Source organism: Gammaproteobacteria bacterium (genome assembly GCA_035501935.1).
GTDB lineage: Bacteria > Pseudomonadota > Gammaproteobacteria > JAJPIJ01 > JAJPIJ01 > JAJPIJ01.
Map to the genome: position 1 here is coordinate 1 of DATJVC010000039.1, position 115,343 is coordinate 115,343.

The window sequence follows — 115,343 nt, forward strand, 5'->3', positions numbered from 1 at the left end:
CGCATCTTGCCGTTGACCTGCAACACCAGCTCGATTTCATCCTGTTTCAGCGCCTTTTCGTCGGCTTCCGGCCACGGCGCCTTGAGGATATCGTCGCCATATCCCAGTTCCCGCCACAGATGATCGGTGATGTGCGGGCAAATCGGCGACAATAACCGGAGAAGAATAGAGAACGCTTCTAGAAGGGCGGAATACTGCGTTTTTTCGACTTCACCAAGAGTATAGAGGCCGATCTCCTCCGTACTCACCATTGTTGGTAGTCCGTTATCAAGTAGATTCAACAGCTTCATGCACGCGGATGCGACTGTATTAAATTGCTGCTTTCCAAAATCAAAATTCGCTTGATTGAGCAACAGATGTATTTGATGGCGGAAATCTAATGTTCTTTTAGTCGCAGCACCCCAATTTATGGAATCGGCCCCGTTGCATAATTTAATTTCTGTTTTCAAAGGTTCTTCATGTGCCTTTGCAAAGCTCCATAAACGTCTTAAGAAACGAAATGCACCCTCGACGCTGGTATCAGACCATTCGAGTGTTTGTTCCGGCGGGCTTGCGAACATCATGAAGAAGCGCGCGGTGTCGGCGCCGCATTTTTCAATCAAGGCCTGCGGGTCGACGCCATTGCGCTTGGACTTCGACATGGTGCCCATGCCTTGGTATTCGATTGGCCGCCCGTCGGTTCTTGATTTGGCACCGGTGATTTTGCCGTCACTGTCGTGCTGCGGTTCCACTTCATCAGGCGCAAAATATTCGATGCCACCTTTGTCGGTGCGGCGCGAGTAGATGTGATTGAGCACCATGCCTTGGGTAAGCAGTTTTGAGAATGGTTCGTCATACTTGACCAGACCGAGGTCGCGCATCACCTTGCTCCAGAAGCGCGAATAAAGCAGGTGCAGGATGGCGTGCTCGATGCCGCCGATGTATTGATCCACCGGCATCCAGTAATCAACGCGCTTGTCGACCATCGCGCGATCGTTGTCCGGACACGCGTATCGCGCGTAGTACCAGGACGAGTCCACGAAGGTGTCCATCGTATCCGTTTCACGTCGGGCCGGTTTGCCGCACTTCGGGCACGAACATTTGACGAAGTCTTCGCGCTTGTTGAGCGGATTGCCGCTGCCGTCCGGCACGCAATCCTCCGGCAGCACGACCGGCAGTTGATCGTCCGGTACCGGCGCGTCACCGCAGGCATCACAGTGAATGATCGGAATCGGGCACCCCCAATAACGTTGCCGCGAAATACCCCAGTCGCGCAGCCGCCACTGCACCTGTTTGGCCCCCAGACCTTTTGCCTTCAAATCGGTGGCAATGGCATCGACGGCTGAGGCATGATCGAGGCCATCATATTTGCCAGAATTCACGCAGCGGCCGCGTTGCTTGTCCTCGTACCAGGACCGCCACGCATCCGTCGAAAAGCGCTCTCCCTCTACCGCGATGACCTGTTTGATGGGCAGGTTGTATTTTTTTGCAAAGTAAAAATCGCGTTCATCATGCGCGGGGACAGCCATCACCGCGCCTTCGCCATAGCTCATAAGCACGTAATTGCCGACCCAAACCGGGATTTTCTCGCCAGTCAGCGGATGAGTGACGGAGATGCCCGTCAGCATGCCTTTCTTTTCCATGGCCGCAAGATCGGCTTCCATCATCGTGCCGCGCTTGCATTCCTCGATGAAGGCGGCAAGTTTGGGATTATTTTTAGCGGCATGCGCGGCGAGTGGATGCTCGGCGGCGACGGCGCAGAAGGTCACGCCCATGATGGTGTCGGCGCGGGTCGTGAACACCCACAGTTTTTCCTGCTTGCCATCTAATTCATACGGAAACGCGAAACGCACGCCGACGCTCTTGCCGATCCAGTTGGCCTGCATGAGCTTCACGCGTTCCGGCCAGTCAGCCAGTTTGTCGAGATCAGCCAGCAATTCATCGGAGTATTGCGTGATGGCGAGGTAGTAGCCTGGGATTTCTTTCTTCTCGACCAATGCGCCGGTGCGCCAGCCGCGGCCATCGATCACCTGTTCGTTGGCGAGCACGGTCTGATCGACCGGGTCCCAGTTCACCACCTGGGTTTTTTTGTAGGCAATGCCTTTCTCCAGCATGCGCAGAAACAGCCATTGGTTCCACTTATAGTATTCCGGATCGCAGGTCGCGAGTTCCCGCTTCCAGTCGATGGCAAAGCCCAGCGACTGGAGTTGTTTCTTCATGTAGGCGATGTTCTCGCGCGTCCACTTCGCCGGCGGCACATTGTTCTGGATCGCGGCGTTTTCGGCGGGCAGGCCGAAGGCATCCCAGCCCATGGGTTGCAGGACGTTGTAACCGCGCATGCGGTGGTAGCGCGTCAGCACGTCGCCGATGGTGTAATTGCGCACATGCCCCATGTGCAATTTGCCCGACGGATAGGGGAACATCGACAGGCAGTAGAATTTCCGCCGCGCGGGATCTTCGGTCACCTCAAACGCACGCGCGTCCCGCCAGCGTTTTTGCGCCGCCGCTTCAATGGCGGCCGGGTCGTAGCGCTCTTCCATGGGTTGACCGGAAAATCAGAGGGTTGTGGGAATAATGGTGTGTCAGCTTACCGCACACCCAAAGTCCGCTACAACCGGCGCGGACGCTGAAAGATCCTCAATGATGGGGCGAGTGGAAATCCGAGCCCCAGGAGGGTCTGAATTCATGACGCTGCGCCAGTCGGGTGAGCATGTCGGTTTCGTCTTGTGTTTGCCTGCCATTAACGATTTCCATGCCCACGCCGCCGGCGCTCTTGAACGCGACCAGCATTTCGCGCACCTTGGCCGCCGTGAGTTGGTAGCGCAATGGGTGGGCGAGCACGCTCCAGCCGCCGGCGCCGTGGATAATCTGAATGGTGGTTTCCTGCGCCGGCCAGTCGGTGGCGATGTATGCAGGTTTTCCGCGGCCGAGCAGGCGCTTGAACGCATCGCCCACATTTTTTACCCGGCCTTGTCTTGCAAGATAACGGGCAAAGTGGGCGCGGCCGGGGCGGTCGTTGTCCGCGAGCAAGCAGGCGCCTTCGTAGGCGCCGGTGTGTCCCAGCTTGTTCAGCCGCGCGCCGATGTTGCGTGCGCGCAGGGTTCGCATCTCCGCCAATTTGTGCGTGAGTGATTTCAGACCGGAGTTATCCGGATCGATACCGAGGCCGACGATGTGCAACGTGTGATGACGCCAGTCCACGGAAAGTTCGATTCCGGGAACGAAGCGCAGGCTCGATTCGCGCGCCGCGCGCGCGGCTTCGTCCAGGCCAGCCAGGGTATCGTGATCGGTGAGCGCGATTTCTTCGACACCGCATTCGCGGGCGTGCCGCATCAACGCCGTGGGCGATAACGTACCGTCGGAAGCGGTGCTATGGGTATGCCAGTCAATGGGAGCGAGCATTTTTAGTGGACGAGATGCAAACGGTCGGTGGTGATAATGACGGGCCCATCCGGCATTTCCAAACGCACGAATTCCACCGCATGCCCCCGCAGATGCGCGAGGCCGGGATGGCGATCATGACCGTTGGGACTGAAGTCAAAACCGTACCAGCGGTGCAATACTATCGCGCCGCGGGCGTTGCGACCAATGCTCAGCCGTCGCAGCGCAACGGTTTGATCCAGAAACTGTACGCCCATTTCGCCACAGACCTGGCGGCAGCGGATCAGGGTAGCCTCGTGCGCCCGCGCGCTGTCCCACCAGTACGCAATGAGCGCGAGAATTGACGCAAGGGTAAGCAGGCTGCCCATTCAAAAAGTCGGAAACAGCATCGTGTAGGAGTGCATTCAAGGCGCCGGACGATGGTAACACGGGGGAACAGGAACAGGGGTCAGCCGGCGCCAACCGTCAGCCGCCGGACGAGGCCGTTCGCGACCGTGAAGGACACCGTCATCGGCTGGCAGCAAACCGCGCAGTCTTCGACATATTCCTGTGTTTCGCCCGCCGAGGGATCCAGCAACAATTCGATACGCTCACCGCAATACGGGCAATCGACGGACTTTTCGATCAAGGCGTTCATTAAGATGCGGACGGTGGGTCAATCGCGAAAATTGGTGTATTGCAACGGCAGGTCGAATTTGGCGGTGCGCAGAAGGGCAATGACAGCTTGCAAGTCATCCCGCTTCTTGCCGCTCACTCTCACCTGTGGCCCCTGGATCTGCGACTGCACCTTGAGCTTGCTGTCCTTGATCTGCCTGGAGATTTTCCGCGCCAGTTCGGCGTCGATGCCCTCGCGTACGGTGATGACCTGGCGAGCCTCGCTGCCGCTGACTATGACTGGATCGATCTTCAGGCAGGCCAGATCGATGCCGCGTTTGGTCAGGCGGTGCTGCAGGATGTCGAGCGCCTGTTTGACCTGAAACTCGGCTGGCGCACGGATCGTCAGCACTTTTTCGGTCTGTTCGATGCGGGTATTGGTGCCCTTGAAGTCGAAGCGCGCATTGATCTCACGGTTGGCCTGATCCACCGCATTGGCCAGTTCGTGGGCGTTGACCTCGGAGACGACGTCGAAGGATGGCATTACGGCAGCCTAAATCAGCGCACCTGCGGCCGTCTAATCCGCCGTGCGGATGAAATAACAATAGATAATAGCTATCATATTTATTAAATAATATTATTTTCACTATTGACCATGCCCGATTATTTTGCACCGCACCAAACCCACTTTTACATGAGGATGAGTATGAACACATTGGTCAATCGCATCGCACCGGAATTCAAGGCCGCCGCCGCGCTGGCGGACGGCAGCATCGTCGATGATTTCAGGCTGTCCGATCTCCGCGGCCGCTACGTGTGGCTGTTTTTCTGGCCGCTGGACTTCACCTTCGTCTGCCCGTCGGAAATCATCGCCCATAACAATCGCATCAAGCGCTTCCGGCAGCTGGGCGTGGAAGTGGTCGGCGTATCGGTGGATTCACAGTTCACGCATCTGGCCTGGCGCAATACGCCAGTGGAGCAGGGCGGCATCGGTCCCGTTGGCTTCACCATGGTGGCCGACGTCAAGCACGAAATCACGCGCGCTTTTGGCGTGGAGCATGAGGACGGCGTCGCCCTGCGCGCGAGTTTCCTGATCGATCGCGAAGGCCGGGTGCAGCATCAGGTGGTGAACAACCTGCCATTGGGCCGTAATGTCGATGAGGCCATCCGGGTCATCGAGGCCTTGCAGTTCACCGAGGAATACGGTGAAGTTTGCCCCGCCGGCTGGCAGAAGGGCGATCGGGCCATGAAGGCCGATTCGGCCGGCGTTGCCGCCTATCTGCGTGAACACGCCGCGAGCTTGTAGTCGATGCTTGAATCCGTGCGGGCGATCACTCGCCCGCACGGTATTCTTTATATTCTTGGGAGTGGATGGATAAACAATCATGAACAGAAAACACCAACGACTGTTGATTCTGGGCTCGGGCCCGGCCGGCTATTCGGCGGCGGTCTATGCCGCGCGCGCCGGTCTCAACCCGGTTCTGGTCACGGGGCTGGAGCAGGGCGGCCAACTCATGACCACCACCGATGTCGACAACTGGCCGGGGGACGACGCCGGCGTGCTGGGACCGGAATTGATGGAGCGGATGCGGAAGCACGCCGGGCGTTTCGGCACGGTGCTGATTTCTGATCACATCCACACCGCTGATCTGAAGCAGCGGCCATTTCTGCTCACGGGCGACAACGGCGAATACACCTGCGATGCGCTGATCATCGCCACCGGCGCCTCGGCCATGTATCTGGGCCTGCCCTCCGAGCAGGCCTATCGCGGCAAGGGCGTGTCGGGCTGCGCCACCTGCGACGGGTTTTTCTACAAGGACAAACCGGTGGCTGTCATCGGCGGCGGCAACACCGCCGTCGAGGAGGCGCTGTACCTGTCGAATATCGCCTCGCACGTGACCGTCATCCACCGCCGCGACAAGTTCCGCGCCGAAAAAATATTGGGCGACCGGTTGCAGGAAAAGGCGGCGACCGGCAAGGCGGACATCTGCTGGAACCACGTGCTTGATGAAGTGCTGGGCGATGACAGGGGCGTGACTGGCATTCGCATCCGCAACAATCAGACGCAGACGACGCGGGATCTCAAGCTTGACGGCGTGTTCATCGCCATCGGCCACCGTCCCAACACGGAAATATTCGAGGGCCAGCTGGACATGACCAACGGCTACATCAAGGTCAAAAGCGGCACCGGCGGTTTTGCGACGCAGACCAGCGTACCGGGCGTGTTCGCCGCCGGTGATGTCGCCGATCCCATCTACCGCCAGGCAGTGACCTCCGCCGGTTCCGGCTGCATGGCGGCGCTCGATGCCGATAAGTTTCTCGAGCAGCACAAACCGTAGGAATGACACTCACCGAGCTGCGCTATTTTGTTACGTTGGCGCGCGAATGCCACTTCGGGCGCGCGGCGGCGGCCTGTTTCGTGAGCCAGCCCACCTTGAGTGTCGCCATCCGCCGCTTGGAAGAGGAATTGGGCGCAACGCTGTTCGAGCGGAAGAATAATGACATTCAGCTCACACCCGTGGGTGCCCGGCTTACCGAGCGCGCCTGGCGCGTGCTGAATGAGGCCGCCATGCTGAAGGAGGCGGCCAAACAGGGAAGTGATCCGCTCCAAGGGCCGCTGAAGTTGGGCGCGATTTTCACCGTTGGCCCCTATTTGCTGCCGCAGCTCACCATCCGGCTGCGCAAACTCGCGCCACAAATGCAGCTGCTTATCCAGGAAAACTACACGGCGCGGCTGGCGGAGCTGCTGGCACAGGGCGATCTCGACGCCGTCATCGCGGCGCTGCCCTTTGACCCGCCCGGCACCGTCGTGGCGCCCCTCTATGAAGAGCCCTTCGTGGTGGCCGTCCCCAACGCTCATCCGCTGGCCGCGCACAAGACCATCACCGCCACACAACTGCAACACGAAGCGCCGCTCATGCTGGGCAGCGGGCATTGCCTGCGTGATCAGATTTTGGAACAGCTGCCAGCGTTGACGCGCGACCCGCAGAACGACGCGGAGACGCATCAATGGGAGGGGAGTTCACTTGAAACCCTGCGCCAGATGGTGGCCTCCGGCAGCGGTATATCCATATTTCCAAGCACCGCCGTGCCGGCCGGCCCCCCCAAAGGCACGCTGGTATCCTACGTGCCGTTCGCTTCTCCGGCACCACGGCGGGAAGTGGTGCTGGCGTGGCGTGACAGCTTCACCCGGCCGCGCGCCATCGAGGTCCTGCGCGGGGCCATCGCCGCCTGTGATCTTCCCGGTGCGCGGCGGTTGGCGGCGACGTCCGCACGTACGGCGGGTGCCGTGGCAAAGAATAGGAAAAAACTATCGATAAAATAGAAACAATCAATTAGCACAATAATAAACATCAGGTTAAAGTGAAGTCCTCCGGACCGGTCTGGACCGGCTCCGGCCCCGTCAACTGTTTGAGGAGACAAACATGGCCACACCACGCACTGCGGCGTCCACGATCCCCACCCGTCCAGCGATAGATATAGGTATCCGTGAGGCGGATCGGGGCAAAATCGTCGCCGGCCTGTCCCGTTTGCTGGCGGACACCTATACACTCTATCTCAAGACCCACAATTTCCACTGGAACGTCACCGGCCCGATGTTCCAGACCCTGCACCTGATGTTCGAACAGCAGTACAACGAACTGTGGCAGGCCGTTGATTTGATCGCCGAGCGCATCCGCGCCCTGGGTTTTCCCGCGCCGGGCACGTATCAGGAATTTGCCAAGCTGTCGTCGATCAAGGAGACCAAGGGTGTCCCCGGCGCGGAACAGATGATTGCGCTTCTGGTCGACGGTCAGGAGGCGGTCGTGCGCACCGCCCGCTCCGTGTTTCCGCTGGTCGAGCGGGTCAACGACGAGCCCACGGCGGACCTCCTGACGCAGCGCATGCAGGTGCATGAAAAAACCGCCTGGATGCTGCGCAGCCTGCTGGAGCGGTAATCGGCATTCACTCACGCGGGAAAGGGAATCATGACACAGCAAGCGTTTGAGTTGCTGCGCCAGCGGCGCATTGACAGCATCCAGGTCGAAATTCAGGAGTACCGGCACCGTCCGACCGGCGCCGTGCACTATCACCTGGCCGCCGGCGATAATAACAACTGTTTCGCGGTGGCGTTCCCCACCGTGCCCAGGGATTCCACCGGCGTGGCGCACATTTTGGAACACACGGTCTTATGCGGCAGCCGCCGCTATCCGGTGCGCGATCCGTTTTTCATGATGCTGCGCCGCTCGCTCAACACGTTCATGAATGCCTTCACCACCTCGGACGCCACGGCCTATCCGTTCGCGACACAGAACCGCAAGGACTTCGACAATCTGCTCAGCGTCTATCTCGATGCGGTGTTCTTCCCGCGACTGGAAGAGCTCAATTTCGCGCAGGAGGGCCACCGCATAGAATTTGAACGCGCCGGCGACGCGAATTCCCCGCTGGTCTTTCGCGGCGTGGTCTATAACGAGATGAAGGGAGCCATGAGCGCACCCATCGCCCAGGTGCAAATGGAGCTGCAATCATTGCTGTTTCCCACCACCACTTATCATTACAACGCCGGTGGTGATCCCGCCTGCATTCCGGATCTTACCTATGCCCAACTGAAGGCATTTCACAAAAGTCATTATCACCCTTCCAACGCCATGTTCATGACCTACGGCGATTTCCCTGTGCGCGAACACCAGGCGCGCTTCGAGGAATGGGCCTTGCGCGAGTTCCAGCCCGGAAGCCTTCAAATTGATCGGCGTGACGAACAACGCTACACCGCACCGGTGCAGGCGCAGCGTTATTACACGCATGAGGGCGGTGATACGCGCGACAAGACCTACATTGCACTGGGCTGGCTGCTGGGCCGCGTCGGCGATGTGCGGCAGGCCACGCGTGATCTGCTGCTGGGCAATCTCCTGCTGATGCACAGCGCCTCGCCGCTGCGCCAGGCGCTGGAGACAACCAAGCTTGGCGCCGCGCCGATCGAACTCTGCGGCGTGGATGACTCGATGAACGAAGCAATTCTGATTTGCGGCCTGGAGGGCTCCAATCCCGAACATGCCGATGCGGTGGAGCGGCTGGTGTTCGACGTGCTCAAGAACATCGTGAATCACGGCATGCCCGCGGAGGCCGTCGAGGCGGTGCTGACGCAGATGGAACTCGCGCAGCGCCAGATGTCTTCGAACCGCACGCCGTACGGCCTGCAACTGCTGGGTCGTGTGCTGAACGCCAAGGTGCATGGCGGCGACCCGCTGGCCTTCATGGACATCGATCAAGCCATCGAGCCCCTGCGCGAGGAATTGCGCGACCCCATGTTCATCCCCCGGCTGGTGCGCGAACGGCTGCTTGAAAATCCGCACCGTGTGCGCCTGGTCATGAGCCCGGATCCGGAACTCGCCGCCCGCCATCAGGCCGACGAGCGCAAACGGCTGGCGGCATTCAAGGCCACGCTCAGCGCTGCCGATCAAAATCAGATCGTCATTCGTGCGCGTGAACTGGATCGCCGCCAGCGTGAACCCGCCGATCCCAATATCCTTCCCAAGGTGGAACTGGCGGACGTGCCGCCGGATTTGAAGATCCCCACGGGGCAGGGGTTGGAAATCAACGGCATGCCGCTGGCTCGCTATGTCGAAGGCACCAACGGATTGGTGCATTTGCAGGCCATCGTCGATCTGCCCGCATTGACGGATGAGGAAAAGGAACTGGTGGTGATTTTCTATAACCTGCTGGACGAGGTCGGCAGCGGCGGCCGCGATTATCTGGCGACCCAGGCCCTTGGCGCCCGCATAGGCGCGCAGTCAGCCTACGTTTCCGTACGGGCGTCGGTGACGGACCCGCAGACGCTGCGCGGCTACTTCGCGCTGGCGGGGAAATCGCTGATGCGCGATCACGGCCGGCTGGCGCAGTTCATGCGCGAGATGCTGGAAACGGCGCGCTTCGATGAGCTCAAGCGTCTGCGCGAAGTGGTGTCCCAGATGCGTCTGGCACAGGAATCCTCGATCACGCAACGCGGCCAGCACCTGGCCATGCTCGCCGCCGCGAGCGGCATGGGACCGGGCGGCGCGCTCGATAATATCTGGGACGGGCCGGTATCGATCCAGTTCCTGAAAACGCTGGACGACAGCCTGCAAGACACTGACGCCCTGAAAAAATTCGCCGGGCGGATGGCGTACGTGCACAGCCTTTTGCTCGCACAGCCGTGCCGCCTGTTGTTGGTCAGTCAGGCGGAGCATCAGGATGAAGTCACGAATTCCCTGCGCACAACGTGGGGCGGTCATACCGTGGGCGCGGCACCCAGCGTATTTACGCACAGCGCCGTGCCGCGCCGCGTGCATGAGGCGTGGGTGACGAATACGCAGGTCAACTTTTGCGCCCGCGCCTATCCCGCGGCGCCCGCCGATCATCCCGATGCGCCGGTCTTCTCGGTGCTGGGCAAGTTCCTGCATCATGGTTATTTGCACCGTGCGATCCGGGAGCAGGGCGGCGCCTATGGTTCAGGCGCGAGCTATGACGCCGATTCGGCGAGCTTCCGGTTTTATTCCTACCGCGACCCGCGCCTGGAAGGCACGCTGCACGATTTCGACAATGCGCTCGAATGGTTGCAACAAGGCGGACACACCGGACGGCAACTGGAGGAGGCCATCCTGGGCGTCATCCAGATCATCGATCAACCCAAATCACCCGCCGCCGAGGCCATTCAGGCGTATTTCCACCAGCTGCAGGGCCGCACGCCGGAATTCCGCCGGCGCTTCCGCCAGCGCGCGCTGAACGTGACCCTGGCCGATCTGCAACGCGTCGGGCGCGAGTATCTGAAGCCGGCGCACGCCGGCACGGCGGTGATCTGCAATCAGGAGACGCTAAAGCAACATCGCCATCTGGACTTCGAGACGCACGACCTGTAAAGACACCAGTTCGTCGAAGGTCGTTGAAAAACGTAATGAGGAAGCCCTGCTGCTGGACGCCGCACGCGAGGAAGCGAGACAGTACAAGGCTGTACGGCGTGCTTCCGGGCGAGTAGCAACAACGCAGACGGGCTCCACAGTGGTTGTTCAAGAGGCCCCTATTGTCGGACGGGACGCTTTTTAAGTTTGCGTTGCAACGTGCGACGGTGCATGCGCAACCGCCGCGCCGCCTCGGAGACATTGCCGGCCGAATCGTTCAGCACCTTCTGGATGTGTTCCCATTCCAGCCGTTTGACGGATGGTCGTTCCGCGACGACGGGCGTGAGACTCGCCCCCTCCTCGCGCGCCAGTGCCGCGACGATTTCATCGGCGTCCGCGGGTTTGGTGAGATAGTGCACGGCGCCCAGCTTGATTGCCTCCACGGCGGTGGCGATGCTGGCATAACCGGTCAACACCACGATGCGCATGTCGGGATTCGCGCGGCGGAGTTGTTCGATCAGCGTCAGGCCGCTGGCGCCCGGCAGACGCAGATCCACGACCGCGTCGTCGAAGTGCGCGCTGCGTGCAAGCGACAGGGCGGTCTGCGCGTCCCCCGCGGATTGCGCGGCGTAACCGCGGCTGGTGAGTGCGCCGGCCAGCACCTGCCGGAAGGTTTCGTCATCATCGACAACGAGGAGGCTTCTGGATTTCATCCCGATAATTCCCGCGTCATGCGAGCAATGGCGCGAGCGGCAGACTGATTTCGGCAATCACGCCCAGGCCGCTATCGCGGTCGCGTAAAACAAGTTCGCCGCCGATTCTTTTGAGCGCGAGGTGGGCGAGGTGAAGTCCCATTCCCATGCCCTGCGGCTTGGTGGTGACAAAGTCCCGGCCAATGCGTTCCGCAACCCCCGGCGGCAGGCCGCCTCCTTCATCGCGGACCAGGACTTTTAATTCCTGTCCGTTCCAGCGGCCTTCGATCTCCACGCGGCCCGGCGAGGCGTCGGCGGCGTTGTGGAGGATGTTTACTATCGCCTGCGACAGTGTTCGATCGGCGATGATGCAGGGCGGCGGTTGCATCCCATGCAGATGAACGCTGATCTCATGGCCGGGGCGCAGCGCACGCCATTCCCCAATGAGTTGCGTGAGATAGCGGTCTATGTCCATCCGGCCGCCGCTCAAGGCCTGCGCCTGACCCGTCCGCGCGCTCATGCGGGAGAGGATGTCCTTGCAGCGATCGATCTGCCCGCGCAACACGCGCAAGCCGTTTACCAGCTTCGGATCATTCTCCCGCTCCTGTTGCAAATCCTTGGCCAGCACCGCCATCGTCGACAGCGGCGTGCCCAGTTCGTGGCAGGTGCCGGCCGCCAGCGATCCCAGCGCCAGCCATTGCCTGGCCTGGGCCAGTTCACGGTCGTGGGTGCGCAGCGTTGCGCCGATGCGGGCGACGAAAAAAGCGATCACGGCGGCGCTCAACAGGAAACCGAACCACATCCCCCACACGTGCGGTGAGAAGTGATCATCATCATGCACCCAGTGCAGGGTGTGCTGGTGGAAGAACATGAGCGTTGTATAACTGACCGCGGCGCAGACCACCAGCATCCAGGTATAGGCGGGTCTGAGCGTGGCCGCGGCCACGGTGATCGGCAGCAGGAAGAGGGAGACGAAGGGATTCCAGGAACCACCCGTGAAATACAGTAGCGTCGTGAGCGCGGCGATGTCGATGCACAACTGGAGCAACACCTCGGATTCCGCAACCGGCCGGCGGGTGGAAACGATGCGCCAGCTTAACGCCGTGATGACCGCGAGAGTGATCAACACCGTGGTGATCGGCAGCCACGGCAACGGCGCATGCAGCAACAAATGCGCGGCGACAAGGGCGGCGATTTGCACACCCATGACAAAGGTACGCAGCAGCAGCAGATAGCGCAAGCAAAGACTGGTCAGCATGGCGGGCGTTTGGGGCACCGAACGAAACGACTGGTGATTATATCAATCCACCAGGCACTGTGAGCACCCCGGATGTCGACGGCGACCGGCAATGGCGACATTTTGCCGCGGAGTGCGGCCCCTTCCTTCATGGGGACATGGCACCCCCTCCATCGTAACCACCGCCGATCAGCGGCGCGGCTTGACTCGGTCGTGACGAACCGGTGCGGTTCGACAAGCAGTCTCTCTGCGAGGCGTCGTTACTCTTGGTTGACCACCTTTTGCCTTAGAAAATCGTAAATACCGTCTTCCCCCATATTGCGGGCATTCGCCAATTCACCCGCCTTGGTGGAATAAACAATAGCATTCTCCGGCGTTAGCACCACTGCCGCCGGGATGCCACCTTTTATGGGATTCCCATAGGCATTGACCAATTCAAGATTTTTATCAAAATTGCCAACATCGATTTTCACGACAATAAATTTTTCTCCAAGCAAGTCACCACTCCTGCCCTCCAAGGCTTTGGCCAGTTCCCGACAGTCCGGGCACCAGTTCGCACCAAAGATCAGCAGCACTTTCTTATTATCCTCGCGTGCCTGGGTTATGGCCTGAGTGACGCTGGCCTTGGCGTCGGCGGTTTCGTCATATGGCATTGGTGCCGCCATTACTGCGCCAACGCAAAGAATTAGCGATGCCGGCAGGTATTTATTCATAATCCAATCCCACATGCGATAAACACTCCATTAAGAGTTCAAATATGAGTGAATGTTCCAGATTGGCCTTATTTAGTCCAAGACCTTGCGATAACTTTAGTACGACCTTTGAACCCGAATCTATTTAAGAGATGTGTCAGGCGGTCAAAGCGGGTAAACGACCTTAACCAATGCCCCAACATGCTGCGACATTTTGTCACATCTTAAGATTACGCCCCCTCTAATAAAATGCACATTTTTGCAGGTAAAAGTTAAAAAAGTGGAGGGATAAGCCATGGTCAATTGTCCAGATTTCACGAAATCCAATTGCCGTAATCCCATATCGGGTCCCTGTCCCCCTCAGATATGGTCGTTACTGCTCTTACTGATTGGAATGACAGTATCCCCGGAACCTGCGCGCGCGTGCTCAAGTTGCGGTTGCAGTCTGAATTCGGATTGGTCAACGCAGGGCTATACGGGGGGCACGGGCCTGCGTTTCGATTTTCGCTATGATTTCTTCAATCAGAACGAACTGCGTACGGGTACTGGAACGGTTGACCGGGGGAGCATCGTTTTACCGCCGGATCGGGAAATCCAGCAGAAGACGATCAACCGCAACTACATGTTCGGGTTGGACTACAGTCCAAACCCCGACTGGGGTGTGAACCTCCAGGTTCCCTATTTTGATCGATTTCACACCACCATTGCCGAGGATGACAGCGACATATCGACGTCAGACCGCGCCGGTATCGGTGATATACGGGTGATTGGACGCTATCAGGGGCCACTGGCCTATGGATTTGGACTGCAGCTGGGGCTGAAATTTCCTACGGGCGGATTCGATCAAAATTTCATCGCCGGTCCGCAAGCTGGGAATCTTCTGGACCGTGGTTTGCAACTCGGCACTGGTTCGACCGATCTTATCTTCGGCGTCTACAGGTTCGGGGAAATCGCCCAGGACTGGAACTATTTCGGACAAGCCCTGTTTCAGATACCGGTTGCCACACAGGACGATTTTAGGCCCGGTAATGGCCTCAATTTAAATGCAGGCGTCCGATATGGCGGAATCAAGTATTTCGCGCCGCTCCTGCAATTCAATATGAGGGCGGAGGAAGCGGAGTCCGGGGCGCTTGCGGATGTGGATAACAGCGGCGCGGTGCTCCTGAACATCAGCCCCGGTATCAGCGTGCCGGTGACGCCCAAGCTGCATCTCTATGGCTTTGTGCAGATTCCGATATACGAAAATGTGAAGGGTTTTCAGCTTGAGCCGGACTACACAGCTTCAGTGGGTTTGAGCTACGCGCTCTGGTGAGAAATGAACTATTCCAAAAGAAATGGTACGAGAAACGGTCGCATACCCTGTCGGCACGGGCAACCCCTTGCCGGCCGAAATGGCGGTGATGGGATCGAACTCACGCACGCAATCATGGTTTCTCGGGCCGCGTGATTCTTAATCTTAATTGGCGTCGGAAGGCCCCGGGTGTCAGCGGGGAGAAGCGCTGCCGGATTTGCGGACTTCGGCATTCACCCTCATCTGCTCGCCATTAGCGAACTCAAATTCCAGCGGCACCTGATCACCCGCCTTGAGCGGGCCGTGCACGCCCATCAACATCAGGTGATACCCGCCGGGCTTGAATACGATATGGCCCTTGGCCGGCAGGTCAAGTCCGTCAACATGGCGCATACTGGCGACGCCATTCTTGACTTCAGTCACGTGTATCATGATCTCGTCCACCAGCGGACTCTTGACCGCCACCAATCGCCGTGGTGTGTTCGAGGTATTTTCCATGTCAACGTAACCAGCGAGCACAGAAGTGTTCGGTGGGCCTTCCTCAATCCAGGGCGCGTGAGCCACGACGTCTCCACCGGCAAGCACGGGCCGGGCCACCAGGAACGCAAGCAGGACAGCGAGCCGCATAATGGACGGATGATTCACGTTTGTCTCTCGATGAAACTACGGATGTCGCGGTATTCCCTGGCAATGACCTCGGCGCTGTGCGGCGGCGAGAAGCTGCCGACCAGTCGTGCGGCGGGATCCACGAGCAGGATGGAAGCTGAATGATCGACGTGATAGTCAGTTTTGCCCGGTTCGATGATTTTCATCCTTACGATTCCAAGATCGCGGGTAAATGCCTCCATCTGCGCCTCGGTACCTGTGAGGCCCACGAAATGAGGGTTGAAATAGGCGAGGTAAACGGCCAGTTGCTGTTGTGTGTCACGTTCGGGGTCGACGGTTGCCATCACGACGCGGGTGGACGATGCAAGCCTGACATCTGGAGCCAGTTTCTTGATAACCACGTTCAGGGTCTGGAGTGTCAGGGGGCAGATATCAGGGCAATGGGTGTAACCGAAGTACATGAACGACCACTTGCCCTTGAGTTGCTCCAAATTAAAGGGCCGCCCTTTTTGATCGATGAGCTGGAACGGGGAGACCGATTTGGGATTGGGCCAGAGTAAACCGGCAATCTGCGGAACACCTTTCCCCGAGGTCAGGTGCCCCGCAAGCCACATGCCCGCGCTGAGGCCCGATACAGAGACGATGAATATCAGAGTGGCATAAACGCGGCGATCGAACATGCTGGATTGTACCTCGATCAGACTGACATGATGATCTGCTTATTGGTAACCGCCCGCTGCTTTAACCATGTAATCCACCGCGGCCTTCACCTGATCATCGGTGAGACTGGGGTTGCCGCCGCGTGGCGGCATGCCGCGCAAGCCTTTCAACGCATGTTCATACAACTTGTCCTTGCCCTGGGTAATGCGGGGCGCCCAGGCGATTTTGTTGCCAAACTTTGGCGCACCGTTTATCCCCACTTGATGACAGGCGAAACAAATGCCGTGCACAATTTTTTCACCTTCATCATCTGCTTTTGCCACGTTTGCCAGCAAGAAGGACAGCACTACAAAAGCCATTGGGGCATTCATCCACTTAAACTTATGCACGTGCATACGAATATTTCCTCCGTACTCATTCATTATTTTGGAAAGAGCCATCCCTGGCGATTGGAGAGAGATGTCATTTAATGCATCCAGAAGGTCATCCACCGATCTCTGGATACATTGGCAGTCTAGGAAAATTGCCATAAGCGGACAATGCGACAAATTGTCGCGTGATAAATCGACAAGACCGGAGGTTACTTCGTGGACGAAGCGGTAACGCGCAGGAGACGCGCAGGGTTTTTGAACAATTCGCTTTGATGTTTGACGATGAAAGCAGCGATCGCGGCGGCATCGGCAGTAAGATTGACCTCCGGCGCATAGGTGCTGTCATCGGCCTTGCCGGCGATCTCGCCGCGCCGCACCGCCGTGCGCGTCGCCCCGGGATCGAGCAGGCTCATCTCTGTGACGTCACCCTTGACCGAGTAGCGCATCAGCAAATAACCCTCGCCGGATTCCTCGCCGTGCAGATTCAGATAGTGCTTGCCTTTCAGTATTGAGGTATGACCTTGGTAATGGGAAGTGCGGGTTTGGCCGTCGGAGGCGAGTTCGGTTACGGTGATATTCAGGCCATGCCCGTCCTGAGCCTCGACAACGGCCGTCAAGGTTTGCTCCTCATCGCGCCAGGTGCCGAGCAGGGCCTTGTCGATCTTGGCTTTCGCCACGGGTGTCAACGGCTGCGGCAGCGTCACCACGCAGCCGGCAAGCCACAGGCTGGTCAGGAGGGATACCAGCCAATTTATCGTTCGCCGCCGCATCGCGCGTATAATAAACGTAATTCATGGGAATGCGGTAAACAGCCGCTGTTGGGTGGTGGCGGGGGCGTGGTTTGTCATGTCGAGCACAGCGAGAAATCCTGCAAGGCCCCTCGTCGCTACCACGCCTCGGAATGACATACTGAACCGTTACCACAACGTTTTACCGCAGTGTATGGAGTGAGCGCATGTCCTTCAGCCTCTCGCAGTTCTACCAGCTCAACCGGCGCATCATTATTTGGATACTGCTCTTCGCGCTGTTGTGGCTGGCGCGCGATTTCTTCGGCCTCATCTTCATGACCTTCGTGCTGGCCTTCATCGCCGAACCGCTGGCCGAACTGGGCCGCCGGCGCCTGCGCCTGCCGCATGGGCTGTCGCTTTCGGTGGTGTATGCGCTGTTCGTTGCGGTCCTGGTGGGATTCACGCACTTTGTGGTGCCCGATGTGGTCAGCGAGGCAAACCGGCTGGTCGGCAACTTGAGCCAGATCGAGCAGCGCGTCATCCAGACCAAAAACGGCCTGGTGCGCGAATATCCGGTGCTGCGCGATTCGATCTCGGTTTTTACCCGCAGCGCCATGGACGAGGAGGCCGCCGCCGCGCTGGAGATGGAATTACAGCACGAGAAGGAAAAGCTCGGCCTGACCGAGGCCGATCTCGCCGCCGCCGCCGCCGATCAAACCATACCGCCGCCGGACAGCCCGCTGGCCCGCTATTACGAAAAGAAGGACCGGCTGCTCGTGGACGCCATCATGTCCGAGCAGATCAAGCGCATTGGCAACGAGGCGCCGCGCGCAATCCATGCGCTCTACAGCATCACCGCAACCCTGCTGCTGGCCCTGCTGTTCAGTTTCCTGATCCTTGTGGACATCGCGCGCCTGCGCCAGCAGGTGCAGGACCTCGGCGTCTCACGCGTGAAGGACGTCTACGCGGAGGCGGCGCAGCCGGTGGTGCGGTTCGCCTACCTGCTGGGCCGCGCCATCCAGGCGCAGACCGCCATCGCCGCCGTATACACGGTGTTGACGCTCGCGGGCCTTCTGCTGCTCAAGATCCCCTCGGTGACCATGCTGTCGCTGGTGGTGTTTGTGACCAGCTTCATCCCGGTGCTCGGTGTGTTCATCTCCGCCGTGCCGATCATCCTCGTGGCGCTGAACGCCGGCGGCCTCAATCTGGCGCTGGCCTCGGTAGGATTGATCATCATCATCCATGTGCTGGGCACCTACCTCATCAACCCGTGGATCTACGGACAGCACCTGAACCTGAACCCGGTACTGACGCTCATCATCCTGTTTGTGGCCTATCACGCCTTTGGCTTGTGGGGCATGATCCTGGCCGTGCCCGTGGCGCGATACTTCATCTACGACGTGCTGGATGTGCCGTTGCGCGGGAATGCATGAAGGGTTTGATGTCCGGATGCGGATTGCCGATGCACGCCGGGAAGATGGTGCCGGGAGTGGGAATCGAACCCACATGAGGGGTAACCTCACTGGATTTTGAGTCCAGCGCGTCTGCCAGTTCCGCCATCCCGGCCCGGGGAAAACAACGGGCCGCCAGTATAAGGAACACCGGCATTGCATGAAAGCCCGCGTCCCTGTTCGCGTGGAGTTTGTTACCATCAAGGCATGCGCGTTTCCGATTTCCATTATGAATTGCCCCAGTATTTGATAGCACAGCGGCCGACGCTGATCCGATCCGAAAGCCGCCTGCTGGTGCTGGACGGTGCCAGCGGCCGGCTTGAGGATCGCCGTTTCGCGGATTTGCCGGCGCTGTTCAATCCCGGAGATCTGCTGGTGTTCAACGACACGCGCGTCATGCGCGCGCGCCTCATCGGCCGGCGGCCCACCGGCGGCCGGGTGGAAATCCTGATCGAGCGCGTCGTGGGCGAGCACCGCGCGCTGGCGCACATGCAGCCCGCGCGCACGCAGAAACCCGGCGGCACCGTGCTGCTGACCGATGACATCACCGCGCGCATTCTGGAGCGGCGGCCGGATGATCTGTTTCTGCTGGAATTCGAGGCGACCTGCGATCTGCATCAGATCATGGATCGCGTCGGCCGCGTGCCGCTGCCGCCGTACATCGCCCGGGAGGATGACGCGACGGATGTCGATCGCTACCAGACGATCTATGGCCGGCGACCGGGCGCCATCGCCGCCCCCACCGCCGGCCTGCATTTTGACGACGCGCTGCTGGCGGCGTTTGACGCGCGCGGTGTGCGCCGGGCATACGTGACGCTGCACGTGGGCGCGGGCACTTTTCAGCCGGTGCGCGCCGAACATGTCGAGGAACATCGCATGCACTGCGAATATATCGAGGTGAATGAGGCGGCCTGCCGCGCCATAGAAGCCGCGTGCGCGCAGGGCGGACGGATCGTGGCGGTGGGCACGACCTCGGTGCGCGCGCTGGAGAGCGCGGCGGCGGGCGGGCGGCTCATGCCGATGGCCTGCGACACGGATCTCTTCATCACCCCCGGCTACCGGTTCCGCGTGGTCGACGTCTTGATTACCAACTTTCATCTGCCGGAATCGACCCTGCTCATGCTGGTCTGCGCCTTCGCCGGTCGCGAACGGGTGCTGAACGCCTATCAGCACGCCGTGCGCCAGCGCTACCGCTTTTACAGTTACGGCGACGCCATGTTCGTGACGCCGGCGACGCACGCATGAGCGCCCTGCGCTTTGAGCTGCTGGCGCGGGAAGGCGCGGCGCGGCTGGGACGGCTGCACACCGCGCACGGCACCATCGACACGCCGGTATTCATGCCGGTCGGCACTTACGGCACGGTGAAGACCATGAGCCCGGAGGAACTGCAATCCTTGGGCGCGCAGATCGTCCTGGGCAACACGTATCACCTGATGTTGCGACCGGGGACGGAGGTCATCGCCGGGCACGGCGGGCTGCGCGGCTTCATGCATTGGCGCGGTCCCATCCTCACCGACTCCGGCGGGTTTCAGGTCTTCAGCCTGGGCGAGACGCGTCATATCACGGCGGAGGGCGTGACCTTCCGCTCACCGGTGAACGGCGATGAAATCGTGCTGACGCCGGAACGCTCGATGGCGGTGCAGCGGGCGCTCGGCGCGGACATCGTCATGATCTTCGATGATTGCACGCCGTATCCGGCGACGGAGGAGGCGGCCGCAGCCTCGATGCGCTTGTCGCTGGCATGGGCGGCGCGCAGCAAGGAGGCGCACGGCGGTTCCCGGGCCGCGCTTTTTGGCATCGTCCAGGGCGGCATGTACGAAGGCCTGCGCGAGGAATCGCTGGCGGGGCTGCAGCGCATCGGTTTTGACGGTTACGCCCTGGGCGGTTTTTCGGTCGGCGAGCCCAAGCCGGAAATGAAGCGCGTACTTACTCACGTCGCGCCGAAACTGCCCGCTGGTCATCCGCGTTATTTGATGGGCGTGGGCACGCCGGAGGATCTGGTCGAAGCCGTGGGCCTGGGGCTGGACATGTTCGATTGCGTGTTGCCGACGCGCAACGCGCGCAACGGCCATCTATTTACGCGAAGCGGCGTGGTGCGCATCCGCAACAGCGAGCACCGCAACGCCACCGGCCCGCTGGACGAATCCTGCGCCTGTTACACCTGCCGCAACTATTCGCGCGCGTATCTGCATCACCTCGATCGCTGCGGCGAAATCCTGGGGCTGCGGCTCAACACGCTGCACAATCTGCACTACTATCTGACGCTGATGCGCGAACTGCGGGAGGCCATCGCCGCCGGCCGGCTGTCATTCTATGTCGCGGCGTTTCACGCGCGCCGGGAGACATGAATTGAAATCACACGCCTGTTTTACTGCCGAAGGGCGGGCTGTGGCATAATACCGCGCCTTTTTTCAGGGTCAGCCATCCATGGATTTTTTCATTGAGAATGCTTACGCGCAAACCGCCCCTGCGGCGGGCGGCATGAGCCTGTCGGACTTCGCCTTTCCGCTGGTGCTCTTCGGCCTGATGTTCGTACTGCTGATCTGGCCGCAGATGAAACGCCAGCGGGAGCACAAGCAGATGATAGAGTCACTGGCCAAGGGCGATGAAGTGGCAACCAGCGGCGGACTCATCGGGCGCATCATCGAAATCGGCCCGAACTTCGTGTTGATCGAAGCAGCCAAGGGTGTCGAGGTGCGGGTGCAGCGGCACGCCATCGCCGCCGTGCTGCCCAAGGGTTCGTTAAAGACGTTGTAACCGCGCCCATCCATTTCCGGAAAACATCCAATGAATCGCACGCCATTGTGGAAATGGATCCTGATCGGGGTCGTGCTCATTCTCGGCGCCATCTATTCGGCGCCCAATCTCTTTGGCGAGGATCCGGCGGTGCAGATCTCCGCCAAAAACGGCCAGCCGCCTGATATCGTACTGGAGGCCAAGATCGAGCAGGCGTTGAAAAACGAAAAGCTCGCGAGCAAGGCGGAAGAGCGCACCGCGCAGAGCCTGCTGGTCCGGTTTGGCGACACCGAGACGCAACTGAAGGCCTATGATGCCCTGGTTCAGGCGCTGGGAGACGAATATGTCGTGGCGCTCAATCTGGCGCCGGCGACACCGAAGTGGCTGGCGGTGCTGGGCGCCAAGCCCATGTATCTGGGGCTGGACCTGCGCGGCGGGGTGCATTTCCTGCTCGCCGTCGATACGGCGGCGGCCATCGTGCAGGCCGAGGAGCGCTTCGTCACCGACCTGCGCTCCTCCTTCCGCGAGCAGAAGATCCGCTACAAGAACATCGCCCGCGTGGAGCAGGGCGGCTTGACGGTCACGTTCAATGATCAGGAGGACCGGCAAAAAGCGGAGAAGCTTCTGGCGCGGGAATTTTCCGCCCTGCAGATCACGACTGCGGACACCAGCGGCACCACGATCGGGCTCAAGATCAACGAGGCCTACCTTGCCGACGCGAAGAAAACCGCCCTGCAACAGAACCTGACGACCCTGCGCAACCGCGTCAACGAACTGGGCGTGGCCGAGCCGGTCATCCAGCAACAGGGCGAGGACAATATCGTGGTGGAACTGCCCGGCGTCCAGGACACCGCGCGCGCCAAGGAAATCCTGGGCGCGACCGCCACGCTGGAATTCCACATGGTGGACTTCGAGCATGACCTGGCCGAGGCGCAGGCGGGCAAGGTGCCGCCCGGTTCGAAGCTCTACAAGAACCGCCAAGGCCATGCGGTGCTGTTGAAAAAGGAGGTCATGTTGACTGGCGAGTACATCATCGATGCCGCCTCCGGTTTCGATCAACAGAGCAACACGCCGAACGTCAGCATTCGCCTGAACAGCAAGGGTGGCGCCCTGTTCAGCCGCGCCACGCGCGACAACGTCGGCAAGCCGATGGCGGTCGTGTTCATCGAGAACAAGGTCAAGACGGTGAAGGAGGGCGAGGAGACCAAGAAAATCACGAGCCGCACGGAGGAGGTCATCAACGTCGCCACCATACGCGAGGAACTGGGCCGCAGCTTCCAGATCACCGGCCTGGAAAACACACACGAGGCGCGCAATCTGGCGTTGCTGCTGCGCGCCGGCTCGCTGGCGACGCCGGTCGAGATCGTCGAGGAACGCACGGTCGGCCCCAGTCTCGGCGCCGAGAACATCAAGCGCGGCTTTCATTCCACCTGGGTCGGCTTCGTTGCCATCGCCATATTCATGATCATTTATTACCTGGTGTTCGGCATCACCGCGGTGGTGGCGCTGGCCGTCAACGTGATGCTGCTCATCGCGCTGCTGTCGGTGCTGCAGGCGACCCTGACGCTGCCCGGTATGGCCGGCATCGCGCTGACGGTCGGCATGGCGATCGACGCCAACGTGCTTATCAATGAACGCATCCGCGAGGAACTGCGCAACGGCGTCAGCCCGCAGGCCAGCATCACGGCGGGTTACGAGCGGGCCTTCGCGACCATCCTCGATACCAATATCACCACACTCATCGCCGGCATCGCGCTGTATGGCTGGGGCACGGGGCCGGTGCGCGGCTTCGCCGTGGTGCTGTGCCTCGGTATTCTCACCTCGATGTTCAGCGCCGTCATGGTGTCGCGTAGTCTCGTCAACATGATCTACGGCTATCGCCGACGGTTGACCCGCATCGCCATCGGCAATACCACGTGGAAATAAGCTGCTAAACCGCCGGGGGCCCGCCATGGAATTTTTCAAGATCCGCAAAGACATCCCGTTCATGCGCCATGCGCTGGTGTTCAACGTGATCTCCGCGTTCACGTTCGTACTGGCGGTGATCTTTCTCAGCGTGCGGGGCTTGAATCTGGGCGTGGATTTCACCGGCGGCACGGTGATGGAGGTGAGCTATCCCCAGGCGGCCGATCTTGACAAGATCCGCAATGCGCTCGCCGATATCGGTTACCGCGAGGTGCCGGTGCAGAATTTCGGCACCACGACCGATGTGCTGATTCGCCTGCCGGCGCGCAAGGGCGTGGCGCAGGCCCATATCTCCGACGACGTCATGGCGGCGTTGCGCAAGGTCGATCCGGGCGCCGAACGGCGGCGCGTGGAGTTCGTCGGGCCGCAGGTGGGCGAGGAGTTGCTGGAAAACGGCGGGCTGGCGCTCCTGTTCGTATCGATAGGCATCGTGGTCTATCTGTGGGTGCGATTCGAATGGAAATTCGGTCTGGCGGCCATCATCGCCAATCTGCACGACGTCGTGATCATCCTGGGCTTTTTTGCCTTCTTCCAGTGGGACTTCTCACTCTCCGTGCTGGCGGCGGTGCTGGCAGTGCTGGGTTATTCGGTCAATGAGTCGGTGGTGGTCTTCGACCGCGTGCGCGAAAACTTTCACAAGATGCGCACCGCGACGGTCCCCCAGATCATCGACAACGCCATCACGCGCACCCTCTCGCGCACCATTATTACCCATGGCTGCACCCAGCTGGCGGTGCTGTCGATGCTGTTCTTCGGCGGTGAGACATTGCATTACTTCGCCCTCGCGCTGACCGTCGGCATCCTGTTCGGAATCTACTCCTCGGCGCTGGTGTCCAGCCCCATCGTAATGTGGCTGGGGGTCTCGCGCGGCGACCTTGTGCGGCCGCCGGTGATCAAGGAAGGGGCCGAATTCAACCGGCCCTGAGGGTTGATGCTGACCCATCACGCCCCCGGTGTTTTTTCGTATGAGGGGGTGGCGCAATGAAGATGCAGTGTCGCGAGGCACGCGTTGAACATCGTCGCTGATCAAAATATCAATCAAGTCGGGCAGGCCTTCCATGGCTGGGGAAACGTCCGGCGGGTTGCCGGGCGCGAACTGCGGGCGGCGGATGTCGGCGACGCCGATCTGCTGCTGGTGCGGTCCGTGACCCGCGTCGATGCGGCCCTGCTCAAGAGCAGCCGCGTGCGCTTCATCGGTTCGGCCACCAGCGGCATCGATCATGTTGATATACCGTATTTGCAGAAACGTGGCATCGCCTTTGCCCACGCCCCCGGCAGCAACGCCATCTCGGTGGCGGAATACGTGCTGGCGGCTGTCTGTCGCTGGGCCGGGCAAAAGGGCAGGATGTTGCCCGCGCTCCGCGCCGGCGTGATCGGCTGCGGTCAGGTCGGCGGCCGCGTCATATCTTTTCTGGAGGCGATGGGGATCTCCTGCCGGCGCAACGACCCACCGCTCAGGGAAGCCACTGGCGATCCGCGCTATCTCGATCTGGACGCGGTGCTCGATGCCGATATAGTCACGTTGCATGTGCCGCTGACGCGTACCGGCACACATCCCACGCGGCGGCTTCTGGGCGCCGATGTTTTGCCGCGGTTGAGGAGCGATGTGTTGTTGATCAACGCCGCGCGCGGCGGCGTGATCGACGAACCGGCGCTGTTGTCCATGCTGGCGCGGCACCCCGGCATGGAAGTGGTGATCGATTGCTGGGAGCGGGAACCGGACATTGATGTGGCCCTGTTGGAGCGTGCACTGATCGCGACGCCGCACATCGCCGGTTACAGCCACGACGGCAAGCTCCGCGCCACGCACCAGGTGTACGAGGCCGCCTGCCGGCATTTCGATCACACACCGGCGTGGCAGCCGAAGATGACGCCGCCGGCGAAGCTGACCGCGGGCGCCACGGTGAGTGAAACGGTGTTGAACTGTTATGATCCGGAACATGACAGCGCGGCATTGAAACAAATGCTCAAATTACCGGCGACGGAACGGGCGGCGTATTTCGATCGATTGCGACGCGATTATCCGGCACGGCGCGAATTCGCGGCGCACCGGTTCACGCCGCCCGGCCCGCCCGCGGCCATCGCGCCCACGCTGCGATCGTTGGGATTTCAATGCTGATGAAAGAAGAAATGAGCGGCCATGCACATACCACGCTGGGCACGCCGTCAACGGCAGGCGCCACGCGATTGTTGTTGCTGGGATCGGGTGAACTCGGCAAGGAGGTCGCCATCGAGGCGCAGCGACTGGGCGTCGAGGTCATCGCCGTGGATCGCTACGCCAACGCCCCCGCCATGCAGGTCGCGCATCGTTCGCACGTGATCAACATGCTGGACGGGGCCGCGCTGCGCCGGATCATCGAGCAGGAAAAACCGCACTACGTTGTTCCGGAAATCGAGGCCATCGCCACCGATACGCTGATCGAACTTGAAGGTGACGGGTTTACCGTGATCCCCACCGCCCGCGCCACGCAGCTGACGATGAACCGCGAGGGGATACGCCGGCTGGTGGCCGAGGAGCTGAAGCTCAAGACCTCGCCTTACCGATTTGCCGGCAGTCTTGAGGAATTCCGCGGCGCAGTGGCGGCCATTAGCCTGCCTTGCGTGGTGAAGCCGGTGATGAGTTCCTCCGGCAAGGGCCAATCCACGATCAAGACGCCGGCGGAGGTCGAACCGGCTTGGGATTATGCGCTTAAAGGCGGCCGCGCGGGCAGCCGGCGGGTGATCGTCGAAAGCTTCGTGCAATTCGATTACGAGATTACATTGCTGACCGTGCGCCACCGCGATGGCACTTCGTTCTGCGCCCCGATCGGCCATTTGCAGATCGACGGTGATTACCGTGAATCCTGGCAGCCGCAGCCGATGTCGGCCGCGGCGCTTGAGGAGGGACGGCGCATCGCCCGTGTCGTCACCGACACGCTCGACGGCCGCGGCGTCTTCGGCGTGGAACTGTTCGTGCGTGGCGATGAAGTGTGGTTCAGCGAAGTGTCGCCGCGCCCGCACGACACGGGCCTGGTGACCTTGATCTCGCAGGACCTGTCCGAGTTCGCCCTGCACGTGCGGGCGATACTGGGCCTGCCGGTGCCCGTGATCCGCCAGCACGGCCCGGCGGCCTCCTGCGCGCTGCTGGTCGAAGGTCACTCGGAAAATATGCGGTTCAAAAATATCGAGCAGGCGCTGAAGGAACCGGACACCGCACTGCGCCTGTTCGGCAAGCCGGAGGTGCGGGGACATCGCCGGATGGGCGTCACCCTGGCCTTGGGCGCCGATGTCGAAGCCGCCCGCGCCAAGGCCCGTGCCGCGGCCGCGGCAATCACTGTTGAGTTGTAAGAATAATGGCTTATATTCTTGTCAACGACATCTGCCTGAGAGGGAAACCATGCGCATTCTGCACACCATGTTGAGGGTCGGTAATCTCGATCGCTCAATCGATTTTTACACCCAGGTGCTGGGCATGAAGGTGCTGCGCCGCAAGGACTATCCCGATGGCGAGTTCACGCTCGCCTTCGTCGGCTTTGGCGAAGAGAAGGAAACGGCGGTGCTGGAGCTGACCTACAACTGGGGTACGGAAAGATATGACATGGGCGGCGCCTATGGCCATGTCGCCATCGAGGTGGACGATGCCGCGCGGGCCTGCGACCAGGTGCGCGCCAGGGGCGGCAGGGTCGTGCGCGAAGCGGGCCCCATGAAACACGGCACCACCGTCATCGCCTTTGTCGAGGATCCCGACGGCTACAAGATCGAATTCATCGAAAAGGGCACCTGGTAAGCCGTAGTTCCTGTCAATCCGGCCGCAATGTCCGGTCGGTTGACGGTCGGAGTCGGCTACCTCAGAATCTGCGGCCCCAACCCGTATTCTCCCTCCGCGGATGCAAAACAATAATACGAATAATGCCGAACCGCTGGTCAGGATCCGCGGGCTCACCTTCAAACGCGGCCAGCGAGCCATTTTCGACAACGTCGATATTAATATCCAGCGTGGCAAGATCACCGCCATCATGGGACCTTCCGGTTGCGGCAAGACCACCTTGCTGCGGCTGATCGGCGGCCAATTGAGGCCGCTGTCCGGCAGCGTTCAGGTCGACGGCGTCGAAGTGCCCGCGCTCTCGCGCCGGGCGCTGATGAATCTGCGCAAGCGCATGGGCATGCTGTTCCAGAGCGGCGCCCTGCTGACCGATCTGAACGTGTATGAAAACGTCGCCTTCCCGCTGCGCGAACATACCCCGTTGCCGGAGTCCGCGATCCGCGATCTGGTGCTGATGAAGCTGGAGGCCGTGGGCCTGCGCGGCGCGCGCGGACTCATGGCGGCGCAGCTGTCGGGCGGCATGGCGCGGCGCGTGGCCCTGGCGCGTGCCATCGCGCTCGAGCCGATGATGATCATGTACGACGAACCCTTTGCCGGCCAGGACCCGATCTCGATGGGCGTGCTCATTCGTCTGATCAAATCCCTGAACGAGGCCTTGGGAATCACCAGCGTCATCGTTTCGCACGACATCCACGAAACCGTATCCATCGCCGACTATGTTTATATCCTGTCGGCGGGGAAAATAGTGGGGGAGGGCACCCCCGCGGACCTGGCCAGCACGAATTCACAATGGGTGCGGCAGTTCATGCAGGCGCTGGCCGATGGCCCAGTGCGGTTCCACTATCCTGCCGCCGCCATCGGCGAGGATCTGTCACTGTGAAAACATGGTTTCTGGACAGACTGCAGAACCTCGGCCAGTGGGGGCTGGCGTCGCTCGAACGGCTGGGCCGGGGGACCCTGTTTTTTATCGCCGTTGTCGGCGGCATCCCGGAAATCCTGCGGCGCGGCCGGCTGATTGTGGCGCAGATTTACGCCGTGGGCGCGTTGTCGCTGGTCATCATCGTGGTCTCGGGCATTTTCGTGGGCATGGTGCTGGGCCTGCAGGGATATAATACGCTGGTTGATTTCGGCGCGGCCGAATCGCTGGGTGAACTGGTGGCCCTGTCGCTGGTCCGCGAACTGGGGCCGGTGGTAACGGCGCTGTTGTACGCCGGCCGCGCCGGTTCGGCGCTGACTGCGGAAATCGGCCTGATGAAAACCACAGAGCAACTGTCAGCGATGGAAATGATGGCCGTGGATCCGCTGCATCGCGTCATCGCGCCGCGATTGCTGGCGGGGATTATCTCCATGCCGCTCCTGGCTGCGATTTTCAGCATCCTGGGCGTGTATGGCGGCCATTTCGTCGGCGTCACCCTGCTGGGCGTGGATGATGGGGCGTATTGGTCGCAGATGCAGGCCTCGGTGGACTGGCACGAGGATATTATGAACGGCGTCATCAAGAGCTTCGTATTCGGCATTGTAGTGACGTGGATCGCCCTGTTCGAGGGTTATGACACGGTGCCGACCTCGGAGGGGATCAGCCTGGCGACGACGCGCACGGTGGTGAACTCGAGCCTCGCCGTGCTGGGGCTGGATTTTGTGTTGACGGCGCTGATGTTCAACAAATAACACGGCCCGTACGCGGTGCGTACAAGGCGGCGGAGGATGGGATGATGACCAATACAAGAACGCTGGAGATCGTGGTGGGCGGGTTCATTTTCGCCGGGTTGGTGGCGCTGCTCATGCTGTCGATGAAGGTCAGCAACCTGACGGATATCGGCGGCACCGACGGCTACGAGATCAAGGCCAAGTTCGACAATATCGGCGGGCTCAAGGTCCGCTCGCCGGTCAAGATGGCGGGCGTGAAGATTGGCCAGGTGTCGGCGATTGATTTCGACAATACCAACTACAAGGCCGTGGCCACGCTTAAAATCGATCGCCGCTACGACAAGATCCCGACCGACACCTCGGCCAAAATATTCACTGCCGGCCTCTTGGGCGAGCAATACGTCAGCCTGGAGGCCGGCGGTGATGATCACTATCTCAAGCAGGGCGGGGAAATCACGCTGGTATCCAATGCGGTGGTGCTGGAGCAAGTCATCGGCCAATTCCTTTATAATAAGGCTGCTGGAAACGACAAGAAATGACGATGGGACCCTGGTTCCCTGGGTGACCTACAAAGACAGCAACAGGCGGAGATAAAGATTATGAAACGCGGGCAATGGTGGGCGGCATTATTGGGCGGATTAGTGGCGGTGGCGGTGGGGGCATCCGTTGGGCCGGAAGAGGTGGTCAAGGGCACCACCGATCAGGTGTTCAGCCGCATCAAGGCTGACGAGCCGTCGCTCAAACAGGACGTGACCAGGCTTTATAACCTGGTCAACGAATTGATCATTCCGCATTTTGATTTCCAGCGGGCCTCGCAACTGGTGCTGGGCAAAAACTGGCGTGGCGCCAGCGATGATCAACGCCTGCGGTTTGCCGAGGCCTTCAAGGAACTCATGGTGCGTACCTACGCCAACGCGTTGTTCCAGTATGTCGACCAACAAATCACCTACAAATCCGTGGAGCCGGAGCAGGACGGCAAGATCATGACCGTGCGCACGCAGATCGAGCAACCGGGCGCGGAGCCGGTGGCGGTCAACTACCGCATGCATGAGGTCAACGGCGAATGGAAGGTCTACGATGTCATCGTGGGCGGCATCAGTCTGCTGGTGACCTACCGTGATTCGTTTTCATCGGAGATCAGCCAGTCCGGCATCGACGCGCTGATCGCACATTTGCAGAGTCACAATCAGGAACTGGCGGCCAAGAATACACCGCACCCCGCTGCCGCCCAGTGACAGCGGCCATGGCCCGCATCGAACCCGTGGGCGATCATACCTGGCGCATCGCTGGGGAGCTGACGCTGCACACCCTGCCGGCATTGCTGGCGGAGTCAGCGGCACTGCGTGCCGCGGCGACCCCGTCGCAGGGGCTTGAATTGGACCTGTCGGGAGTCACGCGCATCGACAGTTCCGCCGTCGCGCTGCTGCTCGCCTGGATGCGTGCCGCGCGACGGGCGGGTACGTCAGTGAAATTCCGGCAGGCGCCGCGCCAACTGCTCTCGATCGCGGAAGTCAGCGGCGTCCGTTCGCTGTTGCCCTTGGTTTGATGAAAAGCAGTGGCGATGACGCCGGCGGAGATTCAACGACTCATCGAGACAGGCCTGCCGGGCGCACGGGTGGAGGTGCGCGGCGCCGACGGCATGCATTTCGAGGCGCTGGTGGTGAGCGAGGAATTTCGCGGGCTGCCGACGGTCAGGCAGCATCAGCGGGTTTATCAAATTCTGGGTGGGCGCATGGGACGGGAAATCCATGCGTTGGCTTTGCGTACTTCCACACCTGATGGCGGCTGAAGGCCGTCTCTATATTCCCACATGGACAAACTGATCATCACCGGCGGCGTGCCGCTCAAGGGTGAAATACGCATCTCCGGTGCCAAGAACGCCGCCCTGCCGATCCTGGCGGCCACCCTGCTGACCGGCGACAAGGTCATCATCGGCAACATCCCGCATTTGCACGACATCACCACCACCATGGAGTTACTGGGGCGGATGGGCGTGGAGTTGATGGTGGACGAGCGCATGAAGATCGAGGTCAACGCGGGCAGCATCCGCGAGATGTTCGCGCCCTATGAACTGGTCAAGACCATGCGCGCATCGATACTGGTGCTTGGACCGTTGCTGGCGCGTCACGGCCGCGCCGAGGTGTCGCTGCCGGGCGGCTGCGCCATCGGCTCACGGCCGGTGAACCTCCACCTGCAGGGTCTGGCGGCCATGGGCGCCGAGCTGCGCGTCGAGAACGGTTATGTCCATGCCAGCGCCGCGGGACGGTTGAAGGGCGCGCACCTCAACATGGATCTGGTGACCGTCACCGGCACGGAGAATTTGATGATGGCGGCGACGCTGGCGGAAGGACGCACCGTGATTTACAACGCCGCCCGCGAGCCGGAGGTGAGCGACCTGGCGAACTACCTTACCAGCATGGGCGCACACATCGAGGGCGCCGGCACCGATACGATTGTCATCGAAGGTGTTTCCGAACTGCACGGGACGGATTACCACATCCTGCCGGATCGGATCGAGACCGGCACTTATCTTGTGGCCGCCGCCATCACCGGGGGACGGGTCAAGCTCAAAAGCACGCGGCCTGAACTGTTGGGCGCGGTGCTGTCCAAGCTCAGCGAGGCCGGCGCCGAGGTGACCCAGGGGGACGACTGGGTGGCGCTGGACACCGGTGGAAAGCGAATCAAGGCGGTGGATGTGCACACCTCGCCCTATCCCGGTTTTCCCACCGACATGCAGGCGCAGTTCACCGCCATGAATTGCGTGTCGCGGGGCACGGCGGCGATTACCGAAAACGTGTTCGAGAACCGCTTCATGCACGTGCTGGAACTGCGCCGGCTGGGGGCCGACGTGCGGCTGGAGGGCAACACCGCGATCACCACCGGCGTGCCGCGGCTGACCGGCGCGCCGGTCATGGCCACCGATCTGCGCGCCTCGGCGTCCCTGGTGCTGGCCGGGCTGGTGGCGGAAGGCGAGACGCACGTGGAAAGGATTTATCATATCGACCGCGGTTACGAGACCATCGAGGAAAAACTGTCACAACTGGGCGCGCAGATCCGCCGGGTGCCGAGTTGACAGCCATGAAGATGAAGAAGCCAACGAAAACAAATTTGAAACGCCCGGATCCTGGCGCGCCGTTGACGCTGGCTGTGTCGAAGGGCCGCATTCTCGACGAGGCGCTGCCGTTGCTCGCGCGTATTGGCATAAAACCGCTGGAGGATCCGGGGCGCTCGCGCAAGCTGATCCTGAAGACCAGCCGACCGGAATTGCGGCTCGTGATCATACGGGCACAGGACGTGCCGACCTACGTCGAGCACGGCGCCGCAGAGGCGGGCATCGCCGGCCGGGACGTGTTGATGGAATATCAGAGCGAGGAATTGTACGAACCGCTGGATCTGGGCATCGCCCGCTGCCGTCTGGTGGTGGCCGGCCGCGACCGCATCCTCTCCGCCGTGCGCCCGCGCGTGGCGACCAAGTATCCCAATATCACGCGTGCCTATTTCGCCGCCCGCGGCGAACAGGCGGAAATCATCAAGCTCTACGGCTCGATGGAACTGGCGCCGCTCGCCGGTCTCGCCGATCGCATCGTTGATCTCGTGAACACGGGCCGCACCCTGCGCGACAACGGGCTGGTGGAACTTTCGACCATCGCCGAGATCAGTGCACGCCTCATCGTCAACAAGGCGGCGATGAAGGTCAAGCATGTCGCCGTGCAGAAATTAACCGCGCAACTGGCGAAAGCCATTCGCTCCTGAAGATGACCGCGACCCGGACACTCAAGCCACGCCGTTTGCGCACCCGCGATGCCGGCTTCAAACCGGCGCTGGAGGCATTGCTGGGGCGGGAAACGGCGCGGGATGACGCCGTTGATGCCACCGTGAGGGACATCATCAACCAGGTGCGCAGCCGCGGCGACGCGGCATTGATCGAATACACCAACCGCTACGATCGGCGGCAATTGGTCTCCGCTGCTGAGCTGGAAGTTCCGCGGGCAGGGCTTGAGGAGGCGCGCGCAACGCTTAATCCGGAATTGAGAACGGCACTGGAGTCCGCTGCCGGTCGCATCCGCGCCTATCACGAGCGCCAGCGGCAGAGTTCGTGGAGCTATGTCGAGGCTGATGGCACGGTGCTGGGCCAGCAGGTGACGCCGCTCGATCGCGTGGGCGTGTATGTGCCGGGCGGCCGCGCCGCCTATCCCTCCTCGGTGCTGATGAACGTCATCCCGGCCAGGGTGGCCGGTGTGGGCGAGATTATCATGGCGGTGCCGGCGCCCGACGATGTGCTGGAACCCGTGGTGCTGGCCGCCGCGGCGATCGCCGGCGTGGATCGCGCCTTTACCATGGGTGGGGCGCAGGCAGTTGCCGCCCTGGCCTACGGCACGGCGGTCGTGCCGCGCGTCGACAAGATCGTGGGGCCGGGCAACCTGTATGTCGCGCGGGCCAAGGCCATGGTCTTCGGCGCGGTGGGTATCGACATGATCGCCGGCCCTTCCGAGATCCTGGTGATCTGCGACGGGAAAACGAACGCCGACTGGATCGCGATGGACCTCTTCTCGCAGGCCGAGCATGACGAGGAGGCGCAGGCCATCCTGCTTTGCCCGGACGCGGGTTTTCTCGATGCGGTCGAAGCCAGTATCCGCCGTCTGCTGCCGGATCAACCGCGCGCCACCATCATCCGGCAGTCCCTCGCGGATCGCGGCGCCCTCATCGAAGTCGGGGATCTCGACGAGGCCGTTGAAATCGCCAATCACATCGCCGCGGAACATCTGGAACTTTCCGTGGAAGATCCCGCCCCGCTCGCGGGCAAAATCCGCCATGCCGGGGCGATATTTCTGGGCCGCCACGTGCCGGAGGCGCTGGGCGATTACTGCGCAGGACCGAATCACGTGCTGCCGACGGGGCGCACGGCGCGCTTCTCCTCGCCGCTCGGCGTCTATGATTTCCAGAAGCGCTCTTCGCTGATCCAGTGCACGCCAGCGGGCGCCGAGCGGCTGGGCAGGCTCGCGGCCGCACTGGCGCGCGCGGAGGGATTGCCGGCGCACGCCGCCTCCGCAGAATATCGCTTTAAATCCTCTGAATAAGCCCTTCGTGGGGCTTTTCAGAGTCGGGAAGCAAAAATATGATTTTGTTCCCCCCGTTTCTCAGCGGCATATTTGCCGCTGAGAAACGCCGGTACCTCCCGTACCGGGGAACACTGGTTGTTATGAAGAGGTGACCAATGACTGATGCGCTGATCGAGCGCTGGGTCAACGCACAGGTGCGCGCGTTGACGGCCTACAGCGTTCCCGACGCCGCGGGCCTCATCAAGCTGGACGCGATGGAGAATCCCTATACCTGGCCGATGGCGTTGCGCACCGAATGGCTGGAACGGCTGCGCCATGTGGAGATCAACCGTTACCCCGATCCCGCCGCGCGCGCGTTGACGGAACGATTGCACCGGTATCTGGCGCTGAATGAAAAGGTCAGGTTGCTGCTCGGCAACGGTTCCGATGAGTTGATCCAAATCATCGCCCTGGCCCTGCGCGGCGAGGGCCGTGTCTTGCTTGCGCCGGAGCCCACCTTCGTGATGTACCGCATGGTGGCGGAGGTGCTGGGCCAGCGCTTCGTCGGTGTGCCCCTGAATGCCGGGGATTTCAGCCTCGATCTGCCCGCGATGCTGGCCGCCATCAAGGCGCACGAGCCCGCCATCGTCTTTCTGGCCTGCCCGAACAATCCCACCGGGAATCTGTTTGAACGCCGCGACGTTGAACTTATCATCGAATCCGCACCGGGGCTGGTGGTCATCGACGAGGCATACTTCCCCTTCGCACGCGAAACCTGGCTGTATGATCTCCCGCATCATCCCAATCTGGTGGTTCTGCAGACGCTGTCCAAAGTGGGGTTGGCGGGATTACGCGTGGGCATGCTGGCGGGCGCGCCCGCCTGGTGTGATGAGTTCAACAAAATCCGGCTGCCGTACAACATCAATACGCTGTCACAGGTCAGCGCGGCGTTCATCCTCGAACACGCGGATCTCCTGGACGAGCAGGCGGCGCAAATCACCCATGATCGGGAGGAATTGACGGCCCAGTTACGCGCGTTGCCGGACCTGAAAGTCTGGCCCAGCCGCGCCAACTTCGTTCTGTTCCGCGTGGCTCATGCGCGCGAAGTGTATGCGTCGTTGAAACAAGGCGGCGTACTCATCAGGCGCTTGGACAATGCGCATCCACTACTGGCGGATTGCCTGCGTGTTTCCATCGGCACGCCAGCGGAAAACACCGCCTTCCTGAACGCCTTGCGAACGACACTGAAAAACGCCTGAATCCTCGCGCACGACGGCGGAGCAGGCCTTTTTGGTATAATGCCCGCCACCAGTTATCACCACTGAGCAGGGCCGTCGCCGGGCCCGCCGTCTTAAATTTCGAGGGGGCCATGAGTGAGGAGGAGATAGACAAAAACCGCCGCCGCTTTCTGACTGCGGCCACAACGGTTGTGGGTGGGACGGGCGTGGTGCTGGGGGCGGTGCCGTTCGTGTCGTACCTCCAGCCCAGCGCGCGCACCAAGGCCATCGGCGGGCCGGTGGAGGTGGACATCAGCAAGCTGAAGCCGGGCGAACGCGGCATCTTCAAATGGCGCGGCCAGCCTGTGTGGGTCGTGCGCCGCACGGAACAAGCCCTGCAGGAGTTGAAGGACATGGACGACAAGGTCCGCGATCCGAATTCCGATGAACCCCAGCAGCCGCCCTATGCAAAAAATGAAGCCCGCTCCCGCAAACCGGAATATCTCGTGGTGGTGGGATTGTGCACGCACCTGGGCTGCTCGCCGAACTATATCCCGGAGGGATCGAGCGACGCGCCGGAACCGGATTGGAAAGGCGGCTTTCTATGCCCCTGCCACGGTTCGCGTTTCGATCTCGCCGGGCGGGTGTTCAAGGGGGTGCCGGCCCCGACCAATCTGCTGGTGCCGCCATATAAATTCCTGAGCGATACGACGCTTCTCATCGGCGCCGACGAGGAGAACAAGGGATGAACGGCGTCACCGCCGCCTTGGGCCGCGCCTTCGACGGGCTGATCGGCTGGATCGACGCGCGCTTTCCGCTGCTCAAGCTGTGGAACGAGCATCTCGCCAAATATTACGCGCCCAAGAATTTCAATTTCTGGTATTACTTCGGCTCACTCGCACTATTGGTATTGGTTCTTCAGATTCTGACCGGCATCTGGCTGACGATGAATTACAAGCCGGACGCCGAACTGGCCTTCGGTTCCGTCGAATACATCATGCGCGATGTCGACTGGGGCTGGCTCATCCGTTACATGCATTCGACCGGCGCCTCGGCGTTCTTCATCGTGATTTACCTGCACATGTTCCGCGGCCTGCTGTATGGTTCCTACAAAAAGCCGCGTGAACTTTTGTGGATCATCGGCATGATGATTTATCTCACCCTGATGGGCGAGGCCTTCTTCGGCTACCTGCTGCCCTGGGGACAGATGTCGTTCTGGGGCGCCAAGGTCATCGTGTCGTTGTACGGCGCCATTCCGATCATCGGCCCTGATCTGGCGCAGTGGATCCGCGGCGACTACGGCATCTCCGATGTGACGCTGAACCGCTTTTTCGCATTTCACGTGATCGCCATGCCGCTCATTCTCTGCGGACTGGTCGTCGTGCACATCATGGCATTGCACGAGGTCGGCTCCAACAATCCCGATGGCATCGAAATCAAGAAGAAGAAAGACGCCGATGGCGTGCCGCTTGACGGCATCCCCTTCCACCCGTATTACACCGTCAAGGACATCGTCGGTGTGGCAGTGTTCCTGATCCTGTTTGCCGGCGCGATCTTTTTCGCGCCGGAAATGGGCGGCTACTTTCTGGAGGACAATAATTTCATCCCCGCCGATCCGTTCAAAACGCCGCCGCACATCGCGCCGGTGTGGTATTTCACGCCGTTCTATTCCATCCTGCGCGCCGTGCCCAATCCATTCGGTGGTGTGGTGGCGATGGGCTGCGCGGTTGTGCTGTTCTTCTTCCTGCCCTGGCTGGATCAGAGCCCGGTCAAGTCCATCCGCTACCGCGGCCTGCTGAGTCGGGCGGCGCTGGTCATCTTTGCCGTGAGCTTTCTCATCCTGGGTTATCTGGGCACCCAGCCCCCGACCCCCGTGACTTCCAATCTGGCGCGTATTTTTTCCGTGATTTATTTTCTGTACTTTTTGTTGATGCCTGTCTACACCCGCGCGGAGAAAACCCTGCCCGAGCCCGAGCGAGTGCGCTATCCATGAACCGGATACTGGCTTGCACATTGCTGTGTTGGACGGTGGTGGCATCGGCCAGGACAGAGGGCCCGCTGTATCAAGCACGGGTGGACCTGGAGAACAAGGCCTCACTGCAACGCGGCGCGCGGCTGTTCACCAATTACTGCCTGAGCTGCCATTCGGCGGCCTATTCGCGTTACAGCCGCGTGGCCCGTGATCTGGGCCTGACCGAGGACGAGGTCGCGAACAATCTTATGTTCACCACCGACAAGATTGGCAATACCATGACAGTGGCCATGCGCCGGACGGATGCCGAGTCCTGGTTCGGCACGCCGCCGCCGGATTTATCGGTCATCGCGCGTGCGCGCGGCGCCGACTGGCTCTACACCTTTCTGCTGACGTTCTACGAAGACCCGTCGCGTCCCACCGGCGTCAACAACCTGGCATTCAAGGACACCGCCATGCCACACGTATTGTGGGAATTGCAGGGTTATCAGAAGCCGGTGGTTGTGACGGAAAAGGATCCGGAAGGCAGGGACGTGCAGCGCATCGAAAAGCTTGAACCCTCGACGCCGGGTCTGCTCGACGCCAGGCAATACCGCGATGCGGTGCGCGACCTGGTGAATTTCCTGGTTTATATGGGCGAGCCGGCCAAGATGATGCGCCAGAAGATGGGCGCCTGGGTGATTCTGTTCCTGGTGGTGTTCTGGCTCGTCGCCCGTCAATTGAAAAAGGAATATTGGAAAGATGTGCGCTGACGTCCGCAATCCGCCATCGAAGGATGTGCCGCTGAATCTGCTGGCCAACCGTCACTCAATCATGACGTTGTTCTGCGATCCGGATGATCCACTCGGTCACGGCGTGCGCTTTGTGCTGGCGGAGAAGGATGTCAACGTCGAGGTGAGTTACGTCACCCAGGATACCAAGCCGGAGGATCTGAACGATCTCAACCCCTACGGCACCGTGCTGACGCTCATCGATCGCGACCTTGTGATCTATGAGCCGCAGGTCATGATGGAATACCTGGATGAGCGCTATCCGCACCCGCCGTTGATGCCGGTCGATCCCGTCTCGCGCGCCCACAACCGCCAGGTGAGATTCCGGCTGGCGCGCGACCTCTACCATCTTCTGCCCGCCATTCACGGGCGCAACGAGGTCGCCGCCGCCAACGCGCGCAAGGCGTTCCGCGATCACCTGACCGCCATCGCCCCGGCATTTGCCCAGCAGCCGTATTTCCTGTCAGTGGAGATGTCGTTGATCGATTGCTGTCTGGCGCCGCTCTTGTGGCGGCTGCAGGCCTACGGCATCAAGCTGCCGGCGCAGACCAAGGCGTTGACGCAATATGCCGAGCGCCTGTTTGCCCGCCCCGCATTTCAAGCCAGCCTGTCGTCGCGCGAGCGCGAAATGCGCGACGGGAAAAAATAACCTTCCCCCTTTGGTATTCCGTGGCTCCGGCCGCGTTGTGACGATGACCTCTCCGAAATCATACCTGCTGCGTGCCTTCTACGACTGGATTGTCGATAACGGCCTGACGCCATATGTGCTGGTGGACGCGCGACAGCGGGGCGTGGAGGTGCCACTGCAATACGTGCAGGACGGCAAAATTATTCTGAACATCGCGCCGGGTGCGGTCCACACGCTCAGCATGGACCCCAAAGGCCTGAGCTTCAGCGCGCGATTCCGGGGCATCGCGCAGGACATCCATGTTCCACTGCCGGCTATCAAGGCGGTCTATGCCAAGGAGAACGGCCGCGGCATGGTCTTCCCGGAGGACGAAACCACCGGTGAGGCGGCGCCGGATCCCACTCCCCAAACCCCCGGGCCACAAAAGCCCGGCCCCAAAAAGCCACGCAAAGGACCATCCCTGCGCGTCGTTAAGTAAGCTCTGAATAAGTCCATCCTGGACTTCTCAGAGCACGGAAACTGAAAAACGTGGTTTTCAGTTTCCTTCATTTTCAATGGCCTGGCGGTCATTGAAAATGGCAGTGCATCCCTGCACTGCGGAACCTCTGACTTAATCAGAGATTCCTTAAACAACTGCTAGCCGGTGTATTCGAACAGCTTGACCACTTTTTGCACGCCGCCGACCTGACGGGCGACATCCGTCACTCGATCGCCGTCGGCCTTGGTGATCAGGCCCAACAGATAGACGATCCCGCGTTCGGTCACGACCTTAACCCGGGTCGGATCGAAATCCTTCATGCCGAAGATTTGCGCCTTGACCTTGCCGGTCAGCAACGTGTCGCTGGATCGCGATGTCAGCGAACTCGGCGCGGCAATGGCCAGCTCGTCGTAGACCTTGCGCACCTTGGAAATGTTTTTGACGATGTTGACCACCTCGTCATGCAATTCCGCGGTCGGGGTCTCTCCTGTGACCAGGACAATGTTGTTGTAGCTGGTGACATTGATGTGGGCCTGGTCGTTGACGGCCTTGTTGTCGAAGAATGCCTTGGAGGCCTTCAGTTCTATGGCCTCGTCTTCGACGATGGTTCCCGTGGTACGGTTATCGTGGGCCGCGCCAGCGCCGGTAGCCACACCGCCGAACATGACGGCCGCACAACCGTTCAATCCGGCGGCCAGCAGGCCCATCCATACCATCCGAAGGAAGTGGTCACGTCGCATGAGTCGAGTCCTCCTGTCCGAGTAGATGATAGTCGATCAGATCACACAAACAATGGGTGATCAACAGGTGAATTTCCTGGATGCGTGCCGTGGACCAGCTGGGCACGCGCAATTCGAAATCGGTGGCCTTCAATAAACGTGCCGCCTGCCCTCCGTCGCGGCCGGTGATCAACAGCACGCGCATTTCGCGTTCATGCGCGGCGAGAATGGCCTCAAGGACGTTCGGCGAGGCACCGCTGGTGGAATAGCATAAAAGCGCATCGCCCGGACGGCCCAGGGCCCGCACCTGTTTGGCGAACACGTCGGCAAATTGGTAATCGTTGGCGATGGAGGTGAGCGTCGAGCCGTCCGTGGTCAGGGCCAGCGCCGCCAAGCCGGGACGTTCACGCTCGAAACGGTTCAGCATCTCGGAGGAGAAATGCTGGGCGTCGCCCGCCGAGCCGCCGTTGCCGCACGTCAAAATCTTATGATCGCCCACAATCACCTGCGCCAGCGCCGCCGCCGCCCCGGCAATGGGCGCGCAAAGATTTTCCAGCGCCTCGCGTTTGACGGTCAGGCTTTCGTTGAAAAGAAATTTTACCCTTTCAATGGGATCCATGAGTTTTCAGGATTGAAAATATGCCGGTGAAATTCAAAAAATGGATTATGCCTGAAAAGCATTTTTGATCCACTCCACGCGCAGCACGGGCGCCGCGCCGCTCAATGTGATGACATCGAAGCGGCAGGGTTGTCGCTCGCGCGGCGTGTGGGTCAGCAGATAATGTTGCGCGCTGTGGAGCAGGCGCTGGCGCTTGAGGGTATGCACGGATTCAGCCGCTGTACCGTGACGCTCATGGCGGCGGTAGCGCACCTCGACGAACACCAGCACACCGCCCTCTTCCATGATGAGATCGATCTCGCCGCCCGCACAGCGGTAATTCCGTTCCAATTCGTGCAGTCCGGCGGCGGCGAGATAACGTGCGGCGTGCTGTTCCGCCCACGCCCCGCGAGTGGCTGGCGGAACGGATTTCAAGGCGCAGGCGCGGCGGCAGTAGACGGTGCCGTGACGGCGCCATCCATCAAGGCGGGCAGGCCATTGCTGAATCTGGCCCAGGTGAGCTGGCGCTGAATGACGCCGTCCGTGTTCAGCGAGAGGGTGCCCGTGGCGCCCTCCAATCGCGCCGCCGGTTGCTGCGCCAATTGCGGCAGCTGCATGAGCAGACGGTAGGCGTCCACGCCCAGCGCGTACAACCGGTCTTGCGCGGGTGTGATTTCGGGCCAGGCGCTGTGCAGCGTGGCCTTGAGTGGAAAGGCGCCGCCCTCCTGAAGCACCCACGGCATATCGCCGAACTGAACGCCGTTCAAATCCCGATCCTGAACGGCGTTGAGCGCGCCGGTATAGACATGCGATGTGGCGTACACCGGCAAATCGGCGGCGCGGAAAAATTGTAGCTGCGGGCAGAGCTGTCGAGCGGCGGCCGCGGAGGCGGCGAGAAAAATCAGATCGGCGTCCTGACGGCGCCGCGGTTCGCTCATGATTTTGCGTCCGAGAATTTTTTTGAGTTCATCGATGCGGGCCTCGCTTCGATCGATCTGCAACACTTTTTTGACCGAGGTAGCATAATCGCGACTATCAGGTGCATAGGTTTGATAATCCACCAGTGCGCCGCCCAGTGACTCCCATTGCGATTTGAATGCCTGCAACAGCCGCTGGCCCCAATTGTCGGAGGACACGAGCGCGAGGGCGCGCACATGACCATCGAGCCAGGCGCGTTCCGCCGCCTGGCGCGCCTCCGTCTCCGGCGACAAACCGAATTGATATAAATTGGTTACATTCGCGGCGGCCGGCGCGCCTTCACTTACGGGCTCATTGATCTGATTGAGCGCCAGAGTGGGCACAGGCAGCGAACCGCGGCTGATCAATGCCTCCACCGCGCCCTTCTCCAGCGGGCCGATGATGAAACCAGCACCGGCGCCGACTGCGGCGTCATAAGCCTGCGCAATATTGCCTGTGGAGGCGTTATAAACCGCAACGGCAGGCTTTGCGCTGCCGGCGTCTTCATACCATGCCGCCATGAAACCATCGCGGATGGCGTCGCCCGCCTCGGCGAAGGGTCCCTCCAACGGCAGCAACAATGCCACCACTTTGGGTGGCGCGACCGCTGCGAGTGCGCCGGCAGCCGGGAGCGCAATGAAGGCCGCAGCCGGATGATCGGGATGCGCGATCCGCCAGCGCTGCGCCTGCGCCGCATAGGCAGCGGGACTGCCAGCGGTGGTTTGCGTCAATTGCACCAGTTCCAGCCACGGTCGCAGATTGGCCGGCGCGGCGGCCAGCGACTGTGCGATCCTGGCGGGGGGCATGGCGTTGAGATCCTTCCACAGCGTTTCGCGGTTCTCCTGCTGCCTGGGATCGTTTTGCAGCAGGGGTTCGCGCTGCAGCCGCACGATGGCCGCCTCTTCCTGACGGCCCAGGGTCTCCAGAAGCTCGGCGCGCAATGCCAGCACCTGATCATGAATGTCGTCCTGCAATCGTTCCACCGGCAGCGTCGCCAACGCATTCAAGGCGGCCTCGGATTGTCCCTGGGCGCGCAACAGACGCGCGCTCAGGATCTGCCGCCACGGCCAGTTGGCTTCTTCCGGACGCAATTGGATTTGATTGAGCAACGCCTGCGCCGATTTGATGTCCCCGGCGTCTAGATAGGATTGCACGGCCTGGAGGCGGTAATTCTCGGCCTCCGTCGCCGGATGGCTGCGGGCGGCCAGTTGCAAAAATGCCGCCGCCGCGGCGGCGTGATCACCGCGCTCGCGCAATGCCCATGCGTCGGTACTGGCAGGAGTCGTCGCGGCCGTGGTTCCCGTCCGCACATTCGGTTGTGGCGCACAGGCCGTCAGCACGATAATGGCGGCGATCACGGCCATGAAATCCAAGATGCAGCCGGTGGCAAGCCGAGATGCGTGGCGGCGCCGGAGCGAGACTAGCTTCATGGTGACAGTATCCTTAAGGCAAATTCGAAATGTCAATTAATACAAAAACACATCGGCCTGGTTGTCTTTACGTCGTGGCCACACCCATCGGCAATCTGGAGGATGTCTCCGGCCGCGCCCTGCGCATCCTGCGGGAAGTGCAGTTTATTCTTGCCGAAGACACCCGTGTCAGTGCCCGGCTGTTGGCGCATTACGGTATCACCACGCCATTACGGGCGTTTTATGATCATAACGAACGCGCAACCACGGCCGGCTGGCTTGAGCGTTTGCGGGATGGGGCGCAAATCGCGCTCATCAGTGACGCCGGCACACCGTTGATTAACGATCCGGGGTTCCTTCTGGTACGCGAAGCCCTGACGCATGGCGTTCGGGTGATGGCCGTGCCCGGGCCAAGCGCCGTGATCGCGGGGCTCAGCGTGGCGGGCGTGCCCGTGGATCGTTTCACATATGAAGGATTTCTGCCCGCCACCGCTGTCGCCCGACAGGGGCGCCTGCGCGCGCTCGCGGGCGAACAACGCACCATGGTGTTTCTGGAGGCACCGCATCGCCTGCGCGCAACACTGGCGGATCTGCGGGTGATATTTGGTTCGGCGCGCCGGCTGACGCTGGCGAGGGAATTGACCAAAAAACATGAAACCCTTCTGCACGGCACGGTAGATGAGGTGTCGGCGCGGGTGGAATCGGAACCCGAGCAGAATTTGGGTGAGATGGTGCTGTGTGTGGAAGGCGCTCCGGAAGATCGCGCCGAGCGGGAACGCGCAATGACGGTGATGCACGTGCTTGCAAAATACCTGCCTCCCGGGCGCGCCGCGTCCGCCGCCAGCGCGCTGACCGGCGTGCCGCGTCAGGAACTTTATGCGCAATTCATGAAGACGCACGCCGGCACAAAAGCCGAAATGCCTTGAAACTTAAGGCGGCGGGCGCGACACTAAGCCATGGGAGTCGGCCGGGCAGTCGCTGCGCGCACAAGCGTGCAGAGGAAAGTCCGGGCTCCAAAGGGCAGGGCGCCAGGTAACGCCTGGGGGATGCAAGTCCACGGACAGTGCCACAGAGAACAGACCGCCTACCTTCGTCCTCGGACGGAGCGGCAAGGGTGAAACGGTGCGGTAAGAGCGCACCGCGCCGGTCAAGGCCGGCGGCACGGTAAACCCCGCCTGGAGCAAGACCAAATAGGGGGACGCGTCTTCCTGCCAAGGGAGAAATCAGCGCGGCCCGCGTCAGTCCCCGGGTAGGTCGCTAGAGGCGCGCGGTGACGCGCGTTCGAGAGGAATGATTGCCACCCTGCGCGTACGCACAGGGTACAGAACCCGGCTTACAGGCCGACTCCCCCTATATTTTGTTGTTTCCGCACCGTGCCGCCCGCAGTGATCTATCTATAATTGACATTAAGATCAATTTTTAACTAGATGATAAAGATGGATTAGTAAAAAGCTACCGCTAACGAGTTGAGTTTCCACGGCAAGTTATTCTGTAAGTCTCTGTTCACAAATAATTTTTCTTGACATTAAGAAGCCTCGATCCTTATAGTTGCTAGGTGGGAAAAAGTGGTAATAAGTGGATCAAACAATCCATTGGGAGAGCGGCATGTTTCGGGGATTCAGTGCGGTCAGCATCGATGCCAAAGGGCGGCTCGCCCTGCCGAGCCGCTACCGGCAGGCTGTCGCCGCAATCTCCGGCAATCAATTGGTGGTGACCTTAAACCCGCTCGATCGTTGTTTATGGCTGTATCCGCTGCCGGCATGGCAGGCCATCGAAGAAAAACTGGCACAACTTTCGGACTTCGACAAACAGAGCCGCCGCACCAAGCAGATGATGCGCGGTCATGCGACCGAATGTGAGTTGGATGGTCATGGGCGCGTGTTGCTGCCGCCCAAGTTGCGTGAATTTGCCGGCCTCAAACGTGATGGCGTGCTGCTGGGGCAGAGCAATAAATTTGAACTGTGGGACGAAGCTGCCTGGAACCGCCAGCGCGATGACTGGCTGGGGCAAGTGGGCGAAGACCAGGAGGCCGTATCATCGGCGTTGCGTGATCTGTCGCTGTGAGGCCGGCCGGGTGCTTTGCCGTGACAGAACACATTCCGGTGCTGAAAGAAGAGGTGCTGGAGGCCTTGAGCATACGCGAAGACGGTCGGTATGTGGATTGCACCTATGGCCGGGGCGGGCACGCCCGCGCGATCGCGGAGCGTCTGGGGCCGTTGGGTCGTGTGCTGGCAATGGACCGGGATCCCGAGGCGGTGCAGGCAGCGCGGGAACACTGGCTTGATCCGCGCCTGGAAGTGGTGCACGCGCCCTTCAGCATGCTGGAGAAGTGCGTGGCGGCGCGCGGATGGGCGACACAAGTGAACGGGGTGCTATTCGATTTGGGCGTGTCCTCGCCGCAACTGGAAACCGCCGCGCGCGGATTCAGTTTCATGCGCGATGGTCCGCTGGACATGCGCATGGATCCGACGCAGGGCGTGACCGCCGCCGAATGGCTGGCACAGGCCGGCGAGCAAGACATCGCTGAATGCCTGCAGCGTTACGGCGAGGAGCGCCATGCGCGCCGTCTGGCGCGGGCCATCGTGGCGGCGCGCGTACAAGCACCCATCATCCGCACCGCGCAACTGGCCGCGATCATTGCCCGGGCGCATCCCGCCTGGGAGCACGGCCAGCATCCTGCCACCCGGGCATTTCAGGCGATCCGCATACAGGTCAATAATGAGCTGGAGGAATTGAAACAGGGGCTGCATCAAGCGGTCGAAATATTGGCACGCGGCGGCCGGCTGGCGGTGATCAGTTTCCACTCATTGGAGGATCGCATCGTCAAGCGGTTGTTACGCGCTGAATCCGGTGTCTCCGATCTGCCGCCAGCCCTGCCGGTGCGCGATGGCGCATATCCGGCACGGTTGCGGCTGATCGGGCGCGCGCGGCGGCCGGGTGAGGATGAGGTGGTGAAAAATCCGCGCGCGCGCAGCGCAACGATGCGTGTGGCGGAGAAATTGAATTGAAACCGCTGGCATGCGCGGCGTTGTTGACGGTTGCCGTATTGGCGTCGGCGCTGGGTGTGGTGGTGAGCCGACATGAGAGCCGCGTGGCCTTCGTGGAATTGCAGGCGCTGGAGCGCGAACGTGATGCGATGAATGAAGAATGGGGGCAACTGCAGCTGGAGCAGGCCACCTGGGGCACGCATGCGCGCGTTGAGGATATCGCGCATCAACAGCTGGATATGTGGTCGCCGCCGCCCGAATCCACATTACTGGTGGTGCCTTGATGTCTGCTACGTTGCCATCACTTTACCGGGGCCGCCGTTACAGCATGCAGATTTTGTTCGTGGGCATCGCCGTTCTGATGTCGCTGCGCGCGGTCGATCTGCAACTTACGGATCACGAGTTTTTGCAGAATCATGGCGACGCGCGTTATTTGCGCGTGGTGGAAACACCGGCGCACCGCGGCGTGATCAGCGATCGGAACGGTGAACCGCTGGCGATCAGCACGCCGGTCAGTTCGGTATGGGCCAATCCGCACAGGCTGGCACTGGATGAGGGACAATGGCGGCAATTGGCCCAGTGGCTGGCGACCAGCGTGGACAACCTGAAAGAACTGGTGACAGAACGGCAGGGGCGCGATTTCGTCTATCTCCGCCGCCAGGTGGAGCCGGCACTGGCCGCCAAGATTGCAGCGGCACGGCTGCCCGGTATTTACGTGGATCGCGAATATCATCGCTATTATCCCGCCGGCGAGGTCACCGCCCATGTGGTGGGATTCACCAATGTGGACGACAGCGGACAGGAGGGTATGGAACTCGCGTACAACGGGGCCTTGCAGGGGGCGGCGGGCAGCAAGCAGGTGATCAAGGATCGGCTGGGACACGTGGTGGAAAACGTGGAAAGCCTGCGCGCCACCGTGCCGGGAGAAGACCTGACACTGACCATAGACAAGCGTCTGCAATACATCGCCTACCGGGAATTGAAAACGGCGGTGCTCGCGCACCGCGCGCAAGCGGGCTCCATGGTGATCCTCAATGCCCAGAGCGGCGAGGTGCTGGCGATGGTCAATCAACCCTCCTACAATCCCAACAACCGCGCCAGTCTGCAAGGAGAGCTGTATCGTAATCGCGCCGTGACCGATTTGTATGAGCCCGGTTCGACGCTCAAGGCGTTCACCATTGCCGCCGCGCTGGAGAGCGGCAGATTTACACCTACGACGCCGATCGAGACGGGCAACGGCATTTTCGAGATCGGTCCTTACAAGGTGCGCGATACCCACCCCTTTGGCAGGCTGGACGTGACCGGCGTAGTCATCAAGTCCAGCAACATCGGCGCCGCCAAGATTGCGCTGACCCTGGAGCCGGAGACCTTCTGGCGTATGTTGAGCCATGTCGGATTCGGCGTGCCCACGACCACGGGTTTTCCCGGCGAAGCCGGGGGCAGGCTGCCCGACTATCACCACTGGCGCGAAATCGAGCAGGCGACATTGGCCTTCGGTTACGGCCTGTCCGTGACGACCTTGCAATTGGCGCAGGCCTATACCGCGGTGGCCAACGATGGTGTCATGATGCCCGCGAGCCTGGTGCAAACCGGTCAGGCCCCGCACGGTGAATCGGTCATGTCGCCGACCACGGCGGCGCAACTGCGCATCATGCTGGAAGGCGTGGTGAGGTCGGGCACGGGACGACTGGCACGCATACCGGGTTACCGCGTGGCCGGCAAGACCGGCACGGTGCACAAGATCAACACGCAGGGTTATGAGGAGGATCGCTACGTCGCCCTGTTTGCCGGCATGGTGCCAGTCAGCCGGCCGCGACTGGTGGCTGTGGTGATCATCGATGACCCGGGCGATGGGGAATATTTCGGTGGCCAGATCGCCGCGCCGGTATTCAGCCGCGTCATGCAGGAGGCGCTGCGGCTGCTCAATGTCCCACCGGATGATCCGCCCGGGCAGAACGAGCAACCCCTGTATACGTATATCTCGACCAACTCACCGGAAATATTCGATGATCGGGGCGGACAACCGGAACGATGATGACGGCGCGCCAACTCTCTTCGAACAACCTGCGTGAACTGCTGGCGGGTTTTGCCGCATTGACGCTGGCGCAGGATCGGCATCCGTCCGGCCTGACGCTGGACAGCCGCGAAGTGCGCGCAGGCGACGCGTTTGTCGCGTTGCGCGGCCGCCATCATCAAGGGCGTGACTACATCAACGACGCGATTAGCCGCGGCGCCGTGGCGGTACTGGTGGAGGAGGACGGATCGATCAGTCTTCAAGGCCCGGTGCCGGTGATTCCGGTGCCGGATCTGCGCTGGCGGCTGGGCGAGATCGCCGCCCGCTTCCACGGGCACCCCTCGCGCGCGCTCAAGGTGGTTGGCGTCACCGGCACCAACGGCAAGACCACGGTGACACATCTTATTGCCCAGGCGTTGAACCGCCATCACGAGACATGCGCGCTCATGGGCACGTTGGGCCAGGGCCTGCCCGATCGGCTGGCGGCGCTGGCCAATACCACACCGGATGCAATCACCGTGCAGAAAAACCTGGCGCGATGGCGGGATCAGGGTTTGAACAGCGTGGCCATGGAGGTGTCGTCGCACGGCCTGGATCAAGGACGGGTGCAGGGCGTGCGTTTCGCAGCCGCCGTGCTGACCAACCTGACACGCGATCATCTGGAATACCATGGCGACATGCAGGGTTACGCGCAGGCCAAGCAGCGTCTCTTCACCATGCCCGAACTCGGCGCCGCGGTGTTGAATGGGGATGATCCCTACAGCGCGACGTTGTTGAAGGTGATCAATCCTGGTGTCCGACGCCTGGCGTATGCGCTGGGCGGCGTCCCGCCGCGTGGCGCGGAAACGATCACCACCTCGGAGATCGACTTGCGCGATGGGATCGCGATGAACGTAAACTGGCAGGGACAACGGCAACGTTTGCGCAGTCCGTTGCTCGGGCGCTTCAATGCCGCCAACGTGCTGGCCGCCGCCACCGCCTTGATTGCACTTGATGTGCCACTGGCGCAGGTGGCCGAGGATCTGGCGCAGGCGCCGGGCGCCGAGGGACGCATGCAGCGGCTGGGCGGTGGCGCCGGCCAACCGTTGGTGCTGATCGATTACGCCCATACCCCCGACGCCCTGCAAAATGTATTACAAACCAGCCGCGAATTGACTCGCGATGCGCTCTGGTGCGTGTTCGGCTGCGGTGGCGATCGTGATCCCGGCAAGCGTCCGCTGATGGGACGGATTGCGTCCACACTGGCAGATCACGTGATCGTGACCAGCGACAATCCCCGCGGCGAGCCGCCGCAGGCCATCATGGATCAAATCGTCGCCGGCATGGGGAATCGAACGCCGACGCTGGTGGAAGCCGATCGCCGGCGCGCCATCCATTATGCCATCGCCAACGCGGCGCCGGGCGCGGTGGTGGTGGTCGCCGGCAAGGGTCATGAAACCCATCAGGAGATCGCGGGCCGGCGCTGGCCGTTCAGCGATGCGGCCGTGGCCGAGGCCGCACTGCGGGAACGGACGGGATGATCGCCATGACGCTCGCCGCCGCCAGCCGCGCCATGCAGGGGGTGTTGCACACTCCGGCGGGAGCGTCCGTGGGCCGCCGCAGGTTTCGCGGTGTCAGCACCGACACGCGCCAGTTGCAGGCCGGCGAATTGTTCATCGCCCTGCGCGGCCCGCGTTTCGACGCGCACACCTTGATTGACGAGGCGCAGCGGCGAGGCGCGGTGGCCGCCGTGGTCGAGCGCGAAGTCGCGTCGGCCCTGCCGTCGATCGAAGTGGATCACACCCGCACCGCACTGGGACGGCTGGCGGCGGTCTGGCGCGAGCAGCATGCGCTGTCCGTCATCGCGGTCACGGGCAGCAACGGCAAGACCACCGTCAAAGACATGCTGGCCGCGATCTTCGGCCACGCCGGTCCGGTGCTGGCCACCCGCGGCAATTTGAACAACGACATCGGCGTACCGCTGACATTGTTTCAACTGGCACCGGAACATCGTTGCGCGGTGATCGAAATGGGCGCCAATCACGCCGGCGAGATCGCAAATCTCTGCCGCATCGCCCGGCCCACGGCCGCCCTCATCACCGTGTGCGCGCCCGCGCATCTGGAGGGATTCGGTAGTGTCGAGGGCGTGGCGCGCGCCAAGGGGGAAATCATCAGCGGCACGGCGGCGGACGGCGTGGTCGTTTTGAATGCGGATGATCCGTATTTCCCCCTATGGCGGGAGCTGGCGCAAGGGCGGCGGTTGGTGCGCTTCGGGCTGCAAGCGCCGGCGGAGGTGACGGCGGTCATGCGCGGAGAGGCATCGAGTGGTATCGGATCACGTTTTGACCTGCGCCTGCCGGGTGCGGCAGCCGACGTGCGGCTGCCCTTGCCAGGGCGGCACAATGTCATGAACGCGCTGGCGGCGGCGGCCTGTGCCTGGGCGCTGGGCCAGGACGTCCAGGCCATCCGCGCCGGTTTGGAAAATGTACGACCGGCGCACGGCCGGCTCGAAATCGTGCCGGGACTCTGCGGCACGGTGATCGACGATAGCTACAATGCCAACCCTGCCTCCCTGCAGGCCGCCCTGGAGGTGCTGCGACTTCAGCCCGGCGAGCACTGGCTGGTCTTGGGTGATATGGGCGAACTGGGTGCCGAGAGCGAGACCCAGCATCGCACGGCCGGGCGCATGGCGCGCGCCTCGGGCGTATCGCGCTTTTATGGCATCGGCCCGCTGACCCGCCTGGCAGTGGAGGAATTCGGTTCGGGCGCGCGGCACTTCGAGAATTACACCGATTTGATCTCCGCCCTGTGTGCGGAATTGCCGGAAAACATGACCGTGCTGGTCAAGGGATCGCGCGCCATGCACATGGAAACCATCGTGCGTGCGATCGCCGCGCCGGGCATGGCCAGCAAGGCATAACGGCCCATGCTCCTCCTCCTTTCCGAATGGTTGAGCCGCTGGTACAGCGGTTTTCACGTGTTTCAATACATCACCCTGCGCATCATTCTGGGCGTGCTGACGGCGCTCGGCATCGCACTGTTGACGGGACCGTACATGATCCGGAGTTTGAGCCGCAACCAAATCGGCCAGAGCGTGCGCGACGACGGCCCGCGTTCGCATCTGAGCAAATCCGGAACGCCGACGATGGGCGGGGCGCTGATCCTGGTGTCGTTGACGCTGAGCACCCTGCTGTGGAGCGAATTGCGCAATCGCTATGTCTGGATCGCGCTTATGGTGACGCTGGCCTTCGGCGCCATCGGCTGGATTGACGATTACCGCAAGGTCAGTCGGCGCGATCCCAGGGGCATGCCGGCGCGGCAGAAATATCTGTGGCAGTCGATCTGCGGTCTGGGTGCCGCGCTCCTGCTTTACCTGCAGGCGGACACGCCGGTGCAGACGCAGTTGATCGTGCCGTTCGTCAAGGCCGCCGTGTTCAACCTGGGCTGGGGATTCCCGGTCCTGGCCTATCTCGTGGTGGTGGGCACCAGCAACGCCGTGAATCTGACCGACGGCCTGGACGGGCTGGCGACGCTGCCGGCGGTGATGATCGCCGGCGCCCTGGTGGTGTTCGCCTATGTGGCCGGCCACGTCAATTTCTCCCACTATCTGGGGCTGCCCTACATCGCCGGCGTCGGCGAATTGGGCGTGTTCTGCGCCGCGCTCTCCGGCGCCGGCCTGGGATTCCTGTGGTTCAACACCTATCCGGCGCAGGTGTTCATGGGCGACATGGGTGCGCTCGCCATCGGCGCGGCGCTCGGCATCGTCGCGGTGATGGTGCGCCAGGAAATGGTGCTCTTCATCATGGGCGGGGTGTTTGTGGTGGAGACCCTGTCGGTGATGCTGCAGGTGGCCTCCTTCAAGCTCACGGGCCGCCGCATCTTCCGCATGGCGCCGCTGCACCACCACTTCGAACTCAAGGGCTGGCCGGAACCGCGCGTGATCGTGCGCTTCTGGATCATCACCGTGATTCTTGTTTTGATCGGACTCTCGAGCCTCAAGATCCGATGATTCCACAATGAACGCGACCGCGACCGTCAAAACAACTTCATGGCCAATGCCCACTGTCATTGTCGGCATGGGCAAGACCGGTCTATCCTGCGCCCGCTTCCTGAGCCGTCGCGGTGAGCCCTTTGCCATCGTTGACAGCCGCGAAGATCCGCCCAGCCTGGCCGTCGTACAGCGGGAGTTTCCGCGGGCTCCATGTCATGCCGGTGATTTGCGCCCTGACTGGCTGCAGGGAGCGCGGCGGGTGTTGCTGAGTCCCGGCGTGCCGCCGCAAGAACCGGCGCTGTGCGCCGCGCGCGCGCACGGCGCGGAGATCCTCGGCGATATCGAATTGTTCGCGCGCCATGCGCGCGCCCCGGTGGTGGCGGTCACGGGTGTCAACGGCAAAAGCACGGTGACCACGCTGGTCGGCGAGATGGCGCGGGCGGCGGGTGTCCGCACCGGCGTGGGCGGCAATCTCGGCACGCCGGCACTGGACTTGCTGGATGAAAAGGTTTCGTTGTACGTGCTGGAACTGTCCAGCTTTCAACTGGAAACGGTGTCGAGCCTGAACGCCCGCGTTGCGACGGTGTTGAACGTGAGTCCTGATCATATGGATCGCTATCGCAGTCTCACCGAATACGCCGCCACCAAGCAGCGCGTCTTCCGCGGCGACGGCGTCATGGTGTTGAACGCCGATGACCCGCTGGTCATGGCCATGCGCGAACAAGGTCGCACCGTGCGAAGGTTCGGCTTGAACGCACCGCCGGCGGGTGATTATGGCGTGCGCCAGGATGCCGATGGACGGGTCTGGTTGGTGTGCGGCGAAGAACGATTACTGCCGGTCGCGGAACTAAAGATCAAGGGCGCGCACAACATCGCCAATGCGCTGGCGGCCTGGGCACTGGCCGAGGCGGCGGGACTGCCGCGTCCCGCGATCGGGGATGCGTTACGCACGTTTGCCGGTCTGCCGCACCGCTGCCGGCGGGTGGCGGAGATCGACGGCGTGCACTGGTACGACGATTCCAAGGGCACCAACGTTGGTGCCGCCTGCGCCGCCATCGTGGGACTGGCCCAGGGCCTGGCTTCCGGCCGGCGACTGATCATCATCGCCGGCGGTGACGGCAAGGGCGCGGATTTCAGCGCCATGGCGTCAGCGGCCCGGGGCCGGGTGCGGGCAGCGGTGATCATCGGCCGCGATGGGCCGCAGATCGAAAAAGTACTGGCGCCGGTCGTGCCCTGTGTGCGGGCGGACAACATGGAAGATGCGGTGGCGCAGGCGGCGGCGCGCGCAGAACCGGGCGACATCGTACTGTTGTCGCCGGCCTGCGCCAGTTTCGATATGTACCGTGATTACGTGCACCGCGGCGAGGTCTATGTCGCCTCGGTGCGCGCCAGGGTTCGCGTCGCCGCATCTGCGGAGCGGCAACCGTGACTGCGGCACTGCCCATGGAAAATGTCGCGCCCTTGCTGCGAACAACGCCGTCACCGCCGTCACCGGCGCGCTGGCTGGCGTACCGCGACCACGACCCATGGATATTGGGCACGGCCGTGATGCTGGTGGCCATCGGCCTGGTGATGATGACCTCGGCCTCGATCACCCTGGCGGACAAAAACTACGGCGATCCGTTTTACTTTCTGCGGCGGCAGATGATCGCGCTGGGCATCGGCGTGGCATTGGCGCTGTGGGCGATGCACGTGCCGCTGCATTTCTTGCAGCGGGTAAGTTCCGGTTTTCTGCTGCTCGGGATCCTGGTGTTGTTTCTGGTATTGATCCCCGGCATTGGCCGCGAAGTGAACGGCAGTCTGCGCTGGTTGCAACTGGGGCCGCTCTCGATGCAGGCCTCGGAAATCGCCAAGCCCTGCATCGTGCTTTATCTGGCGGGTTATCTGGTGCGGCACCACGATCAGGTGCGGGAAAAATTCATCGGCTTCATCAAGCCCATCGGCGTGCTGACCCTCATTGCCGGCCTGCTGCTGTTGGAGCCGGACTACGGCGCGGCGGCGGTGCTGTTTGCGACCTGCCTGGGCATGCTGTTCCTGGCCGGCGTCTCGCTGCTGCGGTTCATCTCCTGGGGGTTGGTTGCTGTCGCGGCCCTGGCGGCCCTGGCCATGCTGGCGCCCTACCGGCTGGCGCGCCTGATGGCGTTCGTCAATCCGTGGGCCGATCCCTACGACACCGGCTTCCAATTGACGCAGTCGTTGATCGCGTTCGGTCGCGGCGAGCTCACCGGCGTGGGTTTGGGCGCAGGCATACAAAAACTTTTTTATCTGCCGGAGGTGCACACCGATTTTGTATTCGCGGTGATAGGCGAGGAGCTGGGGCTGGCGGGCACACTCGCAGTGATCGCCCTGTTTTTGTTCCTGGTGTGGCGCATGTTGTTGCTGGGCGGCGAGGCGCTCAAGGCGGGTCAGGCGTTTCACGCCCATATCGCCAACGGTGTGGCCCTGCTGCTGGGCTTGCAGGCCTTCATCAACATCGGCGTCAACATGGGGGTGCTGCCAACCAAGGGGCTGACATTGCCGCTTATCAGCTATGGCGCCAACAGCATGGTCATTACCTGGGTGATGATTGGCCTGCTGTTGCGCGTCGCGCACGAGATCCGCCAGCCGGCTCGCGTGCTGGCGCTCACGCAGGCACAGACCACGTCCGTGCCGGCGATGATGGCCGGGGAGAACTCAGCATAATGAACCGGCCCATACTGATTATGGCAGGCGGGACCGGCGGCCATATTTATCCCGCACTGGCGGTGGCGGAGGAATTACAGCGGCGGCAGGTGGCGGTGCACTGGCTGGGCACCCGCCGCGGGCTCGAAATGCAATTGGTGCCGCAGGCCGGCCTTAAATTGCACACCGTGACCGTGACCGGGCTCCGTCGCCGTGGTGTCTGGACCTGGCTGCTGGCGCCGCCGGTGTTGATCATGGCTCTGCTGCAGTCGTTGTGGCATTTGCTGATGTTGCGGCCGGCGGCGGTGCTGGGCATGGGTGGTTTTGCCAGCGGGCCGGGCGGAGTGGCGGCCTGGTTGTTGCGGATACCCCTGCTGCTGCACGAGCAGAACGCCCTCTTGGGCACCACCAATCGGTTGTTGGCGCCGCTGGCGCGGCGTCTTCTAGAAGCATTCCCAGGTGCGTTTGCGCCGCGTCCGGCCGTCTGCACCGGCAATCCCGTGCGCGCGTCCATCACGCAACTGTCGTCGCGGTCGGAACACCCAGACCCGGCGGCGCATCCCCTGCGCATTCTGGTGGTGGGCGGCAGTCAGGGGGCCGCCGCCTTGAATCGCATCGTGCCGGCTGCAGTGGCGCTGCTGATCACGCAAGCGGGCCCGCCGCGCATCGAGGTATGGCATCAAACGGGAGCGGGCCAGGATGCCGAAACGGCGAAGCACTATCGGCAACACGATGTCACCGCCCGCGTGGAGCCGTACCTGCACGCCATCGAACAGGCCTACGCTTGGGCGGATTTGGTCATTTGTCGCGCCGGCGCCATGACCATCGCCGAACTTGCCGTCGCCGGTCTGGCGGCGCTTCTGGTGCCGTATCCCTTTGCCGTGGACGATCACCAGACGGCCAATGCCGCATATCTGGCGCGCCAGGGCGCGGCGCTCATGATCCCGGAGCATGAATTGACGCCGATGCAATTGGCCGCGCTGGTGCGCGGGTTGATTGACCATCCGGAGCGGCGCATGGAAATGGCGCGCAAGGCGCGCACGCTGGCCCGCCCGCAAGCCGCCGCGCAAGTGGCGCGGTTCTGCATGGAGGCGGCCTATGGCTGAGCGTGATCAAGACATGGGTCATGCCATGGGCCGGGTCAGGCGCATCCATTTCATCGGCATCGGCGGCGCCGGCATGGGCGGCATTGCCGAGGTGCTGCACAATCTGGGGTACGACATCAGCGGCTCGGATTTGCAACAGAATGCGATGGCGCGCCATCTGGCCGCGTGCGGCGTCCAGGTGTACACCGGCCATGCGGCGGCGCATATCCGGGGCGCCGATGTGGTGGTGTATTCGAGCGCCGTGCCGGCCGACAATCCCGAAATGATGGAGGCACGGCGGCTGCGCCTCCCGGTGGTGCCGCGGGCGCAGATGCTCGCCGAATTGATGCGCTTCCGTTCGGGGATCGCAGTCGCCGGTACGCACGGCAAGACCACCACCACCAGTTTGATAGCGAACCTCCTGGCCGAGGGGGGGCTGGATCCGACGTTCGTGGTCGGCGGCCGGGTCATCAGCAGCGGTACGCACGCCAAGCTGGGCCAGGGCAAATATTTGGTGGCCGAGGCCGACGAAAGCGACGCCTCGTTTCTGCATTTGAGTCCGGTGATGGCGGTCGTCACCAACATCGATCTGGACCACATGGAAACCTACGGCGGCGATCCCCAACGGTTGCGCGCCGCCTTCCTCGAATTTCTGCACCGCCTGCCATTTTATGGATTGGCCGTGCTGTGCATGGATGACCCTGTGGTGCGCGGGATGTTGGATGAAGTGGGCCGGCCGGTGGTGACCTACGGCACCGACCCCCGCGCCGATATCCGTGCCGGCGACATCCAGCAACAGGGCATGATGACCCGTTTCTCCGTGGTGCGGCCGGGCGAGGCGCAGTGGCTTTCCGTTGCGCTCAACCTGCCGGGCCGCCACAACGTGCTGAATGCGCTGGCCGCCATCGCCGTGGCCAGGGAGTTGAACGTGAGTGACGCGGCCCTGCTCAAGGGTTTGCGGGAATTTCAGGGCATCTCGCGCCGCTTCCAGAACGTGGGTGAACTCAAAATCGGCAAGGCCAGGGTGACGCTGATCGACGATTACGGTCATCACCCGACCGAAATGGCGGCCACGCTCGCCGCCCTGCGCGCCGGCTGGCCGGGACGTCGCGTGGTGATGGTATTCCAGCCGCACCGATACACCCGCACCCGCGATCTGCTGGATGATTTCGCCCGCGTGCTCTCGGAGGTGGATCAATTGCTGCTGCTGGATGTCTATGCCGCCGGCGAGCCGCCGCTGCCGGGCGCGGACAGCCGGGCGCTGGCGCGCGCGCTCCGCGCGCGCGGCAAGGTCGATCCCATCCTGGTCGCCGCACCCGCCGAAGTCCCCGCGCTATTGCCCGGCATCATGCGCGATGGCGATGTCCTGCTCGTTCAGGGAGCGGGCAACATCGGCGCCACGGTTGTCCGACTGCAGGAACAATTCGCGTCCACGCCGCTGAAGGCGGTGACGAACACATGATGACGGCCATGGACAAACGCGACCCCTCCCGGCCGTGGCGCGGCCAGTTGAAGGTGAATGAAAGCTTGGCGCAGCACAACACCTGGCGTGTCGGCGGCCCCGCGGCGCGCTACTACCTGCCGATCGACGCCACCGACCTGGCGAGCTTCATCGGCACGCTGGATGAAAACGAACCGCTCCTGTGGCTGGGCCTGGGCAGCAACGTGCTGGTCCGCGACGGCGGTTTCCGGGGTACCGTTATCGCCACCCACCCCGTCCTCGACCGCTGCGGCCGGGTGGAGAACAACCTGCTGCGCGCCGAGGCGGGCACGCCCTGCGCCAAGGTGGCCCGCCAGGCCGTGCGCGATGGCGCCACCGGCCTTGAATTTTTTGCCGGCATTCCCGGGACCATCGGCGGCGCGCTGGCGATGAATGCCGGCGCCTTCGGCGGGGAGACATGGCGGCAGGTGGACTGCGTGGAGACTGTGGATCGGCAGGGGCGATTGCATCGCCGTCCGGCGTCGGATTATTGCGTGGCCTACCGTGAGGTGCATCCGCCGACGGCTGATGAGGGGTTTGCGGCCGCAACCTTCAGGGTGCGGCCCGACATTCTCCACGAAGGCGAGGCGAAGATCCGATCGCTGCTGACCCGGCGCGCGCAGAGCCAGCCGATGGGGGAACCCAGTTGCGGTTCCGTTTTCCGCAATCCGGCCGGCGAATACGCCGGCCGCTTAATCGAGCAGTGCGGACTGAAAGGGGCGACACGCGGGGGTGCGCAGGTGTCCCGCAAGCACGCCAATTTCATCGTCAACCTGGGTGGCGCCACGGCGGCGGACATCGAAGGCTTGATCCGGCACATTCAGGAAACGGTGCGGGGCCAGCGCGGCGTGGAATTGATCCCGGAGGTTCGCATCGTGGGCGAGGAGAAGCAATCATAAGCGCCGCGGCGAAACCATTCGGCCGGGTGGCGGTGCTGCTGGGCGGACGCTCTGCGGAGCGGGAGATCTCGCTCATGAGCGGCAAGGCCGTGCTTGAGGCGTTGCAGCGGGCGGATATCGATGCCCACGCGTTTGATCCGGCGGCGCGCGACATCGCCGAAATTAGGAGTTTCAACCGTGCCTTCATCGTGTTGCACGGCCGCGGCGGCGAGGACGGCACCATGCAGGGGGCGCTCGAAACCCTCGATGTCCCCTATACCGGCAGCGGCGTCATGGCCTCGGCGCTGTGTCTGGACAAATGGCGAACCAAGCTGGTGTGGCAGTCGACCGGTATTCCCACCCCCCGCCACGTGCTGGTGGAGACCGATACGGATCCCGATGCCCTGCCGGCGACGCTGGGACTGCCACTCATCATCAAGCCGGTGCATGAAGGCTCGACCATCGGCCTCAGTCGCGTGCAGCGGCGCCAGGAACTCGCCGCGGCGCTCGCCACCGCCCGCCGCCACGATCCGATGGTGCTGGCGGAAGAATGCATCATCGGTCAGGAACTGACCACAGCGATCCTCGGCGATCAAGCCCTGCCGCTGGTACGTATTGAGGCGCCTGCGGGCCGCTACGACTACCACGCCAAGTATTTTTCCGATGAGACCCGGTATCACTGTCCGGCCGGCATCGACGCGCGCCTTGAAGCGGAAATCCAGGCGGCGGCGCTCAAGGCCTTTCGCGTGCTGGGCTGCCGCGGATGGGGGCGCGCAGACGTGATGCTGCGCCCCAGCGGCGAATTTTTCTTTCTGGAAATGAACACGGTCCCTGGAATGACCGGCCACAGCCTGGTGCCCATGGCGGCAAGGGCGGCGGGGATGAGTTTCGATGATCTGGTATTGGCGATCCTGCGCCCCACCCTGCCGTTCGTGGAGCAGCCCCCCATGGAAAAAATCACATGTTGAATTTTGGCCGACCGCAGAACCGACGCGTGGACACGCCTTCGGTGTGGCGACGACGCGGACTGGCCTGGGCGGCGGCGGTGGGCGTGACGGTGGCGCTGGCGGGCACGCTCGCCGCGGTGAGCTGGCTTCAAGATCCCCAGCATCTGCCCATACGCGAGGTGCGCATCAACGGTGAATTGCGGCATCTGTCGCCCGTGCACGTGCAACAGGCGGTGCTGGCGGAAGCCACCGGCGGTTTTTTCAGCGTCGATGTCGACCGCATCCGGGCCGCGGTATTGGGAGATCCGTGGGTGCGGGAGGTGTCGGTACGTCGGGTCTGGCCGGATACCCTGGTGGTGACGGTGAGCGAGCAGCATCCCCTGGCCTATTGGGGCACCGCGGCACTGATCAGCGCCGAAGGTGCCGTCTTCCGGCCGGCGCCGGAGCAGTTTCCAGCCGGTCTGCCGCTCCTGACGGGACCGGAGGGTGCGCAGATGACTCTTCTCAACCGTTACCGGCAGTTGCAGGCGTGGTTTGCGCCGCTGGGCCTGAGCGTGCAGCAGGTGGACCTGAACCCGCGGCGATCCTGGCGCTTTACCGTGGTGAATGAGCAGGCTGGCGGTGGAATGAGCGTAGCAATAGAGGTTGTCGTCGGCCGTGCTGATTTCGATGCCCGGGTCCAGCGGTTGATCACGGCATGGCCGCGCACCGTCGGCGTGCGGGAAAACGATATCGCCAGCGTGGATTTGCGCTACACGAACGGTTTCGCCGTCCGTCTGCGGCGTGCGCCGCCGCTCGGTTGACAGGAGATGAGTCGCATGAAGAAACCGGACAAGAACCTCGTCGTGGGCCTGGACATCGGCACCTCCAAGGTGGTGGCGATGGTCGGTGAGGTCGGACCCGACGGCCAGATGGAGGTGATTGGCATGGGCTCGCATCCCTCGCGCGGGCTGAAAAAAGGCGTGGTGGTCAACATCGAATCGACCGTGCAGTCCATCCAGCGCGCTGTCGAGGAGGCCGAGTTGATGGCGGGCTGTGAAATCCGCTCGGTCTACGCCGGCATCGCCGGCAGCCACATCCGCAGCCTCAATTCCCACGGCATCGTCGCCATCCGCGACAACGAAGTGACGCCGCACGACGTTGAACGCGTCATCGACGCCGCCCGTGCGGTGGCCATCCCCGCCGATCAGAAGATTCTTCACGTGCTGCCGCAGGAGTTCGTCATCGACAACCAGGAAGGCATCCGCGATCCCATCGGCATGTCGGGCGTGCGGCTGGAGGCCAAGGTGCACATGGTGACCGGCGCGGTGTCCGCGGCGCAGAACATCGTCAAATGCGTGCGCCGCTGCGGTCTGGAGGTGGACGACGTCATCCTGCAGCAACTGGCCTCGGCGCAGGCGGTGCTGACCGACGATGAAAAGGAACTGGGCATCTGCCTGGCCGACATTGGCGGCGGCACCAGCGACATCGCCGTGTTCGTCAACGGCGCCATCCACCACACCGCGGCCATCCCCATCGCCGGCGATCAGGTGACCAACGACATCGCCGTGGCCCTGCGCACGCCCACGCATCACGCCGAGGACATCAAGATCAAATACGCCTGTGCGCTGACCCAACTGGCCAATCCCGAGGAGACCATCGAAGTGCCGAGTGTCGGCGATCGGGCGCCGCGGCGGTTGTTGCGGCAGACCCTGGCCGAGGTGGTGGAGCCGCGCTATGAGGAGCTGTTCTCGCTGATCCACGCCGAGCTCAAGCGCAGCGGTTTTGAGGAACTCGTCGCCGCCGGCGTGGTGCTGACCGGCGGCGGCGCCAAGATGGAGGGCGTCATCGAACTGGCCGAGGAGGTGTTCCACATGCCGGTGCGGCTGGGGACGCCGCAATACATCACCGGGCTCGCGGACGTGGTGCGCAATCCGGTGTATTCCACGGCCGTGGGGCTGCTGCTGTTCAGTCAGAAGATGGTGCATTCACAGCCACACCCGCCGCGCATGGAGGGCGGCGTACGGCAGATGTGGGAACGGATGAAGAACTGGTTTCACGGACATTTTTAACGGGGATCCATCACGCGGATTTTTTCGAGATGGGTTCGAAAAATTTTTATATACTTTGTTGATGAGGAGGTCATATGCCATTTGAATTGATGGATGCCGTAAATCAGAACGCGGTCATCAAGGTCGTCGGCATCGGCGGCGGCGGCGGCAACGCCGTGCAGCACATGGTGAACGCCGGTATCGACGGCGTCGACTTCATCTCCGCGAATACCGACGCACAGGCGCTGAAGAATTCGGCGGCGCGCATGACCCTGCAACTGGGCAAGGACATCACCAAGGGGCTGGGCGCCGGTGCCGATCCCGAAGTGGGGCGGCAGGCGGCGCTGGAGGATCGCGAGCGCATCTCCGACGTGCTGGACGGTTCCGACATGGTGTTCATCACCGCCGGCATGGGCGGCGGCACCGGCACCGGCGCGACGCCGGTGGTGGCGCAGGTGGCCAAGGATCTCGGTATCCTGACGGTCGCGGTGGTGACCAAGCCCTTTCTCATGGAGGGGCGCAAGCGCATGGAGGCCGCCAACAAGGGCATCAAGGAGCTGTCCCAGTTCGTGGACTCGCTCATCACCATTCCCAATGAAAAACTGCTGACGGTTCTGGGGCGTGATGTGAGCCTGCTCGACGCCTTCAAGGCGGCCAATGATGTCCTGCTGGGGGCCGTGCAGGGGATTGCCGAGTTGATCACCCGGCCGGGACTCATCAACGTCGATTTTGCCGACGTCCGCACGGTCATGAGGGAAATGGGCATGGCCATGATGGGATCCGGCCGCGGCAAGGGTCCGGATCGCGCCCGGCTGGCCGCGGAAAGCGCCATCGCCAGCCCCTTGCTCGAAGACATCAACATTTCCGGGGCGCGGGGCATCCTGGTCAACATCACCGCGGGCACGGATTTACGCATCGGTGAATTCGACGAGGTGGGCAATATCATCAAGGGCTTTGCCTCTGAAAACGCCACGGTGGTCATCGGCACGGCGCTCGATCCGGCGATCAGCGACGAATTCCGGGTCACCGTGGTGGCCACCGGTCTGGGCGGCCATGAGGAGAAGGCGGCCGTCGACTCTCCGGCAATGGCGCCGGCGGGTTCGAAATCCGCGGCAGGTGCCACTGTTATTCCGGTGTTGCCGCAGCAGCTCGAAGGTGCGAAATCACCGCGGCGGGAGAGCGGCGCCGAGCCTGACTACAGTCAATATGACAAGCCGGCCTATGACCGAAAGAAGAAAGGGGCGGCCAATTTTCTGGATATCCCCGCGTTTTTACGGCGTCAGGCCGATTAATCGTGGAAATTACGCTCTGAACCACGGAGGAGGATAAGAGGCTAGCACATAAGGGTTTTTGTGTTATTATCCGGCCCCAAACCCTTCGCCTTGAATGGGGGAGCAAGGGGTAATGATAAAACAGCGCACCCTAAAAAATATCATACGCGCCACCGGAGTCGGTCTGCATACAGGAAAAAAGGTCTATCTGACCTTGCGGCCGGCGCCTGCTGATACCGGCATCCTGTTCCGGCGCATCGATCTCGATCCCGTCGTGGAAATCACCGCCCGCGCTGAAAATGTGGGCGATACCCGGCTGTCCACCACCCTGGCCAAGGATGGTACCCGCATCGCCACCGTAGAGCACCTGCTGTCCGCCCTGGCGGGGCTGGGCATCGATAACGCCTATGTCGATGTGAGCGCTGCGGAGGTACCCATCATGGATGGCAGCGCCGGGCCGTTTGTTTTCCTGATCCAGTCCGCCGGCATCCAGGAGCAAAACGCAGCCAAGAAATTCATCCGCATCAAGCGTCCGGTGAAAGTCGAGGATGGGGACAAATGGGCGCGATTTGAGCCCTTTGAAGGATTCAAGGTAGCCTTCGCCATAGAATTTGACCACCCCTTTTTCCAGCAAACCAGTAAATACGCCGAAATCGATTTTTCCACCACCTCCTTCGTCAAAGAAGTCAGTCGTGCCCGTACCTTCGGTTTCATGCGGGAGGTGGAACTATTGCGGCAGAAGAACCTGGCCTTGGGCGGTAGTCTGGCCAACGCGGTGGTGGTCGATGACTACCGGGTCCTGAATGAAGAGGGCCTGCGTTACGAGGACGAATTTGTCAAACACAAGGTCCTGGACGCCATCGGTGATCTCTATTTGCTGGGACACACCCTGATCGGCGCCTTTCATGGCAACAAGTCCGGGCATGAATTGAACAATAAATTGTTGCGCATCTTGTTGGCAAACAAAAAGTACTACGAGGTGGTGACCTTCGCCGATGCCCAGGCGGCGCCCATCTCGTTTATGCAGCCGGTACCGGCCACCTGATAAGACTTCAGGGAAAATTTGATGACGCGCCGGGGGGGGCGGCACCGACGGAGACCTTGATGCGTATGGTGCGGACCGGCGCATTTGAAGGGGAGTCACCGTTGAGTGTTTCCAACATGACGGGAATGAGGCATCGCGCTTGAGTGGCCCAGGCGGCGGAGTCCGCCTGCAATACCAAGGTGTGTTCCTGCAAGTTCAGCACGCGCAGGTGCGCATCGAGCGGCTCGGGCCACAGGGTACGCAGGCGTCGTTCAATGCGGTTGAGGTGATGGGCGTGATCCAGCAATTGACGCAGGTGGCTGGAACCATTCAGCACCCGGCGCAGCGGCTGGGGTGGCGACGAGCGCTTCATAGATAATTTCAAGCGGTGGAGGAGGGTCTTGGTCTGACCGAGGATGCTATGCAACTTATTCTACACTCTAACTATCGCGGCCACCTGTGCCAGTTTCGGCTGGGGCGCGGCGCATTGCTGATTTTTGGAATGCTGGTTTTGGGCCTGTCCGCAGGGTTGCTGACCTTGGGCGCGCGCTGGGGTTCGGCCTATACCTTGATGCAGGCTGATGCCGGCATCAAAGACCGCCAGGAATTCTGGCGGCGCCAGATGGGATTGCAGCGCGAGAAGCTGGCGCAATTGCGTCAGGATACCGAGGCCAATCTGAATGCGCTGGCGCTGAAGCTCGGTGAAATGCAGTCCCATGTCACCCGGTTGGATGCCCTGGGTGAGCGGCTGACGGTCATGGCCAAGATGAAAGATGGGGAATTCGACTTCCGCAGCGAACCGCCGGTGGGCGGTCCGGTATCCGCTGTGCAGCTTTCCAATACCGCACAGGACATCGCCCATGGCATCGAAAAACTCTGGCGCGAACTCGATGATCGGACTGAACAATTGACCGCCATGGAATCGCTGTTGATGAATCGCAAGTTGCAGGACGAGATTTTTCCGGCCGGAGTGCCCCTGATGGGTGGATGGATGTCCTCCGGTTTCGGCCCGCGCACCGATCCGGTCTCCGGGCGCCAGGAATTTCACCGCGGCATCGATTATGCCGGAGAGCCGGGCTCCAGCGTCATCGCCATGGCCTCGGGCGTGGTGAGTTGGTCCGGATGGCGTGATGAATATGGCAATGTGGTGGAAATCAACCACGGCAATGGTTACGTCACCCGCTATGCGCACAACAAGAAAAATCTGGTGGCCGTTGGCGATCGGGTCGACAAGGGCCAAGCCATCGCCATCATGGGCGCCACCGGGCGCACCACCGGCCCCCATGTCCATTTCGAGGTGCTGAAAGACGACGTCATCGTCAACCCGTTGAAATATATCCACACGAGCGGAACGGCCGACGCCGAGGTCGTACAGGATGTCCCTCTGCCGCATTCCGTCAATTAAGCAACAGCCACTGGTTTCCCGGCCGAAGACTAAGAGTTAAACTGCGCCACTAGCTGTGGGAAGACGCCGATTGCGTTAGCAGTCTTTAATGTTCCACCTTCCTGGTTGATACCTCATTCATGGTGATGAATCCTATTGCCTTGCTCGGCAAGGCAGTGCGCAAAGTCATTGGCAGTCGCAACGAGCGGATGTTGCGGCGCATGCAAAAGGCGGTGGTGCGGATCAACGCCCTGGAGCGGGTGATCGCCGCCCTGAGCGACGATGCCTTGCGCGCCAAGACGGCCGAATTCCGCGAACGCCTACGCCGCGGCGAGACGCTGGAGGCGCTGCTGCCGGAGGCGTTCGCGGTGGTGCGCGAGGCCGGCCGGCGCGTGCTCGGCATGCGCCATTTTGACGTTCAGCTCATCGGCGGCATGGTCCTGCATCAGGGCAAGATCGCCGAGATGCGCACGGGCGAAGGCAAGACGCTGGTGGCCACGCTGGCCGCCTATCTGAATGCGCTGCCCGGCCACGGCGTGCACGTGGTCACGGTCAACGATTACCTGGCCAAGCGCGATGCGGAATGGATGGGCCGGGTGTACTCATTCCTCGGCATGCATACGGGCGTCATTCTCTCCACCCTGCCGCCCGCCGAACGACAGGCCGCCTACGCCGCCGACATCACCTACGGCACCAACAATGAGTTTGGCTTCGATTATCTGCGCGACAACATGGTGTTCTCGCGCGCCGGTCGCGTACAACGCGGACTCACCTTCGCCATCGTCGATGAGGTGGATTCCATTCTCATCGACGAGGCGCGCACGCCGCTCATCATCTCGGGCCCCACCGAGGACCGCACCGATTTATACCAGCGGGTGAATAACCTGATCCCGGGGCTCAAACGGCAGGAGAAAGAGGAAGGGCAGGACGGCGACTACTGGGTCGATGAAAAGGCGCGGCAGGTGCATTTGACGGAACGCGGCCACGAACACATTGAGAAATTGCTGGCCAGCGAAGGCATGCTCGGTGGCAGCGAGAGCCTCTACAGCGCCGCGAACATCAGCCTCATGCATCATGTCAACGCGGCGCTGCGCGCTCATACGCTGTTCCGGCGCGACGTGGATTACGTCGTCAAGGATGACGTGATCGTCATCGTCGATGAATTCACCGGCCGCACCATGCCGGGCCGCCGATGGTCGGAAGGTTTGCACCAGGCTGTGGAGGCCAAGGAGGGCGTGTCGATCCAGAACGAAAACCAGACACTGGCCTCAATCACTTTCCAGAACTACTTCCGACTTTACAAGAAATTGTCAGGTATGACCGGCACGGCGGACACCGAGGCCTATGAGTTCCAGCAGATCTACGGCCTGGAGGTGGTCGTTATCCCCACGCACCGCGAGATGATTCGCGAAGATCTTGGCGATGTGGTCTATCTCACGCAGAAGGAGAAATTCAAGGCCATCATTGCCGACATCAAGAATTGCGTGCGGCGTGGCCAGCCGGCGCTGGTGGGCACCACCTCGATAGAAACCTCGGAATTCCTCTCCGGGCTGCTCAAGCGGGAGGGCATCCAGCACCAGGTGTTGAACGCCAAGTTTCATGAGGCCGAGGCGCAGATCGTGGCACAGGCCGGACGGCCGGGCACCGTGACCGTGGCCACCAACATGGCCGGCCGCGGCACCGACATCGTGCTCGGTGGCAATCCCGAACCGGAAATCAATGCAATCCGCGCCGACGACGGCCCCTCCGAGGAGGACAAGAAACAACGCATTGCCGCCGTCCGCACGGACTGGCAGCGGTTGCACGATGAGGTGGTCGCCGCCGGCGGCTTGCACATTATCGGCACCGAGCGCCATGAGTCCCGCCGCATCGACAATCAATTACGCGGCCGTTCCGGCCGTCAGGGCGATCCGGGCTCCAGCCGCTTCTACCTGTCGCTGGAGGACAGCCTCATGCGTATCTTCGCCTCCGACCGCGTCGCGGCGATCATGCAGAAGCTGGGCATGCAGGAAGGCGAGGCCATTGAGCATCCTTGGGTGACCCGCGCCATCGAGAACGCCCAGCGCAAGGTGGAGGCGCGCAATTTCGACATTCGCAAGCAGTTGCTGGAGTTTGACGACGTCGCCAACGATCAACGCAAGATCATCTATGAACAGCGCAATGATCTGATGGATGCCGAGGATATCGGCGCCACGATCATCGACATCCGCCGCGATGTAGTGGACGGCATTATTCATCAGTTCATTCCGCCACAGAGTTTTGAAGAGAGCTGGAACGTTCCGGGCCTGGCCGAGGCCTTGAGTCAGGAACTGGGTTTGAAATTGCCAATCGCGGAATGGCTCAGACAGGATGGCAATCTGCACGAGCAGACGTTGCACGACCGGATACTGGCCGCCGCTGATTCGGCCTACGAGGAGAAGGAGAAGGCGATCGGCGCGACGGGGATGCGGCAGGTGGAAAAGGAGGTCATGCTGCGCGTGCTGGATCAGCACTGGAAGGAGCACCTCGCAGCCATGGATCATCTGCGCCAGGGCATCCATCTGCGCGGGTACGCACAGCGGAACCCCAAGCAGGAATACAAGCGCGAGGCCTTCGAAATGTTCCAGCAGCTGCTGGAGAACATCAAGCGCGATACCGTGGGCCTGCTGTCGCGCATTCAGGTCCGCAGCGAGGCGGAAATTCACGCCATGGAGGAGCAACGCCGGCGGGTGGCGCCCGTGCAGTACACCCATGCCCAGGCCGAGAGTCCCCTTGCCGCACCGGAAGCCTCCGCAGAAGACGCTGTGGCGGCGGCCGGGGTGCAGCCGCCGGCTGCACCGGCCGTCGCCGCGCCATTCGTACGCGATGGCCGCAAGGTGGGACGCAACGAACCCTGCCCCTGCGGCTCGGGCAAGAAATACAAGCAGTGCCATGGCCGCTTGAGTTGAGGTGCAGGCATGGTTGCCGGAGTCATTGCCCAGACGCCGTTATTACCCGTGCCCGGCGTACTAATCGGAGTCGGCGCGGCGGGGATCAAGCTTTCGGATCGCCATGATCTGGCCTTGCTTCAGTTGGCCCCGGGATCCCGTTGCGCGGCGGTATTCACGCGCAATGCCTTTTGCGCCGCGCCGGTGCAGTTGGCCAAAAAGCATCTGGCGGCAGGTCCTGTCAGGCATCTGTTGGTGAATTCCGGCAACGCCAACGCAGGTACAGGCCCGGCGGGTCTGGAGGACGCGGCGGCGACCTGTGCCGCGGTGGCGGCATCGGCCGGCGGTGAGGCGCGGGCCGTGTTGCCGTTTTCCACCGGCGTCATCGGCCAGCGACTGCCGGTGGACAAGATACGCCGGGCACTGCCGCAGGCCGTGGCCTCACTGTCGCCCACAGGGTGGGAGAATGCCGCGCGTGCGATCATGACCACGGACACCGTCCCCAAAGGTATCTCGCGCACCTGCACCATTGCCGGCCGCACCATAACCTTCACCGGCATTGCCAAGGGCGCCGGCATGATCCGTCCGGACATGGCAACGTTGCTGTCGTTCATCGCCACGGACGCGACCGTGGAGCCATCGTTTCTGCAGGCGGCGCTTGAATCTGTAATGGCACAGAGCTTCAATTGCATCACTGTGGACGGCGATACATCGACCAATGACGCGTGCGTACTGATGGCCACGGGACAGGTGGGCGGCGCATCAATCTCCGCCGCCACGAAGGAGGCCGCGATTTTTCAGGAGGCGTTGACCGCCGTTTGCCGTTACCTGGCCGAGGCGGTCGTGCGCGACGGCGAGGGCGCCTCGAAATTCATCCGCATTCTCGTGGAACAGGGCGCCAGCGACGAGGAATGCCGGCGGGTGGCCTATGCGGTGGCGGAGTCGCCCCTGGTCAAGACGGCGTGCTATGCCTCCGACGCCAACTGGGGGCGCATCCTGGCCGCCGTGGGCCGCGCCGGTGTGCCCGATTTGAAGATCGCAGGCGTCAACATCGTCTTGAACGGCGTGGCCATCGTGACGGCGGGCAGCGTGGCGCCCGGTTACACCGAGGCTGCGGGCCAGCAGGCCATGCAGGCGGCTGATATCGGCATTCGCATCCAGCTTGGACGGGGCGCCTCACAGGCGGAGGTGTTGACCTGCGATCTCTCGCTCGATTATGTCCGCATCAACGCCGAATATCGCACCTGATTCGGCGGAACATCAGGCGTTCCCATTTTTGAACGAGTTCAAAGACCGATCAGCACCGAGAGGCGCGGTGCATGTAGCGGTGGCGGTGATCGTGAATGCCGCGGGTGCCGTACTCATCAGTCGTCGTCCCGTCGCCGCGCATCAGGGCGGCTTGTGGGAATTCCCCGGAGGCAAGGTCGAGGCGGGGGAGACCGCGCGGGAGGCATTGCGGCGTGAACTCAGGGAGGAACTGGGATTGAGTGCACTGCACCTGCGGCCGTTGATCCAAATCGATCACTGTTATCCCGACCGGCGGGTATATCTGGACGTCTGGCGTGTGTCGCAGTGGGAAGGGCAGCCACAGGGACGCGAAGGCCAGTCTGTCAAATGGGCGTCACCAACAGCGCTCAACCGGGCCGATTTCCCGGCGGCCAACTGGCCGATCATCCAGGCTGCGCGCCTGCCGCCGTTGTATGTAATCACGCCCGATGCGGCGGCGGACGAAACCTGGCCTGCCCGTTTGGAACCGGTGCTTATTGCCGGCGTGCGCTTGTTGCAGTACCGCAGTCAGCCGCCGCTGGATGAATCCCGCGTTCGCGCCGTCATTGAAAAATGTCATCGGCACGAATGCCGTATGCTGGTGAACGCTGCGCCGGAAGAGGCGGTGCGCCTGAGCGCAGATGGCGTGCATCTAAACAGCGAACGCCTGCGCAGGATTACCCGGCGGCCGTTGCCGGGGAAATTCATGGTGGGTGCATCCTGCCACACGGCGGAGGAACTGGTGCAGGCCGAACGCATCAGCGCGGATTTCGCAGTGCTGGGGCCCGTGGAGCCCACAACCAGCCACCCATCCGCCAATCCACTCGGCTGGGCGGCTTTTGCCGAACAGGTGGCGCATGCGCGCCTGCCCGTCTATGCGCTGGGTGGGCTTGAGCCCAAGGATATCGTACGGGCATGGAGCGCCGGTGCGCAGGGGCTGGCAATGATCCGCGGCGTCTGGTCGGCGCCGGACCCCGCCGCCGCTGTTCATTATTGTCTCAGTGCTTGACCGTGGACGAAGGCACCACATTTTCCGGTGTCTGCTGATCCGCCGTCGATTCTTCGCTGATGCGGCGGCTCTCATTCAGCCAGGCGCCCAGATCGACAAACTGACAACGCTCGCTGCAGAACGGCAGATGGGAGTGTCCAGTGGAGACATCGAACCGCCGCCCGCAGGTTGGACAACGTGTGACTCGCGGATTGTCGGGACGATCTCTAATCATAGATTGCAGCACTGCAGCTCAAAGGGGATATCCATGTCCGTTTGCGCCGGACGGCTGGCGCTGCTCGGCTGTTCCAGGAAACGGATGGTGAAGCGGTGCCGGCCGCCGCTAATCTCCGGGAAGGCCTGGAGGCTGCCGGGGACCACCACCCGCACCAGCTGGCAGACCGTGTTGGGATCCACCGGCTGCTGATAGAAACCCGCCACCGCGGTCACCGTCTGCGGATGGGCGCTGTCGCGGATCAGGTGCAACACCAGCTCCACGGCGTCCTTGATGATCCGCAGATCGTTGAACCAGTAGTGTAGTTGTTCAACCCGCACTGCGACCGGCCGGGTCAGCCAGTAATGATAGGCGGGCAGGTCGAAGTTGCAGGTGCCGCCGGGGATGGGCAGACGCTGCTTGATGGCGTAAATCAACTCATCCTTGCGCAGCATCTGCGCCGGCTGGCAGCCGTTGCTGCGCATCGTGACCAGCAATTCATTGATTTGTTCGAGGATGTCCTGCAAGCGCGCGGGATCCACGCCGGGATTCTGCTGCAGACCCTGCAGGATGCCGGCGTGCCGTTCAAGTTCCTTGTTGAGTTCCGCCTTGAGATCGAAGCGCGACAGCAAATCGGTGACTTCAATCAGGCCCGTGAGCGCGGCGCGACTGTCCCACTCATCGGCGCCGTTGATGCGATGTTCAACCCCGTCGAACAGATATTCCAGACGCAGCAGGGCGCGGATGCGTTCATTGAGGGGTTGCTCATAGGTGACGACGGATTCTTTCGTCGCCGCAAACAGCGAACTCTGTCTCTGCATCGCCGTCGGATCAGCGCTCATCACGCCCCCACCTTGCGCGCCAGTTGTACATATCGATGATGCAGGGCCGCCACCCGCTGCCGTATTCGCGCCCGATCACCGTCGTTGACGATGACATCATCGGCATGACGCAGTCTTTCCTCAGCTGAGGCTTGGACACGCATGATTGCCTCGACTTGGGCGTGTGTCAAACCATCCCGCGCCTGAATGCGTCGAATCCGGATTTCCGCAGGTGCGTCCACCACCAGGATGCGGTCGAAGCCGCCCTGCCAGCCGCACTCCACCAGCAGGGGCACGCAGATGACGCAATATCCCGGGTGATCGGTGAGACGCTCCGCGCGTTCTCGCAGCAGCGCACGAATGCGGGGATGAAGGAGTGATTCGAGCGCCTGCCGGAGCTTGGGATCGGCAAAGGCGTGCTCCCGCACATAATCACGGCGGAGCCTTCCCCGTTCATCGACGGCCGCCCGCCCGAATTTTTCCACTATGGCATCAAGCAACGAACTGCCGGGTTCGACGATCTCCCGTGCCACCGCGTCAGCATCCAGCACTGGTACGCCCAGGGACGCAAACTCACTGCAGATGAGGGATTTCCCGCTGCCGATACCGCCGGTCAGTCCCACCTTGAACGGCGGTTTCAGAGCGGCATCGCCCATTGCAGATAGGCGGCGGTAAGTTCCTGGCCGTAAAGCATGGCAATCCAACCGGCGCAGGCCAGATAGGGCCCGAAGGGGATGGGCTTGCGGCGATCCCTCTGTACCAGCACGATGGCCGCGATCCCAAGGACGGCGCCGACTGCGGATGCCAGCACGATCACCAAGGGCAGGAGTTTCCACCCCATCCACGCGCCCAGGGCGGCAAGCAGCTTGAAATCGCCATAGCCCATCCCCTCACGTCCCGTCACGATCTTGAACAGCCAGTACACCGACCAGAGCGACACATAACCCAGAATGGCGCCGCCAACACTATCGTACAAACCGACCGGGAGCAGGCCGGTGAAATTCAACGCAATTCCAAGCCACAACATGGATAGTGTGATGTCGTCGGGGAGGAGGTAATGATCCAAATCGATGAAGGCGAGTGCGATCAGCGTCCACCCCATGACCGCGCAGGCCAATGCCGGCACTCCAAAGCCGAAATGCGATGCGGCAACGCCGCCCACAATGCCGGCCAGCAGCTCAACGAGGGGATAGCGCCAGGAGATCCGTGCATGGCAGTGCCGGCAACGCCCCCGTTGCCATAAAAAGCTGAGCAGGGGGATGTTTTCGATGGCGCGGATCAGGTGTCCGCAGTGCGGGCAGCGCGAACGCGGCGACCACAGATTGAAATGTTCGGCTGCTGTGACGGCAGGCTTTGCAGCTGTATCCTGGCCCATCAATTCAGCGCACTGCTGCCGCCATTCCCGCTCCATCATGACGGGCAGGCGGTGGATGACGACGTTGAGAAAGCTGCCGACGATGAGGCCCAATAGCACCATGACGGAGAAATAGAAACCCGGCGAGGTTTGCAGGGTTGAAAAGAGTTCGCTCAGCAAGGGCAGCTTTCAGTCGGCGCTTACCGCCCGCTCCGGCGTGTTGAGAGACTGCTTGATATCGATGCGCGGTCTTAAACCACCTGGCCCATCTTGAAGATGGGCAGATACATGGCGATCACCAGACCGCCGATCACGACGCCCAATACAGCCATGATCAGTGGCTCCAGCAGGCTGGTCAGCGCCTCCACCGCATCGTCCACTTCCTGTTCATACCAATCCGCGATCTTGTTCAACATGGCGTCCAGGGAACCTGATTCCTCGCCGATGGCCACCATCTGTATGACCATATTGGGGAATATCTTGGATTCACGCATGGCCACTTGCAGTTGCGTGCCGGTGGCGACCTCATCGCGCATCTTCATGGTGGCGTCATAGAAGATGATATTGCCGCAGGCGCCGGCGACCGAGGTCATGGCCTCGACCAAGGGCGTGCCCGCCGCGAACATGGTGGCCAGGGTGCGGGAAAAACGGGCGATGGCCGATTTTTCCAGAATTTCGCCAATCACCGGTATTTTGAGCGAGATCCGATCGATGAAATGTGCGACCGCCCGCGAACGGTTCTTGGCTTGGAGCAAACCATACACCACGCCGAAAATGCCGCCGAACATGATATACCAATAGGCTTGGAAAACCTTGGAAACCTGTATGACGATCTGGGTGGGCGCGGGCAGATCGGCGCCGAACCCCTTGAACAGGCTCTCGAACTGCGGGATGACGAAAATCATCAATATGGTGGTGATGATGAAGGCCACCACGATCACCGCCGTGGGATAAAACAACGCCCCCTTGATCTTGGACTTCAGCGCCTCGGTTTTTTCCAGGTAGGTTGCCAGCTTGTTGAGAATGGACTCCAGGATACCGGCGTGTTCGCCGGCGGTGACCAGGTTGACAAACAGTTCATTGAAATAAAGAGGATGTTTGCCCAGCGCCTCCGCCAGCGTGCCGCCGGCCTCGACCGAACCCTTGATGTCCATGATCAGGTCCTGCATGCTGCGGTTTTCGTGACCGCGGCCGACGATTTCAAAGGACTGCACCAAGGGCACGCCGGAGGACATCATGGTTGCCATCTGCCGCGCGAACACACAGATGTCCTTGGTGGTGATCTTCTTCTTGCCGGCGCCGAACAGCGGCTTGGGCTTCTTTTTGACCGAGGTCGGATTGATGCCCTGACGCCGCAATACGGCTTTGATGAGATTATCGCTGACACCGGACATCTCACCCTTGACGCGCTTGCCATTCTTGTCCATGCCCTCCCAGAGGTACATGTCGGACTTCTGGACTCTTGGCGCTGCCGCCGCCGCTGGTTTGGGTGCCTGGGCCATACGCTACTCCATGGTCACTGCATTGATCTCTTCGAGGCTGGTGATGCCGTCCATCACCTTCTTGAGCGCTGACTGGCGAATGTCCGGAATGCCTTCCTTTCGCGCTTGATCTGCGATCACAATGGCATTGGCATTTTCCATGATCAGGCGTTTCATGGCATCCGAGATAGGCATGACCTGGTAGAGGCCGGTACGTCCCTTGTAACCGCCATTGCAGGAGTCGCAACCCACCGCCTGATAAACGCGGAAGTTGGTGGAAACCTGCTGCTCGGTGAAGCCCTCCTTGATCAGGGAATCAGGCGGAATCTCGACGGGTTTCTTGCAATTGCTGCAGAGCTTGCGCGCCAATCGTTGCGCCGTGATCAGATTAATGCTGGTCGCCACCGCAAACGGGGCAATGCCCATGTCCATGAGACGGGTCAGGGTCTGCGGCGCATCGTTGGTGTGCAGCGTGGACATCACCATGTGGCCGGTTTGGGCGGCCTTCACCGCAATGCCGGCGGTGCCGAGATCACGGATCTCGCCGACCAGGATGATGTCCGGGTCCTGGCGCAGGAATGATTTCAGCGCCTTCTCGAAGGTCATGCCGGTCTTTTCATCGACCTGCACCTGATTGACGCCCGGGAGGTTGATTTCCACCGGGTCTTCGGCGGTGGAGATGTTGACGTCGATGGTATTGATGATGTTGATGCCGGAATAGAGCGACACCGTTTTGCCTGAACCCGTCGGGCCGGTCACCAGGAACATGCCATAAGGCTTTTTGATGTTTTCAAGAAACAGCTTCTTCTGATCTTCCTCATAACCCAGCATATCGATGTTCAACGCCGAGGCATCGGAGTTGAGGATGCGCATCACGGTCTTTTCGCCAAACAGCGTCGGGCAGGTGCTGACGCGGAAATCGATGGCCTTGGTCTTGGAGAGTTTCAGTTTGATGCGGCCGTCCTGCGGGACGCGGCGTTCGGAAACATCCAGCCGCGACATGACCTTGATGCGGGCGGCGATCTTGCCTGCCAGCACCAGCGGCGGTTTGGCCACTTCCGACAACTCGCCGTCAATCCGGAAGCGCACCCGGTAGTATTTTTCATAGGGCTCGAAGTGCAGGTCGGAAGCACCCTTCTTGATGGCGTCGAGCAGGCACTTGTTGACGAATTTCACCACCGGCGCGTCGTCCACCTCGACATCCGCGCCCTGCTGCTGCGCTTCGGTGTCGACGGTTTCCAGACCCTCCAGGTCTTCGAGACCGTCGTCGGCCGTCATGTCCTTCAGACTGGTGTCGGCGGCCTCCAGCGCCTGGTCGATGGCCTTGTTGAGTTTGTCCTCCTCAACCAGCACCGCCTCGGTGGTGCTGCCGCCGACGCTGAAACGGATCTCGTCCAGCGCCTTGAGGTTGGTCGGATCGGAGACGGCAATGAAAAGCCGGTTGCCGCGCTTGAAGATGGGCAGCGCGTGATTGCGGCGGATGATTTCTTCCTTGACGAGCTTGACCACGTCCTGATCGATGTCGAGCATGCCGATATCGAGCAGTGGCACGCCGAACTCCACTGAAGCGGCCATGGCGATGTCCTTGGCGGCGGCCAGCTTCTGTTCGACGAGGTAGGAAACCAGCGGCACCTTTTTTTCCAGCGAGGTCTGAAAGGCGCCAACCGCTGCCGGTTCGGCAATCAAGCCGTCCAGCACCAGCCTGCGCGCCAAACCCGTCAGTGGAATTTTAGTGTTCGGTACGGCCATAGCCTTTGATGTCTCCTGCAACTGCCGCTTTCCGGGCAGTCGATTCCCCCTATTGATTATAGACAAATCGTAGATGAAATGAAGCTAAATAGCCAATATTCCTGACTATTTCCCCACCAGGGACGGGCCTAACCGCCGGCGAGACGCAAAACCATGCGTACAATCAATACCATGGTCAGCACGAAGATCGCCGTACCTATCAGACCGGCGACGACAAACCGCCCCGGACTGCCCCCGGTAAAATCGCGTTCCCGATTTTTGGCACTTTGCACGCCGAATCCGGCCGCGAGCACGCTCTTCATGGTCTGCAGCAAACCGGGATGGGATCCGGGAGAAGTCATTGATGGCCGCCTTTCTGGTTGATGAATACTGCCGTGAATGACCAGAATTACCATAGAATAACCATTTTGAGAAACGATATGGCCATGATTTTTACGGGTGGTGCATGATGGAAGAGAAGTTGAAACGCCTGAAGGAAGATATCGACTGCGTCTTCGAACGCGATCCGGCGGCGCGCACGCGGCTGGAGGTGTTGCTTGCCTATCCGGGGGTGCACGCCCTGCTGCTGCATCGCGTCAGCCACTGGTTGTGGGGGCATGGGCTGAAACTGCTGGCGCGTGTCCTCTCGCACATCGGCCGGTTCCTGACCGGCGTCGAGATTCATCCCGGCGCAATCATCGGCCGCCGCTTCTTCATCGATCACGGCATGGGCGTGGTCATCGGTGAAACCTCGGAGATTGGCGACGACGTGACGCTGTATCACGGCGTGACCTTGGGCGGCACCAGTTGGCAGAAGGGCAAGCGGCACCCCACGCTGAAGGACAACGTGGTGGTGGGCGCCGGCGCCAAAATCCTGGGCCCCATCACGGTGGGCGCCAGCGCCCGCATCGGTTCGAACGCCGTGGTGGTCAAGGATGTGCCGGAGGGGGCCAGTGTGGTCGGCGTGCCGGGACATGTGGTGACGCCGCTCGTCGACAGGAGCCGTCAGCGCGAAGAAACGGCGCGACGCATCGGGTTCGATGCCTATGGCGCAACCCAGGATATGCCCGATCCCATCACCAACGCCATCAATTCCATGCTGGATCACATCCACGTCATCGAACAGCGCCTGGACGAAGCGCAGAAGCAGAAGGAGGAAGACAGCATCAAGGCCTCCACCGCCTTTGAGCCGCACAGGAAATCGGCATCCAAAGAATCGAGCGGTGATTGACGGCCCCGGCTTGCGCGGCGCGGCAAGAGGGGCTACTATCGCGCCCCTTTATAGGCCGGCGGCTCAAGCGCAGCCATGCCGGCCCTGTGCAGAAATCCCAAGGATTTTATTGACATGAAACCCGACATTCATCCCGCCTACGCCGAGGTCACGGTAACGTGCAGTTGCGGCAACACCTTCAAGACCGGCTCCACCGCCGGCAAGGACATCCATGTCGATGTGTGTTCCGCCTGCCATCCGTTCTACACCGGCAAGCAGAAACTGGTCGACACCGCCGGCCGTGTCGACAAGTTCCGCAAGAAATACGGCATCAAAAAGTAGGAACATCCGCAAACGCGCGCATTCAGATGTGAAAGCGGTAGCCGACGCCGGTCTCCGTCAGCAGGTGTCTCGGGCGGGCGGGCTCGGCCTCCAGTTTCTGCCGCAGATGGCCCATGTAAATGCGCAGATAATGGCTGCGGTCCACGTGCGACGGCCCCCAGACTTCGCGCAGCAACTGCCGGTGAGTGAGCACCTTGCCGGTATTGCGGATCAGTGTCGTGAGCAGGCGGTATTCGATGGGCGTGAGGTGTACGGGGAGGCCGGCGCGCCGCACGGCGCGGTGCGATTGATCGATCTCCACGTCGCCAAAGCTGAATAAGGATTCGCCGGCCGTGCCGGCGGCTGCGCGACGGCGGAGCGCCGCACGGATCCGCGCCAGCAGTTCGCCGACGCTGAAAGGTTTGACCAAATAGTCATCGGCACCCTGATCCAGCGCGCGAATCTTGTCTGCTTCCTCACTGCGCGCCGAGAGCACGATGATCGGCAAATCACTCCAACCGCGCAACTCGCGAATGAAATCCAGTCCATTGCCGTCCGGAAGGCCGAGGTCGAGGATGACAAGATCCGGCTTGCGGGTGGCGGCCTCAATCAATCCTTCCTTGACGGTTTCCGATTCAAATACGCTGAGACCTTCCGCCTCAAGAGCGGTGCGGACGAAACGGCGGATCTGCCTTTCATCCTCGACCACCACGACCACCGGGTGGTTGGTGCTCATGGATTGGCGGCCGCCGGCCGCGCCGTGGTATCGTCCTCTGTGTCCGGTGTCGGCGGCGGCGTGCCGAGCGGGAGGGTGAAGACGAAGCGGGCGCCGCCGGCACCCAGGTTCTGCGCCCGGATCCTGCCACCGTGCGCCTCGACGATTGCGCGGCAGATGGCCAGCCCCAGGCCGACGCCGGGGATCGCCGATTCCCGCTCCCCGCGGGTGAACTTGTCGAAGATGGACTCAATCTGGTCCGGCGGTATGCCCGGGCCGCTGTCCGTGATCGAAACCTCCAGTTCGGTGCCCGTCACGGCGGCGCTGACGGAGATGTCGCTGCCCGCCGGCGTATATTTGGCGGCATTCTCCAGGAGATTGCACAGCACGCGCTCGATCAGCACGCTGTCGATCTCCACCAGCGGCAGGTTCACGGGCAGCAGCACCCGCACCCGGTGGCCGGCCAGCGCACCCTGACGGGCGCGCAGGGCGGTGCCGACCACCTCCTCCAACGGCTGCCACTGGCGGTTGAGGCGCACCTCTCCCGACTGCAGCCGCGCCATGTCCAGCAGATTGTTGACGAGGTCGTTCATGCGCAGCGCCTCGTCGCGGATCGCGACCGCCAGTTCCCGCTGGCGGACGTCGCCGGGCGGCATGGCCATTCTCAAGGTATCGGCCAGTCCCACCAGCGCCGTGAGCGGCGTGCGTAGATCGTGCGACAGCGCACCGAGCAGCGAATTGCGCAGGCGCTCGGACTCGATCCGGACCAGCGCCTGCTGGGCGATATCGACGTAATGAACGCGCTCGAGCGCAAGCGCAATCTGGGAGGCAAAGGTTTCCAGCAGGCGGTATTGTTCGGGCAGGAAGAAAGACTCCGGCCGCGCCGGTTTCACGGCCAGCACGCCGCGCGTGCGCATCGGCGCCTTGAGCGGGAGATAGTACGCCGGCGCCCCCGCCAGGGTGTTCGTACCCAGGCCGGCGGGATGCTCATTGTCGAACACCCATTGGGCGATGCTGGCGTCGGTGGGCGCCTCGCCATCGTCACCGGCCTTTACCGGGATGAGCTTGTCATTCAGATCGGAGAGGAATATCCATGTGCCGGCCTGAAAGGTGCCCGTGATATGACGGCGCGCGATCTCGACGATCTGTACGGTGACCAGTGCCCCCGAGAGTTCACGGCCCATCTCGTACAGTGCGCTGGCGCGTCGCTCCCTGAGCATCGAGACGCGCGCCTGGTAACGCAGGTTGGCGGCGAGATTGCTGACGGTGACTGCAACGCCAAGCATGACCGCGAAGGTGACAAGATATTCGGTATCGGCGACGGTGAAGGACAGCACCGGCGGCACGAAAAAGAAGTCAAAGGCCACCACCGACAACACCGCTGCCAGGATGCCGGGATACCGGCCGAAGCGGAAGGCGGCGACGATCACCCCGAGAAAATACAGCATGATGATGTTGACCAGATGGAAATACAGTGCCAGCGGCATGGCGAGTAATGTGGTCGTGATACAGATGATGACGGCCCACAGAAAGTGCCGGGGTCGTTCCTCATCGACCGGTTCGAAGACGAAGCCCGTGTCAGCGGGACCCGTATCCGCAGTCGCGGGTTGCGCCTTCGGTGTGGCCGCGATCACAATGACATCGATGTCGGTTGCGAGTGCGCCGAGCTGTTCCGAGAGCGGCGGACGGAACAGTTGCGACAACCTGGAGCGGTGGCTGCGTCCGACGACGATGCGGGAGGCATTGCGGCTGCGGGCATAGCCTATGATCGCCGCGGCCATATTGTCGGCGGCCAATGTGGTGCCTTCGCCGCCCAGTTCCTGCGCCAGCCGGATCGCGTCCAGGGCCCGCTGCCGGCAGGCGCGCGTTGCGCGTTGCATGCGTGGTGTTTCCACGTACAGGGCGATCCAGTCCGCGTGCAGAATGTCCGCCAGGTGGCCAGCGTTGCGAACGATCTTCTCGGCGTCGACTTCCGGACTGATGCATACCAGCAGGCGCTCCTTGGCCTGCCACACGCTCTGTATGGCCCAATTGCTGCGGTATTCGCGCATCTGCGCGTCGACCCGATCCGCCGTACGACGCAGCGACAATTCGCGCAGCGCGATCAGATTGCCCTTGCGGAAGAAGTTCCGGATGGCGTGCCGGGCCTGTTCCGGCACGTAGACCTTGCCTTCCTTGAGTCGGCGCAGCAGTTCATCCGGCGGCAGGTCCACCAGCACCACCTCGTCGGCGTGTTCGAAGACGGTGTCAGGCAGGGTTTCGGCGACGCGTATGCCGGTGATCTGACCAACCACGTCATTGAGGGTTTCCAGGTGCTGGACATTGAGGGTGGTGTAGACATCGATGCCGGCGTTGAGCAATTCCTCGACGTCCTGCCAGCGCTTGTGATGGCGGGATCCCGGGGCGTTCGAGTGCGCCAGCTCATCGACAAGGATCACGACAGGACGACGGGCGAGTGCACGATCGATGTCGAATTCGCCGAGATGGCGGTCACGGTAAATGACCGAACGCGGCGGCAGACGCTCCAATCCCTGCAACAGCGCTTCCGTTTCCACGCGGCCGTGGGTTTCAACGACGCCGACGACCACGTCCAGACCCTCGTCGCGCAGGGCCCGGGCGGCGGAGAGCATGGCGTAGGTCTTGCCGACGCCGGCGCAGGCGCCGAAAAATATCTTGAGCCGCCCGCGCAGGCGCCGTTCCTCTTCCCGCTGAACCTTGCCGAGCAGTGCGTCAGGATCGGGGCGTTGATCGGTCATTGCCGCCGCCGCAAAGAACTCCTAAGTGGTTGACTTGATCAACGCATCTCATCAAGGGCGAGATTAAGCAAAAGCACGTTCACCCGCGCTTCGCCAAAGATACCCCATTGCCGCGGCTCTGTGTACTGCGCGACCAGCACGCGCACCCGATCCGGGGAAAGATTTCTCGCCCTGGCCACGCGATCGATTTGATATGCCGCCGCCGCCGGGCTGACATGCGGGTCGAGCCCGCTGCCCGACGCGGTCACCAGATCGACCGGGACGGGCCCCTGCTGATCGGGATGAGCCTGCTTCAGCGCCTCAATCCGGGCCTTGACGCCGTCGAGCAGCGCCGGATTGAGCGGACCGAGGTTGGAACCGCTCGATGAAGCGGCGTTGTAGGGATACGGCCCGGTGGCTGAGGGGCGGCTCCAGAAGTATCGGGGACCGCTGAAGTTCTGGCCGATCAGTTCAGAACCGACCACCTTGCCGTCCTTTTCGATCAGGCTGCCTCTTGCCTGATGGGGGAACAGTACCTGGCCGAGGCCGGTCACCAGCAGCGGGTAAATGACGCCGGTAATCAGGCTGAGCAGCAGGAGCAGCAGTAATGCGGGGCGGATTTCTCTGAGCATATTTGCGTCTCCCTCAAACGAGTCCCAAAACCACCAGCATGACGTCGATCAGCTTGATGCCGATAAACGGAACAATGATGCCGCCGACGCCGTAGATGAGCAGATTGTTGCGCAACAGGGTCGCCACGCCGATGGGCTTGTATTTCGTGCCCTTGAGCGCCAGCGGAATGAGGGCGACGATGATGAGCGCGTTGAAGATGACCGCCGACAGCACCGCCGATGAAGGACTGGCGAGATGCATGACGTTGAGGGCGTTGAGCACCGGGTAGGTGCTGGCAAACATGGCGGGGATGATGGCGAAGTACTTGGCGACGTCGTTGGCGATGCTGAAGGTCGTGAGCGAGCCGCGCGTCATCAGCATCTGCTTGCCGATCTCGACCACCTCGATCAGTTTGGTGGGGTTGGAATCGAGATCCACCATGTTGCCCGCCTCCTTGGCCGCCTGTGTGCCGCTGTGCATGGCCACGGCCACGTCGGCCTGCGCCAGCGCCGGCGCGTCATTGGTGCCGTCGCCGGTCATCGCCACCAGCAGGCCCCGCGCCTGATGCTCGCGGATCAATTTCAGCTTGGCCTCCGGCGTGGCCTCGGCGAGAAAATCATCGACGCCCGCCTCGGCGGCGATGGCGGCCGCGGTCAGCCGGTTGTCGCCGGTGATCATGACGGTCTTGATGCCCATGCGGCGCAGTTCGGCGAAGCGCTCCTTGATGCCGCCCTTGACGATGTCCTTGAGTTCTATCGTGCCCAGTACCTGCGCGCCGTCCGCCACCACCAGCGGCGTCGAACCGCGGCGCGAGAGGGTATCGACAACGGTTTCCACCTCGGCTGGAAAATGACCGCCCAGCGACTCGACGTGCTTGCGCACGGCCTCGGGCGCGCCCTTGCGCACCTGGCGTTCGCCCATGTTGATGCCGCTCATGCGGGTGTGGGCGCTGAACGGTACGAAGGTGCCGCCCAGGGACTGCATGTAGCGCTCGCGCAGGTTGAAGCGCTGTTTCGCCAGTACCACGATGCTGCGGCCTTCCGGCGTTTCGTCGGCGAGCGAGGAAAGCTGCGCCGCGTCGGCCAGATCTTTTTCGCTCACCCCGCTCACGGGCAGAAAGGCGGCGGCCTGGCGGTTGCCGAGCGTGATGGTGCCGGTCTTGTCGAGCAGCAGCACGTCGACGTCGCCCGCGGCCTCGATGGCCCGCCCCGAATTGGCGATGACGTTATGCTGGAGCATGCGGCCCATGCCGGCAATGCCGATGGCGGAGAGCAGGGCGCCGATGGTAGTGGGGATGAGGCATACCAGCAGCGCCACCAGCACCGTGACCGTGACGGCTGTGCCCGTCCCGGTGACGTTGACGCTGAACACCGAATAGGGCAGCAGGGTGACCGTGGCCAGCAGGAAGATGATGGTCAGGACCACCAGCAGGATGGTCAACGCAATCTCGTTCGGGGTGCGCTGGCGCCTGGCGCTCTCGACCATGTGGATCATCCGGTCGAGGAACGCCTCGCCCGGGTTGACCGTGATGCGAATGATGATCCAGTCGGACAGCACGCGCGTACCGCCGGTGACGGCGGAAAAATCGCCGCCCGATTCGCGGATGACCGGCGCCGATTCGCCGGTGATGGCGCTCTCGTCCACCGAGGCCACGCCCTTGATCACCTCGCCGTCGCCGGGAATCACGTGGCCCGCCTCCACCAGCACGATGTCTCCCCGGCGCAATTCGCCGGCGGGCACCGTCCACCATTTGGCTGCGGGATCCGGGTCCTTGAGTTTCTTCGCCCAGATCTCTTTTCGCACGCCGCGCATGGCGGCCGCCTGGGCCTTGCTGCGCCCCTCGGCGAGCGCCTCGGCGAAATTGCCGAACAGGACGGTGAACCACAGCCACAGGGAAATGGCCAGAATGAAGCCGGCGGGCGCCTCGCCGTGTCCGCCGAGGGCCTGCACGAACAATATCGTGGTCAGGATGCTGCCGACAAAGACGACAAACATCACCGGGTTGCGGATCTGCTCGCGCGGCGCGAGTTTTTTGAAGGCATCGATGAGCGCCGCCCGGACGAGTTGGGGGTCGAACAGCGGTAGTCCCACAGATTTGCGTGTCTTGAGCTTCATCAGCTTGTCTCCAGGCAGCGGCGCGTCAGTGCGCGCCCATCATCATCAGGTGTTCAACGATCGGCCCCAGCGCCAGCGCCGGGACAAAGGTCAGGGCGGCCACCAGAAACACGGTGCCGATGAGCAGCGCGACAAACAGCGGGCCGTGGGTCGGCAGCGTGCCGACGCCCGCGGGGATGCGCTTCTTGGCGGCCATCGAACCGGCGATGGCGAGCACCGGCACGATGATCCAGTAGCGGCCGAACCACATGGCCACGCCCAGCCACAGGTTGTAGAAGGGCGTATTGGCGCCGAGGCCGGCGAAGGCGCTGCCGTTGTTGTTGGCGGCCGAGGAGAAGGCATACAGGATTTCGCTGAAGCCATGCGCTCCCGGGTTGGCAATACCGGCCCGCCCCTGCGCGGCGAGCACGGCGATGGCGGTCCCGACCAGCACCAAGAAAGGGGTGATCAGGATCGCTATCGAGGCCATCTTCATCTCGTAGGCCTCGAGCTTCTTGCCCAGGTACTCCGGCGTGCGGCCGATCATGAGCCCGGCGACGAACACGGCGATGATGGCGAGCATCAGCATGCCGTAAAGTCCGGAGCCGACCCCGCCGAACACGACCTCGCCGAACTGCATGTTCAACATCGGCACCAGACCGCCGAGCGGGGTGTAGGAGTCGTGCATGGAGTTCACCGAGCCGTTTGAGGCGGACGTGGTCGCCGCGGCCCACAGTGCCGAGTTGGCGATGCCGAAGCGCGTCTCCTTGCCTTCCATGTTGCCGCCGGCCTGCAGCACACTGGCGCCCTGATCGGCACCGAGGGCGGTGAGCGCCGGGTTGCCCTGCTGCTCGTAGTAGGTCACGACACCGGTCATGAAGACGAAGATCACCAGCATCGCCGCGAGGACCGCCCAACCCTGGCGCGTATCGCCGACCATCTGACCGAAGGTGTAGCACAGCGCCGCGGCAATGAGCAGGATGGCCTCCATCTCCAGGAAATTGGAGAGCGGCGTCGGGTTCTCATAGGGATGCGCCGAGTTGACGTTGAAATAGCCGCCGCCGTTGGTGCCGAGTTGCTTGATGGCGATCTGCGAGGCGACCGGCCCCATGGGCAGGGTCTGTTCCTTGACGGTGACCGTCTCCGTGACCGGGTTGCCCTTGGCATCCTTGACCGGCTGGCCGGCCGCGTCGTTTTTCGGCTGTTCGTAGCTTACCGGCTCGGTCAGCGCGACGGTTTTATAGGCGTCGAAATTCTGCAGCATGCCCTGGCTGACCAGTGCCAGCGCCAGCACGAGCGACAGCGGCAGCAGGATGTAGAGCGTGCAGCGGGTGAGATCGACCCAAAAATTGCCGATGTACGGCGCCGTATGCCGCGCGAAACCGCGGATGAGGGCGATGAGAACAACGATGCCGGTCGCCGCGGAGAGGAAATTCTGCACCGCCAGGCCCAGCATCTGCGTGAGATAACTCATGGTCGTCTCGCCGCCGTAACCCTGCCAATTGGTATTGGTGGCGAAGCTGACCGCGGTGTTGAAAGACGAATCCGGGCTGACCGCGCCCATCGCCGCCGGGTTGAGCGGCAGCATCCCTTGCAGGCGCTGCAGCGCATAGACGGCGAGGAAGCCGAGCAAATTGAAAACGAGCACCGCCACGGTGTATTGCGTCCAGGTCATCTCCCTGCCGGCGTTGACGCCGCAGAGGCGATAGATGCAGCGCTCGAAGGGTCCGCCCCATCGCGTGACGCGCGATTTGCCTTCGAACACCCGCGCCATATAGGCGCCGAGCGGCTTCACGCAGGCCAGCAGCACGGCGACGTACAGGACGAATTGGAGAACGGTGGAGGCGGTCACGAGAATGACTCCGGATAAAGCAGGACGATGACCAGATAAATGAAAAGCAGCAGGGCGATGACGCCGCTCAAGGCATAAATCGAGGTCATGGTGATCTCCTCAGTTGCTGGCAAACCTTCAGCAAGCCCATCGTCAAGGCGAAGAAGCCCACCGCGATCGTCAGATATAGCATGTCCATAAATAACCCTTTCGTATTGATGCGCCTTGTGGTGAACGGTTTGTAGCATGGGCGTCACCGTCACAATTTGATCTCAATCAATCGGAGCTTGGGCGCCCTGTGTGACAAAGATAGTGATGGCCGTGTAAAAAAGGGATAAAAGTCGATCTGCTGGAAGTAAAAATTCCGTAAACGAAGCCGAAGCGTGCCCCCCAGGACGAGGATGGTTGCATGACGCCTTTTTTGCTGGCCAAGTCACGGGCATTATAGTGACGTGAAGCCAAGACAACTCGCCTTGCTTTTGCTTTGCTTTGTATTGCCCGGCGCCACCCTGGCGGATGAGTGCGCGCTCCGGCACTCGGATGCCACCGCCATCATTGCGACGATTTACGATGGCGATACGGTGCGATTGGCGGACGGCCGGGTGGTGCGATTCATCGGCGTGAACGCGCCGGAAGTCCGCCACGAGGAGGCGCCGGCGGAACCCTATGCCGACGAAGCCGCCGGGGCGTTGCGCGCCATAATGCCGCCGGGCACGCGGGTGATGCTGGCCTACGATGCCGAGCGGCATGATCACTATCAGCGGCTGCTGGCGCATGTCTTTCTCCCGGACGGCACCAACCTGCAGTCCTGGCTGCTGCGTCAGGGCTACGGCCAACTACTGACGATCTCACCTAATCTCGCCTACTTGCCCTGTTATCAATCCGCCGAATATGAAGCGCGACGTGCACGCCGCGGACTGTGGGCGCTGCCGTACTATCAACCGGTGGAGGCTGAAAAACTGACCGCGAAACTCACCGGCTTCAGGGCGGTGCGGGGCGTGATCCGGAATATTCGCCATCGTGACGGCATCACCTGGCTCGCGCTCGGCGATAAATTTTCCCTCAAGATTTACGATCGCGACCGGCAATACTTTATCGGTGTGGACATCAACCGCTGGCGCAATCGCGCGGTCGTCGCACGGGGCTATGTCGTCGCGGTGCACGGGCGATTCAGGATGCAGATCCATCATCCAGCCAGCTTGGAGTTTTAAGGGCAGTTTAATTCTTACTCCATGTCATTCAATGGGATGCTCATAAAAGCTGATTTATTTATCACGAGAAATATATTGCGTACTGATCTTGAATGACAATTCAAATTTACGTTGAGCGGCCAGAGCCGTTGAACTTTTAGACAGGGTTTTAGGTCTCATTGATTACACGTACCTCAACGGACGTGCCCGCTCAACCTCCCGAGCGGGATGAAACATGCCCGGCCTCCCCAGCCGGGCCCCTCTAAACCCCCGGGCAGTTAACTCCCCCTGTTATGCCCGGGGTTTTTTTTGCGCTTCGCCGCGCGGGCCATTCTGCGGAATGAGGCACTTTGGTGTATTCTTTGCCGCACTTTTGTGCTTTCACATTTGGGGCATATGACGTGAAAAAACGATTGGGGATGAGCGTCACGCTCACTGGTTTTTTGTTGCTGGCGCCCGTGCTCCACGCGGACAACGGCGCACAAAAAGCGGCCGTATGCGCCGCCTGCCACAATGCCGACGGCAACAGCACCAATCCCGAGTGGCCGAAACTGGCGGGTCAGGGTGCGCGGTATCTGCGGGAACAGTTGAAGGCGTTCAAGGCAGGGGTTCGTAAAAATCCCACCATGGCGCCGATGGCGGCCAATTTAAGCGATGAGGACATCAAGGCGGTCGCGGAATATTTTGCGGCGCAAAGGCGCAAGATCGGCGCCGCCAAGCCGGAATTGGTTAGCGCCGGCGAACGTCTGTACCGCGGTGGCAACAACAATACCGGCGTGCCGGCGTGCATGGCCTGCCATGGCCCGCGCGGTTCCGGCAATCCGGCGGCGGGCTATCCGGCGCTGGGTGGACAGCACGCCGTCTACACCGCCAGGCAACTCGACGCCTACCGCACGGGCGAGCGCGCCACGGATAACAACGCCATCATGCGTACGATCGCCGCCCATTTAAGCGCGGCGGAGATCGAGGCGGTGGCGTCATATATCGAAGGATTGCACTGAGTGCCGCACCGGTCCTGATTATCTTCCCGCGGGCCGGCAGCTCCCGCCGCCCACATCACCAACCTTCCGTCATGAGTCTCGCCCGCGCCCCCGCTGTCCGCTTTTTGGGATCGATGAATCTTGCCATCACGTTGCTGGTGGGCGTCGCCATGGCGTCGGTCATCGGAACGGTCCTCAAACAAAACCAGCCGTATCCGGATTATCTGGCCAAATTCGGCCCATTCTGGTTTGAGGTATTCCGGGCGCTGGGACTCTATGATGTCTACACCGCGGCATGGTTCTTGTTCATTCTGGCCTTTCTTGTGACCTCGGTCAGCGTCTGTCTGTGGCGCAATGCGCCGCTGATGGTGCGCGCCATGCATGACTATCAGGAAGGCCGCACCCGGCAGCAACTGGAACGGCTGAAATTCAGACATGAATTTGTCAGTTCCTGCGAAACCGCGCGCGCGCAGGACGTGATGTTGCAAACGTTGCGGCGCCATGGTTACCGCAGCAGAGTGCGTTCCATCGGGCCGCACCACGTGCTGGGGGGTATAAAAGGCTGGGGCAACCGGCTGGGCTATCTCTGCACGCATTCCGCGGTGGTGCTCATCTGCGTGGGCGGTCTGCTCGACGGCAATGTACCGCTGAAGCTGGGAACGCTTCTGGGCGACCTGCGCATCGAAACGCGCGATCTGCCGGTGGCGGAAGTCCCGCCGCAGAGCCGCCTGCCGCGGGACAATCCCTCGTTTCGCGCCAGCGTGCTGATCCCGGAGGGCCAGCGCGCGGACGCCGCCTACGTCAACGTCGCCGACGGCTATCTGCTGCAGCCGCTGCCGTTCGTGATCGCGCTGAAGAAATTCCGCATTGAGCATTATCAGACCGGCCAGCCCAAATCGTTCGAGAGCGACATCAAACTGAGCGAACCAGGCTGGGCGGCGCCGCGTGATTACACCATTGCCGTGAATCACCCACTCATCCTGGACGGCTACAGCCTGTATCAGGCAAGCTTCGAGGATGGCGGCTCCCGGCTGCAGTTGCGGTTGCATCCCTGGCAGTCACCGCAGGCGGAGGAACTGGAGACGCGGGTGAACGCGACGCTGACCCGCCAGGACGGGGGACAGGAACTGCGCCTGGAGTTCACCGACTTCCGCCGTTTCAATCTCAACCCGGCGCCGGGAGACAGTGGAGCGCGGCGTGCCTTCATCGATTACGGCCCCAGTTTCACCTACCGCCTGCGGCGTGCCGACGGCACCGCGAGGGAATACGTCAATTACATGCAGCCGGTGACCCTGCAGGGCCGCGCCTATTTCCTGAGTGGTGTGCGCGACTCGCCCGCCGAGGAATTTCGTTACCTGCACATCCCGGCGGATGAAAACGGCACGCCGGGTCGGTTTTTGTCGCTGGTGCAGGCGTTGTACGACGATTCCCGCTGGAATCGCGCGATGCCGCGCATCTTGCAGGATGCCGCGCCGACCGCCGCGCGGGACGCAACGCTGCAGTCGAATCTGGAACAGGCGACCCGCCGCTTGCTGACCTTGTTCCGGCAGGGCGGGCTCGACGCCGTGCTGAACTTCGTCAATACGGTGGTGCCGGAACCCCATCGCGATGCCGCCGGCGCGGCCTACATCAAGCTCCTGCAAACCGCGTTGCGCGCGGTGTATGACGACATCCATCCGCCGCCTGCGGAACCGTCTTCAGCCGATTCGGAAAAGGAGAGGGAGTTGTTTCTGCAAGACGCCTTCGCGGCGCTGTCGGCGCTGCCGCTGTATGGCTCGCCGTTTTACCTGTCGCTTTCCGGTTACACCGAGGTGCTGGCGAGTGGGCTGCAAATCACCCGCACGCCGGGCAAGCGCGTGGTTTATCTTGGTTTTGGTCTCCTCCTCTGCGGTGTTTTCCTGTTATTTTATGTGCCGTACCGAAGGGTGTGGGGCTGGCTCGAGGCGCAGGGGGACGAAACCCGTGTGTTGCTGGCGGGCGCAAGCCTGCGGCATGAGCCGGATTTCAGACGGGAATTTTCGCGCCTCGCCTTGAAGGTCCACCGGGATATGCAGGCGCGGTCACCGCCGGGCAGTGCAACCCTTGCCGGCGCCGGCGGTCAGAGGAACGATAAGTCTTAAATTATTTTATTCCGGGAGAATACATGTCAGTCACCCCCTTAGTCATGGAAACATTGCCGGTGGCGGAGACCGGAACTGGCGTGTCTGATCACCGCGGTTATTACGGGTTGTTTGTCACCATCCTGTGGTCCGCGTGCGCATGGACGCTGGCAAACTACGGTCGGGACATGGACGGCTATGAGATTACCATTCTTCTCGGCGTGACAGCGGTATTGACCTGGCTCACGCGTCATTACGCACCGTTGCGCACCCTGTTGCTGGCGGTGGCCGCCGCCAGCGGCGCCGCGGTCATACTCTACCAGCACGATTTGACACACGCCGAAACGCGCCCCGCCTTGAAGTATTTTCTCTCCAGTGCCGCGGCCACGATGTGGATGTGCGTGCTGTTCGGCATGGCCACGCTGACCTATGCTTTGCACTGGCTGCGGCGTTCGCCGTTTGTCGGTCAGATGGCCACCGGCCTGGCCTGGAGCGCTGCCGGGGCGGGACTGACCGCGATGATGGTGCGCTGGCGCGAGTCGTATCTGATCGCCGCCGACATCGGTCACATCCCCATCAGCAACCTCTATGAGGTCTTCGTGCTCTTCTGCCTCGTCACCGCGCTGGTTTATCTGTACTACGAGCGCGAGTACCAAACCCGCAGCCTCGGCGTGTTTGTGATGACCATCATCTCGGCGGCGATCGGATTTCTGTTGTGGTATACCTCTGCACGCGGCGCGGATGTCATCCAACCGCTGGTGCCCGCGTTGAACAGCTATTGGATGAAGATCCATGTGCCGGCCAATTTCATCGGTTATGGTTGTTTTTCCATCGCCGCCATGATCAGTGTGGCGTATCTGCTGCGTGAGCGGGGCGGGGCGTTCTTCGCCGCGCGCCTGCCACCGGCCGCGATCCTCGACGAATTGCTCTACAAGATTATTGCGCTGGGCTTCGCCTTTTTCACGCTGGCGACCATCCTGGGCGCGTTGTGGGCGGCGGAGGCGTGGGGTGGCTACTGGTCGTGGGACCCGAAGGAGACCTGGGCCTTGATCGTCTGGCTGAATTACGCCGCCTGGCTGCACCTGCGCATCGCGCGCGGTTGGGAAGGGCGGGTGATGGCGTGGTGGGCGTTGGTCGGACTCGTGGTGACAACCTTTGCTTTTTTGGGGGTCAACATGTTCTTATCCGGATTGCATTCGTATGGTCAACTTTAATTACATGAAAGGTATTGCAATGAAACTGTCGTTCGCCGTTTTGTCCGCACTGCTCCTGGCATGGCTGGTGGATACGCAACTACTATCCGCAAAAGAGGCCGGAGAAACGCCGATCCACGAAACCATCACGCTCACGCAGGGCGGGAATTACCGGGTAATCGCGGCGCCCCAGCCCACCCAGACCGGCGACAAGATCGAGGTGTTGGAGATCTTCTGGTACGGCTGCCCGCATTGCTATGCCTTCGAGCCCTATATCAATCAGTGGCTGAAGACCAAGCCCGCCGATGTGGAATTCCGCCGCCTGCCCGCCGTGTTCGGCGACAAGTGGGCGCCGGGCGCCCGCGTTTACTACACCGCGCAGACCCTCCATGTGCTCGACAAGGTGCATCCGGCGTTTTTCCACGCCTTGCACGAAGAACATCACAAATTCGAAAGCGCCGACGACTACGCCCCCTTGTTCGTACAGGCGGGCGTGAACGAGGATGATTTCTCCAAGGTCTTCAATTCCAGCGAGACGCTGGAGAAGGTGAAGCAGGCAGCGTTGCAGGGGCAGGCCTACGGCATCGAAGGCGTGCCCAGCGTGATCGTCAACGGCAAGTATCTCACCGCCGGCGCCATGGCGGGCAGTTACGAGGCGATGATCCAGGTCATCAATGGTCTGATTGATCTGTCGCGTCACGAGAAGGCCGCGACGGCGTCCACGGCTAAATGACGCCAATACCCGTCTAGGAGATCATCTCGCGCCCCGCGGCCACCAGCGCCAGCCGCGCCACCACGCCGTAGGCGTAAAAACGGTTGGGTTGCGCATCCGGCCCCAGCCTTCGATCCGGAGAGATGCAACAATCGGCAAAGGCCAGCGGCTCGAAACGCATGCCGGGCGCGTTGAGATTCTCCGTCACCGATCGTTCCTTATGTACGCGGTAAAAACCGCCGACCACGTGCCGATCGATCAGATAGACGACCGGTTCGGCCACCGCCGGCGGCTCGCCCCACGTCTCATGCGTGTAAACGCCCTCCTGGATGATCACGTTGCGAATGGCCTGCCCCTCCTTGGTGGTGGACATGCGCGTCCGCTGCTTGCGGTTCAGACTCATCACCTCCTCCGGGCCATGCACGGTCATGACGCCCATGCCATAAGTGCCGGCGTCGGCCTTGACAATGATGAACGGTTTGGCGGTGATGCCATAACGATCGTAACGCTGCTGGATCTCCGCCAGTAACTCGGTGGTGCGGCGTTGCAGGCAGTTCATGCCACTGCCGTCCATGAAGTTGACCTCGCCGCAGTTTTTGAACAGCGGTTCTATCAGCCACGGATCAAGATTAATCTTTCGACCAAACTCCTGCGCCACGGCGGAATAATGCGTGAAGTGCCGGGATTTCAGCCGCGTTGACCAGCCCATGGCCAGCGGCGGGGCCACCGGTTGGGCGAGATTCTCCAGCAGTGCCGGCCGGCCGCCGGACAAGTCATTGTTCAATAAGATCAAGTCCGGCACGAAATCGCCCGCGCGCAATTGATCTCCGGCACGGGTGAGAGGCTCCAGCGTCAGGACCTTTCCGGAGGGCAGTTCGATGTTCTGTGGCGCCGCCAGATCGGGCAGCAGCGACCCCACCCGCACTTCGAAACCCGCCTTTTCGATCAGGGAACGCAAAATGGCCACATTCTCCAGATAAAACAGATTGCGGGTATGACTCTCCGGCACGATGAGGATGCGGCTGGCCTGGGAATGGACGCGCTCGACCGCCGCCTGCATCGCCTGTATGCACAGCGAAAGAAACGCCGGATTGAGATTGTTGAAACCCGCGGGAAACAAGTTGGTGTCCACCGGCGCAATCTTGTAACCGGCGTTGCGCAGATCCACCGATGTGTAGAACGGCGGCGGCGACTGACGCCATTGCTGGCGGAACCAGGTCTCGATGGCTGCCTGGTGGTCGAGCAAATGCTGCTCGACATGCGCCAGCGGACCGCTCTGCGCGGTGGTCAAATGAGGTACGGCGGTGGGAGAATGCAATGACATGGGCGGATTGTACACCAGCTTATGTGACCGGAACCCGGGGACTCTCTGAATGAATCGAAGTTCAGCGGCGCAGGGAGGCACTGCCATTTTCAATGACCTGACGGACATTGAAAATGAAGGAAAGCAAAAATCGCATTTTCTTCTTTCCGTGCTCTGAGAAGTCCAGGATGGGCTTATTCGGAGCTTCAGCGATAATCGCCCCACAGGGCTTGAATGGCGGCCAGCGCCGCGAGCGAGGCGGTTTCCGTGCGCAGGATGCGCGGACCCAGACGCACCGGCCGATAGCCGCGGGCCCCGGCGAGCGCGACCTCCGTCTCGCTCATGCCGCCCTCGGGGCCGATCATGACCGTGAGGCCGCCGTGCGCCGGGATGTCCATTTGGGCGAGAGATTGTGCCGCCTCCGGACGCAGCACGATGCCGGCGCCCGCGACCGGCAGCGCCAGCCATTCATTCATATGACGCACAGGCCGCAATTCCGGCAGATGATTGCGGCCGCACTGTTCGCAGGCGTGAATCACGATCTTCCGCCAGTGCGCGCGGCGTTTTTCCGCCTGCGCCGCATCCAGCCTGACCACGGTGCGTTCCATGATGACGGGCACGATGGTGCCGACGCCGAGCTCAACCGCCTTCTGCAGGGTGAAATCCATGCGCTCTCCGCGTGAGATGCCTTGCACGAGGGTGATCGGCAGCGCGGATTCCCGCGTCACTTCGGCGCAGGTCTCCACGGCCACCGTGGCGCGCCGCGCGCCCAGGTCCAGCAGTCTGCCCCGGCATTCCAGGCCCATTCCGTTGAACAGGCAAACCTCTTGTCCAACACGCGCGCGCAGTACGCGCGACAAATGGTGGGAGGCAACGTCATCCAGCGTGACACTGGTGCCGGTGGTGAACGGCTTGTCGACATATAAGCGGGGAACGCGCACGGCGGGACACCCTCAGTCACGGGTGGCGACGTCAACGCCATCCGCGGCGACTTCCGCCAGGAAGCGAATTTCCTCGGGCGTGATGACGTATGGCGGCATGAAATAAACGACGTCACCCAGCGGCCGCAGCAGGGCGCCGCGTTCGAGGGCGTGCCGGTAGACGCGCCGTCCGCGTCGCTCCTGCCACGGATAGGACTCGCGCGCAGACTTGTCCCGCACCATCTCCACGGCGGTGATCATGCCGCACTGGCGCACCTCCGCGACATGCGGATGATCGGCAAGCGGTGAAAGCGCGTAGTGCATCACCTCCGCGAGGCCGCGATTGTGTTCAATGACCGGCTCCTCCTCGAAGATGTCCAGCGTGGTCAGCGCCGCGCGGCAGGCCAGCGGATTGCCGGTATAGCTGTGGGAATGGAGGAACGCCTTGAGCGTAGCATGGTCATCATAGAAGGCCTGATAAACATCCGCCGTCGTCAGCACCGCCGACAGGGGCAGATACCCGCCCGTGAGCCCCTTGCCCAGGCACAGGAAGTCCGGCGCAATTTCCGCCTGCTCGCAGGCGAACAGGGTGCCGGTGCGCCCGAAGCCGACGGCGATTTCATCGGCGATCAAATGCACGTGATGGCGGTTGCAAAGTTCGCGCAGCAGGCTGAGATACACGGGATGGTACATGCGCATGTGGCCGGCGCACTGCACCAGCGGCTCGACAATCACGGCGCAGACGGATTCGGCGTGTTCGGCCAGCAGCGCCGCCATCGGTTCCAGCTGGCGCTTGGAATGTTCCTGCCAGGATTCGCCCGGCGCGCGGTGGTAGCAATCCGGCGACGGTGCCGTCAGCACCGGCATGAGGAGCGGCGCGTAGGTCTCGCGATAAAGCGGCACGCCGCCCACGGCGAGCGCACCCAGCGTCTCGCCATGATAGCCATTTTCGAGACGGATGAACCGGCATTTTTTTGACCGGCCCTGATTGCGCCAGTAGTGGAAGCTCATCTTCAGCGCGATTTCAACGGCGGCTGAGCCGTTGTCGGCGTAGAAGCAGCGCGTCAGACCCGGCGGCGCCAGCGCCGTCAGCCGCTCGGCCAGTTCTATCGCCGGAGCATGCGTGAAACCAGCGAGCAGGACGTGCTCCAATTGCTGAAGTTGATCCTGGATGGCGGCATTGATGCGGGGGTGGGCGTGGCCGAAGAGATTGACCCACCATGAGCTGATGGCGTCGAGATAGCGGCGACCGTCGCAATCCTCGAGCCACACACCCCGGCCGCGGCGGATGGGGATCGGCGGCAGCGCCTCATGATCCTTCATCTGCGTGCAGGGGTGCCACAGCACGGCCCGATCGCGCAGCTGCCATTGCTTCGAGATTGATGTTTCGGTCGTCGGCACGGAATCTCCGCCGTGGTATGGGATCATCAAAATCTTTGCGAGTGATTGCGGAGCGATGGCTTCCGCTTGGAGGGGATTCAGCCGTCGAGACGGCTGGCGTGATCGCGCAGAATCTGCCCGCCCAACATGGCGGTGATGATCCGATCTTCCAGTTCGACGCGGGTGGCCAGTTGCTCGCCCAGCATCGACAGGTCTTCGGCCAGTTTGTCGAGCAGATGAAAGTTCCATTCGCCGCCGTAGCGATCGTTGAACTCCATGGCCGCATCGGTGGTTTTGGCGATGCGCTCATACACCTGGCGCGCGGCTTGCGCCACCGCCTGCCGGCGCTCCCTGCCCGTGACGATGCGATGGTAGAGATTGAAATGGCCCGCCGCGACATAATCAACCAGCATTTGGGTGAAATCCTGCAGGGCCTCATGCACCGGCTTGTCGACAGTGAACGGTTTCAATTCCAGCACTTCGCACATGGACACCAGCACCCCTCGTCGCTGCGTCAGCAGTCGATCGATGTGGCGGCGCGAACCTTGGCGGCGCCACGTCTGGCTTTGAGAAGGATCAGTCATGAACGACGTTCTGATTTTCCCGGCATTGTAACACCCCGATTCCGGCCGACAATCCACCCGGATTACGGTGGATCCGCCTCCAACTCTGATCCAAACGTCGTCCCGACCTTGCAAGGCCTTTGGACTGGAATGTTTCCAAGGCATCGGTCAAACTGAACATTCGCGGCTATAATTTTTCAAGTCATGAATATCCCGGGTTACAACATCCTCAAGCCCATCGGCATTGGTGGCATGGCCACGGCCTATCTGGCCGTGCAAACCTCGCTGCAGCGGCAGGTCGTACTCAAGGTTCTGCACAGTACCGAAGCCACCACTGAGGAAAGTGTCGAGCGTTTTATCAAGGAGGGACGCATCCTGGCGTCTCTAAATCACCCCAACATCATCACCATACACGACATCGGCATGGCGGATAAGCTTGTCTATTTGTCGATGGAGTTCGTCGAAGGCGGCGATCTCAAGGAACGCATCAGCAAGGGCGCGCTGCCCCCGGCCGAGGCCCTGTCCATCGTCAAGGGGATCGCCGCCGGTCTTTACGCCGCGCATAAAAACGGCGTCATCCATCGCGACGTGAAACCGGCAAACATCCTGTTCCACAAGGACGGCACGCCGCTGCTGACCGACTTTGGTATCGCCAAAAAAATGACCGCCAACGTCGATGAATTGACCCGCACCGGCACTTTCCTCGGCAGTCCGAATTACATGGCGCCGGAACAAGCCGAGGCCGGCCCCATCGACGGACGCGCCGATATCTATGCGCTGGGGGTCATCTTCTACGAGATGCTGACCGGTCGCAAACCCTATCAGTCGCCGTCGGTGATCAACGTCATCGTGCAGCACAAACAGGCGCCGATCCCCAAACTGCCGCCGGCCCTGCAGGGTTATCAGCCCTTGCTGGATTTGATGATGGCAAAGGATCGGCGCGATCGTTTTCGTGACGCGGAAAGCCTGCTGCATTTCATAGACAAATTCGAGCATGATCTGCGCACCCCCGCCGGCGCCGAGCCAGCGCCGGGGCGTGCCATCGGGCGTGCGCGTTCATATTCCCCGGGGCAGGGGGTGACGGGCCGCTGGCGTATTTCTGTTTTTTTGACCATCGGGTTCATTCTTTCCTCGCTGGCCTACGGCATTGTTTTTTATTATGCCCAGACGCTGAAAATTGTGCATGATTCCGGGGATCAACAACCGCCAAAATCCGTGATGCAGCAGGACGAGCTGGCGAATGCCGCCGTCATCCCCAAGCCGGCGATACAAAGTCAAATCTTGCCGCCAGTCGACGTGCGTACGGCGTTGATCTGGCTGGCGGAAAAAAGCCTGGAGGAATACCGCCTGACCTCGCCGCCCCAGAACAACGCCTATTATTATTATTCCCGTCTACTGCAGATGGAGCCGGACAGCGAACAGGCGAAGGCGGGGTTCCAGAAAATCGCCGCGCGTTTCGCCCTGCTGGCGGAACGGGAAATCGCCCGCGGTCACGACGATGAAGCCCAGCGTTATCTGCACATAGGCCTGCAGCTCGATCCGCAGAATCCCCAATTGCGGCAATTGGGCGCGCTGTCCACGACGCCCGCGCGCAAGGGGTTGTGGCAGAGTATTACGAAGTATTTCCAGAATTCACAGGCAGCGGCGGAGAAGAAATAATCCGCGCCTTGCTTGTCCCGCGCGTTACGGGGAGGGGGGCGTCGGCGCGGGGAGGGACAGGTCGGAGGAGTGCGTTTGATCCCAGCGTTCCAGCGCCTGCTTTAGTTTGTTCATCACCTCTGGTGACACATTCTGAGGCATGGGAGTATCCGCCGCGGGCGCCGTGGCGGCGGCGGCCGCGTCGTCTGCAACCGGCGCCACGGGTGTGGTGGTGTCTCCGGCCGCATCCGGTGTCGGGGTCACTGGCGCGGCATTTTTGAACGCCTGCTTGCGCAGCGCCTGGCGTGTCCCGGCGCCGACGGTGATCCGGGTGTCGTCGATGATCTGGCCGTTTTCAAACACGAATATCCGCGGTCCCGTCGCTCCGGTGCGATACCATGCCGGGGGCGTACCCGACATGTGCGTGCGCCCGCTGTGCGGATCGACCCACTGATACATACGCGCCCATGCGGCACTGCCCATCCACAATGCCAGCAGGCAAGCCAAGCAGACTCTCCACATGAATTTTAGTATAACACCGCATGGCTCCATATTCCGGCGGCCGGGAAGTGAAGCGGTCATGAAGACGGACATGAATGAATTGATTGCCGACCTGCGCGCGGGCGCAAATCTGGAAGCCCGTGCCGCGGATTTGTCCGCAATCCCCGATCAGGAACGATCAACGTGGATGCCATCGCTGCTTGAATTGCTGGAACGCGTGGATGCCGCCGACCGGCGCATCGGTTTTTTCGCGCTCCAGCACTGCTGGTCGGCAATTGCCCGCGAGGCGGTCATCCGCCATCTGGGCAGCGACGATCCGGGGAGCCGGCGGATGGCGGCCATCGTGCTGGAGCACGGCGAGGGACGCGCCTTTCTTGCGCAGGCCGCGTCACGCTGGCTGGATGATCCTGAGCCGGCGCGGGCCGGCGAGGCACTGGCACTGGTCGACAGCATGTATCCCGACGTGGAGCGCCTGCGCCGAGCCGTGGAGCAACCGGCACTGCGCCCCTATCTGCGGTGCAATCTCTCGCGTTACGGCGATCCATCGCTGGCGGCGGCCATGCTCGCCTGTCTGAACGACGGCGATACGGAAGTCGCGCGCGCGGGATTGGCCGCCCTGATCCAGCAGATTGATCCCCCGTCCGCCGTGCGTGCGTGCTGTCGGGAACTGTTGCGCCATCCCCGGCCGGAGGCGCGCGAACTGGCCGCCGAATATTTCTGCTGGCATGGCGGCGGCGATGATTGCGCGGCGTTGCAGGCGGCGCTGCCGGCGGAGACGGATCGCCATGCCGCTGCCGGCCTGGAATCCAGCCTGCGGGCGATCAAGCGGCGCTCCACCGCAACCGTGCAGCGGCAAGCATTGCGGCGGCACCTGCTTGCCACGCAGCGCTTTGAACCGCGCTGGTGCTATCAGGGACGTTCGCCGGGCACGGATTTCCTGCGCGGGCGGCAGGCGCGTTTCGATCTGCTGGCAGCGTACTACGGGCTGCCCCACCGTTCCGTGCAGGCCACCCGCCGCGATGCGGGCGCAAATGTTCCCCACCTGTACAGTGCGCCGCTCGTTGCGCCCATTCGCCAGTACCCCGGCGCACCCGACGACAGTTTCGGCGTGGATACGGACAAGGCCAACCGCACCTATACCGAACTCGTGCATGTGGGCGAGGATGTCGGCTGGGACGGGGAGGCGCAAACCGTGGTGGCGATCGCCGATGGCCTCATACGCGAGATCGGCTGGATCGAGTCCTGGGGCAACATTGCGGTGGTTGAGCACCACCTCGCGGGCATCGCCAGCGACAAATTGCGCCGCCAGCTTGGTTTGTTCGCGCCCACCGTGCGTGAATCCATTCACCTGGCGGATGGGAGTTTTCTTTGTTGCAGCGTATATGCGCATCTGGGTCCGGGCATATGGCGGCTGCCGGGCGCGTTCATCGAGGCGGGGGAAAAAATCGGCGTCATCGGCCGTCCCTATATGTGGGAGAACGGGGGCTATCGCGCGCACCTGCATTTTGCCACACACCTCGGCCCCTACTGGCAGACGCCGCGTACAGGCGCCCGGATCGATTTGCGTTTCGAAGGGCGGCGTTACGAGGGCATTGTCCGCAAGGCCGACCGGCGGCAGATTGCCGCCACCATAGAAGTCGGGGGCCGGACGAAGGAGGTGGTGCGCAACACGCACTGGCTGTGCGGTTACGTTTCACCCGGCCACTTCGAATCGGGCACCCATGGCTGGTTCAATCCACGCCTGCTGTTTTCTTAGTTCTGAATAAGTCCATCATGGACTTTTCAGAATCGGGAAACAAAAAAGTGTGATTTTTGTTTCCCTCCACCGGAGAAACTTTACCCAATCCCACGGGCGTACACCAACAATTACAGCAGCTTGTGGTGGCGCATCAACCACACCAGCACGCCGACGATGCTTCCAGCCACCATCCAAAAGAAGAGGTAACCATACCGCCAGTGCAATTCCGGGAAGGTTTCGAAATTCATACCGTAGACGCCGCACAGGAAGGTCAGCGGCAGGAACAGGGCGCTCAACAGTGTCAGCCGGCCCATGATGCGGTTGGTCCGGTGGCTGACCATGGACATGTGCAGGTTCAACGACTGCGTCAGGATGTCGCGATCCACCATCACGTCCTGCATCACATGATCGATGACGCTGACCATGTTGGCCAGCGCGGCCCGCGTAGCCTCGCTCAGGAATATCGAACGGCGCGTGGAGAGTTCGGTGAGCACCCCGCGCGCGGGCGCCAGTACGGCGCGAAAGTGCAGCAGGTTGGCGCCGATGGCGGCCACCCGCTTGAACACCGCCTCGTCATCGTCGGCAAAAAGCTGGCGCTGCAGGTCGCGCACGCCCGACTCCAGCCGCTCCTGCACGCTGACGTAATGCTCCACGAGATGATCCCACAATTCGTAAATGAGAAAACTCGGACTTTGCGCAAAACGCACGAAGTCGGAAGCGTATTCCTGGCGCACCATGTTCATGAAGGCGCGCGGGCCGTCATGCAGGGTGAGAAGATAGTTCTGCGTCATCACCACATGCACGGGCTCGGGCGTCAACGTCCCATCCGCGCCGATCTGGCAGTCGGCGACGACCAGATGCAGCGATTCCTCCTGCCGCGAGAGGAAGGTGTTTGCCTCGGCGTTGAATAACCCGTCGATCATGCCATTGCCGGGGACCTCGAGGTCGGTCAGTATCCGCCTCGCGTCCGCGGCGTCGACATACTCGATGTCCAGCCACACGAACGCGCCGGAAGCCATCGCGGCACGTACCTCGCCGGTGGTCAGTGAGGCGACCTGCTTGGCGGTGAAGTCAAAGCGAACCGCGTTGAAGCGTGCTGCGGATTTCTCGGCCATGCCCATGCTCATCTATTCCATATTTTTTATGAAGGCAGGCTACGCCGCGGCGTATGACGGGTCAATGAGGGTGTGCACCGGACGCCGAAGGGTTATGATGGGCTCGAAATTCACTTCGCCGGCACGGTGACCATGCCCGAACCAAAAAAACCGGCAACGCACGAGCACGGCCCCCATTGCCGGCACGATCATGACACGCCGGCGCGGAATCCATGGCGGGACGTGGGGCGCAATGATCCCTGCCCCTGCGGCAGCGGCAGGAAATTCAAAAAGTGCCACGCCCTGGCCACCCCTGAACCGGACTAGGGGCTGAGTTTCGCCGGCCCTAAGGATTGGGGGACGCATCGCCGTCACCGTAAAGGCGGTTCAACTCCTCCCTCACATTGGCCGGGGTGATCTCCCCCTGTGGCAATGGCGTCGTGATCGCCAATTCAAGCGGTCGTGTCAGGCCGCGCCAGACGCGTTTGAGCGCGGGGCTGTGCTCGCGGCTGAACAAGGTTCCCCATGCCCCGCGCAGGGTCAGCACCAGCACCGGCCGGCGGCGGCTCGATAACAGGGGATTCAATCCTTCCACGAAGGGTGGCACACGACCGTCAGATGAAGGCTCCGGCGCCGGGAACACACATACGAGGTGACCGGCGCGCATTAATTTTTCAACTTCTCTCCGCCAGCGACCGCGCTTGATCACGGCCCCCATTCGCCGCAACAGAAATCCGAAGAAGGGTCGCCGCAATTCCCGTTCGGTGATTACGAAATGGATCGGCCGATGGCTCCCGGCGGCGATCATCAGGGCATCGATGTAGGTGACACGATTGGCGATCAACAACGCGCCTCCCGTCTCCGGCAGGTGCTCGTCGCCGCGCACGCGCAAGTGATAAAGGCTGTGGACCAGCAGCCAGATCAGGAAACGGACGAAGTATTCCGGCACCAGGGCGCAAATGAAAATCGCGACAATGATATTGACCAGGGCGGTCGTCAGCAGCACCTGGGGAATATCCAGACCCAGCTTGAAAAGTCCTATCGAGAACCCCGCCGAGCAGACCATCAGGAAGGCGTTCAGGATGTTGTTGGCGGCGATGACGCGCGAAGTATGCGTGCGCTCGCTGCGGGTTTGAATCACGGCATACAGCGGTACGATGTAAAAGCCGCCGAACAATCCGATGCCGGCAAGATCGGCGAGCAGGCGCGCGGTCCCCGTGCTGCGCAGGAAATCCGCCATCGTCATGGCCGTTCCCAGCGGCGCATAGCCGCGGCAGGCGAGATAGAAATCCACGCCGAACAGCGTGAGGCCGAGGGAGCCGAAAGGCACCAGCCCCATTTCGACCTTGTGCCCGGACAGCCGTTCACACAGCAGCGAACCCACGCCCACGCCGATGGAAAACACGGTCAAGAGCACCACCACGACGGACTCATCTCCATGCAGCACGCCCTTGGCGAGATCGGGGAACAGCGACAAAAACACCAGGCCATAAAACCAGAACCAGGAGATCCCCAGCAGGGACAGAAACACCGTGCGATTCCCGCGCGCGAAGCGCAGGCTGCGCCAGGTTTCCGTGATCGGATTGAAATTGACGCGCAGCGCGGGATCGGCAGGCGGCGACGGAGGAACTTGGCGGGCGGCGGCGTAACCGGCCGCCGCCACCGCCAGGGTGCCGGCGGCGACCAGCCAGTGGCCGTGCAGGCGATCGGCGATCAACAGGCCGCCCGCGATCTCGCCCAGCAGGATGGCGACGTTGGTGCCCATCTCCACCAGTCCGTTGCCGCCGACGATCTCTGCCTCATCAAGGTGCTGCGGCAGGAAGGAATACTTCACCGGGCCGAACAGCGTCGAGTGCAAGCCCATGAGAAACAGCGCCATCACCAGCGGCGCGGCGCTGTGCAGGCCGAAACCCAGTGCCCCCAGGCTCATGATGACGATCTCGAACAGCTTGATCGCGCGCATCATCACCGCCTTGTCGAACTTATCCGCCAATTGTCCGGCCGTCGCCGAAAACAGAAAGAACGGCAAAATGAACAGCGCGCCGCAAAAAGCGTTGAAATCGCGCGACTCCATGCCCAACGGACGAACGGTCTGATAGGTCAGCATCAGTACCAGCGCGATCTTGAAAAAGTTGTCGTTGAAGGCCCCCAGAAACTGTGTGATGAAAAAGGGCAGAAACCGCCGTTCACGCAACAGGGCGAATTGGTTGTTGTTTTTTTTCATCATGGTTGAGATAACCTTTTCAGTCCATTCTAATGGCAGCCGGCGGTACACACTAAAGCAGTCTGAACCGATGCCCGCATTCCTTCACTTCATGAGCCCCGTCATCGCCTACGCCATACTGGTATTGGGCGGGGCATGGCTGGGCGATCGCCTCATTGGATTGATTGTGCCGGACGATCCGTGTCATGACCCGCTGATGATCATCACGGTGGCCTATTTCAGCATCATATTTCTGACCGGGATGTTTTATCTTGTGGGACTGACGTTGAAGATCACGCGGCCTAACCGGCGGCACATCCTGCCGCGGCGGACGGGTACGCATCTGATTGGCTGCGCGGCACTGGGTTTTTCGGCGCTGACGCCATTCATTGTCCTGCACGGCCCGCACAGCGGCGTCGTCTATGGTGAACGGGTGGCGGTCACCGAGGCCCTAGAGCGCACGGTTATGCTTCAGCAGGCATTGTCGGCGTTCTGGCGCCAGCATGGGCACTTCCCCGCCAATGAGAAAGAATTACCCGCCCTGCCGGATCAGTCCGCTTCCAGCGTGGCCCGCCGCATAGCGTTCAACGCGTTCGGCGACATCACCGTGGAATTCGCCAGCCGGCGCTACACGCATCTTGACGGCCAGACATTGGTATTACGCCCGCAGCTGCAAAACGGTCTCCCGGTATGGGATTGCCAAGGCGGCAGCCTCTCGGACCTGCAGCGGCCCGCAGCGTGCCGGCGGAGTTCGGTTTGTGAGAATCTGCTGCTTTCACTTGAGCCCGATACTGTGGCTGTCGGGCGGGATGGAGGGCCGTAGTGTGGTTAGTGGAAACCGCGCCAGTGGTTTCTTATAACCTTAATCAATGGGATTAATCTCGATACATACTGGAACTACCAGCGCAAATTATATTTATAATTAATTGTTATATAAGAATTATTTACTAATTTGCCTTTCAATACCGTATGTCTGGCACGGCTTCTGCTTCATAAAAGACAGTAGTTTTAAATACTCACATAAACGACTTTGGAGGTTAACATGACTTGGGAAACCCCTGCTTTCAGCGATGTACGCTTCGGCTTCGAAGTGACCATGTACATCAGCAACCGTTAATTTAACGGTTCAAGTAATACGACGAAGGGGCCTGATGGCCCCTTTGTTTTTGTCCTCAAATCAACCCCGCGGATTCTAAGCGGGGAAGTTGTTCCAGGCGTCCAGCGCCGCGACTTTGTAGGCCTCCGCCAGCGTCGGATAGTTGAAGACGGTGTTGACGAAGTAATCGAGCGTGCCGCCGTGGGCGAGCACCGCCTGACCGATGTGGATGAGTTCGGTGGCGCCCTCACCGACAATGTGCGCGCCGAGCAACTTGCGGTCGTCGATGGCGAAGATGAGCTTGAGCAGGCCCTCCCGCAAGCCCAGAATCTGGCCGCGTGAAGTCTCGCGGAAGCGTGCAATGCCGATCTCGTGCTTGATCCCCTGTTTGACCACCTCCTCCTCGGTCTTGCCGATCACGCTCATTTCCGGCACGGCGTAGATGCCGAAAGGAAACACCTCGCCATACTGCGGCGGCGCCAGCTGTGCGCCGAAGGCATGGCAGGCCGCATGCCGCCCTTGCTCCATCGAGGTGGAGGCTAGGCTGGGGAAACCGATCACGTCGCCGGCGGCGTAAATATGCGGAACGGAAGTGCGGTAGTGCTCGTCCACGGTGAGCCGTCCGCGCTTATCGATGGCGAGCCCGGCGCTTTCAATCTTGAGTTGTTGGGTCGCGCCTTCGCGACCGGCCGCGAATAGCACCATCTCGCTGCGCACCTGCTTGCCGCTCGCCAGGTGCAGCCGTACGCGACCGTTGCCGAGATCCTCGATCGATTCCACCTTGTCGCCGAGGCGGATGTTGACGCCGCGATCACGAAGATTATGGATGAACTCGTCGGTGATCTCGCGATCGAGGAAATCCAGCATTAACGGCCGCCCGTCGATCAGCGTGACCTCAATGTCAAGTGCGCTGAAGATGGAGGCGTACTCGACTCCAATCACGCCCGCGCCTACGATCGCCATGCTACGGGGCAGGTTTTTCATGAGCATGATGTCATCGCTGTCGATGATGCTGGTGCCGTTGAAGGAGATGTTCGGCGGATGCGACGGCATGGTGCCGCAGGCGATGAGGATGTGCTCGCCGTAGTATTCCTGGAGACTGCCGTCGACGTGCTCGACGCGCAGTACGTGTGGATCCTTGAACTGGGCACTTCCCACCAGGGTGGTTACACCGTTGCGCCCCAGCTTGTGCTGCAAGACCTCGATCTCATGACGGATGGTGATGTCGAGCCGCTGCATGAGGTCTTCGGCGGTGATGCGTTGCTTGACACGGTAACTCCGCCCGTAAAACCCACGCTGTCGCCAGCCGGATAAATAGAGCACCGCCTCCCGGAGGGTCTTGCTGGGGATGGTGCCCACGTGGAGGCAGGCGCCGCCGATGGCCAGGTTTTTTTCGACGACGGCAACGTTCTTGCCAAGCTTGGCGGCCTGGATGGCGGCCCTCTGGCCGGCCGGACCGCTGCCGATGGTGATAAAGTCGAATTTATCCATGGGCACCCCTGTTTGTTCTTGTATTCATGCAATTTAACAACAACACCCTCGCGAGTACAGAACCGGTCGGCTATGCTTACGGTCATAAGCGTATTGAATAACAATCAACGGTAAAGGATCAGCATGTCGGTGCCATTGCAACCCGTGAAAACCATACACCCGGACGACCGCGCCGCCTTCGAGGCGGTGGTGGCCGCCGCGTCGCAGGTCATCGTCGGCAAGGATCACGAACTTAAATTGTCATTGGCCTGTCTGCTGGCGCGGGGCCATTTGTTGATAGAAGACATGCCCGGCGTGGGCAAGACCACGCTGGCCCATGTGCTGGCCAGGACGCTGGGCTTGAGCTTCCAGCGCATCCAGTTCACCAGCGACTTGTTGCCGGCGGATGTGATTGGCGTGTCTGTCTACCAGAAAGAGACCGGCCACTTCAGCTTTCATCCCGGGCCGTTGTTTGCGCAGCTCATTCTTGCCGATGAAGTCAACCGTGCCACGCCGCGCACGCAGAGCGCCCTGCTGGAGGCGATGGAGGAACACCAGGTCACCGTGGACGGCAAAAGCCATGCCCTGCCGCAGCCGTTTTTCGTGGTGGCCACACAGAACCCTTTTCATCAGATTGGCACCTTTCCGCTGCCGGAGTCGCAACTGGATCGTTTCCTCATGCGCATCGAACTGGGCTACCCCGACAACCACGCCGAGCGCATATTGCTCAAGGGCCGCGACCGCCGCGAATTGCTGGAGTCTCTGAACCCGGTACTCGGCCCCAAGCGGTTGCTGGAATTGCAGCAGCGGCTGGACGAGGTGCACGTCAGCGATGCCTTGATCGACTACCTGCAGGACCTGCTCGATTTCAGCCGCCGGGCGCCCGCGTTCGCCGCCGGACTCTCGCCGCGCGCGGGCATCGGACTGCGGCGCAGCGCGCAGGCCTGGGCACTGCTGTCCGGGCGCATGCATGTCCTGCCTGAAGATGTGCAGACGGTGTTAACGCCCGTGGTCGGTCATCGTTTGCGCGGCAGCGACCGGGAGAGCGCGCCGGCGGTTGTGGCTGAGCAGTTGCTGCGGGCGGTGCCCATTCCTTGATGCAAAATCCGTCCATGGTTTTTTGCATCTCGCTTCGCTGCGGTACACGCCCGCGGCTCGCCCCGTGAATCAAATATCAAACTGCTTGATTCATGGCATGTCTCTTCCATGGGACGCGTGCGGCTTTCAGAATTTCTAACTCATGCGCGCGCTGTCAGATTTCTGGGAGCGGATGCCGGGCAGTCCGGCCACGGATGCCGCCATCGAACCGCTGACGCTGGATCGCAAGCACGTCTACATCTTTCCCAATCGTGCCGGCCGCACCTATATGGTGATGCTGGGCGTGGTGCTGATCGGCGCCATCAATTACAACAACAGCCTGGGCTACGGGTTTACCTTTCTGTTCGCCAGTCTGTACGTGGTGGCGCTGCTGCACACCTATCGGAATCTGGCGGGCCTGCGTTATGGCGGCGGGCGGTGCGCGCCGGTCTACACCGGTGACATCGCCTCCTTCAATCTGAACCTCGACAACCGCGGCCAGTCCGCTCGTTACGCCATTGCCCTCAAGCCGGCGCCCGACGCCCAACGCTGGTACACGGAGGACGAACAGACGTCGTCCATGGTGCAACTCGATGTGTCTGCCGATGACATCAAGGCGGCGCGGATTGATGTCCGGGCCACTCGGCGCGGCTGGCTCACCCTCCGGCGGGTGGAAATCCAGACGCGTTTCCCGCTGGGACTTTTCACCGCCTGGTCCTACTGGCGGCCGCCGTTGCGTGTTTTGGTTTACCCGCGGCCGGCCGGTCCGCTGGCGCTGCCCGGTAGTGCCGAGAAGTCGGATAATGATGAGGGCGGACGTCAGCCGGGGACTGACGATTTTGCCGGATTCCGCGATTATCGTCCGGGCGATTCACCGCGCCATATCGCCTGGAAGGCGCTGGCGCGTGAACAGGGACTGCATGTGAAACGCTTTGCCGGCGGCCAGACGGATGAAATCATCCTGAAACTGGCCGATGCGGCCCTGCTGCCCGATCTTGAACAGCGACTGTCGCAGCTGTGCAAATGGGTGCTGATGGCCGAGGCGGCGGGTTTGAGCTATGGATTGGAGTTGCCGGGCAAGTCCATTCTGCCGGGGCAGGGCGCTGCTCAGCGCGAGCAATGCCTGCGGGCCCTGGCCCTGTTTGGATTGCCGTGAAGTCCCGCCCGTCGCCTGCAACGCCGCTGTCGCTGAATCAAATCGGCTGGCTGGTGGCGGCGTTATCCTTTGTCGTCCTGCCGCATGTGCAGCGTCAGCCCTTGTGGGTCATCGTCGGTTTCCTCGCCCTCATCGGCTGGCGGATTCTGGGGCTGCTGGGGCGTCTTCCGCTGCCCGATGCCCGTCACCCGCGGCTGGTGCTGCTGAATCAGGCGCTGGCCGTGTTGATATTCGTGCTGGTGTACGGCAGTTATGATCGTACGCTCGGTCGCGATGCCGGCGTCTCGCTCCTCATCATGCTGCTGGCCTTGAAGGTGCTGGAGATGCAAAAGGCGCGGGAGTATTACCTGGTGACGCTGCTGGGCTACTTTCTGATCGTCACACACTTCTTCTACTCGCAAACCTTGACGCTCGCCATCTATCTGCTGGGCGGCGTGATATTGCTGACCGCCTGCCTGATTGGCTTTCAGGATATCCGCCAGGCATTGCCGCCCGTGAGGCGCCTGTTGCTGGCGGGCCAGCTCCTGGCAAGCGCGCTGCCGCTCATGGTGATGATGTTCCTGCTGTTTCCACGGGCGTCAGGGCCGTTATGGGGTCTGCCCAAGGATGCGCACGCCGGGTTGTCGGGATTGAGCGAGGAAATGTCACCCGGGCAGATATCGCAGCTGGGTTTGAATGACAGCGCCGCCTTCCGCGTCGAGTTCAAGGGACCGTTGCCGGCGCCAAACGAACTCTACTGGCGTGGACCCGTGCTGGTGCGCAGCAACGGGCAGACCTGGAGCCGCGGAATCACCGGCGATTTCGCGCCACCGCCCATCCAGGGGCAGGGGGCACGTTATGAATACACCATCACGCTTGAGCCGCACAATCACCGCTGGCTGTTCGTACTGGAACAACCCTCGACACTGCCCGCAGGCAGCCGGCTGACGCGCGATCTGCGGGTGGTGGTGCCGAATCCCGTGGTGCAGCGGTTGCGCTACACCGCACAGTCCTATCTGCGCAGCACGGTCACCGATTTTAATTCCCGTGAGGTCGCCGAGGCGCTGGAACTGCCACGTGGTTTTCATCCGCGCGCCATTGATCTGGCGCGGCAGTGGCGCAAGCAGTCGCAGACCGCGATCGAGGTCGTCCGTCGCGCGCTGGAGTATTTCCGCAGCGAACCGTTTTATTACAGCCTGACGCCGCCGGAACTTACGGGCGACAGCGTCGATGAGTTTTTATTCGACACGCGGAAGGGATTCTGCGAACACTACGCCGCGGCCTTCACCATACTCATGCGCGCCGCCGGCATACCGGCGCGGGTGGTTACCGGTTATCAGGGCGGCGAATACAACTCGATCGGCGGATACCTGGTCGTTCGCCAGCGCGATGCGCACGCCTGGAGCGAGGTGTGGCTGGGTGATCGCGGCTGGGTGCGCGTGGACCCCACGGCGGCGGTGGCGCCGAATCGCATCGATCGCGGCATCGATCAGGCCCTGCCTGAGCCGTTGCTTGACATGCCCTTTGCGCTGGAATCCAACAAAATATTGAAACAGTTTCATGACATCTGGGACACGGTGAATAACCGTTGGAATCAGTGGATACTGGGCTACAACGCGCGGCGGCAGGCCGAGCTCGTGTCCCATTTCGGTTTCGAGCCCAATCTGGGCAATCTGGCGCTCACTTTTGTCGCGGCGACCACCGTGCTCGCGTTCGGTACCGCATTATGGCTGTTACGCCGGCGGATGCGGCCGGATCCGGCGCGGGCGGCCTACGATCGCTTCTGCGCCAAGCTGGCGCGCCGGGGCGTTCGGCGTGCCCGTCACGAGGGGCCGCTGGATTATGCCCGCCGCGCGGTACGGGCGCGGCCACTGCAGGCGGATCCGATCCTGAACATCTCGGGTTTGTACATGCAGGTGCGTTATGCGGGTGAGCAGCGCGCATTACGCAACCTGCAACAAGCCGTCCGCCATTTCCGCGTTTGAGCGGGTCAGCGATTCACCACGGCGCCGGTTTGATCGCCGTTTGCCGGCTGCAGGGTTTCGATGGCCTGCATCTGATGCAGACGCGCATAGACTCCGCCTCGCCTGAGCAACGCCGCATGAGTGCCGGCTTCCACAACACAACCCTCGCTCAATACCACGATGCGATCGGCATTCTCAATCGTCGACAGCCGGTGGGCGATGATGAGGCAGGTACGGCCCCTGCGCAAAGTTTCCAGCGCCTCCTGGATGTGGCGTTCGGAGGCGGTGTCCAGCGCCGAGGTGGCCTCATCCAGGATCAGAATCGGCGCGTCCTTCAAGAGCGCGCGGGCGATGGCCAGCCGCTGGCGCTGCCCGCCGGACAATCGCATGCCATTCTCGCCGATGAGGGTGTCGAGTCCCTGCGGCAGCGGGCGTACGAACTCCATGACCCTCGCCGCCTCCGCAGCGCGCACGATGGTTTGTTCGCCGGTGCCGCGCAGCACACCATAGGCGATGTTGTTGCGGATGGTGTCGTTGAACAGCACCACGTCCTGACTGACCAGCGCGATCTGGGCGCGCAGCGAGGCCAGCGTGAATTCGCGTACATCCACGCCGTCGATGCATACGGTCCCCTGTTGCGGCAGGTAAAAGCGCGGCAGCAGGGCCGCCAGCGTGGTCTTGCCGCTGCCGGAGGCCCCGACGATGGCAACGGTTTCCCCGGGCGCGATGATCAGGGTGACGTCACGCAGCGCGGACTCGAGCGTATCATCATAGGCAAAGCTCACGTGTTCGTAACGGATTTCACCGCGCGGTCGTTCCAGCGTCCTTGATCCGTGATCGGGCTCGGGGGATTCGTCCATGAGCGCGAAGATGCTCTCGGACGCCGCCAGTCCGCGTTGCAGGCTCTCGTTGACGCCCACCACCCGGCGCACCGGCGCCTGCAGCAGGGTCATGGCGGTGAAGAAGGACACGAACTCGCCCGTGCTCATGAGCTTGGAGGCCGACAGCAGCATGGCGGCGTATACCATCACGGCAATGCCGCAGGAGATGATGAACAAAACCACCGGCTCGTTGGCCGCCGCGGCCATGACCACCTTCATGCCGTATTTGCGCGCGGCGTTACCGGCCTGCTGAAAACGGTTGATCTCGTAATCCTGGCCGCCATAGACGCGGATGATCTTGTGTGCCTTGATGGTTTCTTCGGCGACATGGGCAATGTCGCCCATGGAGCGCTGCACCCGCCGGCTCATCTCGCGCAATCGCAGACTGATGCGCCGCACGACGTAGGCGATGAGCGGCCCCAGCAACGCCACCACGAGCGTCAGCCGCCAGTGGATGTACGTCATGTAGGCCAGCAGCGCGGCGATGGACAGGCTGTCCTTGACGCCGACCATCAACACGCGGGTCACGGATTGCTGCACCTGAGCCACATCATAGGTCAGCCGCGACAGCAGTTCGCCGGCGCGGCTGCCGTCATAGAAGCGGGCGGGCAGCCGCACCAGATTGTGGAACATGTCATCGCGCAAATCGGTCATCACCCTCAGCGCCACCCAGTTGAGGGAAACCGTGCTGACGTAGTTGAGTGCGCCGCGCACCACGAACAGGATCACAATCAACACCGGGAACAGGTAGGCGCGGCCCGACGGCTTGGTCAGGAAGCTGCCATCCAGGAATGGCTTCAGCAACGCCGGCAGCACCGGATCGGTGGCGGCATAGATCACCATGGAGCCGAGGCAGGCCGCAAACACGCGCCAGTGCGGTCGTACGTAATTGAGCAGCCGTGCATAGAGCTGCTTCGGGGAGGAGGTCATGCTGTCAGGGGCTCTTGGATCGCATCGGGCGAAATTCGATTATCCTATACCCCGCCCCGGTTAAGAAACGGTATCCCATGTCCAAGATCCATCCCATCATCGCCGTGACCGGCTCCTCGGGCGCCGGCACCACCAGCATCAAGGCCGCGACCGAACACATCTTCCGCCGTGAGGGCCTGAATGCCGCCATCGTCGAGGGTGACAGCTTTCACCGCCATGACCGCGCCGCCATGCAGCAGATGGTCGAGGCGGCGCGCCGCGAGGGCCGCCGCCCGGTGACCCATTTCGGGCCGGAGGGGAATCTGTTTGAAGAGCTGGAGGCCCTGTTCAGAGAGTACGGCGAATCGGGCCGCGGCCGGCATCGTCACTACGTCCATACCGAGGAGGAGGCCCGCCGTTATCAGCACCCGCCCGGAACCTTCACTGATTGGAAGCCCCTGCCTCCCGGCACCGATTTATTGTTCTACGAGGGATTGCACGGTGGTCTGATCGCCGAGCCGATCAACATCGCCCGCCATGTGGACCTGCTGATCGGCGTGGTACCCATCATCAATCTTGAGTGGATACAGAAGATCCACCGCGACCGTGCTGTGCGCGGTTATTCAGCAGAAGCGGCCACGGCGGCCATCTTAAGCCGCATGCACGATTACGTGCACTATATCGTGCCGCAATTCTCGCGCACCGACGTGAATTTCCAGCGCGTCCCGATGGTGGACACCTCCAATCCTTTCGTGGCCAGCGAGATCCCCAGCAACGACGAGAGCCTGGTGGTGATCCACATCGCCAACCGGCGCAAGTTGCAGCCGGATTTCCGTTATCTGCTGGAAGTGCTCACCGGTTCGTTGATGTCGCGGCCTGATACACTGGTGGTGCCGGCCGGAAAGAAAACCTTCGCCATGGAATTGATTCTGGGGCCGGTCATCGGGCGCCTGCTGTGCGATACCGGTCGGGGGACGCATTAAGCCCTGAACGAGTCCATCCCGGACTTCTCAGGGCATGGCCGGCAAAAAATGCAATTTTGCCGCCCCCGATTTTCAATGGCGGATCGTCAGTGAAATCGGCGGTAGAGCCCTTCGCACAATGGCGCTCCTCCCTGTACCGCAGAACTCTCCAAGTATTTCGAGAATGTCTTATGTCTTGACCGGCAGTCGCGCGGGCGTCGCGGGTGCAGTGGCCAGCTGCAGGCCGTGGCGGTGGGCACGCAGGGCGGCATCGCGTTCGCCCAGTTGTTCCAGGGTTTCGGCCAGCAGCCGGTGGGCCAGCGGCGTCGGTGCCTTTTCGATCAATTCTTCCAGATAGGAACGGGCCTTGCCCCACAGTCCGTTGCGAACGCACAGTTGTCCCAAAGCCAGCAACAAGTCCCCGTCTCCCGGGTGCTCCGTCAACCAGGCTTCGGCACGGCGCAACTGCTCGATGCCTTCACCGGCGTTGATCTCGCCGTACAGACTCACCAGTTCGCCGCGCCAGTCTTTCGCCAGCGCCTGCCGCACGACCTTCAAGGCGGCATCCGGTTTGCCGGCGGCAGCCAGCGCGCGCGCGTACCAGCCCATGAGCACCGGATTGCGGCGCTGATCGCGCGTCAATTTTTTCCAAACACCGGCCAGCGCCGGACCGGCGACGGCAATCCCGCTGTCGGCGTCCAGCAAGTGGCCGATGGCCTCGGCTTCCCATTGTTCCAGCTGCGCCCGCGGAATCTCGCGGTGCTTGCGCAGACGCTTGCACAGGGCCAGCACCTCGGCCCACTCACGCCGGGCGCGATGGTAAATCAATTGCAACTCAAGCGTCGGCCCGTGATTGTCATCGATCTCGCGCAAGCGATTCAGGGCCGCGTGCAGCGTCTTCCAGTCGCCGGCCTGCGCGGCCGCCTCGGCGCGGGTCATCCATACCGCCTGCGCCGCGGATTGCCCCTCCGCCTGCGCGAGCTTCAGGTAGCGTTCGCGGCGATCGCCGGCCTGCTGTGCCTGCGCCGCACGGGCGGCGCCCAGATAATGCAGCAGGGGATGCGCGCTGTGTGCCGCGCTGCGCGCCAGCATCTTTTCCGCCCGGGGCCATTCGCCGCTGGAGAGCGCCAGCAGGCCTTCGGACAGGGATTCCTGTGCGCGTTGCCGGCGGCGGTGCTGAAACCATTCGCGCAGGTTGCGCGGGGATTGCCACAAGCCGACACTCAAACGCAACAGAAAATACAGGACGATGATCGTGAGTACGACCAGCACCGCAAAAAACACCGCGCTGGTGCGCAGCACATGGCCGTGAAAGCCGACGATGACGAAACCGGTATCGGCGAGCAGGATGTGGCCGGAGATCACGGCCAGCAGCAGCACCCCCAGGCTGATCAGGAGGAACCTCATGGCGAGGGTGACGGTTCGTTGTTTTCCGGCGGTGGTGCGGTGGGCTGCCGGCTGCGATCCAGCAGGGCTTGCACCGCGGCGAGGGATTGATCCAGCGATGGCAGCGGCGGGGTCAACTCCGTCGCACTCATGGCGGTCAGCGTCTTCAGCAGGGCCCCGACATCGCTCGATTGGGTGTCGTAGTAGCGATTCAGCAAACGTTCGATGTGCGCCAGCGAGGCGCGCAGATTGGCGGCGTCAAACCGCAGCACTTGCAGACGCGCCGAGGCCAGTTCCAGGCGCAGGTTTTGTTGCAGCAGATAACGCTTGCCCGGATCGAAAACCACGTCATCCGGCACCGCCATGTCCTTCACGTCGACCAATTTGACCAGGTCGTGCCACATGCTCAGCAACACTTCACGCCAGCCCCCGGGAGGCACGGCCCTGGGCGGTGGAGCCGCACCGTTCTCGCGGCTGCCATCCCTGAGCGGCAGACTCTCCACGCGCTCGATCCAGTCCGCCAGCGTCAGTGCCATGCCGGACACATCGGGCATCTTCACCGCCTGCAACGCATCGCGATCGGCGATGATTCGCCGGCGCAGCGGTATGAATTCCGGATTGGACTGCGCGGCCAGCCGATCATCGGCGGCCGCCAGCGCGGCCAGCGCCGTGGGCGCATCGCGTTCGAGCAGCAGCCGTTGCGCGGCGACGGTCAGCAGGTAATGCACCTCCCGCAACACCCAGCCCTCGTTGTGCCGGGTTTGCTCCGAGAGTAAATGCGCCATGTCGTCAGCCAGCTTTTTCTGCTCATCCTGCGCGGTGGCGAGATCATTTTTTAACGCCTCCAGCTGTTGTTGCTGCGCCTGCATTTTCTGCCACTGTGTCTGCAGATTTTGCGCGGCCTCCGCGGCCTTCTGATCCTGGGAGGACAGCCGCGCCGCAAGACGCTGATAGACAACGCCACCCGCCGCCGCCAGCGCGACCAACAGCACCAGGCACAATCTGCCCGGCCACGATGCAGCCGCGCGTGCAGCCGTCACCGGTGGAGGCGATGCATTTGCAGGCGGCTGTTCGGCGGCGGCGTTTTCCGTCATAAAGGGCGAACTCTCCGTGCGGATTATACAGTCCCCGAAGCCAGCAAGTTCCACGGTGCAGGGATGCACCGCCATTTTCAATGGCCGGATAGCCATTGAAAATGAAGGAGGGCAAAAAACGCTTTTTTGCTTGTCCCGAGCTCTGGGAAATCCAGGATGGACTTATTCAGAGCTTGTAAAAAGAATTCTACTTGTATTTCAGTTTGATCTCAGCCGGGCGCAGGTATTCCGCCTCCTGTTCCAGATCGGCGAGCGTAAGCGGGTGGGTTTCCAGCCAGCCATCGGGAAAGCGCAGTTTCAACGTTTCGTCTTCCGCGGCCAGCTCCCATTTCGGCGGAGCCGTGTCGGTGCGGCTGCGCTGAAGGACCACGGCCAGGCGCAACACCGCGCACAGGCGCTTGAGATCACGGGTCTGGCGCTCGTCGAGACTCTGCAGCTCCGCGAGCGGAAACTTGCGGCGGTGCGCCCGCACCAGGAATGCCAGCCGTTCCTTTTCACCACGCGAGAATCCCGGCATGTCGAGATGCATCAGCAAATAACCGCCGTGCTTCTGATACTGGCTGTGCGAGACGGACAGACCGAGCTCATGCAGCCATGCCGCCCAGGACAGCAGCCGGCGGTATTCCTCGCTGTCCAGTTTCCACATGGCGGCGATTTGATCGAAAAACGCCAGGCAGACCTTGCGCACGCGCTTGGCCTGGCCCTCGTCGATTTGATAACGCGCACCCAGCGCGGTGACCGTGTTTTCCCGAACGTCGTGCTGGTGCAGGCGGCCGATGAGGTCGTGGATCAGGCCCTCGCGCAGCGCGCCGTCGGCCACCGTCATGGATTCCATGCCCATGGCCTCGAATACCGCGCTCAGGATGGCCGCGCCACCCACGAACACCGGCGCGCGCTCCTCGGACAGACCCTTGAGCCTGGTCTTGTGGATGTTGCCGGCCTCGATCATGGCGGCGATCAATTTCTGCAGCGCGTCGGCGGTGATGGTGTTTTTGCTCCAGCCGGCTTCGCGGACAATTTCCTGCACCGCCAGGATGGTGCCGGAGGCGCCGATCTCCGAGTCCCAGCCCAGACGGCGGTAAGTCGTGCTTACCGTCTCCAGTTCCTGCATCGCCGCCAGCCGCGCCCTGCGCATGGCCGTGTCGCTGATGTCGCCATCAGGGAAGAAGCGCTGACTCAGGCTGACGCAACCCATGTGCAGGCTCTCCATATACTGCGGCTCGAACCGGCGGCCGATGATGATCTCGGTGCTGCCGCCGCCGATGTCCACCACCAGGCGCCTTTTGCCGTCATCCTCCAGCGTATGCGCCACGCCCAGATAAATGAGCCGCGCCTCCTCGTGGCCGGAGATGATGTCGATGGGGTGACCCAGGGC

109 protein-coding genes, 1 tRNA gene and 1 other RNA gene (1 of these 111 running past the window's edge) are annotated in these 115,343 nt (G+C 61.9%); 68 read left to right on the forward strand and 43 right to left on the reverse strand.

The features are described 5' to 3' along the window. From leuS to VMH34_09935, 5 genes are all read right to left on the reverse strand, one after another. A partial coding sequence (leuS, locus tag VMH34_09915) for a leucine--tRNA ligase (GenBank protein HTT09090.1) occupies positions 1–2,519 on the reverse strand: 2,519 nt, incomplete at its 3' end. A 97-nt stretch (positions 2,520–2,616) separates the two neighbouring features. Continuing rightward, on the reverse strand, positions 2,617–3,381 hold the full coding sequence (locus VMH34_09920) for a PHP domain-containing protein (protein ID HTT09091.1): 765 nt from the start codon (positions 3,379–3,381) through the stop codon (positions 2,617–2,619). A gap of 2 nt (positions 3,382–3,383) precedes the next feature. After that, positions 3,384–3,728, reverse strand: a complete 345-nt coding sequence (locus VMH34_09925) for a DUF3301 domain-containing protein (GenBank protein HTT09092.1) — start codon at positions 3,726–3,728, stop codon at positions 3,384–3,386. 80 nt (positions 3,729–3,808) lie between these two features. After that, positions 3,809–3,997 carry a CPXCG motif-containing cysteine-rich protein gene (locus VMH34_09930; GenBank protein HTT09093.1) on the reverse strand — a complete coding sequence of 63 codons (189 nt, stop codon included), beginning with the start codon at positions 3,995–3,997 and terminating at the stop codon, positions 3,809–3,811. 18 nt (positions 3,998–4,015) lie between these two features. Beyond that, a complete protein-coding gene (locus VMH34_09935) occupies positions 4,016–4,498 on the reverse strand; it encodes a YajQ family cyclic di-GMP-binding protein (GenBank protein HTT09094.1) in 483 nt (160 codons plus the stop codon). Between the two features lie 162 nt (positions 4,499–4,660). Between VMH34_09935 and VMH34_09940 the strand changes: the two genes are divergently transcribed. The 5 genes from VMH34_09940 (at position 4,661) to VMH34_09960 (ending at position 10,829) form a co-directional block, all read left to right on the forward strand. Continuing rightward, positions 4,661–5,260 carry a peroxiredoxin gene (locus VMH34_09940; protein HTT09095.1) on the forward strand — a complete coding sequence of 200 codons (600 nt, stop codon included), beginning with the start codon at positions 4,661–4,663 and terminating at the stop codon, positions 5,258–5,260. Between the two features lie 76 nt (positions 5,261–5,336). After that, complete coding sequence (gene trxB, locus VMH34_09945; GenBank protein HTT09096.1) at positions 5,337–6,293, forward strand: thioredoxin-disulfide reductase; 957 nt, start codon at positions 5,337–5,339, stop codon at positions 6,291–6,293. Positions 6,294–6,295: 2 nt separating this feature from the next. After that, positions 6,296–7,279 (forward strand): hydrogen peroxide-inducible genes activator, encoded by a 984-nt coding sequence (locus VMH34_09950; GenBank protein HTT09097.1) that lies wholly within the window; start codon positions 6,296–6,298, stop codon positions 7,277–7,279. Positions 7,280–7,409: 130 nt separating this feature from the next. Further along, complete coding sequence (locus VMH34_09955; protein ID HTT09098.1) at positions 7,410–7,892, forward strand: Dps family protein; 483 nt, start codon at positions 7,410–7,412, stop codon at positions 7,890–7,892. Between the two features lie 30 nt (positions 7,893–7,922). After that, the gene (locus tag VMH34_09960) at positions 7,923–10,829 is read left to right on the forward strand and encodes an insulinase family protein (GenBank protein ID HTT09099.1); all 2,907 of its coding nucleotides are present in this window, start codon (positions 7,923–7,925) and stop codon (positions 10,827–10,829) included. Positions 10,830–10,987: 158 nt separating this feature from the next. Here VMH34_09960 and VMH34_09965 read toward each other — a convergent pair whose 3' ends face one another. The 3 genes from VMH34_09965 to VMH34_09975 all read right to left on the reverse strand — a co-directional run bounded on the left by VMH34_09965 (position 10,988) and on the right by VMH34_09975 (position 13,465). Continuing rightward, positions 10,988–11,521 (reverse strand): response regulator transcription factor, encoded by a 534-nt coding sequence (locus tag VMH34_09965; protein ID HTT09100.1) that lies wholly within the window; start codon positions 11,519–11,521, stop codon positions 10,988–10,990. Between the two features lie 16 nt (positions 11,522–11,537). After that, entirely contained in the window at positions 11,538–12,758 is a 1,221-nt protein-coding gene (locus tag VMH34_09970) for an ATP-binding protein (protein ID HTT09101.1), read from the reverse strand. A 239-nt stretch (positions 12,759–12,997) separates the two neighbouring features. Continuing rightward, on the reverse strand, positions 12,998–13,465 hold the full coding sequence (locus VMH34_09975) for a thioredoxin family protein (protein HTT09102.1): 468 nt from the start codon (positions 13,463–13,465) through the stop codon (positions 12,998–13,000). Positions 13,466–13,823: 358 nt separating this feature from the next. On the opposite strand from VMH34_09975, the gene VMH34_09980 reads away from it, so the two are divergent. After that, on the forward strand, positions 13,824–14,741 hold the full coding sequence (locus VMH34_09980; protein ID HTT09103.1) for a hypothetical protein: 918 nt from the start codon (positions 13,824–13,826) through the stop codon (positions 14,739–14,741). A 171-nt stretch (positions 14,742–14,912) separates the two neighbouring features. On the opposite strand, the gene VMH34_09985 is transcribed toward VMH34_09980, so the two are convergent. From VMH34_09985 to VMH34_10000, 4 genes are all read right to left on the reverse strand, one after another. After that, positions 14,913–15,365, reverse strand: coding sequence for a copper chaperone PCu(A)C (locus VMH34_09985; GenBank protein HTT09104.1), 453 nt, complete (start codon positions 15,363–15,365; stop codon positions 14,913–14,915). Beyond that, entirely contained in the window at positions 15,362–16,006 is a 645-nt protein-coding gene (locus VMH34_09990) for an SCO family protein (protein ID HTT09105.1), read from the reverse strand. The genes VMH34_09985 and VMH34_09990 overlap by 4 nt, the downstream gene beginning before the upstream one ends. Before the next feature lie 39 nt (positions 16,007–16,045). Then, the gene (locus tag VMH34_09995) at positions 16,046–16,477 is read right to left on the reverse strand and encodes a c-type cytochrome (protein HTT09106.1); all 432 of its coding nucleotides are present in this window, start codon (positions 16,475–16,477) and stop codon (positions 16,046–16,048) included. Between the two features lie 89 nt (positions 16,478–16,566). Then, positions 16,567–17,127: a hypothetical protein gene (locus tag VMH34_10000; protein ID HTT09107.1), complete on the reverse strand. Its 561-nt coding sequence runs from the start codon at positions 17,125–17,127 to the stop codon at positions 16,567–16,569. A 185-nt stretch (positions 17,128–17,312) separates the two neighbouring features. Between VMH34_10000 and VMH34_10005 the strand changes: the two genes are divergently transcribed. Beyond that, entirely contained in the window at positions 17,313–18,518 is a 1,206-nt protein-coding gene (locus VMH34_10005; GenBank protein ID HTT09108.1) for an AI-2E family transporter, read from the forward strand. Between the two features lie 45 nt (positions 18,519–18,563). Here the strand turns inward: VMH34_10005 and VMH34_10010 are convergent. Next, positions 18,564–18,651: transfer RNA gene (locus tag VMH34_10010), tRNA-Leu, on the reverse strand. Between the two features lie 92 nt (positions 18,652–18,743). Here VMH34_10010 and queA point away from each other — a divergent pair. The 23 genes from queA to VMH34_10125 all read left to right on the forward strand — a co-directional run bounded on the left by queA (position 18,744) and on the right by VMH34_10125 (position 38,790). Continuing rightward, positions 18,744–19,781, forward strand: coding sequence for a tRNA preQ1(34) S-adenosylmethionine ribosyltransferase-isomerase QueA (queA, locus tag VMH34_10015; protein HTT09109.1), 1,038 nt, complete (start codon positions 18,744–18,746; stop codon positions 19,779–19,781). A 5-nt stretch (positions 19,782–19,786) separates the two neighbouring features. Next, positions 19,787–20,884: a tRNA guanosine(34) transglycosylase Tgt gene (tgt, locus tag VMH34_10020; GenBank protein ID HTT09110.1), complete on the forward strand. Its 1,098-nt coding sequence runs from the start codon at positions 19,787–19,789 to the stop codon at positions 20,882–20,884. 79 nt (positions 20,885–20,963) lie between these two features. Further along, a complete protein-coding gene (gene yajC, locus VMH34_10025; protein ID HTT09111.1) occupies positions 20,964–21,293 on the forward strand; it encodes a preprotein translocase subunit YajC in 330 nt (109 codons plus the stop codon). Between the two features lie 30 nt (positions 21,294–21,323). Beyond that, entirely contained in the window at positions 21,324–23,198 is a 1,875-nt protein-coding gene (gene secD, locus VMH34_10030) for a protein translocase subunit SecD (GenBank protein HTT09112.1), read from the forward strand. 25 nt (positions 23,199–23,223) lie between these two features. After that, positions 23,224–24,162 (forward strand): protein translocase subunit SecF, encoded by a 939-nt coding sequence (gene secF / locus VMH34_10035; GenBank protein HTT09113.1) that lies wholly within the window; start codon positions 23,224–23,226, stop codon positions 24,160–24,162. A gap of 84 nt (positions 24,163–24,246) precedes the next feature. Continuing rightward, complete coding sequence (locus VMH34_10040) at positions 24,247–25,356, forward strand: 4-phosphoerythronate dehydrogenase (protein HTT09114.1); 1,110 nt, start codon at positions 24,247–24,249, stop codon at positions 25,354–25,356. Between the two features lie 11 nt (positions 25,357–25,367). Then, positions 25,368–26,564, forward strand: coding sequence for a formate-dependent phosphoribosylglycinamide formyltransferase (gene purT / locus VMH34_10045; GenBank protein ID HTT09115.1), 1,197 nt, complete (start codon positions 25,368–25,370; stop codon positions 26,562–26,564). 49 nt (positions 26,565–26,613) lie between these two features. Next, positions 26,614–27,003, forward strand: a complete 390-nt coding sequence (gloA, locus tag VMH34_10050) for a lactoylglutathione lyase (GenBank protein ID HTT09116.1) — start codon at positions 26,614–26,616, stop codon at positions 27,001–27,003. A gap of 100 nt (positions 27,004–27,103) precedes the next feature. After that, the gene (locus tag VMH34_10055) at positions 27,104–27,919 is read left to right on the forward strand and encodes an ATP-binding cassette domain-containing protein (protein HTT09117.1); all 816 of its coding nucleotides are present in this window, start codon (positions 27,104–27,106) and stop codon (positions 27,917–27,919) included. Next, the gene (gene mlaE / locus VMH34_10060) at positions 27,916–28,707 is read left to right on the forward strand and encodes a lipid asymmetry maintenance ABC transporter permease subunit MlaE (protein ID HTT09118.1); all 792 of its coding nucleotides are present in this window, start codon (positions 27,916–27,918) and stop codon (positions 28,705–28,707) included. Before VMH34_10055 ends, mlaE begins: the two co-directional genes overlap by 4 nt. Positions 28,708–28,751: 44 nt before the next feature. Beyond that, positions 28,752–29,225: an outer membrane lipid asymmetry maintenance protein MlaD gene (mlaD, locus tag VMH34_10065; GenBank protein ID HTT09119.1), complete on the forward strand. Its 474-nt coding sequence runs from the start codon at positions 28,752–28,754 to the stop codon at positions 29,223–29,225. Between the two features lie 60 nt (positions 29,226–29,285). Further along, a complete protein-coding gene (locus tag VMH34_10070) occupies positions 29,286–29,921 on the forward strand; it encodes an ABC transporter substrate-binding protein (GenBank protein ID HTT09120.1) in 636 nt (211 codons plus the stop codon). Next, positions 29,918–30,232: an STAS domain-containing protein gene (locus VMH34_10075; protein ID HTT09121.1), complete on the forward strand. Its 315-nt coding sequence runs from the start codon at positions 29,918–29,920 to the stop codon at positions 30,230–30,232. Before VMH34_10070 ends, VMH34_10075 begins: the two co-directional genes overlap by 4 nt. 15 nt (positions 30,233–30,247) lie before the next feature. Then, complete coding sequence (locus VMH34_10080) at positions 30,248–30,475, forward strand: BolA/IbaG family iron-sulfur metabolism protein (GenBank protein HTT09122.1); 228 nt, start codon at positions 30,248–30,250, stop codon at positions 30,473–30,475. 21 nt (positions 30,476–30,496) lie between these two features. Next, positions 30,497–31,759, forward strand: coding sequence for a UDP-N-acetylglucosamine 1-carboxyvinyltransferase (murA, locus tag VMH34_10085; protein HTT09123.1), 1,263 nt, complete (start codon positions 30,497–30,499; stop codon positions 31,757–31,759). A 5-nt stretch (positions 31,760–31,764) separates the two neighbouring features. Continuing rightward, positions 31,765–32,439: an ATP phosphoribosyltransferase gene (gene hisG / locus VMH34_10090; protein HTT09124.1), complete on the forward strand. Its 675-nt coding sequence runs from the start codon at positions 31,765–31,767 to the stop codon at positions 32,437–32,439. A 2-nt stretch (positions 32,440–32,441) separates the two neighbouring features. Then, on the forward strand, positions 32,442–33,764 hold the full coding sequence (gene hisD, locus VMH34_10095; GenBank protein HTT09125.1) for a histidinol dehydrogenase: 1,323 nt from the start codon (positions 32,442–32,444) through the stop codon (positions 33,762–33,764). 137 nt (positions 33,765–33,901) lie between these two features. Next, positions 33,902–34,984 carry a histidinol-phosphate transaminase gene (gene hisC, locus VMH34_10100; protein ID HTT09126.1) on the forward strand — a complete coding sequence of 361 codons (1,083 nt, stop codon included), beginning with the start codon at positions 33,902–33,904 and terminating at the stop codon, positions 34,982–34,984. Positions 34,985–35,094: 110 nt separating this feature from the next. Then, positions 35,095–35,691: a ubiquinol-cytochrome c reductase iron-sulfur subunit gene (gene petA, locus VMH34_10105; GenBank protein ID HTT09127.1), complete on the forward strand. Its 597-nt coding sequence runs from the start codon at positions 35,095–35,097 to the stop codon at positions 35,689–35,691. Continuing rightward, a complete protein-coding gene (locus VMH34_10110; GenBank protein HTT09128.1) occupies positions 35,688–36,935 on the forward strand; it encodes a cytochrome b N-terminal domain-containing protein in 1,248 nt (415 codons plus the stop codon). Before petA ends, VMH34_10110 begins: the two co-directional genes overlap by 4 nt. Then, positions 36,932–37,666 (forward strand): cytochrome c1, encoded by a 735-nt coding sequence (locus VMH34_10115; protein ID HTT09129.1) that lies wholly within the window; start codon positions 36,932–36,934, stop codon positions 37,664–37,666. The genes VMH34_10110 and VMH34_10115 overlap by 4 nt, the downstream gene beginning before the upstream one ends. Before the next feature lie 31 nt (positions 37,667–37,697). Continuing rightward, complete coding sequence (locus VMH34_10120) at positions 37,698–38,333, forward strand: glutathione S-transferase N-terminal domain-containing protein (protein HTT09130.1); 636 nt, start codon at positions 37,698–37,700, stop codon at positions 38,331–38,333. Positions 38,334–38,376: 43 nt separating this feature from the next. Continuing rightward, positions 38,377–38,790 carry a ClpXP protease specificity-enhancing factor gene (locus VMH34_10125; protein ID HTT09131.1) on the forward strand — a complete coding sequence of 138 codons (414 nt, stop codon included), beginning with the start codon at positions 38,377–38,379 and terminating at the stop codon, positions 38,788–38,790. Between the two features lie 158 nt (positions 38,791–38,948). Here the strand turns inward: VMH34_10125 and VMH34_10130 are convergent, their stop codons facing one another. The 4 genes from VMH34_10130 to VMH34_10145 are packed head-to-tail and all read right to left on the reverse strand — an operon-like array spanning position 38,949 to position 42,494. Next, on the reverse strand, positions 38,949–39,530 hold the full coding sequence (locus VMH34_10130) for a BON domain-containing protein (GenBank protein ID HTT09132.1): 582 nt from the start codon (positions 39,528–39,530) through the stop codon (positions 38,949–38,951). Beyond that, a complete protein-coding gene (locus VMH34_10135) occupies positions 39,520–40,128 on the reverse strand; it encodes a phosphoheptose isomerase (protein HTT09133.1) in 609 nt (202 codons plus the stop codon). Before VMH34_10135 ends, VMH34_10130 begins: the two co-directional genes overlap by 11 nt. A 45-nt stretch (positions 40,129–40,173) precedes the next feature. Next, positions 40,174–40,542 carry a YraN family protein gene (locus VMH34_10140; protein ID HTT09134.1) on the reverse strand — a complete coding sequence of 123 codons (369 nt, stop codon included), beginning with the start codon at positions 40,540–40,542 and terminating at the stop codon, positions 40,174–40,176. Continuing rightward, positions 40,539–42,494 (reverse strand): penicillin-binding protein activator, encoded by a 1,956-nt coding sequence (locus VMH34_10145; protein ID HTT09135.1) that lies wholly within the window; start codon positions 42,492–42,494, stop codon positions 40,539–40,541. The genes VMH34_10140 and VMH34_10145 overlap by 4 nt, the downstream gene beginning before the upstream one ends. A gap of 29 nt (positions 42,495–42,523) precedes the next feature. On the opposite strand from VMH34_10145, the gene rsmI reads away from it, so the two are divergent. From rsmI to lpxC, 19 genes are all read left to right on the forward strand, one after another. Then, positions 42,524–43,399, forward strand: a complete 876-nt coding sequence (rsmI, locus tag VMH34_10150) for a 16S rRNA (cytidine(1402)-2'-O)-methyltransferase (GenBank protein ID HTT09136.1) — start codon at positions 42,524–42,526, stop codon at positions 43,397–43,399. A 33-nt stretch (positions 43,400–43,432) separates the two neighbouring features. After that, positions 43,433–43,825: RNase P RNA component class A (gene rnpB / locus VMH34_10155), an RNA gene on the forward strand. Between the two features lie 253 nt (positions 43,826–44,078). Next, on the forward strand, positions 44,079–44,537 hold the full coding sequence (mraZ, locus tag VMH34_10160) for a division/cell wall cluster transcriptional repressor MraZ (protein HTT09137.1): 459 nt from the start codon (positions 44,079–44,081) through the stop codon (positions 44,535–44,537). A 20-nt stretch (positions 44,538–44,557) separates the two neighbouring features. Beyond that, entirely contained in the window at positions 44,558–45,481 is a 924-nt protein-coding gene (rsmH, locus tag VMH34_10165) for a 16S rRNA (cytosine(1402)-N(4))-methyltransferase RsmH (GenBank protein ID HTT09138.1), read from the forward strand. Then, entirely contained in the window at positions 45,478–45,744 is a 267-nt protein-coding gene (gene ftsL / locus VMH34_10170) for a cell division protein FtsL (protein HTT09139.1), read from the forward strand. The genes rsmH and ftsL overlap by 4 nt, the downstream gene beginning before the upstream one ends. After that, positions 45,744–47,495 (forward strand): penicillin-binding protein 2, encoded by a 1,752-nt coding sequence (locus tag VMH34_10175; GenBank protein ID HTT09140.1) that lies wholly within the window; start codon positions 45,744–45,746, stop codon positions 47,493–47,495. The genes ftsL and VMH34_10175 overlap by 1 nt, the downstream gene beginning before the upstream one ends. Further along, positions 47,495–48,994, forward strand: coding sequence for a UDP-N-acetylmuramoyl-L-alanyl-D-glutamate--2,6-diaminopimelate ligase (locus tag VMH34_10180; GenBank protein HTT09141.1), 1,500 nt, complete (start codon positions 47,495–47,497; stop codon positions 48,992–48,994). Before VMH34_10175 ends, VMH34_10180 begins: the two co-directional genes overlap by 1 nt. After that, on the forward strand, positions 48,991–50,373 hold the full coding sequence (gene murF / locus VMH34_10185; GenBank protein HTT09142.1) for a UDP-N-acetylmuramoyl-tripeptide--D-alanyl-D-alanine ligase: 1,383 nt from the start codon (positions 48,991–48,993) through the stop codon (positions 50,371–50,373). The genes VMH34_10180 and murF overlap by 4 nt, the downstream gene beginning before the upstream one ends. Positions 50,374–50,379: 6 nt before the next feature. Then, positions 50,380–51,462, forward strand: coding sequence for a phospho-N-acetylmuramoyl-pentapeptide-transferase (gene mraY / locus VMH34_10190; protein HTT09143.1), 1,083 nt, complete (start codon positions 50,380–50,382; stop codon positions 51,460–51,462). 46 nt (positions 51,463–51,508) lie between these two features. Continuing rightward, a complete protein-coding gene (gene murD, locus VMH34_10195; GenBank protein ID HTT09144.1) occupies positions 51,509–52,873 on the forward strand; it encodes a UDP-N-acetylmuramoyl-L-alanine--D-glutamate ligase in 1,365 nt (454 codons plus the stop codon). Next, positions 52,870–54,126: a putative lipid II flippase FtsW gene (ftsW, locus tag VMH34_10200; protein HTT09145.1), complete on the forward strand. Its 1,257-nt coding sequence runs from the start codon at positions 52,870–52,872 to the stop codon at positions 54,124–54,126. The genes murD and ftsW overlap by 4 nt, the downstream gene beginning before the upstream one ends. Beyond that, entirely contained in the window at positions 54,126–55,211 is a 1,086-nt protein-coding gene (gene murG, locus VMH34_10205) for an undecaprenyldiphospho-muramoylpentapeptide beta-N-acetylglucosaminyltransferase (GenBank protein ID HTT09146.1), read from the forward strand. The genes ftsW and murG overlap by 1 nt, the downstream gene beginning before the upstream one ends. Further along, the gene (murC, locus tag VMH34_10210; GenBank protein ID HTT09147.1) at positions 55,204–56,652 is read left to right on the forward strand and encodes a UDP-N-acetylmuramate--L-alanine ligase; all 1,449 of its coding nucleotides are present in this window, start codon (positions 55,204–55,206) and stop codon (positions 56,650–56,652) included. The genes murG and murC overlap by 8 nt, the downstream gene beginning before the upstream one ends. Next, positions 56,649–57,569, forward strand: coding sequence for a UDP-N-acetylmuramate dehydrogenase (gene murB, locus VMH34_10215; GenBank protein ID HTT09148.1), 921 nt, complete (start codon positions 56,649–56,651; stop codon positions 57,567–57,569). Before murC ends, murB begins: the two co-directional genes overlap by 4 nt. Beyond that, positions 57,566–58,516: a D-alanine--D-alanine ligase gene (locus VMH34_10220; protein HTT09149.1), complete on the forward strand. Its 951-nt coding sequence runs from the start codon at positions 57,566–57,568 to the stop codon at positions 58,514–58,516. The genes murB and VMH34_10220 overlap by 4 nt, the downstream gene beginning before the upstream one ends. A 26-nt stretch (positions 58,517–58,542) precedes the next feature. Continuing rightward, positions 58,543–59,298, forward strand: coding sequence for a cell division protein FtsQ/DivIB (locus VMH34_10225; protein ID HTT09150.1), 756 nt, complete (start codon positions 58,543–58,545; stop codon positions 59,296–59,298). 15 nt (positions 59,299–59,313) lie between these two features. Then, positions 59,314–60,546, forward strand: a complete 1,233-nt coding sequence (gene ftsA, locus VMH34_10230) for a cell division protein FtsA (GenBank protein ID HTT09151.1) — start codon at positions 59,314–59,316, stop codon at positions 60,544–60,546. 74 nt (positions 60,547–60,620) lie between these two features. After that, positions 60,621–61,817, forward strand: a complete 1,197-nt coding sequence (gene ftsZ, locus VMH34_10235) for a cell division protein FtsZ (protein ID HTT09152.1) — start codon at positions 60,621–60,623, stop codon at positions 61,815–61,817. 112 nt (positions 61,818–61,929) lie between these two features. Then, entirely contained in the window at positions 61,930–62,841 is a 912-nt protein-coding gene (gene lpxC, locus VMH34_10240; GenBank protein ID HTT09153.1) for a UDP-3-O-acyl-N-acetylglucosamine deacetylase, read from the forward strand. A 7-nt stretch (positions 62,842–62,848) separates the two neighbouring features. Here the strand turns inward: lpxC and VMH34_10245 are convergent, their stop codons facing one another. Further along, positions 62,849–63,193 (reverse strand): DUF721 domain-containing protein, encoded by a 345-nt coding sequence (locus VMH34_10245; GenBank protein ID HTT09154.1) that lies wholly within the window; start codon positions 63,191–63,193, stop codon positions 62,849–62,851. Positions 63,194–63,322: 129 nt separating this feature from the next. Between VMH34_10245 and VMH34_10250 the strand changes: the two genes are divergently transcribed. The 4 genes from VMH34_10250 (at position 63,323) to VMH34_10265 (ending at position 69,385) form a co-directional block, all read left to right on the forward strand. Then, on the forward strand, positions 63,323–64,225 hold the full coding sequence (locus tag VMH34_10250; GenBank protein HTT09155.1) for a M23 family metallopeptidase: 903 nt from the start codon (positions 63,323–63,325) through the stop codon (positions 64,223–64,225). 140 nt (positions 64,226–64,365) lie between these two features. Next, complete coding sequence (gene secA, locus VMH34_10255) at positions 64,366–67,131, forward strand: preprotein translocase subunit SecA (protein ID HTT09156.1); 2,766 nt, start codon at positions 64,366–64,368, stop codon at positions 67,129–67,131. Positions 67,132–67,140: 9 nt separating this feature from the next. Continuing rightward, positions 67,141–68,358: a bifunctional glutamate N-acetyltransferase/amino-acid acetyltransferase ArgJ gene (gene argJ / locus VMH34_10260; GenBank protein ID HTT09157.1), complete on the forward strand. Its 1,218-nt coding sequence runs from the start codon at positions 67,141–67,143 to the stop codon at positions 68,356–68,358. 67 nt (positions 68,359–68,425) lie between these two features. After that, positions 68,426–69,385 (forward strand): Nudix family hydrolase, encoded by a 960-nt coding sequence (locus VMH34_10265; GenBank protein ID HTT09158.1) that lies wholly within the window; start codon positions 68,426–68,428, stop codon positions 69,383–69,385. Here VMH34_10265 and yacG read toward each other — a convergent pair. The 7 genes from yacG to VMH34_10300 all read right to left on the reverse strand — a co-directional run bounded on the left by yacG (position 69,375) and on the right by VMH34_10300 (position 75,324). Next, the gene (gene yacG, locus VMH34_10270) at positions 69,375–69,599 is read right to left on the reverse strand and encodes a DNA gyrase inhibitor YacG (protein ID HTT09159.1); all 225 of its coding nucleotides are present in this window, start codon (positions 69,597–69,599) and stop codon (positions 69,375–69,377) included. The two genes, VMH34_10265 and yacG, sit on opposite strands and share 11 nt — an antisense overlap. Further along, entirely contained in the window at positions 69,596–70,420 is an 825-nt protein-coding gene (gene zapD, locus VMH34_10275) for a cell division protein ZapD (GenBank protein HTT09160.1), read from the reverse strand. The genes yacG and zapD overlap by 4 nt, the downstream gene beginning before the upstream one ends. Further along, positions 70,420–71,055 (reverse strand): dephospho-CoA kinase, encoded by a 636-nt coding sequence (gene coaE, locus VMH34_10280; GenBank protein ID HTT09161.1) that lies wholly within the window; start codon positions 71,053–71,055, stop codon positions 70,420–70,422. The genes zapD and coaE overlap by 1 nt, the downstream gene beginning before the upstream one ends. Next, a complete protein-coding gene (locus VMH34_10285) occupies positions 71,037–71,876 on the reverse strand; it encodes an A24 family peptidase (GenBank protein ID HTT09162.1) in 840 nt (279 codons plus the stop codon). Before VMH34_10285 ends, coaE begins: the two co-directional genes overlap by 19 nt. A gap of 128 nt (positions 71,877–72,004) precedes the next feature. After that, complete coding sequence (locus tag VMH34_10290) at positions 72,005–73,255, reverse strand: type II secretion system F family protein (GenBank protein HTT09163.1); 1,251 nt, start codon at positions 73,253–73,255, stop codon at positions 72,005–72,007. 3 nt (positions 73,256–73,258) lie between these two features. After that, a complete protein-coding gene (gene pilB / locus VMH34_10295) occupies positions 73,259–74,983 on the reverse strand; it encodes a type IV-A pilus assembly ATPase PilB (protein HTT09164.1) in 1,725 nt (574 codons plus the stop codon). Between the two features lie 128 nt (positions 74,984–75,111). Beyond that, positions 75,112–75,324, reverse strand: coding sequence for a DUF2970 domain-containing protein (locus VMH34_10300; protein HTT09165.1), 213 nt, complete (start codon positions 75,322–75,324; stop codon positions 75,112–75,114). Positions 75,325–75,431: 107 nt separating this feature from the next. Between VMH34_10300 and cysE the strand changes: the two genes are divergently transcribed. Together cysE and rpmE are read left to right on the forward strand one after the other, a co-directional pair. Further along, a complete protein-coding gene (gene cysE, locus VMH34_10305; protein HTT09166.1) occupies positions 75,432–76,193 on the forward strand; it encodes a serine O-acetyltransferase in 762 nt (253 codons plus the stop codon). A 114-nt stretch (positions 76,194–76,307) separates the two neighbouring features. Next, complete coding sequence (gene rpmE / locus VMH34_10310; protein HTT09167.1) at positions 76,308–76,514, forward strand: 50S ribosomal protein L31; 207 nt, start codon at positions 76,308–76,310, stop codon at positions 76,512–76,514. Between the two features lie 22 nt (positions 76,515–76,536). Here rpmE and kdpE read toward each other — a convergent pair whose 3' ends face one another. From kdpE to kdpF, 6 genes are read right to left on the reverse strand one after another with little or no spacing between them, the layout of a single operon-like run. Continuing rightward, positions 76,537–77,229 (reverse strand): two-component system response regulator KdpE, encoded by a 693-nt coding sequence (kdpE, locus tag VMH34_10315; GenBank protein ID HTT09168.1) that lies wholly within the window; start codon positions 77,227–77,229, stop codon positions 76,537–76,539. Next, positions 77,226–79,964 carry a DUF4118 domain-containing protein gene (locus VMH34_10320; protein HTT09169.1) on the reverse strand — a complete coding sequence of 913 codons (2,739 nt, stop codon included), beginning with the start codon at positions 79,962–79,964 and terminating at the stop codon, positions 77,226–77,228. The genes kdpE and VMH34_10320 overlap by 4 nt, the downstream gene beginning before the upstream one ends. 38 nt (positions 79,965–80,002) lie before the next feature. Next, complete coding sequence (kdpC, locus tag VMH34_10325) at positions 80,003–80,575, reverse strand: potassium-transporting ATPase subunit KdpC (GenBank protein ID HTT09170.1); 573 nt, start codon at positions 80,573–80,575, stop codon at positions 80,003–80,005. Positions 80,576–80,588: 13 nt separating this feature from the next. Then, on the reverse strand, positions 80,589–82,670 hold the full coding sequence (gene kdpB / locus VMH34_10330) for a potassium-transporting ATPase subunit KdpB (GenBank protein HTT09171.1): 2,082 nt from the start codon (positions 82,668–82,670) through the stop codon (positions 80,589–80,591). Positions 82,671–82,695: 25 nt separating this feature from the next. Beyond that, entirely contained in the window at positions 82,696–84,501 is a 1,806-nt protein-coding gene (gene kdpA, locus VMH34_10335; protein ID HTT09172.1) for a potassium-transporting ATPase subunit KdpA, read from the reverse strand. Further along, positions 84,498–84,590: a K(+)-transporting ATPase subunit F gene (kdpF, locus tag VMH34_10340; protein HTT09173.1), complete on the reverse strand. Its 93-nt coding sequence runs from the start codon at positions 84,588–84,590 to the stop codon at positions 84,498–84,500. Before kdpF ends, kdpA begins: the two co-directional genes overlap by 4 nt. Positions 84,591–84,932: 342 nt before the next feature. On the opposite strand from kdpF, the gene VMH34_10345 reads away from it, so the two are divergent. The 5 genes from VMH34_10345 to VMH34_10365 all read left to right on the forward strand — a co-directional run bounded on the left by VMH34_10345 (position 84,933) and on the right by VMH34_10365 (position 90,675). Continuing rightward, the gene (locus VMH34_10345; GenBank protein HTT09174.1) at positions 84,933–85,691 is read left to right on the forward strand and encodes a thermonuclease family protein; all 759 of its coding nucleotides are present in this window, start codon (positions 84,933–84,935) and stop codon (positions 85,689–85,691) included. 398 nt (positions 85,692–86,089) lie between these two features. Continuing rightward, the gene (locus tag VMH34_10350; protein HTT09175.1) at positions 86,090–86,671 is read left to right on the forward strand and encodes a c-type cytochrome; all 582 of its coding nucleotides are present in this window, start codon (positions 86,090–86,092) and stop codon (positions 86,669–86,671) included. A 113-nt stretch (positions 86,672–86,784) separates the two neighbouring features. Then, positions 86,785–88,770, forward strand: a complete 1,986-nt coding sequence (locus tag VMH34_10355) for a cytochrome c biogenesis protein ResB (GenBank protein HTT09176.1) — start codon at positions 86,785–86,787, stop codon at positions 88,768–88,770. 23 nt (positions 88,771–88,793) lie between these two features. Next, positions 88,794–89,963 carry a c-type cytochrome biogenesis protein CcsB gene (gene ccsB, locus VMH34_10360; protein HTT09177.1) on the forward strand — a complete coding sequence of 390 codons (1,170 nt, stop codon included), beginning with the start codon at positions 88,794–88,796 and terminating at the stop codon, positions 89,961–89,963. Between the two features lie 19 nt (positions 89,964–89,982). Further along, complete coding sequence (locus VMH34_10365; protein ID HTT09178.1) at positions 89,983–90,675, forward strand: thiol:disulfide interchange protein DsbA/DsbL; 693 nt, start codon at positions 89,983–89,985, stop codon at positions 90,673–90,675. A gap of 13 nt (positions 90,676–90,688) precedes the next feature. Here the strand turns inward: VMH34_10365 and gshA are convergent, their stop codons facing one another. The 4 genes from gshA to VMH34_10385 all read right to left on the reverse strand — a co-directional run bounded on the left by gshA (position 90,689) and on the right by VMH34_10385 (position 94,841). Then, the gene (gene gshA / locus VMH34_10370; protein ID HTT09179.1) at positions 90,689–91,978 is read right to left on the reverse strand and encodes a glutamate--cysteine ligase; all 1,290 of its coding nucleotides are present in this window, start codon (positions 91,976–91,978) and stop codon (positions 90,689–90,691) included. A 185-nt stretch (positions 91,979–92,163) separates the two neighbouring features. Then, positions 92,164–92,898 carry a 16S rRNA (uracil(1498)-N(3))-methyltransferase gene (locus tag VMH34_10375; GenBank protein HTT09180.1) on the reverse strand — a complete coding sequence of 245 codons (735 nt, stop codon included), beginning with the start codon at positions 92,896–92,898 and terminating at the stop codon, positions 92,164–92,166. Positions 92,899–92,910: 12 nt separating this feature from the next. Next, entirely contained in the window at positions 92,911–94,257 is a 1,347-nt protein-coding gene (locus VMH34_10380; GenBank protein HTT09181.1) for an adenosylmethionine--8-amino-7-oxononanoate transaminase, read from the reverse strand. 98 nt (positions 94,258–94,355) lie between these two features. Beyond that, a complete protein-coding gene (locus tag VMH34_10385; protein ID HTT09182.1) occupies positions 94,356–94,841 on the reverse strand; it encodes an Rsd/AlgQ family anti-sigma factor in 486 nt (161 codons plus the stop codon). 183 nt (positions 94,842–95,024) lie between these two features. On the opposite strand from VMH34_10385, the gene VMH34_10390 reads away from it, so the two are divergent. Beyond that, positions 95,025–96,479: a serine/threonine-protein kinase gene (locus VMH34_10390; protein ID HTT09183.1), complete on the forward strand. Its 1,455-nt coding sequence runs from the start codon at positions 95,025–95,027 to the stop codon at positions 96,477–96,479. A gap of 24 nt (positions 96,480–96,503) precedes the next feature. On the opposite strand, the gene VMH34_10395 is transcribed toward VMH34_10390, so the two are convergent. Further along, on the reverse strand, positions 96,504–96,965 hold the full coding sequence (locus VMH34_10395; protein HTT09184.1) for a DUF4124 domain-containing protein: 462 nt from the start codon (positions 96,963–96,965) through the stop codon (positions 96,504–96,506). A gap of 73 nt (positions 96,966–97,038) precedes the next feature. Here VMH34_10395 and VMH34_10400 point away from each other — a divergent pair, with 73 nt between their 5' ends. Then, positions 97,039–98,715: a hypothetical protein gene (locus tag VMH34_10400; protein ID HTT09185.1), complete on the forward strand. Its 1,677-nt coding sequence runs from the start codon at positions 97,039–97,041 to the stop codon at positions 98,713–98,715. Positions 98,716–98,825: 110 nt separating this feature from the next. On the opposite strand, the gene VMH34_10405 is transcribed toward VMH34_10400, so the two are convergent. Continuing rightward, entirely contained in the window at positions 98,826–99,824 is a 999-nt protein-coding gene (locus tag VMH34_10405; protein ID HTT09186.1) for a magnesium transporter CorA family protein, read from the reverse strand. A 120-nt stretch (positions 99,825–99,944) separates the two neighbouring features. On the opposite strand from VMH34_10405, the gene VMH34_10410 reads away from it, so the two are divergent. After that, positions 99,945–100,118 carry an SEC-C metal-binding domain-containing protein gene (locus VMH34_10410; protein ID HTT09187.1) on the forward strand — a complete coding sequence of 58 codons (174 nt, stop codon included), beginning with the start codon at positions 99,945–99,947 and terminating at the stop codon, positions 100,116–100,118. A 19-nt stretch (positions 100,119–100,137) separates the two neighbouring features. Here the strand turns inward: VMH34_10410 and VMH34_10415 are convergent, their stop codons facing one another. After that, positions 100,138–102,018: an MFS transporter gene (locus VMH34_10415; GenBank protein HTT09188.1), complete on the reverse strand. Its 1,881-nt coding sequence runs from the start codon at positions 102,016–102,018 to the stop codon at positions 100,138–100,140. An 88-nt stretch (positions 102,019–102,106) separates the two neighbouring features. On the opposite strand from VMH34_10415, the gene VMH34_10420 reads away from it, so the two are divergent. Continuing rightward, positions 102,107–102,817, forward strand: a complete 711-nt coding sequence (locus VMH34_10420) for a pilin (protein ID HTT09189.1) — start codon at positions 102,107–102,109, stop codon at positions 102,815–102,817. 369 nt (positions 102,818–103,186) lie between these two features. On the opposite strand, the gene sthA is transcribed toward VMH34_10420, so the two are convergent. Further along, entirely contained in the window at positions 103,187–104,581 is a 1,395-nt protein-coding gene (gene sthA / locus VMH34_10425; GenBank protein ID HTT09190.1) for a Si-specific NAD(P)(+) transhydrogenase, read from the reverse strand. Between the two features lie 123 nt (positions 104,582–104,704). Between sthA and VMH34_10430 the strand changes: the two genes are divergently transcribed. The 3 genes from VMH34_10430 to VMH34_10440 all read left to right on the forward strand — a co-directional run bounded on the left by VMH34_10430 (position 104,705) and on the right by VMH34_10440 (position 108,757). Beyond that, positions 104,705–105,658, forward strand: a complete 954-nt coding sequence (locus VMH34_10430) for a MoxR family ATPase (protein ID HTT09191.1) — start codon at positions 104,705–104,707, stop codon at positions 105,656–105,658. 142 nt (positions 105,659–105,800) lie between these two features. Then, complete coding sequence (locus tag VMH34_10435) at positions 105,801–106,793, forward strand: DUF58 domain-containing protein (GenBank protein ID HTT09192.1); 993 nt, start codon at positions 105,801–105,803, stop codon at positions 106,791–106,793. Further along, the gene (locus VMH34_10440; protein HTT09193.1) at positions 106,790–108,757 is read left to right on the forward strand and encodes a DUF3488 and transglutaminase-like domain-containing protein; all 1,968 of its coding nucleotides are present in this window, start codon (positions 106,790–106,792) and stop codon (positions 108,755–108,757) included. Before VMH34_10435 ends, VMH34_10440 begins: the two co-directional genes overlap by 4 nt. A gap of 5 nt (positions 108,758–108,762) precedes the next feature. On the opposite strand, the gene msbA is transcribed toward VMH34_10440, so the two are convergent. Beyond that, on the reverse strand, positions 108,763–110,547 hold the full coding sequence (gene msbA, locus VMH34_10445; GenBank protein HTT09194.1) for a lipid A export permease/ATP-binding protein MsbA: 1,785 nt from the start codon (positions 110,545–110,547) through the stop codon (positions 108,763–108,765). A gap of 77 nt (positions 110,548–110,624) precedes the next feature. On the opposite strand from msbA, the gene VMH34_10450 reads away from it, so the two are divergent. After that, complete coding sequence (locus VMH34_10450) at positions 110,625–111,509, forward strand: phosphoribulokinase (protein ID HTT09195.1); 885 nt, start codon at positions 110,625–110,627, stop codon at positions 111,507–111,509. Positions 111,510–111,677: 168 nt separating this feature from the next. Here the strand turns inward: VMH34_10450 and VMH34_10455 are convergent, their stop codons facing one another. The 3 genes from VMH34_10455 to ppx form a co-directional block, all read right to left on the reverse strand. Next, entirely contained in the window at positions 111,678–112,895 is a 1,218-nt protein-coding gene (locus tag VMH34_10455) for a heme biosynthesis HemY N-terminal domain-containing protein (protein ID HTT09196.1), read from the reverse strand. Continuing rightward, positions 112,892–113,968 (reverse strand): uroporphyrinogen-III C-methyltransferase, encoded by a 1,077-nt coding sequence (locus tag VMH34_10460; protein HTT09197.1) that lies wholly within the window; start codon positions 113,966–113,968, stop codon positions 112,892–112,894. The genes VMH34_10455 and VMH34_10460 overlap by 4 nt, the downstream gene beginning before the upstream one ends. A gap of 187 nt (positions 113,969–114,155) precedes the next feature. Further along, positions 114,156–115,343, reverse strand: the 3' portion of a protein-coding gene (gene ppx, locus VMH34_10465) for an exopolyphosphatase (protein HTT09198.1). The gene runs 309 nt beyond the window's last position; only the last 1,188 of its 1,497 coding nucleotides appear in the window; its start codon lies off the right edge, out of view; its stop codon occupies positions 114,156–114,158.

Excerpts from the sequence above, each read along its gene's own strand:
- VMH34_09920 (HTT09091.1), bottom strand. The coding sequence starts at position 3,381 with ATGCTCGCTCCCATTGACTGGCATACCCATAGCACCGCTTCCGACGGT.
- VMH34_09925 (HTT09092.1), bottom strand. The coding sequence starts at position 3,728 with ATGGGCAGCCTGCTTACCCTTGCGTCAATTCTCGCGCTCATTGCGTAC.
- VMH34_09930 (HTT09093.1), bottom strand. The coding sequence starts at position 3,997 with ATGAACGCCTTGATCGAAAAGTCCGTCGATTGCCCGTATTGCGGTGAG.
- VMH34_09935 (HTT09094.1), bottom strand. The coding sequence starts at position 4,498 with ATGCCATCCTTCGACGTCGTCTCCGAGGTCAACGCCCACGAACTGGCC.
- VMH34_09940 (HTT09095.1), top strand. The coding sequence starts at position 4,661 with ATGAACACATTGGTCAATCGCATCGCACCGGAATTCAAGGCCGCCGCC.
- VMH34_09950 (HTT09097.1), top strand. The coding sequence starts at position 6,296 with ATGACACTCACCGAGCTGCGCTATTTTGTTACGTTGGCGCGCGAATGC.
- VMH34_09960 (HTT09099.1), top strand. The coding sequence starts at position 7,923 with ATGACACAGCAAGCGTTTGAGTTGCTGCGCCAGCGGCGCATTGACAGC.
- VMH34_09965 (HTT09100.1), bottom strand. The coding sequence starts at position 11,521 with ATGAAATCCAGAAGCCTCCTCGTTGTCGATGATGACGAAACCTTCCGG.
- VMH34_09970 (HTT09101.1), bottom strand. The coding sequence starts at position 12,758 with ATGCTGACCAGTCTTTGCTTGCGCTATCTGCTGCTGCTGCGTACCTTT.
- VMH34_09975 (HTT09102.1), bottom strand. The coding sequence starts at position 13,465 with ATGTGGGATTGGATTATGAATAAATACCTGCCGGCATCGCTAATTCTT.
- VMH34_09980 (HTT09103.1), top strand. The coding sequence starts at position 13,824 with ATGACAGTATCCCCGGAACCTGCGCGCGCGTGCTCAAGTTGCGGTTGC.
- VMH34_09990 (HTT09105.1), bottom strand. The coding sequence starts at position 16,006 with ATGTTCGATCGCCGCGTTTATGCCACTCTGATATTCATCGTCTCTGTA.
- VMH34_10000 (HTT09107.1), bottom strand. The coding sequence starts at position 17,127 with ATGCGGCGGCGAACGATAAATTGGCTGGTATCCCTCCTGACCAGCCTG.
- VMH34_10005 (HTT09108.1), top strand. The coding sequence starts at position 17,313 with ATGTCCTTCAGCCTCTCGCAGTTCTACCAGCTCAACCGGCGCATCATT.
- queA (HTT09109.1), top strand. The coding sequence starts at position 18,744 with ATGCGCGTTTCCGATTTCCATTATGAATTGCCCCAGTATTTGATAGCA.
- yajC (HTT09111.1), top strand. The coding sequence starts at position 20,964 with ATGGATTTTTTCATTGAGAATGCTTACGCGCAAACCGCCCCTGCGGCG.
- secD (HTT09112.1), top strand. The coding sequence starts at position 21,324 with ATGAATCGCACGCCATTGTGGAAATGGATCCTGATCGGGGTCGTGCTC.
- secF (HTT09113.1), top strand. The coding sequence starts at position 23,224 with ATGGAATTTTTCAAGATCCGCAAAGACATCCCGTTCATGCGCCATGCG.
- purT (HTT09115.1), top strand. The coding sequence starts at position 25,368 with ATGAGCGGCCATGCACATACCACGCTGGGCACGCCGTCAACGGCAGGC.
- gloA (HTT09116.1), top strand. The coding sequence starts at position 26,614 with ATGCGCATTCTGCACACCATGTTGAGGGTCGGTAATCTCGATCGCTCA.
- VMH34_10055 (HTT09117.1), top strand. The coding sequence starts at position 27,104 with ATGCAAAACAATAATACGAATAATGCCGAACCGCTGGTCAGGATCCGC.
- mlaD (HTT09119.1), top strand. The coding sequence starts at position 28,752 with ATGACCAATACAAGAACGCTGGAGATCGTGGTGGGCGGGTTCATTTTC.
- VMH34_10070 (HTT09120.1), top strand. The coding sequence starts at position 29,286 with ATGAAACGCGGGCAATGGTGGGCGGCATTATTGGGCGGATTAGTGGCG.
- VMH34_10080 (HTT09122.1), top strand. The coding sequence starts at position 30,248 with ATGACGCCGGCGGAGATTCAACGACTCATCGAGACAGGCCTGCCGGGC.
- murA (HTT09123.1), top strand. The coding sequence starts at position 30,497 with ATGGACAAACTGATCATCACCGGCGGCGTGCCGCTCAAGGGTGAAATA.
- hisG (HTT09124.1), top strand. The coding sequence starts at position 31,765 with ATGAAGATGAAGAAGCCAACGAAAACAAATTTGAAACGCCCGGATCCT.
- hisD (HTT09125.1), top strand. The coding sequence starts at position 32,442 with ATGACCGCGACCCGGACACTCAAGCCACGCCGTTTGCGCACCCGCGAT.
- hisC (HTT09126.1), top strand. The coding sequence starts at position 33,902 with ATGACTGATGCGCTGATCGAGCGCTGGGTCAACGCACAGGTGCGCGCG.
- petA (HTT09127.1), top strand. The coding sequence starts at position 35,095 with ATGAGTGAGGAGGAGATAGACAAAAACCGCCGCCGCTTTCTGACTGCG.
- VMH34_10110 (HTT09128.1), top strand. The coding sequence starts at position 35,688 with ATGAACGGCGTCACCGCCGCCTTGGGCCGCGCCTTCGACGGGCTGATC.
- VMH34_10115 (HTT09129.1), top strand. The coding sequence starts at position 36,932 with ATGAACCGGATACTGGCTTGCACATTGCTGTGTTGGACGGTGGTGGCA.
- VMH34_10125 (HTT09131.1), top strand. The coding sequence starts at position 38,377 with ATGACCTCTCCGAAATCATACCTGCTGCGTGCCTTCTACGACTGGATT.
- VMH34_10130 (HTT09132.1), bottom strand. The coding sequence starts at position 39,530 with ATGCGACGTGACCACTTCCTTCGGATGGTATGGATGGGCCTGCTGGCC.
- VMH34_10135 (HTT09133.1), bottom strand. The coding sequence starts at position 40,128 with ATGGATCCCATTGAAAGGGTAAAATTTCTTTTCAACGAAAGCCTGACC.
- VMH34_10145 (HTT09135.1), bottom strand. The coding sequence starts at position 42,494 with ATGAAGCTAGTCTCGCTCCGGCGCCGCCACGCATCTCGGCTTGCCACC.
- rsmI (HTT09136.1), top strand. The coding sequence starts at position 42,524 with ATGTCAATTAATACAAAAACACATCGGCCTGGTTGTCTTTACGTCGTG.
- mraZ (HTT09137.1), top strand. The coding sequence starts at position 44,079 with ATGTTTCGGGGATTCAGTGCGGTCAGCATCGATGCCAAAGGGCGGCTC.
- VMH34_10175 (HTT09140.1), top strand. The coding sequence starts at position 45,744 with ATGTCTGCTACGTTGCCATCACTTTACCGGGGCCGCCGTTACAGCATG.
- VMH34_10180 (HTT09141.1), top strand. The coding sequence starts at position 47,495 with ATGACGGCGCGCCAACTCTCTTCGAACAACCTGCGTGAACTGCTGGCG.
- murF (HTT09142.1), top strand. The coding sequence starts at position 48,991 with ATGATCGCCATGACGCTCGCCGCCGCCAGCCGCGCCATGCAGGGGGTG.
- mraY (HTT09143.1), top strand. The coding sequence starts at position 50,380 with ATGCTCCTCCTCCTTTCCGAATGGTTGAGCCGCTGGTACAGCGGTTTT.
- murD (HTT09144.1), top strand. The coding sequence starts at position 51,509 with ATGCCCACTGTCATTGTCGGCATGGGCAAGACCGGTCTATCCTGCGCC.
- murG (HTT09146.1), top strand. The coding sequence starts at position 54,126 with ATGAACCGGCCCATACTGATTATGGCAGGCGGGACCGGCGGCCATATT.
- murC (HTT09147.1), top strand. The coding sequence starts at position 55,204 with ATGGCTGAGCGTGATCAAGACATGGGTCATGCCATGGGCCGGGTCAGG.
- murB (HTT09148.1), top strand. The coding sequence starts at position 56,649 with ATGATGACGGCCATGGACAAACGCGACCCCTCCCGGCCGTGGCGCGGC.
- ftsA (HTT09151.1), top strand. The coding sequence starts at position 59,314 with ATGAAGAAACCGGACAAGAACCTCGTCGTGGGCCTGGACATCGGCACC.
- ftsZ (HTT09152.1), top strand. The coding sequence starts at position 60,621 with ATGCCATTTGAATTGATGGATGCCGTAAATCAGAACGCGGTCATCAAG.
- lpxC (HTT09153.1), top strand. The coding sequence starts at position 61,930 with ATGATAAAACAGCGCACCCTAAAAAATATCATACGCGCCACCGGAGTC.
- VMH34_10245 (HTT09154.1), bottom strand. The coding sequence starts at position 63,193 with ATGAAGCGCTCGTCGCCACCCCAGCCGCTGCGCCGGGTGCTGAATGGT.
- VMH34_10250 (HTT09155.1), top strand. The coding sequence starts at position 63,323 with ATGCTGGTTTTGGGCCTGTCCGCAGGGTTGCTGACCTTGGGCGCGCGC.
- argJ (HTT09157.1), top strand. The coding sequence starts at position 67,141 with ATGGTTGCCGGAGTCATTGCCCAGACGCCGTTATTACCCGTGCCCGGC.
- yacG (HTT09159.1), bottom strand. The coding sequence starts at position 69,599 with ATGATTAGAGATCGTCCCGACAATCCGCGAGTCACACGTTGTCCAACC.
- zapD (HTT09160.1), bottom strand. The coding sequence starts at position 70,420 with ATGAGCGCTGATCCGACGGCGATGCAGAGACAGAGTTCGCTGTTTGCG.
- coaE (HTT09161.1), bottom strand. The coding sequence starts at position 71,055 with ATGGGCGATGCCGCTCTGAAACCGCCGTTCAAGGTGGGACTGACCGGC.
- VMH34_10285 (HTT09162.1), bottom strand. The coding sequence starts at position 71,876 with ATGGTGCTATTGGGCCTCATCGTCGGCAGCTTTCTCAACGTCGTCATC.
- VMH34_10290 (HTT09163.1), bottom strand. The coding sequence starts at position 73,255 with ATGGCCCAGGCACCCAAACCAGCGGCGGCGGCAGCGCCAAGAGTCCAG.
- pilB (HTT09164.1), bottom strand. The coding sequence starts at position 74,983 with ATGGCCGTACCGAACACTAAAATTCCACTGACGGGTTTGGCGCGCAGG.
- VMH34_10300 (HTT09165.1), bottom strand. The coding sequence starts at position 75,324 with ATGACTTCTCCCGGATCCCATCCCGGTTTGCTGCAGACCATGAAGAGC.
- cysE (HTT09166.1), top strand. The coding sequence starts at position 75,432 with ATGGAAGAGAAGTTGAAACGCCTGAAGGAAGATATCGACTGCGTCTTC.
- rpmE (HTT09167.1), top strand. The coding sequence starts at position 76,308 with ATGAAACCCGACATTCATCCCGCCTACGCCGAGGTCACGGTAACGTGC.
- kdpE (HTT09168.1), bottom strand. The coding sequence starts at position 77,229 with ATGAGCACCAACCACCCGGTGGTCGTGGTGGTCGAGGATGAAAGGCAG.
- VMH34_10320 (HTT09169.1), bottom strand. The coding sequence starts at position 79,964 with ATGACCGATCAACGCCCCGATCCTGACGCACTGCTCGGCAAGGTTCAG.
- kdpC (HTT09170.1), bottom strand. The coding sequence starts at position 80,575 with ATGCTCAGAGAAATCCGCCCCGCATTACTGCTGCTCCTGCTGCTCAGC.
- kdpB (HTT09171.1), bottom strand. The coding sequence starts at position 82,670 with ATGAAGCTCAAGACACGCAAATCTGTGGGACTACCGCTGTTCGACCCC.
- kdpF (HTT09173.1), bottom strand. The coding sequence starts at position 84,590 with ATGACCTCGATTTATGCCTTGAGCGGCGTCATCGCCCTGCTGCTTTTC.
- VMH34_10350 (HTT09175.1), top strand. The coding sequence starts at position 86,090 with ATGAGCGTCACGCTCACTGGTTTTTTGTTGCTGGCGCCCGTGCTCCAC.
- VMH34_10355 (HTT09176.1), top strand. The coding sequence starts at position 86,785 with ATGAATCTTGCCATCACGTTGCTGGTGGGCGTCGCCATGGCGTCGGTC.
- ccsB (HTT09177.1), top strand. The coding sequence starts at position 88,794 with ATGTCAGTCACCCCCTTAGTCATGGAAACATTGCCGGTGGCGGAGACC.
- VMH34_10365 (HTT09178.1), top strand. The coding sequence starts at position 89,983 with ATGAAACTGTCGTTCGCCGTTTTGTCCGCACTGCTCCTGGCATGGCTG.
- gshA (HTT09179.1), bottom strand. The coding sequence starts at position 91,978 with ATGTCATTGCATTCTCCCACCGCCGTACCTCATTTGACCACCGCGCAG.
- VMH34_10385 (HTT09182.1), bottom strand. The coding sequence starts at position 94,841 with ATGACTGATCCTTCTCAAAGCCAGACGTGGCGCCGCCAAGGTTCGCGC.
- VMH34_10390 (HTT09183.1), top strand. The coding sequence starts at position 95,025 with ATGAATATCCCGGGTTACAACATCCTCAAGCCCATCGGCATTGGTGGC.
- VMH34_10400 (HTT09185.1), top strand. The coding sequence starts at position 97,039 with ATGAAGACGGACATGAATGAATTGATTGCCGACCTGCGCGCGGGCGCA.
- VMH34_10405 (HTT09186.1), bottom strand. The coding sequence starts at position 99,824 with ATGAGCATGGGCATGGCCGAGAAATCCGCAGCACGCTTCAACGCGGTT.
- VMH34_10410 (HTT09187.1), top strand. The coding sequence starts at position 99,945 with ATGCCCGAACCAAAAAAACCGGCAACGCACGAGCACGGCCCCCATTGC.
- VMH34_10415 (HTT09188.1), bottom strand. The coding sequence starts at position 102,018 with ATGATGAAAAAAAACAACAACCAATTCGCCCTGTTGCGTGAACGGCGG.
- VMH34_10420 (HTT09189.1), top strand. The coding sequence starts at position 102,107 with ATGAGCCCCGTCATCGCCTACGCCATACTGGTATTGGGCGGGGCATGG.
- sthA (HTT09190.1), bottom strand. The coding sequence starts at position 104,581 with ATGGATAAATTCGACTTTATCACCATCGGCAGCGGTCCGGCCGGCCAG.
- VMH34_10430 (HTT09191.1), top strand. The coding sequence starts at position 104,705 with ATGTCGGTGCCATTGCAACCCGTGAAAACCATACACCCGGACGACCGC.
- VMH34_10435 (HTT09192.1), top strand. The coding sequence starts at position 105,801 with ATGCGCGCGCTGTCAGATTTCTGGGAGCGGATGCCGGGCAGTCCGGCC.
- msbA (HTT09194.1), bottom strand. The coding sequence starts at position 110,547 with ATGACCTCCTCCCCGAAGCAGCTCTATGCACGGCTGCTCAATTACGTA.
- VMH34_10450 (HTT09195.1), top strand. The coding sequence starts at position 110,625 with ATGTCCAAGATCCATCCCATCATCGCCGTGACCGGCTCCTCGGGCGCC.
- VMH34_10455 (HTT09196.1), bottom strand. The coding sequence starts at position 112,895 with ATGAGGTTCCTCCTGATCAGCCTGGGGGTGCTGCTGCTGGCCGTGATC.
- VMH34_10460 (HTT09197.1), bottom strand. The coding sequence starts at position 113,968 with ATGACGGAAAACGCCGCCGCCGAACAGCCGCCTGCAAATGCATCGCCT.